Source organism: Siccibacter turicensis LMG 23730, assembly GCF_000463155.2.
GTDB classification, from domain to species: domain Bacteria; phylum Pseudomonadota; class Gammaproteobacteria; order Enterobacterales; family Enterobacteriaceae; genus Siccibacter; species Siccibacter turicensis.
This window is the reverse complement of record NZ_AWFZ01000042.1, coordinates 132,308-245,335: the sequence shown is the minus strand read 5'-3', so window position 1 is coordinate 245,335 and position 113,028 is coordinate 132,308. Positions and strand designations below refer to the sequence as shown.

114 protein-coding genes and 1 riboswitch (2 of these 115 only partly in view) are annotated in these 113,028 nt (G+C 58.6%); of the genes, 40 read left to right on the top strand and 74 right to left on the bottom strand.

The window, feature by feature from the left end:
• Positions 1-59, bottom strand: partial view of a protein YoaL gene (locus DW58_RS21590; RefSeq protein WP_409371874.1) — the beginning only. It extends 100 nt beyond the left edge of the window; 59 of the gene's 159 nt are visible here — the first part of the coding sequence; its start codon is at positions 57-59; its stop codon lies beyond the left edge, outside the window.
• A 319-nt stretch (positions 60-378) separates the two neighbouring features.
• Here DW58_RS21590 and manX point away from each other — a divergent pair, with 319 nt between their 5' ends.
• The 5 genes from manX (at position 379) to mntP (ending at position 4,526) form a co-directional block, all read left to right on the top strand.
• Positions 379-1,356, top strand: a complete 978-nt coding sequence (manX, locus tag DW58_RS13180; protein ID WP_024550194.1) for a PTS mannose transporter subunit IIAB — start codon at positions 379-381, stop codon at positions 1,354-1,356.
• A 51-nt stretch (positions 1,357-1,407) separates the two neighbouring features.
• Positions 1,408-2,205 (top strand): PTS mannose/fructose/sorbose transporter subunit IIC, encoded by a 798-nt coding sequence (locus tag DW58_RS13175; protein ID WP_024550193.1) that lies wholly within the window; start codon positions 1,408-1,410, stop codon positions 2,203-2,205.
• A gap of 12 nt (positions 2,206-2,217) precedes the next feature.
• Positions 2,218-3,069, top strand: coding sequence for a PTS mannose transporter subunit IID (locus DW58_RS13170; protein WP_024550192.1), 852 nt, complete (start codon positions 2,218-2,220; stop codon positions 3,067-3,069).
• A 54-nt stretch (positions 3,070-3,123) separates the two neighbouring features.
• A complete protein-coding gene (locus DW58_RS13165; protein ID WP_024550191.1) occupies positions 3,124-3,582 on the top strand; it encodes a DUF986 family protein in 459 nt (152 codons plus the stop codon).
• Between the two features lie 196 nt (positions 3,583-3,778).
• Positions 3,779-3,880, top strand: a riboswitch (yybP-ykoY riboswitch).
• An 82-nt stretch (positions 3,881-3,962) separates the two neighbouring features.
• Complete coding sequence (mntP, locus tag DW58_RS13160) at positions 3,963-4,526, top strand: manganese efflux pump MntP (RefSeq protein WP_024550190.1); 564 nt, start codon at positions 3,963-3,965, stop codon at positions 4,524-4,526.
• Here the strand turns inward: mntP and rlmA are convergent.
• The 6 genes from rlmA to mgrB all read right to left on the bottom strand — a co-directional run bounded on the left by rlmA (position 4,496) and on the right by mgrB (position 7,886).
• On the bottom strand, positions 4,496-5,335 hold the full coding sequence (gene rlmA / locus DW58_RS13155) for a 23S rRNA (guanine(745)-N(1))-methyltransferase (protein WP_024550189.1): 840 nt from the start codon (positions 5,333-5,335) through the stop codon (positions 4,496-4,498). The two genes, mntP and rlmA, sit on opposite strands and share 31 nt — an antisense overlap.
• A 153-nt stretch (positions 5,336-5,488) precedes the next feature.
• On the bottom strand, positions 5,489-5,698 hold the full coding sequence (cspE, locus tag DW58_RS13150) for a transcription antiterminator/RNA stability regulator CspE (RefSeq protein ID WP_001062678.1): 210 nt from the start codon (positions 5,696-5,698) through the stop codon (positions 5,489-5,491).
• 12 nt (positions 5,699-5,710) lie between these two features.
• Positions 5,711-5,851, bottom strand: a complete 141-nt coding sequence (locus tag DW58_RS20235; protein ID WP_071789293.1) for a DUF2627 domain-containing protein — start codon at positions 5,849-5,851, stop codon at positions 5,711-5,713.
• Positions 5,852-6,392: 541 nt separating this feature from the next.
• On the bottom strand, positions 6,393-7,379 hold the full coding sequence (locus DW58_RS13145) for an MBL fold metallo-hydrolase (protein WP_024550188.1): 987 nt from the start codon (positions 7,377-7,379) through the stop codon (positions 6,393-6,395).
• A 21-nt stretch (positions 7,380-7,400) separates the two neighbouring features.
• A complete protein-coding gene (locus tag DW58_RS13140) occupies positions 7,401-7,682 on the bottom strand; it encodes a YebO family protein (protein WP_024550187.1) in 282 nt (93 codons plus the stop codon).
• A 60-nt stretch (positions 7,683-7,742) separates the two neighbouring features.
• Complete coding sequence (gene mgrB / locus DW58_RS13135) at positions 7,743-7,886, bottom strand: PhoP/PhoQ regulatory lipoprotein MgrB (RefSeq protein WP_024550186.1); 144 nt, start codon at positions 7,884-7,886, stop codon at positions 7,743-7,745.
• Between the two features lie 156 nt (positions 7,887-8,042).
• Between mgrB and DW58_RS13130 the strand changes: the two genes are divergently transcribed.
• Positions 8,043-8,282: a YobH family protein gene (locus tag DW58_RS13130; protein WP_024550185.1), complete on the top strand. Its 240-nt coding sequence runs from the start codon at positions 8,043-8,045 to the stop codon at positions 8,280-8,282.
• 32 nt (positions 8,283-8,314) lie between these two features.
• Here DW58_RS13130 and kdgR read toward each other — a convergent pair whose 3' ends face one another.
• Entirely contained in the window at positions 8,315-9,106 is a 792-nt protein-coding gene (gene kdgR / locus DW58_RS13125) for a DNA-binding transcriptional regulator KdgR (protein ID WP_024550184.1), read from the bottom strand.
• Between the two features lie 172 nt (positions 9,107-9,278).
• On the opposite strand from kdgR, the gene DW58_RS13120 reads away from it, so the two are divergent.
• Positions 9,279-10,658, top strand: coding sequence for an MFS transporter (locus DW58_RS13120; RefSeq protein ID WP_029593012.1), 1,380 nt, complete (start codon positions 9,279-9,281; stop codon positions 10,656-10,658).
• A 43-nt stretch (positions 10,659-10,701) separates the two neighbouring features.
• On the opposite strand, the gene htpX is transcribed toward DW58_RS13120, so the two are convergent.
• The 4 genes from htpX to DW58_RS13100 all read right to left on the bottom strand — a co-directional run bounded on the left by htpX (position 10,702) and on the right by DW58_RS13100 (position 15,130).
• The gene (gene htpX / locus DW58_RS13115; protein WP_024550752.1) at positions 10,702-11,583 is read right to left on the bottom strand and encodes a protease HtpX; all 882 of its coding nucleotides are present in this window, start codon (positions 11,581-11,583) and stop codon (positions 10,702-10,704) included.
• Positions 11,584-11,771: 188 nt separating this feature from the next.
• The gene (gene prc / locus DW58_RS13110) at positions 11,772-13,817 is read right to left on the bottom strand and encodes a carboxy terminal-processing peptidase (protein ID WP_024550753.1); all 2,046 of its coding nucleotides are present in this window, start codon (positions 13,815-13,817) and stop codon (positions 11,772-11,774) included.
• 19 nt (positions 13,818-13,836) lie between these two features.
• Entirely contained in the window at positions 13,837-14,535 is a 699-nt protein-coding gene (proQ, locus tag DW58_RS13105; RefSeq protein WP_024550754.1) for an RNA chaperone ProQ, read from the bottom strand.
• A 100-nt stretch (positions 14,536-14,635) separates the two neighbouring features.
• On the bottom strand, positions 14,636-15,130 hold the full coding sequence (locus DW58_RS13100) for a GAF domain-containing protein (RefSeq protein ID WP_024550755.1): 495 nt from the start codon (positions 15,128-15,130) through the stop codon (positions 14,636-14,638).
• A gap of 129 nt (positions 15,131-15,259) precedes the next feature.
• Here DW58_RS13100 and yebS point away from each other — a divergent pair, with 129 nt between their 5' ends.
• From yebS to DW58_RS13075, 5 genes are all read left to right on the top strand, one after another.
• Positions 15,260-16,543, top strand: a complete 1,284-nt coding sequence (gene yebS / locus DW58_RS13095; RefSeq protein WP_024550756.1) for a membrane integrity lipid transport subunit YebS — start codon at positions 15,260-15,262, stop codon at positions 16,541-16,543.
• A complete protein-coding gene (locus tag DW58_RS13090) occupies positions 16,512-19,145 on the top strand; it encodes a PqiB family protein (RefSeq protein WP_024562572.1) in 2,634 nt (877 codons plus the stop codon). The genes yebS and DW58_RS13090 overlap by 32 nt, the downstream gene beginning before the upstream one ends.
• Before the next feature lie 117 nt (positions 19,146-19,262).
• Positions 19,263-20,705 carry a 16S rRNA (cytosine(1407)-C(5))-methyltransferase RsmF gene (gene rsmF, locus DW58_RS13085; protein ID WP_024547416.1) on the top strand — a complete coding sequence of 481 codons (1,443 nt, stop codon included), beginning with the start codon at positions 19,263-19,265 and terminating at the stop codon, positions 20,703-20,705.
• Positions 20,706-20,812: 107 nt separating this feature from the next.
• A complete protein-coding gene (locus DW58_RS13080) occupies positions 20,813-21,052 on the top strand; it encodes a YebV family protein (RefSeq protein WP_024547417.1) in 240 nt (79 codons plus the stop codon).
• A gap of 106 nt (positions 21,053-21,158) precedes the next feature.
• Entirely contained in the window at positions 21,159-21,350 is a 192-nt protein-coding gene (locus tag DW58_RS13075; protein ID WP_024547418.1) for a YdfD/YebW family protein, read from the top strand.
• Positions 21,351-21,404: 54 nt separating this feature from the next.
• Here the strand turns inward: DW58_RS13075 and DW58_RS13070 are convergent, their stop codons facing one another.
• The 7 genes from DW58_RS13070 to DW58_RS13040 all read right to left on the bottom strand — a co-directional run bounded on the left by DW58_RS13070 (position 21,405) and on the right by DW58_RS13040 (position 28,103).
• Positions 21,405-21,842 (bottom strand): fimbrial protein, encoded by a 438-nt coding sequence (locus DW58_RS13070; RefSeq protein ID WP_235047735.1) that lies wholly within the window; start codon positions 21,840-21,842, stop codon positions 21,405-21,407.
• A gap of 104 nt (positions 21,843-21,946) precedes the next feature.
• On the bottom strand, positions 21,947-22,483 hold the full coding sequence (locus DW58_RS13065; RefSeq protein WP_024547420.1) for a fimbrial protein: 537 nt from the start codon (positions 22,481-22,483) through the stop codon (positions 21,947-21,949).
• 84 nt (positions 22,484-22,567) lie between these two features.
• Positions 22,568-23,089 carry a fimbrial protein gene (locus tag DW58_RS13060; RefSeq protein WP_024547421.1) on the bottom strand — a complete coding sequence of 174 codons (522 nt, stop codon included), beginning with the start codon at positions 23,087-23,089 and terminating at the stop codon, positions 22,568-22,570.
• A gap of 28 nt (positions 23,090-23,117) precedes the next feature.
• Complete coding sequence (locus DW58_RS20230; RefSeq protein ID WP_029696633.1) at positions 23,118-24,107, bottom strand: fimbrial protein; 990 nt, start codon at positions 24,105-24,107, stop codon at positions 23,118-23,120.
• Positions 24,108-24,239: 132 nt separating this feature from the next.
• Positions 24,240-26,774 (bottom strand): fimbria/pilus outer membrane usher protein, encoded by a 2,535-nt coding sequence (locus tag DW58_RS13050; RefSeq protein ID WP_024547423.1) that lies wholly within the window; start codon positions 26,772-26,774, stop codon positions 24,240-24,242.
• Between the two features lie 55 nt (positions 26,775-26,829).
• Positions 26,830-27,513, bottom strand: coding sequence for a fimbrial biogenesis chaperone (locus tag DW58_RS13045; protein ID WP_024547424.1), 684 nt, complete (start codon positions 27,511-27,513; stop codon positions 26,830-26,832).
• A gap of 59 nt (positions 27,514-27,572) precedes the next feature.
• Positions 27,573-28,103, bottom strand: a complete 531-nt coding sequence (locus DW58_RS13040; protein ID WP_024547425.1) for a fimbrial protein — start codon at positions 28,101-28,103, stop codon at positions 27,573-27,575.
• Positions 28,104-28,469: 366 nt separating this feature from the next.
• Here DW58_RS13040 and DW58_RS13035 point away from each other — a divergent pair, with 366 nt between their 5' ends.
• Both DW58_RS13035 and DW58_RS13030 read left to right on the top strand, forming a co-directional pair.
• Complete coding sequence (locus DW58_RS13035; RefSeq protein WP_024547426.1) at positions 28,470-29,129, top strand: helix-turn-helix domain-containing protein; 660 nt, start codon at positions 28,470-28,472, stop codon at positions 29,127-29,129.
• A gap of 102 nt (positions 29,130-29,231) precedes the next feature.
• Positions 29,232-29,879 carry a helix-turn-helix domain-containing protein gene (locus DW58_RS13030; RefSeq protein ID WP_081706688.1) on the top strand — a complete coding sequence of 216 codons (648 nt, stop codon included), beginning with the start codon at positions 29,232-29,234 and terminating at the stop codon, positions 29,877-29,879.
• Between the two features lie 136 nt (positions 29,880-30,015).
• Here the strand turns inward: DW58_RS13030 and DW58_RS20985 are convergent, their stop codons facing one another.
• Positions 30,016-30,198 carry a hypothetical protein gene (locus DW58_RS20985; RefSeq protein ID WP_035885552.1) on the bottom strand — a complete coding sequence of 61 codons (183 nt, stop codon included), beginning with the start codon at positions 30,196-30,198 and terminating at the stop codon, positions 30,016-30,018.
• A 387-nt stretch (positions 30,199-30,585) separates the two neighbouring features.
• Here DW58_RS20985 and yedE point away from each other — a divergent pair, with 387 nt between their 5' ends.
• The 4 genes from yedE to DW58_RS13010 all read left to right on the top strand — a co-directional run bounded on the left by yedE (position 30,586) and on the right by DW58_RS13010 (position 33,801).
• Complete coding sequence (gene yedE / locus DW58_RS13025; RefSeq protein WP_024547428.1) at positions 30,586-31,794, top strand: selenium metabolism membrane protein YedE/FdhT; 1,209 nt, start codon at positions 30,586-30,588, stop codon at positions 31,792-31,794.
• Positions 31,791-32,024, top strand: coding sequence for a sulfurtransferase-like selenium metabolism protein YedF (gene yedF / locus DW58_RS13020; RefSeq protein ID WP_024547429.1), 234 nt, complete (start codon positions 31,791-31,793; stop codon positions 32,022-32,024). Before yedE ends, yedF begins: the two co-directional genes overlap by 4 nt.
• 104 nt (positions 32,025-32,128) lie before the next feature.
• Positions 32,129-32,671: a TetR/AcrR family transcriptional regulator gene (locus DW58_RS13015; protein WP_024547430.1), complete on the top strand. Its 543-nt coding sequence runs from the start codon at positions 32,129-32,131 to the stop codon at positions 32,669-32,671.
• The gene (locus DW58_RS13010) at positions 32,668-33,801 is read left to right on the top strand and encodes an MFS transporter (protein ID WP_024547431.1); all 1,134 of its coding nucleotides are present in this window, start codon (positions 32,668-32,670) and stop codon (positions 33,799-33,801) included. The genes DW58_RS13015 and DW58_RS13010 overlap by 4 nt, the downstream gene beginning before the upstream one ends.
• A gap of 368 nt (positions 33,802-34,169) precedes the next feature.
• Here the strand turns inward: DW58_RS13010 and DW58_RS13005 are convergent, their stop codons facing one another.
• Genes DW58_RS13005 through yobA form a run of 3 tightly spaced genes read right to left on the bottom strand, consistent with a single transcriptional unit; the run spans position 34,170 to position 35,777 of the window.
• A complete protein-coding gene (locus tag DW58_RS13005; RefSeq protein WP_024547432.1) occupies positions 34,170-34,514 on the bottom strand; it encodes a YebY family protein in 345 nt (114 codons plus the stop codon).
• 25 nt (positions 34,515-34,539) lie between these two features.
• Positions 34,540-35,400, bottom strand: coding sequence for a copper homeostasis membrane protein CopD (gene copD, locus DW58_RS13000; protein WP_051195579.1), 861 nt, complete (start codon positions 35,398-35,400; stop codon positions 34,540-34,542).
• Positions 35,401-35,402: 2 nt separating this feature from the next.
• Entirely contained in the window at positions 35,403-35,777 is a 375-nt protein-coding gene (gene yobA, locus DW58_RS12995; RefSeq protein ID WP_024549291.1) for a CopC domain-containing protein YobA, read from the bottom strand.
• Positions 35,778-35,902: 125 nt separating this feature from the next.
• Between yobA and DW58_RS12990 the strand changes: the two genes are divergently transcribed.
• Together DW58_RS12990 and exoX are read left to right on the top strand one after the other, a co-directional pair.
• Positions 35,903-36,133 carry a DNA polymerase III subunit theta gene (locus tag DW58_RS12990; RefSeq protein ID WP_024549292.1) on the top strand — a complete coding sequence of 77 codons (231 nt, stop codon included), beginning with the start codon at positions 35,903-35,905 and terminating at the stop codon, positions 36,131-36,133.
• A 65-nt stretch (positions 36,134-36,198) separates the two neighbouring features.
• Complete coding sequence (gene exoX, locus DW58_RS12985) at positions 36,199-36,861, top strand: exodeoxyribonuclease X (protein ID WP_024549293.1); 663 nt, start codon at positions 36,199-36,201, stop codon at positions 36,859-36,861.
• Here exoX and ptrB read toward each other — a convergent pair whose 3' ends face one another.
• From ptrB to DW58_RS12965, 4 genes are all read right to left on the bottom strand, one after another.
• The gene (ptrB, locus tag DW58_RS12980; protein WP_024549294.1) at positions 36,862-38,922 is read right to left on the bottom strand and encodes an oligopeptidase B; all 2,061 of its coding nucleotides are present in this window, start codon (positions 38,920-38,922) and stop codon (positions 36,862-36,864) included. It lies immediately after the preceding gene.
• 84 nt (positions 38,923-39,006) lie between these two features.
• On the bottom strand, positions 39,007-39,672 hold the full coding sequence (locus DW58_RS12975; RefSeq protein ID WP_024549295.1) for a tellurite resistance TerB family protein: 666 nt from the start codon (positions 39,670-39,672) through the stop codon (positions 39,007-39,009).
• Positions 39,673-40,087: 415 nt separating this feature from the next.
• Positions 40,088-40,432: a protein YebF gene (gene yebF, locus DW58_RS12970; RefSeq protein ID WP_024549296.1), complete on the bottom strand. Its 345-nt coding sequence runs from the start codon at positions 40,430-40,432 to the stop codon at positions 40,088-40,090.
• Between the two features lie 73 nt (positions 40,433-40,505).
• Positions 40,506-40,832, bottom strand: coding sequence for a YebG family protein (locus DW58_RS12965; protein WP_024549297.1), 327 nt, complete (start codon positions 40,830-40,832; stop codon positions 40,506-40,508).
• 136 nt (positions 40,833-40,968) lie between these two features.
• Between DW58_RS12965 and purT the strand changes: the two genes are divergently transcribed.
• Positions 40,969-42,147, top strand: coding sequence for a formate-dependent phosphoribosylglycinamide formyltransferase (purT, locus tag DW58_RS12960; protein WP_024549298.1), 1,179 nt, complete (start codon positions 40,969-40,971; stop codon positions 42,145-42,147).
• A gap of 69 nt (positions 42,148-42,216) precedes the next feature.
• On the opposite strand, the gene DW58_RS12955 is transcribed toward purT, so the two are convergent.
• The 3 genes from DW58_RS12955 to zwf form a co-directional block, all read right to left on the bottom strand.
• Positions 42,217-42,858: a bifunctional 4-hydroxy-2-oxoglutarate aldolase/2-dehydro-3-deoxy-phosphogluconate aldolase gene (locus tag DW58_RS12955; protein ID WP_024549299.1), complete on the bottom strand. Its 642-nt coding sequence runs from the start codon at positions 42,856-42,858 to the stop codon at positions 42,217-42,219.
• A gap of 64 nt (positions 42,859-42,922) precedes the next feature.
• Positions 42,923-44,737, bottom strand: coding sequence for a phosphogluconate dehydratase (gene edd, locus DW58_RS12950; protein ID WP_024549300.1), 1,815 nt, complete (start codon positions 44,735-44,737; stop codon positions 42,923-42,925).
• 231 nt (positions 44,738-44,968) lie between these two features.
• Positions 44,969-46,444 carry a glucose-6-phosphate dehydrogenase gene (zwf, locus tag DW58_RS12945; protein ID WP_024549301.1) on the bottom strand — a complete coding sequence of 492 codons (1,476 nt, stop codon included), beginning with the start codon at positions 46,442-46,444 and terminating at the stop codon, positions 44,969-44,971.
• Between the two features lie 352 nt (positions 46,445-46,796).
• Between zwf and DW58_RS12940 the strand changes: the two genes are divergently transcribed.
• Together DW58_RS12940 and pyk are read left to right on the top strand one after the other, a co-directional pair.
• Complete coding sequence (locus DW58_RS12940; protein WP_024549302.1) at positions 46,797-47,666, top strand: MurR/RpiR family transcriptional regulator; 870 nt, start codon at positions 46,797-46,799, stop codon at positions 47,664-47,666.
• 130 nt (positions 47,667-47,796) lie between these two features.
• Entirely contained in the window at positions 47,797-49,239 is a 1,443-nt protein-coding gene (gene pyk, locus DW58_RS12935; protein WP_024549303.1) for a pyruvate kinase, read from the top strand.
• 43 nt (positions 49,240-49,282) lie between these two features.
• Here the strand turns inward: pyk and lpxM are convergent, their stop codons facing one another.
• From lpxM to znuA, 3 genes are all read right to left on the bottom strand, one after another.
• Positions 49,283-50,260, bottom strand: coding sequence for a lauroyl-Kdo(2)-lipid IV(A) myristoyltransferase (gene lpxM, locus DW58_RS12930; RefSeq protein WP_024549304.1), 978 nt, complete (start codon positions 50,258-50,260; stop codon positions 49,283-49,285).
• Positions 50,261-50,388: 128 nt separating this feature from the next.
• Positions 50,389-51,708 carry a murein DD-endopeptidase MepM gene (gene mepM / locus DW58_RS12925; RefSeq protein ID WP_024549305.1) on the bottom strand — a complete coding sequence of 440 codons (1,320 nt, stop codon included), beginning with the start codon at positions 51,706-51,708 and terminating at the stop codon, positions 50,389-50,391.
• A gap of 15 nt (positions 51,709-51,723) precedes the next feature.
• The gene (gene znuA / locus DW58_RS12920; protein ID WP_024549306.1) at positions 51,724-52,656 is read right to left on the bottom strand and encodes a zinc ABC transporter substrate-binding protein ZnuA; all 933 of its coding nucleotides are present in this window, start codon (positions 52,654-52,656) and stop codon (positions 51,724-51,726) included.
• Between the two features lie 78 nt (positions 52,657-52,734).
• On the opposite strand from znuA, the gene znuC reads away from it, so the two are divergent.
• Both znuC and znuB read left to right on the top strand, forming a co-directional pair.
• Positions 52,735-53,490, top strand: coding sequence for a zinc ABC transporter ATP-binding protein ZnuC (znuC, locus tag DW58_RS12915; protein ID WP_024549307.1), 756 nt, complete (start codon positions 52,735-52,737; stop codon positions 53,488-53,490).
• Positions 53,487-54,272 (top strand): zinc ABC transporter permease subunit ZnuB, encoded by a 786-nt coding sequence (znuB, locus tag DW58_RS12910; RefSeq protein ID WP_024549308.1) that lies wholly within the window; start codon positions 53,487-53,489, stop codon positions 54,270-54,272. Before znuC ends, znuB begins: the two co-directional genes overlap by 4 nt.
• A 53-nt stretch (positions 54,273-54,325) precedes the next feature.
• Here znuB and ruvB read toward each other — a convergent pair whose 3' ends face one another.
• The 6 genes from ruvB to aspS all read right to left on the bottom strand — a co-directional run bounded on the left by ruvB (position 54,326) and on the right by aspS (position 59,591).
• Positions 54,326-55,336, bottom strand: coding sequence for a Holliday junction branch migration DNA helicase RuvB (gene ruvB, locus DW58_RS12905; RefSeq protein WP_024549309.1), 1,011 nt, complete (start codon positions 55,334-55,336; stop codon positions 54,326-54,328).
• A 12-nt stretch (positions 55,337-55,348) separates the two neighbouring features.
• The gene (gene ruvA / locus DW58_RS12900; RefSeq protein WP_024549310.1) at positions 55,349-55,960 is read right to left on the bottom strand and encodes a Holliday junction branch migration protein RuvA; all 612 of its coding nucleotides are present in this window, start codon (positions 55,958-55,960) and stop codon (positions 55,349-55,351) included.
• Positions 55,961-56,040: 80 nt separating this feature from the next.
• On the bottom strand, positions 56,041-56,562 hold the full coding sequence (gene ruvC, locus DW58_RS12895) for a crossover junction endodeoxyribonuclease RuvC (RefSeq protein WP_024549311.1): 522 nt from the start codon (positions 56,560-56,562) through the stop codon (positions 56,041-56,043).
• Positions 56,563-56,599: 37 nt separating this feature from the next.
• The gene (locus DW58_RS12890; RefSeq protein ID WP_024549312.1) at positions 56,600-57,340 is read right to left on the bottom strand and encodes a YebC/PmpR family DNA-binding transcriptional regulator; all 741 of its coding nucleotides are present in this window, start codon (positions 57,338-57,340) and stop codon (positions 56,600-56,602) included.
• A 27-nt stretch (positions 57,341-57,367) separates the two neighbouring features.
• A complete protein-coding gene (gene nudB / locus DW58_RS12885; protein WP_024549313.1) occupies positions 57,368-57,811 on the bottom strand; it encodes a dihydroneopterin triphosphate diphosphatase in 444 nt (147 codons plus the stop codon).
• 1 nt (position 57,812) lies between these two features.
• A complete protein-coding gene (gene aspS, locus DW58_RS12880) occupies positions 57,813-59,591 on the bottom strand; it encodes an aspartate--tRNA ligase (RefSeq protein WP_024549314.1) in 1,779 nt (592 codons plus the stop codon).
• Between the two features lie 265 nt (positions 59,592-59,856).
• Between aspS and DW58_RS12875 the strand changes: the two genes are divergently transcribed.
• From DW58_RS12875 to cmoB, 5 genes are all read left to right on the top strand, one after another.
• Positions 59,857-60,423 carry a hydrolase gene (locus DW58_RS12875; protein ID WP_024549315.1) on the top strand — a complete coding sequence of 189 codons (567 nt, stop codon included), beginning with the start codon at positions 59,857-59,859 and terminating at the stop codon, positions 60,421-60,423.
• Positions 60,420-61,256: a DUF72 domain-containing protein gene (locus DW58_RS12870; protein ID WP_024549316.1), complete on the top strand. Its 837-nt coding sequence runs from the start codon at positions 60,420-60,422 to the stop codon at positions 61,254-61,256. Before DW58_RS12875 ends, DW58_RS12870 begins: the two co-directional genes overlap by 4 nt.
• 74 nt (positions 61,257-61,330) lie before the next feature.
• Positions 61,331-61,726 (top strand): MAPEG family protein, encoded by a 396-nt coding sequence (locus DW58_RS12865; protein WP_024549317.1) that lies wholly within the window; start codon positions 61,331-61,333, stop codon positions 61,724-61,726.
• 39 nt (positions 61,727-61,765) lie between these two features.
• On the top strand, positions 61,766-62,509 hold the full coding sequence (gene cmoA / locus DW58_RS12860; RefSeq protein ID WP_024549318.1) for a carboxy-S-adenosyl-L-methionine synthase CmoA: 744 nt from the start codon (positions 61,766-61,768) through the stop codon (positions 62,507-62,509).
• Entirely contained in the window at positions 62,506-63,477 is a 972-nt protein-coding gene (gene cmoB, locus DW58_RS12855) for a tRNA 5-methoxyuridine(34)/uridine 5-oxyacetic acid(34) synthase CmoB (protein ID WP_024549319.1), read from the top strand. The genes cmoA and cmoB overlap by 4 nt, the downstream gene beginning before the upstream one ends.
• Positions 63,478-63,571: 94 nt before the next feature.
• Here cmoB and cutC read toward each other — a convergent pair whose 3' ends face one another.
• Positions 63,572-64,315, bottom strand: coding sequence for a copper homeostasis protein CutC (gene cutC, locus DW58_RS12850; RefSeq protein WP_024549320.1), 744 nt, complete (start codon positions 64,313-64,315; stop codon positions 63,572-63,574).
• A gap of 84 nt (positions 64,316-64,399) precedes the next feature.
• On the opposite strand from cutC, the gene DW58_RS12845 reads away from it, so the two are divergent.
• Positions 64,400-65,536 carry a MalY/PatB family protein gene (locus tag DW58_RS12845; protein WP_024549321.1) on the top strand — a complete coding sequence of 379 codons (1,137 nt, stop codon included), beginning with the start codon at positions 64,400-64,402 and terminating at the stop codon, positions 65,534-65,536.
• On the opposite strand, the gene DW58_RS12840 is transcribed toward DW58_RS12845, so the two are convergent.
• From DW58_RS12840 to DW58_RS12830, 3 genes are all read right to left on the bottom strand, one after another.
• Positions 65,533-66,699 (bottom strand): zinc-dependent alcohol dehydrogenase, encoded by a 1,167-nt coding sequence (locus tag DW58_RS12840; RefSeq protein WP_024549322.1) that lies wholly within the window; start codon positions 66,697-66,699, stop codon positions 65,533-65,535. The two genes, DW58_RS12845 and DW58_RS12840, sit on opposite strands and share 4 nt — an antisense overlap.
• Before the next feature lie 3 nt (positions 66,700-66,702).
• A complete protein-coding gene (locus DW58_RS12835) occupies positions 66,703-67,245 on the bottom strand; it encodes an SRPBCC family protein (protein WP_024549323.1) in 543 nt (180 codons plus the stop codon).
• 133 nt (positions 67,246-67,378) lie between these two features.
• Positions 67,379-67,942, bottom strand: coding sequence for a VOC family protein (locus tag DW58_RS12830; RefSeq protein ID WP_024562658.1), 564 nt, complete (start codon positions 67,940-67,942; stop codon positions 67,379-67,381).
• 194 nt (positions 67,943-68,136) lie between these two features.
• Between DW58_RS12830 and argS the strand changes: the two genes are divergently transcribed.
• Entirely contained in the window at positions 68,137-69,873 is a 1,737-nt protein-coding gene (argS, locus tag DW58_RS12825; RefSeq protein WP_029593003.1) for an arginine--tRNA ligase, read from the top strand.
• 69 nt (positions 69,874-69,942) lie between these two features.
• Here the strand turns inward: argS and bglB are convergent, their stop codons facing one another.
• The 5 genes from bglB to flhB form a co-directional block, all read right to left on the bottom strand.
• Positions 69,943-71,082: a beta-galactosidase BglB gene (gene bglB, locus DW58_RS12820; RefSeq protein ID WP_024549576.1), complete on the bottom strand. Its 1,140-nt coding sequence runs from the start codon at positions 71,080-71,082 to the stop codon at positions 69,943-69,945.
• Positions 71,082-72,668, bottom strand: coding sequence for an MFS transporter (locus DW58_RS12815; RefSeq protein ID WP_024549577.1), 1,587 nt, complete (start codon positions 72,666-72,668; stop codon positions 71,082-71,084). The genes bglB and DW58_RS12815 overlap by 1 nt, the downstream gene beginning before the upstream one ends.
• A gap of 289 nt (positions 72,669-72,957) precedes the next feature.
• On the bottom strand, positions 72,958-73,350 hold the full coding sequence (flhE, locus tag DW58_RS12810; RefSeq protein ID WP_024549578.1) for a flagellar protein FlhE: 393 nt from the start codon (positions 73,348-73,350) through the stop codon (positions 72,958-72,960).
• Positions 73,350-75,431, bottom strand: coding sequence for a flagellar biosynthesis protein FlhA (gene flhA / locus DW58_RS12805; protein ID WP_024549579.1), 2,082 nt, complete (start codon positions 75,429-75,431; stop codon positions 73,350-73,352). The genes flhE and flhA overlap by 1 nt, the downstream gene beginning before the upstream one ends.
• On the bottom strand, positions 75,424-76,575 hold the full coding sequence (gene flhB / locus DW58_RS12800; RefSeq protein ID WP_024549580.1) for a flagellar biosynthesis protein FlhB: 1,152 nt from the start codon (positions 76,573-76,575) through the stop codon (positions 75,424-75,426). The genes flhA and flhB overlap by 8 nt, the downstream gene beginning before the upstream one ends.
• Before the next feature lie 430 nt (positions 76,576-77,005).
• Between flhB and DW58_RS12795 the strand changes: the two genes are divergently transcribed.
• The 4 genes from DW58_RS12795 (at position 77,006) to DW58_RS12780 (ending at position 82,066) form a co-directional block, all read left to right on the top strand.
• Entirely contained in the window at positions 77,006-77,581 is a 576-nt protein-coding gene (locus DW58_RS12795) for a fimbrial protein (RefSeq protein WP_024549581.1), read from the top strand.
• Positions 77,582-77,692: 111 nt separating this feature from the next.
• A complete protein-coding gene (locus DW58_RS12790) occupies positions 77,693-78,385 on the top strand; it encodes a fimbrial biogenesis chaperone (protein ID WP_024549582.1) in 693 nt (230 codons plus the stop codon).
• Between the two features lie 26 nt (positions 78,386-78,411).
• Complete coding sequence (locus DW58_RS12785) at positions 78,412-80,928, top strand: fimbria/pilus outer membrane usher protein (protein WP_029593001.1); 2,517 nt, start codon at positions 78,412-78,414, stop codon at positions 80,926-80,928.
• Positions 80,918-82,066 (top strand): fimbrial protein, encoded by a 1,149-nt coding sequence (locus DW58_RS12780; protein WP_235047733.1) that lies wholly within the window; start codon positions 80,918-80,920, stop codon positions 82,064-82,066. Before DW58_RS12785 ends, DW58_RS12780 begins: the two co-directional genes overlap by 11 nt.
• A gap of 50 nt (positions 82,067-82,116) precedes the next feature.
• Here the strand turns inward: DW58_RS12780 and cheZ are convergent, their stop codons facing one another.
• From cheZ to flhD, 17 genes are all read right to left on the bottom strand, one after another.
• On the bottom strand, positions 82,117-82,761 hold the full coding sequence (gene cheZ, locus DW58_RS12775; RefSeq protein ID WP_024550943.1) for a protein phosphatase CheZ: 645 nt from the start codon (positions 82,759-82,761) through the stop codon (positions 82,117-82,119).
• A 10-nt stretch (positions 82,762-82,771) separates the two neighbouring features.
• Positions 82,772-83,161, bottom strand: coding sequence for a chemotaxis response regulator CheY (gene cheY, locus DW58_RS12770; RefSeq protein WP_024550942.1), 390 nt, complete (start codon positions 83,159-83,161; stop codon positions 82,772-82,774).
• A 16-nt stretch (positions 83,162-83,177) separates the two neighbouring features.
• Entirely contained in the window at positions 83,178-84,227 is a 1,050-nt protein-coding gene (locus DW58_RS12765; RefSeq protein WP_029592999.1) for a protein-glutamate methylesterase/protein-glutamine glutaminase, read from the bottom strand.
• Positions 84,224-85,090, bottom strand: a complete 867-nt coding sequence (cheR, locus tag DW58_RS12760; RefSeq protein ID WP_024562547.1) for a protein-glutamate O-methyltransferase CheR — start codon at positions 85,088-85,090, stop codon at positions 84,224-84,226. The genes DW58_RS12765 and cheR overlap by 4 nt, the downstream gene beginning before the upstream one ends.
• Before the next feature lie 19 nt (positions 85,091-85,109).
• Complete coding sequence (gene tap, locus DW58_RS12755) at positions 85,110-86,711, bottom strand: methyl-accepting chemotaxis protein IV (RefSeq protein WP_024549663.1); 1,602 nt, start codon at positions 86,709-86,711, stop codon at positions 85,110-85,112.
• A 39-nt stretch (positions 86,712-86,750) separates the two neighbouring features.
• Entirely contained in the window at positions 86,751-88,424 is a 1,674-nt protein-coding gene (gene tar / locus DW58_RS12750) for a methyl-accepting chemotaxis protein II (protein WP_024549662.1), read from the bottom strand.
• A 107-nt stretch (positions 88,425-88,531) separates the two neighbouring features.
• On the bottom strand, positions 88,532-89,497 hold the full coding sequence (locus DW58_RS12745; RefSeq protein ID WP_024549661.1) for a Csu type fimbrial protein: 966 nt from the start codon (positions 89,495-89,497) through the stop codon (positions 88,532-88,534).
• The gene (locus DW58_RS12740) at positions 89,497-91,890 is read right to left on the bottom strand and encodes a fimbria/pilus outer membrane usher protein (protein WP_024549660.1); all 2,394 of its coding nucleotides are present in this window, start codon (positions 91,888-91,890) and stop codon (positions 89,497-89,499) included. Before DW58_RS12740 ends, DW58_RS12745 begins: the two co-directional genes overlap by 1 nt.
• Positions 91,866-92,618: a fimbrial biogenesis chaperone gene (locus DW58_RS12735; protein WP_024549659.1), complete on the bottom strand. Its 753-nt coding sequence runs from the start codon at positions 92,616-92,618 to the stop codon at positions 91,866-91,868. The genes DW58_RS12740 and DW58_RS12735 overlap by 25 nt, the downstream gene beginning before the upstream one ends.
• A gap of 15 nt (positions 92,619-92,633) precedes the next feature.
• Complete coding sequence (locus DW58_RS12730; RefSeq protein ID WP_024549658.1) at positions 92,634-93,122, bottom strand: Csu type fimbrial protein; 489 nt, start codon at positions 93,120-93,122, stop codon at positions 92,634-92,636.
• Between the two features lie 89 nt (positions 93,123-93,211).
• A complete protein-coding gene (locus DW58_RS12725; protein WP_024549657.1) occupies positions 93,212-93,778 on the bottom strand; it encodes a spore coat protein U domain-containing protein in 567 nt (188 codons plus the stop codon).
• A 349-nt stretch (positions 93,779-94,127) separates the two neighbouring features.
• A complete protein-coding gene (gene cheW / locus DW58_RS12720; protein WP_024549656.1) occupies positions 94,128-94,631 on the bottom strand; it encodes a chemotaxis protein CheW in 504 nt (167 codons plus the stop codon).
• Positions 94,632-94,654: 23 nt separating this feature from the next.
• Positions 94,655-96,640, bottom strand: coding sequence for a chemotaxis protein CheA (cheA, locus tag DW58_RS12715; RefSeq protein ID WP_024549655.1), 1,986 nt, complete (start codon positions 96,638-96,640; stop codon positions 94,655-94,657).
• Between the two features lie 10 nt (positions 96,641-96,650).
• Positions 96,651-97,580 (bottom strand): flagellar motor protein MotB, encoded by a 930-nt coding sequence (motB, locus tag DW58_RS12710; protein ID WP_029592995.1) that lies wholly within the window; start codon positions 97,578-97,580, stop codon positions 96,651-96,653.
• Positions 97,577-98,464: a flagellar motor stator protein MotA gene (motA, locus tag DW58_RS12705; RefSeq protein WP_024549653.1), complete on the bottom strand. Its 888-nt coding sequence runs from the start codon at positions 98,462-98,464 to the stop codon at positions 97,577-97,579. Before motA ends, motB begins: the two co-directional genes overlap by 4 nt.
• 128 nt (positions 98,465-98,592) lie before the next feature.
• Positions 98,593-99,171: a flagellar transcriptional regulator FlhC gene (gene flhC, locus DW58_RS12700; protein WP_024549652.1), complete on the bottom strand. Its 579-nt coding sequence runs from the start codon at positions 99,169-99,171 to the stop codon at positions 98,593-98,595.
• A gap of 2 nt (positions 99,172-99,173) precedes the next feature.
• Complete coding sequence (gene flhD, locus DW58_RS12695) at positions 99,174-99,524, bottom strand: flagellar transcriptional regulator FlhD (protein ID WP_024549651.1); 351 nt, start codon at positions 99,522-99,524, stop codon at positions 99,174-99,176.
• A gap of 817 nt (positions 99,525-100,341) precedes the next feature.
• Here flhD and uspC point away from each other — a divergent pair.
• Positions 100,342-100,761, top strand: a complete 420-nt coding sequence (uspC, locus tag DW58_RS12690) for a universal stress protein UspC (RefSeq protein WP_024562546.1) — start codon at positions 100,342-100,344, stop codon at positions 100,759-100,761.
• Between the two features lie 47 nt (positions 100,762-100,808).
• On the opposite strand, the gene otsA is transcribed toward uspC, so the two are convergent.
• The 6 genes from otsA to DW58_RS12660 all read right to left on the bottom strand — a co-directional run bounded on the left by otsA (position 100,809) and on the right by DW58_RS12660 (position 107,637).
• Positions 100,809-102,233, bottom strand: coding sequence for an alpha,alpha-trehalose-phosphate synthase (gene otsA, locus DW58_RS12685; protein ID WP_024550528.1), 1,425 nt, complete (start codon positions 102,231-102,233; stop codon positions 100,809-100,811).
• Complete coding sequence (gene otsB / locus DW58_RS12680) at positions 102,208-103,014, bottom strand: trehalose-phosphatase (protein WP_024550527.1); 807 nt, start codon at positions 103,012-103,014, stop codon at positions 102,208-102,210. The genes otsA and otsB overlap by 26 nt, the downstream gene beginning before the upstream one ends.
• 217 nt (positions 103,015-103,231) lie before the next feature.
• Entirely contained in the window at positions 103,232-104,218 is a 987-nt protein-coding gene (araH, locus tag DW58_RS12675; RefSeq protein ID WP_024562545.1) for an L-arabinose ABC transporter permease AraH, read from the bottom strand.
• Positions 104,219-104,230: 12 nt separating this feature from the next.
• Positions 104,231-105,745 (bottom strand): L-arabinose ABC transporter ATP-binding protein AraG, encoded by a 1,515-nt coding sequence (gene araG, locus DW58_RS12670; protein WP_024549068.1) that lies wholly within the window; start codon positions 105,743-105,745, stop codon positions 104,231-104,233.
• A gap of 108 nt (positions 105,746-105,853) precedes the next feature.
• Positions 105,854-106,843: an arabinose ABC transporter substrate-binding protein AraF gene (gene araF, locus DW58_RS12665; RefSeq protein WP_024549069.1), complete on the bottom strand. Its 990-nt coding sequence runs from the start codon at positions 106,841-106,843 to the stop codon at positions 105,854-105,856.
• Positions 106,844-107,109: 266 nt separating this feature from the next.
• The gene (locus DW58_RS12660) at positions 107,110-107,637 is read right to left on the bottom strand and encodes a cupin domain-containing protein (RefSeq protein WP_024549070.1); all 528 of its coding nucleotides are present in this window, start codon (positions 107,635-107,637) and stop codon (positions 107,110-107,112) included.
• A gap of 477 nt (positions 107,638-108,114) precedes the next feature.
• Between DW58_RS12660 and DW58_RS12655 the strand changes: the two genes are divergently transcribed.
• Positions 108,115-108,618 carry a non-heme ferritin-like protein gene (locus DW58_RS12655; RefSeq protein WP_024549071.1) on the top strand — a complete coding sequence of 168 codons (504 nt, stop codon included), beginning with the start codon at positions 108,115-108,117 and terminating at the stop codon, positions 108,616-108,618.
• Here DW58_RS12655 and DW58_RS12650 read toward each other — a convergent pair.
• Positions 108,615-109,769, bottom strand: a complete 1,155-nt coding sequence (locus DW58_RS12650; protein WP_235810699.1) for an alginate lyase family protein — start codon at positions 109,767-109,769, stop codon at positions 108,615-108,617. The two genes, DW58_RS12655 and DW58_RS12650, sit on opposite strands and share 4 nt — an antisense overlap.
• Before the next feature lie 306 nt (positions 109,770-110,075).
• On the opposite strand from DW58_RS12650, the gene DW58_RS12645 reads away from it, so the two are divergent.
• Positions 110,076-111,419 carry an anaerobic C4-dicarboxylate transporter gene (locus DW58_RS12645; RefSeq protein WP_024549073.1) on the top strand — a complete coding sequence of 448 codons (1,344 nt, stop codon included), beginning with the start codon at positions 110,076-110,078 and terminating at the stop codon, positions 111,417-111,419.
• A 62-nt stretch (positions 111,420-111,481) separates the two neighbouring features.
• On the opposite strand, the gene DW58_RS12640 is transcribed toward DW58_RS12645, so the two are convergent.
• Together DW58_RS12640 and azuC are read right to left on the bottom strand one after the other, a co-directional pair.
• Positions 111,482-111,730 (bottom strand): DUF2766 family protein, encoded by a 249-nt coding sequence (locus DW58_RS12640; protein ID WP_024549074.1) that lies wholly within the window; start codon positions 111,728-111,730, stop codon positions 111,482-111,484.
• A gap of 95 nt (positions 111,731-111,825) precedes the next feature.
• The gene (azuC, locus tag DW58_RS20975; protein WP_106876801.1) at positions 111,826-111,909 is read right to left on the bottom strand and encodes a stress response protein AzuC; all 84 of its coding nucleotides are present in this window, start codon (positions 111,907-111,909) and stop codon (positions 111,826-111,828) included.
• Positions 111,910-112,108: 199 nt separating this feature from the next.
• Between azuC and DW58_RS12635 the strand changes: the two genes are divergently transcribed.
• Positions 112,109-113,028: the 5' portion of an MFS transporter gene (locus tag DW58_RS12635; RefSeq protein WP_024549075.1), read on the top strand. Its footprint extends 505 nt past the window's final position; only the first 920 of its 1,425 coding nucleotides appear in the window; its start codon is at positions 112,109-112,111; the stop codon falls past the right edge of the window.

The window sequence follows — 113,028 nt, the reverse complement described above, 5'->3', positions numbered from 1 at the left end:
ACGCCGCTTACGCTGGCCGGGAATGGCCTGAAAGTGAAAAGACGTCGGTGACGGTCCATACGGTGGGCTGCTGCCCGCTACTCCTGTTAATTAATCAGGCGGATACCTTAGCAAAGGGACTTATCCTTTTGCAAAGATTTACCAGACTTTGCAATTTTTATGCAACGGTCAGAGGGTAGCGTAACGGGGTTATTTTTCGACGCGAATCTATCGCTAAATAGCGGATGTCCATCACATAAATTATTTTTTCACTCTCTAAAATTAATCGCGGTAGAGGTTCTTATACATACTCAACGTTATCTGAATCGATTCGCGCTGCGTAAAGATTCACAGTTCGCGTCATCTGACGCGTACTCACGATAAGAAAGGAGGTAGCAAGTGACCATTGCTATTGTGATAGGCACACATGGCTGGGCGGCTGAGCAGTTGCTTAAGACCGCTGAGATGTTGTTAGGCGAACAGGAAAACGTAGGCTGGATCGATTTCGTACCAGGCGAAAACGCCGAGACGCTGATCGAAAAATATACTGCACAGCTGGAGAAACTTGATACCCAACAGGGCGTGCTGTTTCTCGTCGATACCTGGGGCGGCAGCCCGTTCAACGCTGCCAGCCGCATTGTCGTCGACAAAGAGCACTATGAAGTTATCGCTGGGGTGAATATACCGATGCTGGTAGAAACCCTGATGGCCCGTGATGACAACCCCCAGTTCGATGAGCTGGTGGCACTGGCGTTAGAAACCGGACGCGAAGGCGTGAAAGCGCTGAAGGCGAAACCGGTGGAAAAAGCTGCCGCCGCAGCCCCTGCCCCCACCGCCGCCGCACCAAAAGCAGCCGCACCCGCGAAACCGATGGGGCCAGACGACTATATGGTTATCGGCCTGGCGCGCATCGATGACCGTCTGATCCACGGTCAGGTGGCGACCCGCTGGACCAAGGAAACCAACGTGACGCGCATTATCGTGGTCAGCGACGAGGTGGCTGCCGATACCGTGCGTAAAACGCTGCTCACTCAGGTGGCTCCGCCGGGCGTGACCGCGCACGTAGTGGACGTGGCGAAAATGATCCGCGTGTACAACAACCCGAAATATGCCCGCGAGCGCGTAATGCTGCTGTTCACCAACCCGACCGACGTCGAACGCGTGGTGGAAGGCGGTGTGAAGATCACCTCGGTCAATATTGGCGGTATGGCGTTCCGTCAGGGGAAAACTCAGGTCAACAATGCGATCTCCGTCGACAGCACGGATATCGAGGCCTTCCGCAAACTCAACGCACGCGGCATCGAACTGGAAGCACGCAAGGTGTCCAGCGATCCAAAACTGAAAATGATGGATTTGATCGCCAAAGTGGCGCCGTAAACGCGCCGCTACGATCTTCACTTACATCTGTTTTGCTATAGGAGAAGTACAATGGAGATAACCACTCTTCAGATTGTGCTGGTGTTTATCGTGGCCTGTATTGCCGGTATGGAGTCGGTGCTCGATGAATTCCAGTTCCACCGCCCGTTGGTGGCCTGTACGCTGGTCGGTGCAGTGCTCGGGGATATGAAAACCGGCATTATCATCGGCGGTACCCTGGAGATGATCGCCCTGGGATGGATGAACATTGGCGCAGCCGTGGCCCCTGATGCCGCGCTGGCGTCCATTATCTCAACCATTCTGGTTATTGCCGGGCACCAGGGCATCGGTGCCGGTATCGCGCTGGCGATCCCGCTGGCGGCGGCCGGTCAGGTGTTAACTATCATCGTTCGTACCATCACCGTGGGCTTCCAGCACGCAGCGGATAAAGCCGCCGAGAATGGAAACCTGACGGCGCTATCCTGGATACACGTCTCATCGCTGTTCCTGCAGGCCATGCGTATCGCCATTCCGGCGGTTATCGTGGCAATTTCTGTCGGCACCAGCGAAGTACAGAACATGCTGAACGCCATCCCTGAAGTCGTGACCAGCGGTCTGAACATCGCCGGCGGCATGATCGTGGTGGTCGGTTACGCGATGGTCATCAACATGATGCGTGCCGGTTACCTGATGCCGTTCTTCTATCTTGGCTTCGTTACCGCCGCCTTCACCGACTTTAACCTGGTGGCGCTGGGCGTAATCGGTGCTGTGATGGCAGTTCTCTACATCCAGCTGAGTCCGAAATATAACCGGGTTGCCGGCACGGCGCCGGTTGCGGGTTCAAACGATCTTGATAACGAACTGGATTAACAGGTGAGCGACATGGTTGATATCACAAAAACTACCACTGAGAAAAAACTCACACAGGGCGATATTCGCGGCGTGTTCCTGCGCTCTAACCTGTTTCAGGGTTCATGGAACTTCGAACGCATGCAGGCGCTGGGCTTCTGCTTCTCGATGGTGCCGGCGATAAAACGCCTCTACCCGGAGAACAACGAAGCGCGCCGTCAGGCTATCAAACGCCACCTCGAGTTCTTCAACACGCATCCCTACGTGGCCGCGCCGGTTCTGGGCGTTACCCTGGCGATGGAAGAGCAGCGCGCTAACGGTGCTGAAATCGACGATGGTGCCATCAACGGTATCAAAGTGGGCCTGATGGGGCCGCTGGCGGGCGTAGGCGACCCAATTTTCTGGGGTACTGTCCGTCCGGTCTTCGCCGCGCTGGGTGCCGGTATTGCGATGAGCGGCAGCCTGCTTGGCCCGCTGCTGTTCTTCATCCTGTTCAACGCGGTGCGACTGGCAACCCGCTATTACGGCGTGGCGTATGGCTACCGTAAGGGCGTGGATATCGTGAAGGACATGGGCGGCGGCTTCCTGCAGAAACTGACCGAGGGGGCGTCAATTCTCGGCCTGTTTGTCATGGGGGCGTTAGTTAACAAATGGACGCACGTTAACATCCCGCTGGTGGTGTCACGCATCACCGACCAGACCGGGGCGGAAAAAGTGACCACCGTCCAGACCATCCTTGACCAGCTGATGCCGGGCCTGGTTCCTCTGCTGCTGACCTTCGCCTGTATGTGGCTGCTGCGCCGCAAGGTAAACCCGCTGTGGATTATCGTTGGCTTCTTTGTTATTGGTATTGCCGGTTACGCGGTCGGCCTGCTCGGCCTGTAATCGTCCGAACGACAACCGGGGGCCTGCCCCCGGTTTTTTTTATCTGGAGAAATGATGACGCTGACGGATACGGTACTGGTTCTGTGTATTGTGGCACTGCTTGGTTGGGCAATTTACGATGAAGTCATCCTTGACCGCCTCAAGGGCAAGACGCAGCTGGCGGTTCCCCTGTTGCGCCGCGGGCGCGCTGACAGCCTGATTTTTGTCGGCCTGCTCGCCATCCTTATCTACAACAACATCACCGCCCAGGGCGCGATGCTGACCACCTGGCTGCTTGGCGGTCTGGCGCTGGTGGCCATTTATCTGTTCTGGTTTCGTATTCCTGTCGTCCGCTTCAAAGCCACTGGTTTGTATTTCGCCGGAAGCTGGACAGAATATAACCAAATTAAGGCTATGAATTTATCAGAAGACGGTGTGCTGGTGATGGAATTAGCACAGCGCAGGCTCCTGATTCGAGTCAAAAATATTGACGACCTGGAGAGGATTTATAAATTTATGGTTAATAATCAATAGTTTATAAATATAGCACTATCTATATTTCATTGATTTTGCGCAGGGTAAAGTTATAGCGTTGGCTATATTAGCAAAGTAATGCCGGGATATTCTGGCCGTGGATAAAACCCTGCGCTTATAAATGAAAAGCATTCCCATGCCAGCAAAAATAATACCTTCAGAAGGTTGTTAAGCGTTTCTGAAATATGGTACTGTTCCGCCCGTCGTTGGGGAGTAGCCGATCTCCTGTCCAGGAGATGTACGTGTCAACATACTCGTTGCAAAACGTGGCGCGTACGGACTGAATACCCGTTCAGTCAGGCGAGACCATAGGCACAACTACTGCTTTTTACTGGGGGCAGTGGCTGTGTATATGGAAATTCCCCGGTCAGGACGCTTCAATGAACTTATCCGCTACGTTACTGCTCGCCTTTGGCATGTCGATGGACGCGTTTGCCGCCTCGATTGGCAAAGGTGCGACGCAACGTCAGCCCCGCTTTTCCGACGCCCTGCGTACCGGCCTGATTTTCGGCACTATCGAAGCGCTCACCCCGCTGGTGGGATGGGGACTCGGAACCTTAGCCAATCAAGTCGTGCTCGACTGGAACCACTGGATCGCCTTTGTGCTGCTGGTTTTCCTCGGCGCCCGTATGATAATGGAAGGCGTGCGCGGCGGCGCTGACGATGAAGAGCCCTGCCGTCGTCACAGCTTCTGGCTGTTGGTCACCACCGCGTTTGCCACCAGCCTGGATGCCATGGCAGTGGGCGTCGGACTGGCGTTCCTGCAGGTCAATATCCTCTGGACCGCGCTGGCTATCGGCTGCGCCACCCTGATTATGTCGACGTTGGGCATTATGGTCGGGCGCTTTATTGGCCCGCTGCTCGGCAAACGCGCCGAGATCCTCGGCGGCGTGGTGCTGATCGGAATTGGCTGTCAGATACTCTGGAGCGCACTCGGCGCCTGATCCCGTTGCCAGATGCTGATGTAGAAATCGGTTTCGCAGGCAAAGTTTGCCCTGGCGGCCAGCACCTCGCGGACTTCCGGGCGAGCACGCCAGGCAAACGGCGTCATCTGTAGCAGGGCAACCGCCTCCTCTCCCGTCAGCGTCATCTCATAGGCCAGCGGGATCGTCTCGCGTAAAGTGAACCCCTCAAGCTGCTCGTGGCCTGTCTCATGCAGCTTCACGCTGTCGTAAATCATCTCTTTCAGCTGCACCAGATGCCGTGGTCCCGGTGCGGCGGTTACCACCCAGCCGCCAGGCTTCACAACCCGCGCCAGCTCCTGCGGGTTGCAGGGAGCATAAATACGCACCACCGCATCAAACATTGCATCAGCAAACGGCAAACGCTGGCTCGATGCCACGCAGAACATCGCTTCAGGGTAGCGCTTCGCCGCGGATCGCACCGCGACTTTTGAGACGTCAAGCCCAAACGTTTCGCCGCCACGCTGTGCAACCGGTACCGCAAACGCAGCGGTGTAGTACCCTTCCCCACAGCCAATATCCAGCAGCGCGGTGACCGCGTCTGGCAGTTTCGCCTCCAGCAGCCCGACCAGACGATCGCGCAGCGGCTGATAGTGCCCGGCATCGAGAAACGCGCGGCGGGCCTGCATCATTTCGCTACTGTCACCCGGATCGCGCGAGCGCTTGTGCTGCACCGGCAGCAGGTTCACGTAGCCCTCTTTCGCCCGATCGAACTGATGCCCGTTGGCGCAGCGGTAGCTTTTATCCTGCGTCAGTAACGGGGTGTGGCATAGTGGGCAGATGAACGACATGGGGAACTCCGGGGGATGCAAAAGGCAGAAGTGTACCGTTAATCACCGCGGCAGGGAAAGCCTGTTGCAGGACAGACAATAAAAAGCCCCGCACGGTGGCGGGGCTTGACTTACACAGGCTACGCGCCGAAGCGCCAGTCTGCGTTAGTGAAATCAGATAGCGGTAACGTTAACTGCCGCAGGGCCTTTCTGGCCGTCCTGAATTTCGAACTCAACGTTCTGGCCTTCAGCCAGGGTTTTGAAGCCGTTACCCTGGATTGCAGAGAAGTGTACGAATACATCTTTGCTGCCGTCAGCCGGAGTGATGAAGCCAAAACCTTTAGATTCGTTGAACCACTTAACTTGACCTTTAATCTTTGCCATTTTGCAATTTCCTTAGAGTGTTTTCTTTGCCCGCGGGCATAACTGAGATAAAACAGAGACATTACTGCTTGAGGCACTAATATAAGGTTCGGCAGAGAAGCGGTATTCAACGACGTGTTTACTCAGGACTTCTTTACTGAAAATGCCACACATAAACAGAACTGTACCTCGTTTGACCCAAAAAATGTTATCACATACATCGTAAATAATGGCAAGCCATTTTTAAACGTGTCACGATCTGCCGCACAGATCCCTAAGCTTTAGATAATAGCATGAACATTTATGCGATTAATCCTAAGCACAAGAGCCACAAAACCGGCTAGCCAGTTTGCAGTCTGTGTCGCATTTTCAGGCGCTTTTTTAAGATAGCTCAAACACTTTGCTTCGTCCAGGCACCCGTGCAAAATGTTAGATGGATTACTTATATGCTTAGCACAGGAGACGAATAGTTATGCGCAGCGCACGCGGGCAGCGCTATGCATTACGTTAACCTTTAACCAGAAACCGGCAAGATTTGTACAAATGAATAAAGTCTGTACAAATTAAAGCGACGCTGCACCAAAATAATGACGTCCGAATGACATTGCATCAAAAAGAGGCAATTATTTTGTTTCAGGCAAAGCAAAAGGCGTAATAAATAATAATGCCGTTATTTTTATCTTCAAATGAAACCGTCATAATTAAAAACGATTAATTAAAAGGGTAAAAATTCGCCAATCCGGCGCGGAATAAAGGTATCAGCCTGTTCACCCTGGGCGCTAAGCGCCTCCGCCAGCTCTTGCGGCGGCATATCCAGTGATTCATCCGCCAGTTCAAACACGCCCCAGTGGATGGGAATGGCTCTCGGCCGGCCAAGCTGTTGCCACAGGAAGACGGCATGCTGCGGGTCCATATGGTGCGTGCCCATAAACCAGCGCGGCGCATAGGCACCTACCGGCAGCGCGGCCACGTCAACAGGGCCCAGACGGCGGGGAATATCAAGAAGATCGAGCGTAAAGCCGCTGTCGCCGCTAAACCAGAAACGGGTGCCCGGCTGTTCGAGAACCCAGCCGCACCACAGCGAGCGGTTGCGGTCCCAGGGGGTGCGCATGCTCCAGTGCTGGGCTGGCACGCAGTGCAGTGCAATACCCGGCAGCCCAGCCTGCTGCCACCAGTCCAGCTCGGTCACTTCGCGAAAACCGCGGCGCGTGAACCAGCTTTTCAGCCCGAGCGGCACAAACACCTTGACGTCAGGAAACCGGCGCCGCAGCCGACGCAGGGTCTGGCTGTCGAGGTGGTCGTAATGATTATGGGAGATAAGGATGGCATCAAGCTGCGGCAGCGCGGCAAGGTCAAGCGCCACCGGGGTTTTGCGCTTTGGCCCGGCAAAGGGAACCGGGGAGGCGCGGGACGAGAGAACCGGGTCGATCAGCAGATACTGGCCCGACATCCGCAGCAGCATTGAGGCATGCCCCAGCCACCAGACGCCGTCCCCGGTCTTTTCCAGATCCACCGCCTGCCACCACTGCTGTATAAAAGCCGGGTAACCGGCTTGAGGCGCATGAGGATAGCCCTGGGCTTTGCGCTCTTCGCGCCAGCGTTTGAGATCGCCCGGCTTATGCGCCGCGCCGCCTGGATTACGGAATCCCTCAGGATGGTGATGAGAAAGCGCAGCGTCGTACCAGGGATTCTTCCAGGCCATTATTGAGCTCGTGACGAGAGATTAACGTTCGGCGACCAGACGGACAAAATCGTCGTCGTCCTGCACCACGGTCGGTGCGGCGGGTTTTTCCACTTCCGGCTCATTGGCCTCGCACAGGCGCCGAAGCAGCGCATTTTGCCGCTTCTGCTGTTCGAGCAGCGCTTCGAGCAGTTCAATCTGCTCGCTGGTGCGCGAGCTGGCGCGGTTAACGAAGAACCACAGCACCAGGCCAACCAGCAGGACCACCAGAGAAACGAGAAGTGAGGATACGCTCAACATCCCGGCATTTATCATGTCATTCATATTACCACCTCACTAAAGCGCGCTATCTTACCACCTGCGGCCGGCAAGGGGAGCAACTTGTTACCAGGGAATGAATTTATTGATTGCACAAATACCGGTGAAAAATTGCACATCCTGATCGCAGATTACGTTCAGCATTTGCGTCCACAGCAACAGCGCGACCGCGATAATCACCGGGAGAATGATCCATCTGATCTTCTTCACTACTTACTCCGTACGTAAACCTTTTTGTGCATCCTGGCATACTAACCTTAAACCGCAGGTCACTATAAGGGCATGTCGCCCTTTAAGACAAATCACGTGGCGCACATACCCGGGTGATGAGTATAAATGCCGAAAATGATTTTAAAAGAGGCAGATATGAAAGTGATGATACGCGGTGCCATCGTGCTGGGTTTGGTGTGGCTGGCGATGCTGTTCAGCGGCTATGGCGTGCTGGTTGGCAGCAGTGAAAACGTGGCGGGGCTGGGCTTGCAGTGTAAATATCTCACCGCGCGTCAGGTGGTGACCGCGCAGTATATCCACAGCGACAGTGGCGTGATTGGCATCAGCGACTGCCCGATACTGCGCCAGAGCGAAAAGGTCATTGACCACGGGTAAAAAAAACCGCAGCTGAGGCTGCGGTTTTCTTATCAGAACGGGTAGGCGTTGTAGCCCATCTGCTCGGAGATTTTGCGTGCCGCCTGGTGCAGCATCTCCACGTACTCGTGCAGACGCTCCTCGGAGAAACGCAGCGTCGGGAAGGATATGCTCAGCCCGGCGATCACCACGCCGAAACGGTCAAACACCGGTACGCCGATGCAGCGCAGCCCTTCTTCCTGCTCTTCGTTATCTTCCCCGTAGCCCTGCTGACGGACCTGATCCAGCACCGGCAGCAGCTCTTCCATGCTAGCCAGCGTGCGCGGTGTGCTGCGCTTGTATTCGATGCTGGAGAGGATCTCTTTGACCTCTTCCGGGTCGCGCCAGGCCAGCAGCACTTTACCAATTGCGGTGCTGTAGAGCGGGTTGCGACGACCAATGCGCGAATACATGCGCAGGTTGTACATCGAATCAATTTTGTGGATGTAGACAATGCTGTCTTCATCCAGCGCACCCAGATGGATAGTCTCTTTCGTTAAACGAGAAAGCTCACGCATCTGGATGTCTGCGCTACGAATCAGGTCGACGTTTTGCAGGGCACGCGCGCCCAGCTCAAACAGTTTGAGCGTCAGCGAATACTTCTCTGATTCCCCTTCCTGAGCAACATAGCCCAGAGACTTCATGGTCTGCAAAAAACGGTAGACCGTGCTTTTTGACATCATGACACGCTGTGACAGCTCGGTGATGCCAATTTCGCGCTCTTCCCCGAGCGCCTGCAAAATGCCGAAAACTTTCAGCACCGAAGAGACAGAATCAGGCTGTTTATCCAGATCCGCGATTGCCATTGATCACCTCGATCGCATTTGTTTTATAAAAATCAGAACTGTTTTTTATTATAAATTCCTCGCCCCGTCGCCGCAATGACTCTCTCCTTAATCGTTACAAATCTGCGACATATCCCTGAATTATTAGTGCTAATATAGTTTCCTGCTGAATTCATAGCCCGGAATCCCCTTTGTGAAAGACACCACACCCGCAGACGGTCTCCCCCTTCCGCAGCGTTACGGGGCTATCGCGACCCTTATTCTGGGCCTGATGATGGCGGTAATCGATGGCACCATTGCCAATGTGGCGCTGCCCACCATTGCCAGCGACCTCAATGCCACCGCGGCCCGCTCAATCTGGATTGTTAACGCCTATCAGATTGCAATCGTCATCTCCCTGCTCCCGCTCTCGTTTTTGGGCGAGATGGTCGGCTACCGACGCATTTATAAATGGGGCCTTGGCCTCTTCACCTGCACCTCGCTGCTGTGTGCCCTCTCCCCGAGTCTGGAACTGCTAACCCTCGCGCGGGTAGTGCAGGGCTTTGGTGGCGCAGCGCTGATGAGCGTTAACGTTGCACTGATCCGGCTGATCTACCCCCAGCGCCAGCTCGGACGCGGGATGGCGCTCAATGCCTTTATTGTCGCCGTCTCGTCCGCCGCCGGGCCGACCATCGCCGCCGGTATTCTGGCGGTGGCATCCTGGCAGTGGCTGTTCCTGATCAACATGCCGCTCGGTATTGTCGCCCTGCTGCTGGCCCTGCGCTTTCTGCCGGGTAATCAGTATGCGTCCAACGCCAGGCGCTTCGACGTGCGCAGCGCGGTGATGAATGCCCTCACCTTCGGGCTGTTGATCACCGCGCTGAGCGGGTTCGCCCAGGGGGACTCGTGGGAACTGGTCGCCGCGGAGTTTGTCGCTTTTCTGGTGGTGGGGTTCTTTTTCGTGCGTCGTCAGCTGCAGCTTGCGGTGCCGATGCTGCCGCTCGATCTGCTGCGCATTCCGATCTTTTCCCTGTCGGTTGCGACCTCCGTCTGCTCATTCTGCGCCCAGATGCTGGCCCTGGTGTCGCTCCCCTTCTTTCTGCAAGGCGTGCTGGGTCGTAGCGAAGTGGAAACCGGGCTGCTGCTGACGCCCTGGCCGGTGGCAACCATGCTCCTGTCACCGCTGGCCGGGGTGCTGATTGGCCGGGTCCATGCCGGGCTGCTGGGGTCGCTCGGGATGGTGATGATGGCGGCCGGCCTGCTGACACTCGCCATGCTGCCAGCGATGCCGGGGGATATGGATATCGTCTGGCGCATGGCGCTGTGCGGCGCCGGTTTCGGTCTGTTCCAGTCGCCAAATAACCACACCATGATTTCGGCGGCTCCGCCCCAGCGCAGCGGCGGGGCCAGCGGCATGCTGGGCACCGCGCGCCTGCTGGGTCAGAGCAGCGGCGCGGCGCTGGTGGCGCTGATGTTCACCCGCTTCGGCGATGGCGGCACCCACGCCTCGCTGCTGCTCGCCGCCGCGCTGGCTATCGTTGCTGCGGTGGTGAGCGGCCTGCGCGTGCAGCGCCGACCCGTTTCGCAGCCATAAAAAAAGCGTGCCGCTGGCACGCTTTTTCGTTTCTGACTACGGGTTACTTCAGGTATTCCCCGCTGCGCAGCGCTTCAATACGCTTATCCAGCGGCGGGTGCGTCATGAACATTTCGCTCAACGATTTAGACTTACCGTTGATGCAGAACGCCATCATGCTGCTGGCTTCCTGCGGCTCGTAGCTGGTTTTGAGACGCTGCAACGCGGCAATCATCTTCTCACGACCGACCAGCTTCGCCGACCCGGCGTCAGCGTGGAACTCGCGGTGACGGGAGAACCACATGGTGATGATGCTGGCGAGAATACCAAACACCAGTTCCAGCACGGTAGCCACGGCGAAGTAGATCAGCGGGTTGCCGTTGCTGCCTTCACCTTCGTCGCGGTTGCCGCCGAGGAAGCCGGCCGCCACCTGGGCGATGATGCGCGAGATGAAGATAACAAAGGTGTTCACCACGCCCTGAATCAGGGTCATGGTCACCATATCGCCGTTGGCAATGTGACTGATCTCGTGGGCGATAACCGCTTCGGCTTCGTCACGGCTCATGTTTTGCAGCAGACCGGTACTTACCGCCACCAGCGACGCGTCGCGACGCGCCCCGGTCGCGAAGGCGTTAATGTCCGGCGCGTGATAGATAGCCACCTGCGGCATGGCGATCCCGGCCTGGCGCGACTGCTGCGCCACGGTATCCATCAGCCAGCGTTCCGTTTCGTTGCGCGGCTGCTCGATCACTTCCCCACCTACCGAGCGCAGCGCCATCCATTTTGACATCAGAAGTGATACAAAGGAGCCGCCAAAGCCAAACAGCAACGCCATAATCAACAGGCCCTGGACACTGCTCCCCTGAATCCCCGTCAGGCTGAGTACCAGCCCGAAAACGACCATCACCGCAATGTTGGTCAGCAGGAAAAGCCCGATTCGCATCATAATATTTTTTTACCTCGGTTTAACAAACGCATGTCGCGATACCCACATCGTATGGGCCTGGCGGCTATTTTCAAGTACCAGACTACGCTAAGTCACCAGAAAGACAGAACTTTACACTTTGACGCACTTCGCTGACGCGGTGCAGGCGGGATAAAAAAACAGGCACAATTCCTTGTGCCTGTCGGGGGTTACTTCGCAGCGGGTTGCGCGGCGGACTGGGACTTGTCGAGGTGCGCCAGGTCGAGTGCGATATGCACCGTCTCATCCAGATACGGATCCGGCTCCTGATAGTCCTTCGGCAGATCGTCGAGTTTCTTCAGCGGCGGCTTCCCTTCGCGTTTGAAGCGGTCGTTAATCCGCGCCAGGCGAATCGCGTCATCTTCGTTATTCTCTTTCTCGCGCTGGGCAAGGTTGAGGGAGATGATGTTGCGCTTCTCTTTCATGGCATTAAAGCGCGCGATGTCCTTGATGATGTACTGGAACTCGGCGTCTTTGGCGATGCGATCCTCATGCTGTTTGAGCAGCTGCGGACCAACGGGTTTCAGATCCCCTGCCTTGACGAAGGTCGCGGCGTTGATGCTGTCCCACGGCAGCGCGTTGTCTTCAAACTTCTCGCCGGTTTCCGTCTCTTCGCTGCCGGTCGGCATCAGCACGTCAGGCGTGACGCCTTTACGCTGGGTACTGCCACCGTTCACACGATAGAACTTCTGAATGGTGTACTGTACCGAACCGAGGGCCGGCCACTCAGGACGCAGCATCTGATCGTAGATGCGGTTGAGCGAGCGGTACTGCTGCACGGTGCCTTTCCCGAAGGTCGGCTCACCAACAATCAGCGCGCGACCGTAATCCTGCATCGCCGCGGCGAAAATTTCCGACGCCGAGGCGCTGAAGCGGTCAACCAGCACCACCAGCGGGCCTTTATAATAGACAATGCCGTCGTTATCGCTGTCTTCGCGCACTTTGCCATTGTTATCACGCACCTGCACGATCGGGCCGCCCGGAATAAACAGACCGGAGAGCGAGACCGCTTCGGTCAGCGCACCGCCGCCGTTTGAGCGCAGATCGATGATCACGCTGCTGACGTTCTGCTTCTCAAGCTTCTGGAGCTGCACTTTGACATCGTCGGTCAGACCCACATAGAAGCCCGGAATGTCCAGCACCCCAACCTTCTCTTTGCCGACGTTTTTCACCGTCATCTTCACGGCGCGGTCTTCAAGACGGATGCGCTCGCGGGTCAGCGTGACCACGCGGGTTTTGGTTCCCTTACCGGCCGGTAAGATCTCCAGACGCACCTTGCTGCCTTTCGGGCCTTTAATCAGCGCGACCACGTCATCCAGACGCCAGCCGATAACATCGACGGTCGGTTGGCCGGTCTGGCCAACGCCGACGATGCGATCGCCCACCGCAATCGCTTTACTCTTGGCGGCCGGGCCACCGGCGACCATGGAGTTGATGACGGTGTAGTCGTCGTCCATCTGCAGCACCGCACCGATACCTTCCAGGGAGAGGCTCATTTCGGTGTTGAACTGCTCGGTGTTGCGCGGCGAGAGGTAGTTAGTGTGCGGATCGATTTCGTGCGCAAACGCGGTCATCGCCAGCGAGAATACGTCTTCGCTGTTGCTCTGGGCCAGACGGCGAATGGCAAATTTGTAGCGACGGGTCAGGGTGTCACGAATTTCCTGATCCGTTTTACCGGTCAGCTTCAGGCTCAGCTGATCGAACTTCACCTTTTCGTCCCACAGCTTATTCAGCTCGGCTTCATCTTTCGGCCACGGCGCTTTGCTGCGGTCGGCGTTGAAGGTGTCGTTACCGGTGAAATCCATCGGTCGCGCCAGCACGTTTAACGCGTACTGAAAACGCTCGAAGCGGCGCTGCTGCGCCAGGTTATACAGATCGTAAAAAACGGTGAGCTTGCCGGTGCGCAGTTCGTCGCCCAGCTCGTTTTTCTTGCTGGCGAACTTCTGCACGTCGCTGGCCAGCAGCACGTTATGACTGTAATCCAGCAGGTTCAGGTAGCGGTCGAAGATCTTCGCAGAAAACGACGCGTCCAGATCGAACTGGCGATAGTGTGAACGGGTAAAGCGCGAGGTCACTCGCTCACTGACTGTCGCATGCTGGGGCTCTTCACTCAGCACCGGGATTTGCGATGCCTTGGTGATCTCGTCCTTTGCAAGCGCATGGCCTGCAAGTGCAAGCAGGCCAGCGACAGCGGTGAGCTTAAAAAAGGTGTTCATGCCCAGGTTGACCTCCGTTTCAGAACAACAGGTGTTCTGCTCGTACAATCATCGACATACCAGAAGTCAGCTGTACCCGGACGCCATCTTTGGTGATTTCCAGCACAGTGGCATCCATCGCATTATTACCTGCTTTCACCTTGATGGGCTGGCCCACGTTGAGTGCGGTAATGTCGGAAACGGGCGTATGACGCTCTTCACGTGCCGGGCGGGCTGCTTTCGCGGCTGGCTTGTCGCTGCGTGCCGGACGCTCTGCGCCCTCTTTACGACGCGGGGCGGCAGCCGGACGCGGTTTGCGTTCGCGGCGCGGCGCATTTTCAGCGCTGCCTTCACCCGCGGCAGCGGCGGCTTCACGTTTTTTCGCCTGCTGCTGCGCACGCTGTGCAGAGACGCGGGCTTTTGCTTCCTCAAGCTGCTGACGGGCATGCTCTACGTGCTGCTCTTCCAGCTCACCGCACGGGTTGCCGTCAAGATCGACACGGGTCGCACCGGCTTTGATACCGTAAAGGTAGCGCCAGCTTGAAGTATAAAGACGAAGTGCGGAGCGAAGCTGAGTTTTGCTGAGATTCAATTCTCCCTCAACACGCGTCACTAAGTCCTGAAAGATTCCAATTTTCAGCGGGCGTGCTTCGCCTTCAGCGCTAAAACAGCGTGGAAAACGCTCGGCCAGAAAGGCGATAACTTCTTTACTGCTATTCAACTTAGGTTGATTTTCCATGAAATTTCCTGATTACAACGGATATAGCCAACAAGCCGCAGGCATGAACAGGCGTCATTATAATGACGCTACCGGTAAATGCCACGTTATCCGTTGCTTATCATGCGCTATGCGCAAAGAATTTTTTGTAATCGGTGGCGCTCAGGAGCGTTTCCAGATGCCCGACCAGTTCACGTAAGCCCTGCTCGTCCGCCTCATCGAAGCGGCCAAACACGGTGCTGTCGATATCCAGTACGCCAATAATCTGATTATTGACGCGCAGCGGCAGCACGATTTCTGCATTGCTGGCGGCGTCGCAGGCGATGTGGCCGTCAAAGGCGTGCACATCTTCCACGCGCTGCACCTCGCCGGACGCAACGGCGGTGCCGCACACACCCTTGCCCACCGGAATGCGCACGCAGGCGATACGACCCTGGAACGGGCCCAGCACCAGCGTGTCGTTTTCCAGCAGATAGAAGCCCGCCCAGTTGACCCCATCCAGACGCTCAAACAGCAGCGCGCTGGTGTTGGCAAGCGTGGCGAGGCAGCTGGTCTCACCCGCCATCAGTGCCTGAAAGTCGCGGTTAAGGTCCCTGTAGAATTCTGTTTTGTTCATTTTCTAATCGCTTTGTTGTCTTACTCAAAAATCGTCAGCCGTTAAAATAAGCATTAAATGCGTTTATCCTCAAGGCGAATCATTTCATGAGTTAATATACTTTTATTCGATAATTAATTTTTAACATCTATGGCACTGAAATCGCGAACCTTAAAACTCGATAAAAAACTCACCGTTCGCGCTATCGGTGACGCCCTGCCGGGGGCACATTATCAGCGTTGCCCGCAATGCGATATGCTTTTTACGCTGCCGGTCCTCAAACCCCATCAGAACGCCTGGTGTCCGCGCTGCGACGCCAAAATTCGCGACGGCCGCGACTGGTCGTTAACGCGGCTGGCGGCGATGGCGTTTGCCATGCTGCTGCTGATGCCGTTCGCCTACAGCGAACCGCTGCTGCGCCTCTACCTGCTCGGCACGCGTATCGACGCCAACGTGCTGCAGGGTATCTGGCAGATGACGCGCCAGGGCGACACGCTGACCGCGGCCATGGTGCTGTTCTGCGCCGTCGGCGCGCCGGTAACGCTGGTGGGCTCCATCGCTTATCTTTGGTTCGGGAATATTCTCGGCATGAACCTGCGTCCGGTGCTGCTGATGCTTGAGCGCCTGCGCGAGTGGGTGATGCTGGATATCTATCTGGTGGGCATCGGCGTTGCCTCCATCAAGGTGAAAGAGTACGCCTTTATGCAGCCCGGCCCCGGACTGTTCGCCTTTGTGATTCTGGTGATCCTGAGCGTGCTGACCCTGATTCACCTGAACGTGGAGCAGCTCTGGGAGCGCTACTACCCGCAGCGGCCGGCGCGGCGCGCGCAGGAGGGGCTGGAGGTGTGCCTCGGCTGCCACTATACCGGCCTGCCGGACGTGCGCGGGCGCTGTCGCCGCTGCCATATTCCGCTGCGCCACCGGCGTCGTCACAGCCTGCAAAAGAGCTGGGCGGCACTTATCGCCTCGCTGATCTTCCTCATTCCCGCCAACCTGCTGCCGATTTCAGTTATCTACATCAACGGCGCGCGGCAGGAGGACACGATTATGTCAGGCATCATCTCGCTGGCCGGGAGCAACATCGCGGTGGCGGCGGTGGTGTTTATCGCCAGTATCCTGGTGCCGTTCACCAAGGTGCTGGTGCTGCTGACGCTGCTCATCAGCATCCATTTCAAATGTCAGCAGGGGCTGCGTACCCGCATCCTGCTGCTGCGTTTTGTCACCTGGATCGGCCGCTGGTCGATGCTGGACTTGTTTGTCATTGCGCTTACCATGTCGCTGGTCAATCGTGACCAGCTTCTGGCTTTTACCATGGGTCCCGCTGCGTTTTATTTCGGCGCAGCGGTAATATTGACTATTCTTGCAGTGGAATGGCTGGACAGCCGCTTACTTTGGGACGCACATGAGTCAGGAAACGCCCGCTTCGACGACTGAAGCGAAAATAAAAACAAAACGCCGTATCTCCCCGTTCTGGCTGCTGCCGGTCATCGCCCTGCTTATCGCCGGGTGGTTAATCTGGTCGAGCTATGAGGATCGCGGGGCCACCATCACCATCGACTTCGTCAGCGCTGACGGCATCGTCGCTGGCCGCACCCCGGTTCGCTATCAGGGTGTGGAGGTTGGCATGGTGCAGGACATCAGCCTGAGCGACGATCTGGGCAAAATCGCCGTGACCGCCAGCATCAAGTCGGACATGAAAGAGGCGCTGCGCAGCGAAACCCAGTTCTGGCTGGTGACGCCGAAAGCCTCGCTGGCAGGCGTGTCAGGCCTCGACGCGCTGGTCGGCGGGAACTACATCGGCATGATGCCCGGCAAAGGTGAACCCAAAGATCGCTTTACCGCTCTCGATACCCAGCCGAAGTACCGCCTGAACAACGGCGACCTGATGATCCACCTGCACGCGAAGGATCTCGGTTCGCTCAACAGCGGTTCGCTGGTCTATTTCCGTAAAATTCCGGTGGGCCGCGTCTACGACTACGCAATCAACAAAGACAAAGAGGGCGTCACCATCGATGTCCTGATCGAGCGCCGCTTTACCAACCTGGTGAAAAAAGGCAGCCGCTTCTGGAACGTGTCGGGGGTGAAAGCCAACGTCGGGCTGAGCGGCGCCCAGGTCGAGCTGGAGAGCCTGGCCGCGCTGGTTAACGGCGCTATCGCGTTTGACTCACCGGACGCCTCCGAGCAGGCCCAGGCCGAAGACGAGTTCGGTTTGTATGAGGACCTGGCCCATAGCCAGCGCGGGGTGATCGTGAAGCTCGATCTGCCCGGCGGTGACGGCCTGAAAGAGGGGTCTACGGCACTGATGTACCAGGGGCTGGAAGTGGGTCAGCTGACCAAACTGACGCTCAACCCCGGCGGCGCGGTGACCGGCGAAATGACCGTCGATCCCGGCGTGGTCAATCTGCTGCGCGACAAAACCCGCATCGAGATGCGCAGCCCGAAACTGTCGCTCAACAACCCTAACGTCAGCTCCCTGCTCACCGGCAGCACCTTTGAGCTGGTGCCGGGCGAAGGCGAACCGCGTAACCACTTTGTGGTGCTGCCGGCCGATAAAACCCCGCTTCAGCAGCCGGGCGTGCTTACCGTGACGCTCACTGCCCCGGAGAGCTACGGGATCGACACCGGGCAGCCGGTCATCCTGCACGGCATCCAGATTGGTCAGGTGCTGGAGCGTAATCTCTCCGCCAAAGGCGTCAGCTTCTCGGTCGCCATCGACCCGCAGTATCGGGATTTGGTGACCGGGGACAGTAAATTCGTGGTCAACAGCCGCATCGACGTCAAAGTCGGGATGGACGGCGTTGAGTTCCTTGGCGCCAGCGCCAGCGAGTGGGTGAGCGGCGGAATACGCGTGCTGCCGGGCAGCAAAGGCCAGCTGAAAGCCAGCTATCCGCTGTTCGCCAATATGGAAAAAGCGATTGAGAACAGCCTCGGCGATCTGCCGACCACCACCCTGACCCTGACCGCGGACAGCCTGCCTGACGTACAGGCCGGATCGGTGGTGCTATACCGTAAGTTTCAGGTGGGTGAGATCATCACGGTGCGCCCGCGGGCCAACGCCTTTGATATCGAAGTCCATATCAAGCCCGAGTACCGCAACCTGCTCACCCCAGGCAGCGTGTTCTGGGCCGAGGGCGGCGCGAAGGTGCAGCTTAACGGCGCTGGCCTGACGGTGCAGGCTTCGCCGCTCTCCCGCGCCCTGCGCGGCGCGATAAGCTTCGATAACCTCTCCGGTGCCGGAGCGAACCAGACGAAGAACGGCAAGCGCATTCTCTACGCCTCGGAAACCGCGGCCCGGGCGGTGGGGAGCCACATCACCCTGCGCTCGTTCGATGGCGGCAAGCTCGCGGCAGGCATGCCGATCCGCTATCTGGGGATCGATATCGGCCAGGTGGACGATCTGAAACTGATCACCGAGCGTAACGAAGTGCAGGCCACTGCGGTGCTCTATCCGGAGTACGTGAAAACCTTCGCCCGCGCCGGGACGCGTTTCTCGGTGGTGACGCCGAAAATCTCCGCGGCGGGTGTCGATCACCTCGACACCATCCTGCAGCCCTACATTAACGTGGAGCCGGGACGTGGCGAGGCGCGCCGCAGCTTTGAGCTGCAGGAAGCCACCATCACCGACTCGCGCTATCTCGACGGTCTGAGCCTGATTGTGGAAGTCCCGGAAGCAGGCTCCCTTGCCATCGGCACGCCGGTGCTGTTCCGCGGGATGGAAGTAGGCACCGTGACCGGCATGACCCTCGGCAACCTGTCAGACCGGGTGATGGTGGCGCTGCGCATCAGCAAGCGCTATCAGCATCTGGTGCGCAACAACTCGGTGTTCTGGCTGGCATCCGGCTACAGCCTCGACTTCGGACTGACCGGCGGCGTGGTGAAAACCGGCACCTTCAACCAGTTCATCCGCGGCGGCATTGCGTTTGCAACGCCCCCCAGCACGCCGCTTGCGCCGAAAGCGCAGGAAGGAAAACACTTCCTGCTCCAGGAGAGCGAGCCGAAAGAGTGGCGTGAATGGGGCACCGCCCTGCCGCGCTAAGCCTCTGCGGCTAAGGGCGTACCTCCGGGTGCGCCCTTTTTTTATCCGCCGCGGGCGGGCGGGCCACGCAAGCTGTGGTACACTGCGCGCCCTTTTTTATCGTTGCCGGGGCCAGCCGTGGAATCTTCCCGTACCGCTTATCTTCCAGACACCTTTCTCTCAATGATGCGCGACATCATGCCGCCTGCGCTGTCGATGGAGGCGTTTATCGCCGCCTGCCAGCGCCCGTTGCGCCGCAGCCTGCGCGTCAACACGCTTAAAATTTCCGTCGCGGATTTTCTGACGCTGGTCGCGCCGTACGGCTGGCAGCTGACGCCGGTGCCCTGGTGCCCGGAGGGGTTCTGGATCGAGCGTGACGACGAGCTGCTTCCACTGGGCAGCACCGCCGAGCACCTCAGCGGCCTGTTTTATATTCAGGAAGCCAGCTCGATGCTGCCGGTGGCCGCGCTGTTTGACGGCTGCCCGACCCCGGAGCGGGTGATGGACGTGGCGGCGGCACCGGGGTCAAAGACCACCCAGATGGCGGCGAGAATGCACAACCGCGGCGCGATCCTCGCCAACGAGTACTCCGCCAGCCGGGTGAAGGTGCTGCACGCCAACATCAGCCGCTGCGGCATCAGCAACGTGGCGCTGACCCACTTTGACGGACGAGTGTTCGGCACCGCCCTGCCGGAGACCTTCGACGCCATTCTGCTGGATGCGCCCTGCTCCGGCGAAGGGGTGGTGCGTAAAGATCCCGACGCGCTGCGTAACTGGTCCCCGGAAAGCAACCAGGAGATAGCCGCCACTCAGCGCGATCTAATTGAGAGCGCCTTCCACGCCCTGAAACCGGGCGGAACGCTGGTCTACTCCACTTGCACCCTTAACCGCGAAGAGAACGAAGCCGTCTGCCACTGGCTGCTGGCCCGCTTCCCCGGTGCGGTAGAGATTGCGTCCCTGGCCGGACTGTTCCCCGGTGCGGACGGCGCGCTGACCGAGGAGGGTTTTCTGCACGTCTTCCCGCAGATTTACGATTGTGAAGGGTTCTTTGTGGCGCGGCTGCGCAAGACCGATGCGGTCGCCCCGCCGGCACCACCGCATTGGAAGGTGGGGAATTTTCCCTTCAAGCCCTTGCACGGGCGCGCCGCGGATGACGTGATGCGTGCCGCCGCGGCGGTAGGCCTGACGTGGGACGCCTCGCTGACGCTCTGGCAGCGCGACAAAGAGATCTGGCTGTTCCCGGCGGCGATTGTGCCGCTCATCGGGAAGGTGCGCTTCTCGCGCCTCGGGATGCGGCTGGCGCAGGCGCACAACAAGGGGTATCGCATGGAGCACGAAGCGGTGATTGCCCTGGCGGGGCACGACAATCCGCTGGCGTTCCCGTTGACGCAGCAGGAGGCCGAAGAGTGGTATCGCGGCCGGGATATCTATCCCGAGGCAACGCCGGCGCACGATGACGTCATCGTCACCTTCCAGGGGCAGCCGCTGGGGCTGGCGCGCAAGATCGGCTCCCGGCTGAAAAACAGCTATCCGCGCGAGCTGGTGCGCGACGGCAAGCTGTTCGCCAGCGGCGCGGGCTGACAATTAATTACCGCTCTCCATTTGACACATTCGCCAGCCTTTACCAGGCTAAAAGATGGGCGGCCTCACTGGTCATACCACGAGCGAACCGACAAATGGAGAGCGTTATGACGAAAACCAGCGTAAAAATTGGCACCTTCGAGATCGACGATGCTGAATTACAGGGCACTGACCCTGGCGAACGAACGTTAATTATTCCCTGCAAGTCCGATCCGGATCTCTGCATGCAGCTTGATGCCTGGGACGCCGACACCAGCATACCCGCCGTGCTAAATGGAGAACACTCGGTCCTCTACCGCAAACACTACGATAACGATGCCGATGCCTGGGTCATGCGTCTTGCCTGATCCCGAAAACCCGTCGCCTGAGACGGGTTATTTATTCTGAACTTTCCCCCATCCCGCTTCCCTTCCCCTACACTTACCCTCAAGGCGCGTAAATGTTGAGGATAGGATGTTCGCACTGGTTCTGTTTGTTTGTTATCTGGATGGCGGGTGTGATGACATCGTGGTCGATGTTTTCAATACCGAGCAGCAGTGCGTGAAAGCGATGGACGTCCAGCGTATGCGCCACGGTGGCTGTTACCCGGTTGAGGATTTTATTGATGGCTTCTGGCGTCCGGCGCAGGAGTACAGCGATTTCTGATGGTGGTTTGCCACTCTCCCGTCACTCCACTTCTGTGCCGCACGTCATACTGAACTACTGATAGGTAAAACTCACGTTAACCGCCGCGGCAAACTTGCCGGCCCCCGGCTGTCCTTTCGGCGTGAACATGCGCGCCGAGAGGGGAAACGTCGCGGTATGGGTGCTGGTGTCTATGGTCTGCATCAGCGTGCTGTTGTTCTGATAGGTCGTGGCATGGTCACGACTGGCAAGACGCAGCGCGATGCCTTTCGCATCGGCGGTATTTTTAAACGCGCTGGCGTCGTCGTCATCTGCGGTGCCGCTGAAAGTTGCCGTCGCACTGATCGTCGCAGCCGGGCAGGTAGTCAACCGCAGATCAAAATCCACCCACTCGGTACCTGCCCCTGCCGCCTGCATCTCGCTGGCTCTGCCCTGCCCCAGCAGCACCGTTCTGTTAACGGTGTTGGTATCGACGGTGCAGGGGCTTGCCACTACGGTAGCATTGAAATTCATGGTGATATCTGCAGCTTTGATCAGGCTTGCGTAAAAAGCACAACCCATTAACAATATGCTGGCATAATATTTTGCGTTATTCATCTCTTAATACTCGCGTACCATTACTGGTAGGTCATATTTGCGGTAACCACCGCGCTAATTGTGCCCGGCGTTACGCCGCCATTTTGCGTATAAACGCGGGACTGCAAATGAAACGAAACGGCATTATTATCTATAGGCGAATACGTGAATGATTTTCCATTCCCAAATTTATGCCCGCCCGTTCCCTGTAACTCAACGGCGGCATTTTTTGCAGTGCCCGCGTTAGCGTACATATCCTCGGGGTTATTTTCATCCGGCGTACCGGTAAACGAAATGGTGGCGCCTGTGGTGCCCGCAGGACAATTTTTCAGGTTGATATCGAATTTTACCCATTCGGTTGTTGACCCGGCTGCCGCCAGGTCTGTCACCTGAATACCTTTTCCGCCATCCAGCGCAATAGCTTTGGTTACGCTATCGCTTGATACTTCACAAGGTGAGGCAATTATATTTCCCGCAATATTAATTGCAGTAGACTCAGCCATAGCCGGAAGCGGTAGTGCGGTGGCATTAAAAGTTAAGCACAGTATAAATACTGGAGCGTTTGTTTTTTTAAACAATATTCAACCCTCCTGAGGCCAAATTTTCATTACTCCTGACACAGCACATACTTCTGATAGTTTCAGGGGTTTTTCTGGACCACGTTATTTATAGGTTACTTCGGCAGTGATAGCTGCTTGCACGGTGCCAGGCATTGTTCCCCCATTGACAGAATAAGCCTGCGCCTGTAACTCAAATGTCACCGTTTTGTCCGCTGCGACATTACGCGTCATATTTTCTCCGTTGCCCTTAAAGTAACCGGTGCTTTTTTCAATCAGAGCAACGGCAACATTTTTTGCCGTACCATTGTTTTGATAATAATTTTTCCCGGCATCAGGGTCCTGGCTGCCGTTAAACACGATTCCGATGCTGGTGGTGCCCGCCGGGCAGTCATTAAAACTAAGAATAAAATCTTTTTTTGGTGAGGCCGCACCTGCTGTTTGCAAGGTCGATGCCTGAATATCTCCAAGCGACACGGTGAGAGAATTGCTTCCACCGCTCACAGTGCAGGGTGATGCGACAATATTTCCGGTAACATTGATAGTAACAGGATCGGCATATGCTATCGCAGATGACAGCATTAAGAAAACAGTACCAATAGTTACACAGTATTTTTTTATAAACATAAAACTGATCCTTTTTGCTTTATATAATTTATTGATAAGTCAAATTTAAAGTCGCGCTTGTATTTGCTGTGCCAGGCATAACGGTAGTTTTAGTCTGGTAGTAGCGCGCCACGATCGGGAAAGTTTCCTGCCCACCGGTCGATTTCTTTAATACGATATTTTTATTCAGCTCAAGCGGTGTACCGTTATAGAGCAGCTGAACGCCGACGCCCTGCGCCACCCCGGCGTCGCCCTGGCCGGTGAGTCCCAGCACGCTGGCATCAGTAATATCCGGATTCTGTATGCCGTTAAGTGACACGTTTATATTGGCATCTGCATCACAATTGAGTCCAAGGTTTTGCGTATTCTCAGCAAGGTCTGGAACCGGGCCAATATTTGCGGCGAAATTACTGGCAGGCACATTCCCTAATGCAAAATTCAGTGTAGGTGTAGTAATGTTGCATGCCAGAGCTGTCACACTGAATGGTGACGCAACTGCATTAAGATTCCCACCCGGGTCATCGCCTGTAGTCATAGCAGGATAAAATGTCCCATAAAGGGATGTGGTAACCTCACCTGAAGAAACAGGCCCAATCTTATAGAAAATCACAGTTACACTGGTTATTACTGTGCCTCCATTCAATAACCCAGGTGTATAAAATCCATAAACACGATCACCCCCATTCATTGCATATGAAAAGGACAGGCTGTCTAATTTCCCTCCAAGTGCATAACCAATTCCATTGAGATTAGTTGCAAAAATTGTTTTCCCATCAATAACCGTTGGACGCGCGTTAGCACCGTAAAAATTGACTGAATGGTAAGTTGTTTCCCCTGTACATAACCACATTGTTTTTTCACTGCCTTCTATACGTGATAGCTCTGTTCCTACAGGCACATCGCGCTGAATAATGATATTTTGCGGGGTGAGACTATAATCACCCTGAGGCACACATGTTGCTGTTGAAAATCCTGGTACAGAATATAAACAGGATAAAACCAACGTTATGTAATAGAAAAAATCAATTCTTTTTTTCATCTTAACATCCTGGATTAAAGGATAATATTAATAACGAAACCATAACGATCTCATTATAATTAAAAAATGCACCGTGAGTTCTACAGTCAGTAATCATGAAATTACTCAGGAAATATTTCCTGAACGATGTCTTTAGCGACATACGGCATTAGCTATCTCCATACCTGGAACTTCGCCTTGCTTCGATAATTCATAATCGGAAACGCATTTCTGACTGTTGCTCTCTCCCCAGGCTACGTTGATTTTTCCTGAAGCATCCATACCCGTTAAATACACCTGCCCCACATCGCCAACAATAAACCCCTGGCCGGTCTGGCCCTCTACGTTCACCACTGCACCAAAGGGTACGGGTTTGCCGTTTGCCTGGGTCAGGGTCATAAGGATCCGCATCCCGACGTTGGCGTTATATTCCGCCCGTACCACCGCCCCACGGGTCGGCACTACGGTGCGGGAGGTTAACTCCAGCTCTACGTCATCCGGCAGCGTCGCTGGATCGAGCGTGACATCATTGTTGCGATACGGGGAAACGTTGCTCACCACCGTGTATCCGCGGAAATCGGTTTTCGCACCCTGCTGATTCTGAATGCTGACGCCTTTCGCGCCCGGCGCTTTGATCAGTACGTTGGTTTCCGACAGCGGCTGGGAGAGCGTAATGCCATCCGCGTGCGCCAGAATGCCACCCTGCACGCCGTAGTTCATGCGCTCGCTCGACTTGTCGTAGCTGTAGCCCGCAGTCAGTTCGCCATAGGTGCCTTTATAGTCGCCATTGAGGCTGCCGGTGTTGCCCACGCCGTCGCTGCCGTAGCCTTCCTGCAGGTTCCAGCTCAGGGCATTGTTTTCCAGTGCTGTCCCGCTCAGCCCGACCGAGTGGGTAGTGCCATTGTTTTTACTGCTGTTGACACTGTAGTTGGCATAGGTGCTCGGCAGGAATTTATCCAGCGGAACACTGACGTTGAATGCCAGGATCTGGTCTTTATCATAGGCAACGCTATTCCCGTAGTTGCCCGCACTGCCGTTTTTACTCAGGGTATAGGTCAGGCCATAGCTGAAGCCGTTCCACGAGTTGTTATACCCCGCAGAATACGACTCCATACTGCGCGGCGAATTCCAGTAGTCCTCCCGGACTGCACTCAGCGAGAGCGCCCCGAAGCTGCTACCCAGCGACTGGCTCACCGTCAGCTCTGCGCGGTTACGGCGGCGGTTGTCGAGGCTACTGCTGCTCCCCCAGGAGTCGAGCACTTCCTGCAGGCTGTAGTATCCATTGGTTGAATAGCGATAGCCGGCAATGGCGAAGTTGGTCCCGGTATCGGCAAAGTTTTTGCTATAACGCATCCGCCAGGATTGGCCTGTGCTGTGCGTGTCGTTACCCAGGGAGGAGTCTGCCTGGGTGACGTCAACCGAGAACGCCCCGATGGCCCCCATGTTTTTGCCCACGCCCGCCGCGTAGGAGTGATAGACACTGGCATTCTGGAGACCGCCGTAGAGCGTGAAGCCGTGGGAGAGACCATAGATGGCCGTGGCCTGCCCGAACGGGGTGTCGTCTACGCTGCTGTCGTAAGAGCGGTATCTTCCACCCGTTATCGAAAACTTCAGGTGGCCTTCGCGCTGCAATACCGGGAGCGAGGCAAAGGGAACGGTAAAGTTCTGCTCGCTGCCGTCCGCTTCTTTGATGGTCACATTGAGATCGCCTGCCCCTCCGGTCGGGTACATATCGGTTATCTCGAACGCACCTGGCGCCACGTAGCTTTCATAGATGATGTAGCCATTCTGACGCACCACCACCTGGGCGTTGGTGCGGGCGATACCACGCACCACCGGGGCATAGCCCTTGAGCGAATCTGGCAGCATATCGTCATCCGAGGCGAGCTGTGCCCCGCGATACGGCACACTGTCAAACACGTCCGACGGCGACGAGCTATCACCGACCGTAAGCTGTGCTTTCAGCGGGACGATATTACGCTGGGCATAGGTGTAAACCGTGTCCCACTTCTCCACCCCCTCGCTATCCCGGTTCCAGGTGGTGTAGTTCCGCACCCGCCACGGACCAATGTTGATCCCCGGACGCAGGTTGGCGTACTGGCTGTTTGAATTACGCCCACCGTTGTTCCCGCGTGGCGTGTTATTTGACCCGCTCAGGCTGTAGTTGAGCATCAGCGCATTAATGCCGTTATCCCACAGCGCAGGATCCACATAGCCGCGCGCCTTCGGGGACATTGCGGCCTGGGGAATGCTGATAAGAAGCTTCAGCGAGTTAAAGCGGAAGTCATAGCTTGCTTTTGGGATAGCGCTCAGGTTAGCGCACTGCTCCGCTGCGCCAAGCTTCGGGAACAGATCGGTTTTTACCCCATAGCTCTGCAGCAGGGCCACCGTCAGGCAGGGCGTCAGTACGCTCTCCCCGGCGGCATTTTTTTCACTTTTAAAATCGACGTTGCGGCTGTCTACCAGCTGGTCATTAATAACGATATCGACCTGATAGGTTCCCGGCGCCTGCGATCCGTCCTCAAAGGTGGAGAGATCGATATTGCCCGCTTGTTGTGCTCCCGCTTCCAGTAAACCGGGGTTAAAGTAGTCGCGCGCGAAGGCAGCGTGGCTCCCGGATAAAGCCAGTGCAACAAACAAGGCGATGCGTGATGGCTTACCCGTAAATTGCGTTATTGTTTTTTTCATGCTGGAAACACTCCCGAATCATAAAGCACGCTCATTCCTTGAGCAGAAGTTGTGATTAAATCGCAGTTTTGTGTTCGGCACCTGGCGCACCGTAATCGTTGATAATTTTGAAAGTGAGGTTACCGCCGCTGACGCCTGCCGGCAGTGCAAAGCTGGCGCTGGCACCGGGTGCCACATAGGTCACGTCGTCCAGCGCTTTGCCGTTGACGCTGATACTGTTGAAATTCATGTAAAATGCGGTGGGGTTGGTGACGCGTACGCTGTTGCCGCTGCGGCTCCAGGCCAGACGCTGCGCCTGATCCTCAGGATTGCCGCCTTTAAGGGAAGCCGGGCGATAAATAAGCTTAATGCGCGTTTTAACAGCCACCTGAAGCGTATTGGCGTTTTCGTTATGCGGCGCGGAAGGGATGGCTTTAATATTTAGCCAGTACATGGATTCTTTGTCGTCGGCAAGATTACCGGCGCGGACAATACGCATCACGTTCTGCTGATGATTATCCAGACGATACAGTGGGGGCGTAATAATAAAAGGAGCTTTCTCAGCACCACCGTCTGGCGTCTCTACCCACGACTGGATCAGATAAGGGACAGAGTCCGGATTATTGACGCTCAGAGAAGCTTCTTTCTTATTACCATCATAAATCACGCGCGTGCCGCCAATAACTACACCTGCGTTAGCGGCGGATATACCAGAGGCCAGTATTACACCTGCAATGATTGAGTGAGTGAGCAATTTCATATTATACCTCGTTTAAAAAAGGGGCCGTATAACGACCCCGGTGATTTCAGGATCGGAAATCAGTTGTAGTTAATTGAGAATGTCGCGGTTGAATTCGCTTTCCCGGCTACCACAGTGGCTGCGGTTGAACGGTACGCGGCGTAAAAATCAAGCGTATTTTCTTCTGTCGCCTTCAGCGCATAGCTGTAATCGCTGACGCTGTTCAGACCGAGGTCGGTTTTATCCGCGGTCATCAGGGCAATAGCCACACCTTTCGCTACGCCCGTCTCAGAGGTCAGGGCCAGCAGGGAAGAGTCAGTGGCGTCATTCGGGCCATCGAATTTCACTTTCGCTGAGGTAATGCTTTCCGGACAGGCTTTCAGTTTCATGCTGAATTTCGTGATCGACGCATCGTCGCCTACTGCCGCGAAAGAGGACTTCGCTACTTTACCCAGGTCAACAGTCAGGGTGTTGCTGGTGCCGATTTCGACCGTACAGGCCTGATCGATAATTTCGCCTGTGAAGTTAACAGTACCGTCGGCAGCAAATACGGAAGAGGCAGACAGCACGGCTACGGTTGCGAAAGCAACGGCAAATACATTTTTTTTCATTACGTTTTCCTTGAGCAAGAGATGCCCTGGCCTGCCCAAATTAGTGGGTAACTGCCAGAGAGTTTCATATTCCTTTTTGGGTACACCGCTCCACTTAATAACCCGGGCATTGGCTCCGTGTTTAATTAGTGACTGTGGATTAAGGATAATCACATTGCTAAATTAAACACGAAGGGCAATTAACCGCTAAGATATTCAATGGCGACGTTGTGGGACACATTTTGATATAAACTGCGCGCCACCGACAACTGGTTTTTAGTCCACAAATAGACCAATAGATACTTTATTGACGTGAATCCTGACATCATAATTCTGCCAATTATTCACCACGGTAATAGCAAGCTATTTTATGGAGTCACTTCGATAATGAGTGAGTTAAAAACCTCGCGCCCCACCTCCGATTTTTTTCATGATCCAAATAAACCGCTTTCAGATATACATTTGCTTATTCAGCACCTTTCGCTTGAAAGCAATAAAGTATTAACACAAAAGAGAAAGTCTTTTAACTTTATGAAAGGGCATGAAAATCAATGCTTTCTACTCATGAAGGGCAGCATTTCGCTTTACCGCATCAGCGATGGGATAATCCTTAACTCAGAGCGCGCGCCATTTATCTTCGGGTTAAGCAGCCATACGACAGTGTCGAAACATCTGTATCTACGCACCGAAGAGGACTCTCTGATCGGCACGCTGCCTTTCACCAGTGCAAAACGCATTATTAAAGCGAATAGTTTATGGGAGAGTTATGCAAACCTGCTGCTTTACAACACCAGCCGCATCTACTGCCATTGCGTCTCTATCTCGCAACTTTCTTCTTACGAGATAATCAAAAACCAACTCCTGCAGTTGAATAACGAACCGGTGGGTATCAGACAAAACATCACCGCGGCGAATTATATACTTGCACGCACCTTTCTTTCGCGTAGCGGAGTAATGCGTATTCTCTCGCGTCTGAAAGCGGATGGCTACATCACTGCAGAGCGTGGGATTTTACTAAGTATAAATAATTTACCTGATAGTTATTAATAAGTTATGTAAAAAAAACCTTACCAGCAGTATCGCAGGTAAGCAATGTTGCCGCAATACGATATAGTGATTTCACAATAACTCTGTTTTGAAGCTGAAGATATGAGTACGCAAATCCCAACGTTAATGGCGATCAAGAAAGCGCAAAACATTCACGCCAGTGAACTTATTGGAAGGCTGGATGAATTTCTCACGTTTAAGCGCTTCCCGGCGCGCAGCAGATTTACCTTTTCAGGGCGTAATAAAGGGCGCTGCTACCTGTTCCGTAGCGGGCAAATCTCCGGGTACTACAAAGAAAGTCGTACCCAGCTCGATCGCATTAACACGCCGTGGATTGCCGGTATCGCGTTTCCCGATCAGGAGCTGCTGGAGCTGATCTTTGTTGCGGAAACCGAATGTGAAGTTGCGACGCTGACGCAGGACGAGGTGATGGCACTCATCCAGCAGACTGACAGCTGGCAGCTATACGCCAATTTTCTGCAGGTGCTCTCTGCTAAGCTACTGATTCATATGAGCCAGCTGACGACGCCGAGTACCTGGACGATGGTGTGTAATCAGTTAAGGGAGTTGATTAACGAACCGGAAGAGATACGTACCACGGTAAAGGTAGAGGAGTACATCCGTAACCGCACCCAGCTTTCACGCAGCGGCGTGTTTAAGGTGCTGTCGCAGCTTAAGCAAATGAACGCCATTACTATCAGCAAAGGCATTTTGATGGCGGTACATGCGCTACCGGAAAAGCAGCCGTAGCGGAAAAGAGACCATTACCGTTAAGTTGATTCTTAACGGCAAGGCGATAAATACGGTTTTATACCCGACGGAACAGGCGGGCTGACACAGGTCGGGTTTCAGCACGTGCGGCAAAAGGTGCGTGCGCAACGGACGATTAATTAATTAATATCGTCCTGGACAGCGTACCGTTGAGGTTTTTACGCAGCTCGGCGTTTTCCTCCAGCAAATATTCAATGCTTTTGGTCATCGCTTCGATAAGCTCCTGGGCGACTTTACTTTCAAACTTCGCCACCGCTGGGGCCGCATTAATCAGTTGGCCGATCGTCAATTGGTTCATGTGCAACCTCCCTATCTGCTTATTGGGTTAACTGCTGTTGATAAACAGAGTAGCGTTAATCGCACACAGTTTATCCGCACAGAAACCGCCATAAATGGCCGTTATTCAAATCCGACCTTTAAGACGATTCCCGATTGCGTCAGGCCAGCTACTATTTCCCGCATTCGGGTGATAATATTTTACACATTAAAATCAATGGCATAGATCCATCACCTTTCCTGCCGCCACGTATTCACGATTAAGGACGTTGGCCCCGTTATGTCCCAGCGCTTTTATCGCTGCATAAAACGCACCACTACCAGAATAATCTTAAGTACGGTTATTATAGGCGCCTTCTGCGCCGACTCGCGGCGCGTGTAGATCCTTCTGAGTTCAGAGGCTAACAGCATGTCCTGGCATTATTTCAAACAAACCTACCTCGTTAAATTTTGGGCACCTATGCCGGCGGTGATCGCGGCCGGCGTGCTCTCGACCTACTATTTCGGGCTGACCGGCACCTTCTGGGCCGTCACCGGCGAGTTCACCCGCTGGGGCGGTCAGTTGCTCCAGCTTCTGGGGGTACACACCGAGGAGTGGGGCTATTTCAAACTGATTCATCTGGAAGGCACCCCGCTTACCCGCATCGACGGCATGATGATTATCGGCATGTTCGGCGGCTGTTTCGCCGCCGCGCTGTGGGCCAATAACGTGAAGCTGCGTATGCCGCGCAGCCGCGTGCGCATCCTGCAGGCGGTGGCGGGCGGTATCATCGCCGGTTTCGGCGCACGTCTGGCGATGGGCTGCAACCTGGCCGCGTTCTTCACCGGTATTCCGCAGTTCTCCTTGCACGCCTGGTTCTTTGCGGTCGCCACCGCTATCGGCACCTGGTTTGGCGCGCGCTTTACGCTGCTGCCGATATTCCGCCTGCCGGTGAAGCTGGAGAAAGTCTCGGCGGCCTCCTCCGCAACCCAGGATGCCGACCGCGCCCGTCGCCGTTTCCGGCTCGGCATCGCGGTATTCGTGGCCATTATTGGCTGGGCGCTGCTCACCGCGCTGAAACAGCCGAAGCTGGGGCTGGCGATGCTGTGCGGCGTCGGTTTCGGGCTGCTGATTGAGCGCGCCCAGATCTGCTTCACCTCCGCGTTCCGCGATATGTGGATCACCGGCCGTACCCACATGGCGAAAGCCATCGTGTTTGGTATGGCGGTGAGCGCCATCGGCATTTACAGCTATGTGCAGCTCGGGGTGGACGCCAAAATTATGTGGGCCGGTCCAAACGCCGTTATCGGCGGCCTGCTGTTCGGGTTTGGCATTGTGCTGGCCGGCGGGTGTGAAACCGGCTGGATGTACCGTGCGGTCGAGGGGCAGGTCCACTTCTGGTGGGTGGGGCTTGGCAACGTGATTGGCTCGACCCTGCTTGCCTGGTACTGGGATGATCTTGCACCGGCGCTGGCCACCAACTGGGACAAGGTCAACCTGCTGGAGAGCTTTGGTCCGCTCGGCGGGCTGCTGGTGACCTACCTCCTGCTGTTCGCCGCACTGATGATGATTATTGGCTGGGAGAAATACTTTTTCCTCCACCGTTCTACCGTTCAGGTTATTAAGGAGACCGCATGACAACGCACGTACCTGACTACCGTCTGGATATGCAGGGTGAGTCCTGCCCTTACCCCGCTGTAGCTATGCTGGAGCAGATGCCTCAGCTGGCGCGCGGGGAGATCCTCGAAGTGATTAGCGACTGCGCGCAGTCGATCAACAACATCCCGCAGGATGCCCGCAACCACGGCTACACCGTGCTGGAGATCCAGCAGGATGGCCCGATTCTGCGCTTTTTGATTCAGAAGTAGCGCTCCGCTCCTCCCGCCGCGCCGGGAGGAGATGTCCCCTCCTCGCTCTCGCTTTTCTGCGCCGTTTTTTTGCAAAAGTAAAACGATCGGTTTACTTTTAAGGTATGAGAAAACGCGAAGACATTATCGACGCCGCCGAGCGGCTGTTCTATTCCAACGGCTTTCACGCCACCAGCACCGACCGCATCTGCAGCGAGGCTGGCGTATCCACGCGCACCTTCTATCGCTATTTCCCCTCCCGGGAAGCGCTGACCGAAGCGGTGATGGACGCGCGCAAACGCCGTTTCTTTGCGGCGCTCTACCCTGCCGCACAGCCCGACGCCATTCAACAGCTGTTCGCGGCGCTGGCGTCCTGGATGCAGGACTACGGCACCGGCGGCTGCTTTTTCCTCAAGGTGTGGGGAGAGTATGCCGAGCAGGATCCGCGCCTCTGCGCGCTGGCGCTGGACTTCCGCTATCAGCTGCGGGAGTACATTACCGTTGCCACCGCCCAGGCCTGTCCGCAGGATGACGGCGCAACGGCAGACGCGGTGTGGATGCTGTTCGAGGGGGCCATCACCTCGGCGCTGATCGTCGGCCCGGTCGCGGCGCGTCAGGCTGCTGCCGCCGCCGCCGTGCTGATGTCAGCATCGCAGGCCCGCCCATGAAGCCCACCGTGGCGCTCGCCATCAGCGGATTCGCGCTTATCGCGGTCACCTACGGCCTGGCGCGATTCGCCTGGGGGCTGATGCTGCCGGATATCACCCGCGACATCCCCTTTACGCCGCGCGTGGCGGGCATCATCGCCGCCTGCAGCTTCGTGGCTTACTGCCTCGCGTCGCTGGGCGCGGCGCCGCTGACCCAGCGTATCGGCCCGCGCTATACCGCATGCGTTGCCTCGCTCTGCGCCACCCTGGGGCTGGTGCTGCTCGCCCTCGCCACCGCGCCCTGGCTGCTGGCTGCCGGGCTGTTTATCGCCGGACTCAGCGCGGGCCTGGCCTCCCCGGCGCTCGCCGCCGCGGTGAGTCGGGTGATCAGCCCGGGTAAGCAGCCACAGATCAACACCATCATCAACGCCGGTACCGGCGCAGGCATTATTCTGTCGGTGCCGATCCTGATGCTGCTTCCCGGCGGATGGCGCGCGGCCTGCGTAGCCTTTGCCGTCTGTGCGCTGGCATGCCTCTACCCCGCCCTGCGCTATCTGCCGGGCCGCGGCGAGCATGACAGTCGCGCCCCCGCGCCGGGGGGCGTGCAGCTGCGGAAGATGGGGCGCCTGCTGACGGTGGCGTTTATCAGCGGCGTGGCCAGCGCGGCGTGGTGGAGCTTTGGCCCGGACGTGCTGCGCCAGCACGTGAGGGTGGACGCCCAGGCCGCCAGCATGCTGTGGCTGGTCAGCGGCGGAGCGGGCATTGTTGGGGCATTCACCGGTCCGCTGGCCAATCGCATCGGCCTGAACCGGGTGTATCGCATCTCGCAGCTGTGCATGGGGGTGCCGCTGCTGGCGCTGGCCTTCGGGGAGGGCTTCAGCCCGTGGCTGATCCCGGCGGTCGCGCTGTGCGGTGCGGGTTACATTACGCTCTCCGGCGTGCTGCTGGTGTACGGCGCCGCCGCCTCGGAGGTGCCGGCCGCCGGAGTCGCCGCGGTGTTTTTACTGCTTGCCGCGGGCCAGGTCGCCGGCGCGATGCTGTTCGGCGCGGCCTACGCTGGTCTGGGTGCGACCACCGGCCTGACGCTGTTCTGCGCCCTGTCGCTGCTGATGGCGCTGTTGGTGCCGGGCAGAATGACGACAAAAAGTTAGCCGCGCGGCGAAAAACCCCTGGACGCGGGCCGTGCGGTGTATGGTATGGTTTATCGCAGCCGGTTACCGCTCGCGAATGACGATGGATAGCGCGCTCGCCGGGTTGGTTGCCACGCTCTGGATAAAAAAAGACCGAAAACGATTCCTGTTTTCGGTCCAGGGAAATGGCTCCTGGGATGGAGCCGTGCGCTAAAAGTTGGCATTAATGCAGGCTTAGTCGCCTTGCACTATAAGAATAGATGACGACGTCAGGTTTGCCAGTCCGTGACTATTGCAATGCTAAAAAATCCGCTGGCCGGGTCGTCAACATAAAAAAAACCGCACTGCGTTGTTATTCAGCAGCGCGGTTTTTTTATGCCTGAAGGCCGTCAGGATTTGCACAGGGCCTGGGCACGCTCGATAAACGGCTCCAGGCTCATCTTGTGCCCCGGGCGCGCCGGGTCGTCCACCACAATGACCGATACCGGCTGGCCGGTGGTCTTGCCGCTTGCCACCTGCTGCTGCGCTTTTTCATTGAGCGGATACTGCATCAGGGTTGACGGGTTAATCACAAACAGCGCGCCGTCAGGGCGGCACGACAGCATCACCTCTTCCCGATTAAACGCCCACTTATCCTTACCCACCTCGAAGCGGCTCACGGTAGCAATCTGCGGCGCGGCCAGTGCCATACCGGAGAGGGAGGTTAACAGCAGTGCCAGTAAAGTCTTTTTCATAGCCTTCTCTTGTCATACACATCAATCAGAATGGTGCCCAGGTCGCCAACAGCGTGACCGTCGCAATCACCAGCACACCGAGCAACATTTCAGCCTGGGTCAGGCGGATAAAGCGCGCTATCGCGTCAGGACCGGCATGAAATCGCGGCACCAGAACATAGCGATTATACAGGGCGATCGCCACCATGCCTGCCACCAGCCCAACTTTTACCATCAACAGTTGCAGCCACGGCGTAAACCCGTGCCAGCGAAACCCGGTGATGATCAGCCCGTTAAGCACCCCGGTCAGCACGACGCCGGCGACCGCGATGTGGCCGCTGAGGGAAAAACGCCGCATCGCGCGAATGGCATCCTCGCGCAGCGCCGGCTCACCCCCGAGCCGCATGCAGATAAGCAGCGGTAGCAGACCGCCGATCCACCATGCCGCGCTGAGCAGATGCAGGCTGTGGTTCAGACGCTGTAGCGCACCGAGGGGGCCGTCGTTCATCGCCGCGTGGCCGGTCCAGGCGAGCAGCGCCAGCTGAGCACCGGCCAGAATGAGCAGCAGCACGCGGCCTGAGACACACAGCGCCGCCAGGGTTGCCGCGGCAAAACCGCCCTGCACCAGCCAGACGTTACCAAAGCGCGTCCCGGCCACAGCCCGCAGCACTTCCGGGTTCAGCATATCCGCCGGACCGTCGCCCATCAGCCCCGCCTGGGTAAGATAGAGGCTTACGGTAGTCACCATCAGCAGCAAGGCGCAGGCCACCAGACCGCGTCTCAGGCGATGGGCCATCGCCGCGCGCAGCGCACCCCGGGTAAAGCAAGTCAGGCTTACCGCACCGCCAGACAGCGTGCACAGCGCCAGGATATGCAGCCCGCGCAGCGCAGGATAAAGCAGCTCCATGATTATTTCACGCTAAAGGCCCATGACCCTTTGGTTTTATGGCCGTCCACGGAAACCACCTGCCACTGCACCTGATAGTGACCGGCTTTGAGGGGTGCCTCGATCGGCACCTCCAGCTGCTTGTCGTCGCTGCCGCTGCGGGTCGGTTTACCGGTAGCGACCAGCTGGTTATTCGGCCCGGTGAGCATCACCTTACTGAAGTTCTGCTCCACTCCTTCCGAGAAGCTGAGCGTCAGCGCCTTCGGCGATTCGCTCACGGCGGCATCGGCGGCCGGAAACTGGTGTTTGAGATGCGCATGGGCCAGCGCCGCAGAAGAAAATGCCAGCGTGGTGGTCAGGGCTAACAGGGTGGGGAGTACCCGGCGGGAAATCAGCATATTTCCATTCCTTTTCAATCAGTCTCGCGAAAGAATATCAGCTTTGGGTATGAAGTCGAGGCGATAAAGGCTTGTCATCTGCCGTGCTGCACAGTACCTTTGCCACCAGCCAGAAGGAGAACCCTATGCAACGCAATCTCGCAAAACTTCCCCAGGATGAGATGGACAAAATCAACGTCGATCTGGCCGCGGCGGGGGTGGCGTTTAAAGAGCGCTACAATATGCCGGTGGTCGCTGAAATGGTCGAGCGCGAACAGCCGGATGCGCTGCGCAGCTACTTCCGCGAGCGCCTGATCGCCCATCGTCTGGCCTCGGTGAACCTCTCCCGTCTGCCTTACGAACCAAAATCCAAATAGCCTTAACCGTCGACGCCGTCTGCGCGTCGGCGCCCTTTCCTTTTTTTTGATCCCGGGAGCACAGCATGCTACGCGTCATCGATACTGAAACCTGCGGCTTACAGGGCGGCGTGGTCGAAGTGGCATCGGTAGATATCATTGACGGACAGATCGTCAACCCGATGAGCGATCTGGTGCGTCCCGATCGCCCGATTGGCGCCCAGGCCATGGCGATACATAGGATCACCGAAGCGATGGTGGCGGATAAACCCTGGATTGAAGACGTCATTCCACGCTATCACGGCAGCCGCTACTACGTGGCGCACAACGCCAGCTTTGACCAGCGGATGCTGCCGCCCATGAGCGGGGAGTGGATCTGTACCGTCAAGCTGGCGCGTCGCCTGTGGCCCGGCATCAAGTACAGCAACATGGCGCTGTACAAATCCCGCAAGCTGCACGTCGAGACGCCGCCAGGCCTGCACCAGCACCGGGCGCTGTTCGACTGCTATATCACCGCGGCGCTGCTTATCGATATCATGAATACGTCAGGCTGGACGCCGGAGGAGATGGTAGAAGTGACGGGCCGACCGGGGCTTATCCAGACCTTTCAGTTCGGGAAGTACCGCGGCCGACCGGTGGCCGAAATCGCCGACCGCGATCCCGGCTACCTGCGCTGGATGATGAACAACTTCAAAGCCATGACGCCCGAGTGGCGGCTCACGCTGCGCCACTACCTGGGCGACGAGTAGCTAGCGCGGCGCCTGACCCGGCAGCGTGCCCTGGGCCAGCGCGATCAGGAAAGCGTACTCCATCGCCACCCCTTCATAGGATTTAAAGCGCCCGGACTTACCGCCGTGCCCCGAATCCATATCGGTACAGAGCAGCAGCAGGTTATCGTCGGTTTTGTACTCCCGCAGCTTCGCGACCCATTTTGCCGGCTCCCAGTACTGCACCTGGGAATCGTGCAGGCCGGTGGTGACCAGCAAGTGCGGATACTCCTGGGCCTGCACCTGGTCGTAGGGGCTGTAGTCCTTCATATAGCGATAGTACGCTTCGTCTTTGGGATTGCCCCACTCCTCAAACTCCCCGGTGGTCAGGGGGATGGATTCATCGAGCATCGTCGTCACCACGTCAACGAACGGCACCTGGGCCACTACGCCATGAAACAGCTCCGGACGCTGGTTAATGACGGTGCCCATCAGCATGCCGCCCGCGCTCCCCCCCATACCGTACAGGTAGTGCGGATCGCCGTAGCCCTCTTTCAGAAGGGCGTCGCACACGTCGATATAGTCGTTAAAGGTGTTTTTCTTCTTCAGGAACTTACCGTCTTCATACCACCCCTGCCCCAGCTCACCGCCGCCGCGGATATGGGCGATGGCGTAGACAAATCCCCGGTCGAGCAGGCTCAGCCGGCTGGTACTGAAGTCCGCATCCATACAGGTGCCGTACGAGCCGTAACCGTACACCAGCAGCGGATTTTTGCCGCGTCGGAAGCAGGAGGTGCGATAAACCAGTGACACCGGGACCTCCACGCCGTCCCGCGCCTTCACCCACAGGTGTTCGCTGCGGTAGTTCGCCGCGTCAAACCCGGCGACCTCGGTCTGCTTCAGCACGCGCCGCTCGCCGGTGTCCATATCCAGCTCGAACAGGGTATCCGGCGTGGTCATCGAAGAGTAACCGTAGCGCAGGCGCGACGTCTCCGGCTCGGGGTTATAGGCAAGCCAGGTGACATAGGCCGGATCGTCAAAGGCGATGCCGGTTACCTCCCGGGTTTTGCGGTTGATTTGCCGCAGGCTGGTCAGGCCGCGCTGACGCTCCTCCACCACCAGCCAGTCGGTAAACAGCGTAAAGCCTTCCAGCATGATGTTATCCCGCGCCGGGATCAGCACTTCCCAGCGAGATTCATCCCGCACTTTGGTGCGGTACAGCCCGAAGTTTTTTCCGTCGCGGTTGGAGCGCAGGTAAAAGGTGTGCTGATAGTGGTCGAGGCTGTATTCGTGATCCTTGCGCCGCGCCAGAAACTGCTGAGGCAGCGCATCGGGCAGTTCTGCGTCAAGCAGCAGCACTTCACTGGTGGTGGCGCTGTTGAGATAGATCAGGACAAAGTGCTGGGAGGTGGTTTTATGCAGGCTGACGTAGAAGGTCTCGTCTGTCTCTTCATACACCAGCTCATCACGGCTGGAGGGCGTCCCCACGGTATGGCGCCACACCTGATACGGCAACAGCGTGGTGGCGTGCTTGCGCACGTAGTAGAGCGTCGAGGAGTCGTTCGCCCAGACAAAGCTCGGCGAGACGTTCTCCAGCGTCTCAGGGTACCAGTTGCCGGTCTCCAGATTGCGAAAGCGCAGCCCGTACTGCCGCCGGGAGAGAAAATCCTCCGCCAGCGCCATGATGCTGTTGTCCGGGGCAACCGACAGCCCGCCCAGGGTGTAAAACTCGCTGTGGGCGGCGCGCTTGTTGGAGTCGAGCAGCAGCTCCCAGTCATCCCATTCCGAGCTCATCACCGACTGGCGCTGATAGATAGCGTACTCGCAGCCGGTTTCATAGACGTGACGATAGCGATAGCCGTTTTTTACATAGGGCGCAGAGACGTCGCGCTGCGGGATACGATCTACCATCTCTTTTAAGAGACGGTCCTGCAACGCCTGCTGCGTGGCCATGATGGCGCGCCCGTAGTCGTTCTCCTGGTGCAGATAGTCCAGCACCTCCGGTTGAGAACGGGAGTCGTCGCGCAACCAGTAATAGTTGTCGATTCGGGTATCGCCATGCTCGGTCAGAGGATGGGGAATTTTTCTCGCTTTAGGTGGCATGTCATTGTTCTTTTGCATTCAACACTCTGTAAGGGTGGCAAAACCCACGCGCGTTGCAAGCGAAACATGACATTTATCCTGCGCTTATTCCCCTGGCAGGGCCTGTTTTTGCTGCTTCAGATCCTGCTCGATGCTGCTGCGCACGTCCTGCGGGATCTTCAGTTCGTCGCCCAGCGCGTTCAGATAGCTGCGCTCCATAAAGTGATCGATGTCGATGGCCGCGCAGCTCAGGAAGTAGACTTCCAGCGCCTCTTCCTCGTTCTGAATGCCCTGGGCAATGCGTTTGGGATCGAGCGGCTGCTCGATAGCCTGCTGGATCAGCGCCCTTCCCTGCTGCTCAACGCCCGCTTCACGCAGCTGCTGTTCAATGGCCTGACGCTCGCGGTCGTCGATATGCCCGTCGCTCTTGGCGGCAAACACCAGCGCCAGAATCAGACGTTCGGTACGCACGTCCAGCGGCGAGTGCTGCTGACCGTAGTTCGGTTCATCCTGATGCGCCGCGCGCACTTTATCTTTGTATTTGTTCCACAGCACGGTACCGGCCACCGCGCCACCGCCCATCAGCAGCGCGCTGCCTGCATATTTGGTCAGCAGTTTGCGCGATGAGGAGCTGGCGACCAGCAAGCCGGCCAGACCACCCAGCGCGCCGGGCATGTATTTGCTGTAACCCTGCTCTTTATCCCCACCCTGCTGGGTGGCGGATTTCGCCTGCCCCAGAACGGACTGAAGCTGTTTTAACCACTGAGACATAATCTTTCTCCGGTAATGTCAGATGTTTACTGAGGGTAAGCGAGTCAGCGTCAAGATATGTCGGGTTTGAGCAAGGAAGGGAAAATTATCGCTGCCGGCCCGTACGGTATGGCTAGCCGAGAACGGCGCAGCCGAGCAGACGCGAAATGGAGGCAGTAAATCAGGAACAGGCGTAGACGGGGTGGCCGGGCAGCACATCAGCAATGCGCGCTAACGTGAGCAGCACATCAGCAATGCGAGCCAACGCGCTAACGGGAACAGCACATCAGCAACATGAGCAAACGCGGTGACGGGAGCAGCACATCAGTAGCATGAGCAGCAACGGGAACGCGGAGAGAAACAGAAACAGGCGGGACAAACATCAGCGCGGTCAACGCAGTCAGACAGGGGCAGCACAGGGCTGCCCGCGGACGCCTCAGTGCTTATAGCTGGCGGTGCCCTTTTTACAGTCGATGGTCACCTGGTAGTGAATATCGGTATTCTTGCCGCGCACCATGAGCGGCACCTGCCAGTTGTCCCCTTCACCGTGCACCGCTTTCGGGTCCGTCCAGGCTACCGGGTCGGCCATGCCGAGGGTTTCCTGATCGTCTGCCCAGCGTGGGATACGATTTTGCAGATAGTCGCGTTTCACGCTGGAGGCGATGGTTTCCGCGTTGGTGCCTTCGCAACGCGGGAAGCTCACATCATGGGCGTCAGCCGCCAGAGCCGGGGCGCTGCCAAGCGCAAGCAGGCTCGCAATAAGCATTCCGGATTTGTACATGTTGTTCTCCTGTCGGTATGTTCAGGAAAAGCATGGTTCAAAACCCTGGTAACGCCAATGTCTTTGCGTCTGATTATGCCGCTTTGATGGGCTTAACCTCGGCGGTCTCTTCATCCGCAGCAGCCTTCTTACGCGCCGCCGGGACTTTTTCTGCCGGTGCGCTTTCCGGCAGCTTGCCGGTTTTGATGATGGTGCTCAGGGCATCACGCTGTTCGGCCAGCCACATCGCCAGCGCGTCGTTCTGTTCGTCTTCCAGCTTCAGCGGGCTCTCCTGCAACCAGTCGCCAAGCACTTCAGCCAGATCGAGCATTTTATCGTAAGCGTCAGCATCCTTTTTATTGGCAAAAGACATCTTTTCCTCACCTTCGCGGACAACCACGTATTTAATTTCAACGGTCATTTTGCAGCCTCGCATCACTGTATTTATATACAGTATAAACCCAGTATCACCTTGCGTGCAACTGCAAAATCACTGTGGCACGCAAACGTTTTCGTTTATACTGCGCCGGTCCATTTTTTCAATCAGGTACAGGGTTATGGCTATGTTGGGTACGGCGCTGCGCCCCGCAGCAACGCGGGTAATGCTTTTGGGTTCGGGTGAATTGGGTAAGGAAGTGGCCATTGAGTGCCAGCGTCTGGGCATCGAAGTGATTGCCGTAGACCGCTATCCGGACGCCCCCGCTATGCACGTCGCCCACCGCAGCCACGTGATCAACATGCTCGACGCTGCCGCCCTGAAAACGCTGGTGGAGCAGGAAAAGCCGCACTACATCGTGCCGGAAATCGAAGCCATCGCCACCGATATGCTGGTTGAGCTGGAGCAGGCCGGGCAGCACGTGGTGCCGACCGCGCGGGCGACAAAACTTACCATGAATCGGGAGGGCATCCGCCGTCTCGCCGCCGAGGAGCTGGCGATCCCGACCTCCCGCTATCGGTTTGCCGACAGCGAAGCGGCGTTCCGTGCAGCTGTCGACACCATCGGCCTGCCCTGCATTGTCAAGCCGGTGATGAGCTCCTCCGGCAAGGGGCAAAGCTTTATCCGTGACGAAGCACAGCTCACCCAGGCGTGGGAATATGCCCAACAGGGCGGCCGCGCCGGGGCCGGGCGCGTGATTGTCGAAGGCGTGGTGGATTTTGATTTCGAAATCACCCTGCTGACCGTCAGCGCGGTCGACGGGGTTCACTTTTGCGCCCCCGTCGGTCACCGTCAGGAGGATGGCGACTACCGCGAGTCCTGGCAGCCGCAGCAGATGAGCGACCTGGCCCTGAGCCGCGCCCAGGAGATGGCGCGCAAGGTGGTGCTGGCGCTGGGCGGCTATGGCCTGTTTGGCGTCGAGCTGTTTATCTGCGGGGACGAGGTGATCTTCAGCGAAGTCTCGCCCCGCCCACATGATACCGGGATGGTGACGCTGATTTCACAGGATCTCTCTGAGTTCGCCCTGCACGTGCGGGCGTTTACCGGCCTGCCCATCGGCGGCATCCGCCAGTATGGCCCGTGCGCCTCGGCGGTGATCCTGCCTGATCTGGTGAGCGACAACCTGAGCTACGGCAATCTGGAGAACGCGCTGGGCGCCGGTCTTCAGCTGCGCCTGTTCGGCAAGCCGGACATCCAGGGAACGCGTCGACTTGGGGTGGCGCTGAGCATGGCAGAGAGCGTCGAGCAGGCGGTTGAACGCGCAAAAGCAGCCGCCGCCGCGGTGGTGGTGAAGGGATAAAAAAAGCCCGGCGTGCTGGCCGGGCGTCGTCATTATGCAGGCGAGCGCGTGATGCCCTCGCCTTTTTTATTACTGCTGCGCGCCAGCCACCGCTTCACGTGCCAGGGTGGTGATGCGATCGTAGTCGCCGCTCTCCAGCGCGTCGGCCGGAACCAGCCAGGAGCCGCCGATGCACAGCACGCTTTTCAGCGCCAGGTAGTCGCGGTAGTTGGCCGGGGAGATGCCGCCGGTCGGGCAGAAACGAACCTGCGAGAACGGGCCTGCGATCGCCTGCAGCGCTTTGGTGCCGCCGTTGGCTTCTGCCGGGAAGAACTTAAACTCTTTCAGGCCGTAGTCCATGCCCAGCATCAGTTCAGAGACGGTGCTGATGCCCGGAATCAACGGAATGGTGCCTTCGGTCGCGGCTTTCAGCAGCGGCTCGGTCAGGCCTGGGCTAATTGCGAACTGCGCGCCAGCCTCGGTCACCTCTGCCAGCTGTCTGGCATTCAGTACGGTACCCGCACCGACGATCGCGTCCGGTACTTCTTTCGCAATCAGGCGAATCGCTTCCAGCGCGCATGGGGTACGCAGGGTCACTTCCAGCACGCGCACGCCGCCTGCCACCAGAGCTTTCGCCATCGGCACCGCGTGTTCGAGCTTATTAATGACGATTACAGGGACAACCGGGCCTGAGGTCAGAATCGCTTCGGCACTTGTTTTCCAGTTTTTCATTCAGATTTACTCCCGCCAACTTTAATTAATTCATCTGTTTTCAGCGCACCGGGTGCGCCGGGAATCATTCAAAAGTAATACAGGTTGCGCCCTGCTCCGCGCCGGACAGTTTCTCGCGCAGCGCGCCAAACAGCTCGCGTCCGGTGCCTACGCGCAGGGCGCTCAGGTCCGGGACAAAGGCGTCACGTGCCGCCAGTTCGGCGTCGTCCACCAGCAGGGTCAGTTCGCCGGTCTGGCCGTTAACACGGATAAGGTCCCCTTCACGCACCTTCGCCAGCATCCCGCCATCGTAGGCTTCCGGGGTGACGTGGATAGCAGAAGGCACCTTACCGGACGCGCCAGAGAGTCGTCCATCGGTAACTAACGCAATTTTGAAACGGCGGTCCAATAATACACCAAGTGGCGGCATGAGTTTATGTAATTCTGGCATCCCGTTCGCTTTTGGTCCCTGATGGCGCACCACCACCACGCAGTCGCGGTCCAGCAGGCCCGCTTCAAACGCCGGCAATACGTCGTGCTGGCTCTCAAAAATTACCGCCGGAGCTTCGATAACCTGGTTCTCAACGGGCACCGCCGAGGTTTTCATCACCGCGCGTCCCAGATTGCCGCTCAGCACCTTGGTGCCGCCGTGGCGGGAGAAGGGGTTGTCGATGGTGGCGATGATGTCGGTGTCCAGCGAGGCCGCTGCCCCTTCACGCCAGTCGAGCTGACCGTTATTGAGCCACGGCTCAAGGGTGTAGCGGCTCAGGCCGAAACCGGCCACGGTATTGACGTCCTCGTGCAGCAGGCCGCCCTTCAGCAGCTCGCGGATCAGCACCGGCACGCCGCCCGCAGCCTGGAAGTGGTTGATGTCCGCCGGGCCGTTCGGGTAGAGGCGCGCCATCAGCGGCACCACATCCGACAGCTCGGAGAAGTCGTCCCAGTTAATGATGATGCCTGCCGCGCGGGCCATCGCCACCAGGTGCATGGTGTGGTTGGTGGAGCCGCCGGTCGCCAGCAGCGCCACGATGCCGTTAACCACCACCTTTTCGTCGATCATCTTACCGATCGGCATCCACGCGTTGCCGTTGCCGGTCAGGCGCGTCACCTGGCGGGCGGCGGCGGCGGTGAGTTCGGTGCGCAGTTCGGCGTCCGGGTGAACAAAGGAGGAGCCGGGCAGCTGCATGCCCATAAACTCAATCACCATCTGGTTGGTGTTGGCGGTGCCGTAGAAGGTGCAGGTGCCCGGCGCATGGTAGGAGGCCGCTTCGGACTCCAGCAGCGCCATGCGATCCACCTTCCCTTCCGCATAGAGCTGGCGAATGCGCACCTTCTCTTTGTTCGGCAAGCCGCTGGCCATCGGCCCGGAGGGGATAAACACCGAGGGCAGGTGCCCGAAGGAGAGCGCCGCCATCGCCAGGCCCGGCACGATTTTGTCGCACACGCCGAGGTAGAGCGCGCCGTCGAACATGTTATGCGACAGCCCCACCGCGGCCGACATGGCGATCACTTCCCGGCTGAGCAGCGACAGCTCCATGCCGTCCTGCCCCTGGGTCACTCCGTCGCACATGGCCGGGACGCCGCCTGCCACCTGGGCGACGGCGCCGATCTCATGCAGCGCGCGGCGAATGATATCGGGATAGCGCTCGTAGGGCTGGTGGGCCGAGAGCATATCGTTATAGGAGGTAATGATGCCAATGTTATGGCGCAGCATGCTTTTCAGGGAGGCTTTATCGTCCGGCTGGCAGGCGGCGAAACCGTGCGCCAGATTGCCGCAGGCTAGCGAGGCGCGGTGTACCGTCTCGCTTTTCGCTTTTTCAATGCGGGCCAGATACGCGCTGCGGGTCTTTTGCGAGCGCTCAATGATTCGATTTGTTACGCGTAACATTACTGGGTTCATAAAAGCTCCTGATAAAAGTGCTGCCACAGGACGCAGAACGGAGGGCGTAACGAAGGGAGTCATTACACTGAAGCACCGCACTCGCGCCTGACAAGGGCAAAATCGCTTCAGCCAGTGTAATGAAAAAAGCCCTGCTGGTGAATCCAGTCAGGGCCTTAAATTTGTAAATCGGAAAGCAACCTGCGTCAGATCATGTTACCGGTAAAATAACATCCCTGACGCAGCTGGCGATCACTCGAACTCGTTCCAGGAACGACCGTCGCGGGTAATCATCGCCACAGAGGCCACAGGCCCCCAGGTGCCGGCCTGATACGGCTTCGGCGCATCGTTATCCGCCGCCCAGGCCTCGGTGATGGAGTCCACCCACGTCCAGGCCTCTTCCACTTCGTCGCGACGCACAAACAGGGCCTGAATACCGCGCATGGTTTCCAGCAGCAGGCGCTCATAGGCGTCGGCAAGGTGCGTTTCGTTGAAGGTTTCGGAGTAGCTCAGGTCGAGCTTGGTGATCTGCAGGTTGTGCTTGTGATCGAGTCCGGGCACTTTATTCAGCACCTGGATGTCCACCCCTTCGTCCGGCTGCAGGCGAATGGTCAGCTTGTTCTGCGGCAGGTCCTGCCAGGACTCTTTGAACAGGTTCAGCTCAGGCGTTTTGAAATAGACCACCACTTCCGAGCATTTGGTCGGCAAACGCTTGCCGGTGCGCAGGTAGAACGGCACGCCCGCCCAGCGCCAGTTATCGATATCCACGCGGATAGCCACGAAGGTTTCGGTGCTGCTGCTCTTATTCGCGCCCTCTTCTTCCAGGTAGCCCGGCACTTTTTTGCCCTGAGCGAAGCCGGCGGTGTACTGGCCGCGCACGGTTTTCTCACGCACGTTGGTGCGATCGATGCGGCGCAGGGATTTCAGGACTTTCACCTTCTCATCGCGAATGCTGTCGGCGGTCAAATCTGACGGCGGCGACATGGCGATCATGCAGAGGATTTGCAGCAGGTGGTTCTGGATCATGTCGCGCATCTGGCCGGCCTGGTCGAAGTAACCCCAGCGACCCTCAATGCCTACCTCTTCGGCCACGGTAATTTCAACGTGGTCGATGGTGCGGTTATCCCAGTTGTTGACAAACAGCGCGTTCGCAAAGCGCAGCGCCAGCAGGTTGAGCACCGTCTCTTTGCCGAGATAGTGGTCGATACGGTAGACCTGGCACTCTTCAAAGAACTCGCCCACCTGATCGTTAATCTCACGCGAGGTATCCAGCGAGGTGCCGAGCGGTTTTTCCATTACCACGCGCGCCGGTTTGGCGTTGAGCTTCGCTTCGCCAAGCCCCTTGCAGATGGCGCCAAAGGTGCTTGGCGGCATGGCGAAATAGTTAATGGTGACGCGATTTTTCTGATCGAGCATTTTCCCGAGGCGGGTAAACGCGGCGACGTCGTTAACGTCGAGATTGCAGAAGTCGAGACGGCCGCTCAGGGTGTCCCACAGCGCTTCGTCGATCTTCTCTTTCATGAAGGTTTCGAGCGCTTCACGCACCACTTTGGTATAGGCTTCTTTATCCCAGTCCGCGCGGCCTACGCCCAGAATGCGGGTGTCGGGGTGGATCTGACCGGCTTTCTCAAGCTGATACAGGGATGGCAACAGTTTCCGGCGCGCCAGGTCGCCTTTCGCCCCGAAAATGACCAGGTCACATGCCTGGGCTGTCTGCGTTACCGCCATGTCATTCTCCTCGTTTCGGATGTCCTGGTCTTTCGCCAGGCCTTACTTGTAATTTTATTACGCTGCACTCTACTGGTTTTACCGTCGCCACGAAACCTTTAGCGTTTCGCCGAAGATGCCTTATTTGCCGGGCCGCTCAGAAAACGGCCTGCCGCGCCGGGCGGCGCATCACCGTCGCCACGTTGCGCCCGGCAGAGGCGAAAAGTCGACGCCGATCATGTAATGAAAAAAAACAACAACATTTATGTGGCTCACTTTCCCCGGCGTCAGCGTAGCGCGGTATATTCTCGCTCAACCGATCGCGTTTCACGTCGCTGTGAAAACGTTTACCTCGCTGAGCTATACTCACACTATGAATATGCTGGAAAAGATCCAGATCCATCTGGAATACCTTAGCAAATCAGAACGCAAAGTCGCAGAAGCCATCCTGGCTTCGCCGTCCAACGCCATCCACTCCAGTATCGCCACGCTTGCCAGTGAAGCTGGCGTCAGCGAACCGACGGTGAACCGCTTCTGTCGCAGCCTCGAAACCCGCGGCTTTCCCGATTTTAAACTACATCTGGCGCAAAGTCTGGCAAACGGTACGCCCTATGTGAATCGCAACGTCGACCAGGACGACAGCGTTGAGGCCTACACCGGCAAAATTTTTGAATCGGCGATGGCTACCCTCGACCAGGTGCGCCACGCGCTGGATATGTCGGCGGTCAACCGCGCCGTGGATATGCTGACCCAGGCCAAGAAGATCGCCTTTTTCGGTCTCGGCTCGTCGGCGGCGGTAGCCCACGATGCGATGAATAAATTTTTTCGCTTCAACGTGCCGGTTATCTATTCCGACGACATCGTGGTGCAGCGCATGAGCTGCATGAACTGTAGCGATGATGACGTGGTGGTGCTGATTTCCCACACCGGCCGTACCAAAAGCTTGGTGGAACTGGCGCGGCTGGCGCGTGAAAGCGATGCCATGGTGCTGGCAATCACCAGCGAAGGCTCGCCGCTGGCGCGCGAGGCGACGCTGGCCCTGCTGCTGGATGTGCCCGAGGACACCGATATCTATATGCCGATGGTGTCGCGCCTGGCGCAGCTGACGCTGATTGACGTGCTGGCAACCGGATTTACCCTGCGTCGCGGGGCGAAATTCAGGGATAACTTGAAGCGAGTCAAGGAAGCCCTTAAGGAATCGCGCTTTGATAAGGCGCTGCATCTCCCCGGTGAACGGGACTAAATTTTTTATAACAAAGTTGTAACTTATCCACGCATTCGGTTATGGTCATTTGCTTTGCCCTGAAGGGCAGTTGGAATTACCGAATTTATATTCACGCAACACCTAAGTGTTTCAGTCAACGGAGTAATACATGTCCAGACGGCTTCGCAGAACCAAAATCGTCACCACATTAGGCCCGGCCACTGACCGCGATAACAACCTCGAAAAAATCATCGCTGCGGGTGCTAACGTTGTACGTATGAACTTCTCCCACGGCAGCCCGGAAGATCACCAGCTTCGCGCCGATAAAGTGCGTGAGATCGCGGCGAAGCTTGGCCGCCACGTGGCTATCCTCGGCGACCTTCAGGGTCCAAAAATTCGCGTATCGACCTTTAAAGAAGGCAAAGTCTTCCTCAATATCGGCGACAAATTCCTGCTCGACGCCAACCTCGGTAAAGGCGAAGGCGACAAAGAAAAGGTCGGCATCGACTATAAAGGCCTGCCGGCTGACGTCGTACCGGGCGATATCCTGCTGCTGGACGACGGCCGCGTGCAGTTGAAAGTGCTGGAAGTCAGCGGCATGCGCGTCTACACCGAAGTGACCGTTGGCGGCCCGCTGTCGAACAACAAAGGGATCAACAAACTGGGTGGCGGTCTCTCTGCCGAAGCCCTGACCGAGAAAGACAAAGCTGACATCATCACCGCCGCGAAAATCGGCGTGGATTATCTGGCGGTCTCCTTCCCGCGCTGCGGCGAAGATCTTAACTACGCCCGCCGTCTGGCGCGCGACGCCGGCTGCGATGCCAAAATCTGCGCAAAAGTCGAACGCGCCGAAGCGGTATGCAGCGACGAAGCGATGGATGACATCATCCTGGCGTCGGACGTGGTGATGGTGGCGCGCGGCGATCTCGGTGTGGAGATTGGCGACCCGGAACTGGTCGGTATCCAGAAAACCCTGATTCGTCGTGCCCGCAAGCTCAACCGTGCGGTGATCACCGCGACCCAGATGATGGAGTCGATGATCACCAACCCGATGCCGACCCGCGCCGAAGTCATGGACGTAGCGAACGCCGTGCTGGACGGTACCGATGCGGTGATGCTCTCCGCGGAAACCGCAGCCGGTCAGTATCCGGCAGAGACCGTGGCGGCGATGGCGCGCGTCTGCCTCGGGGCGGAAAAAATCCCGAGCATCAACGTCTCGAAGCACCGTCTCGACGTGCAGTTCGACAACGTGGAAGAAGCCATTGCCATGTCGGCCATGTATGCTGCCAACCACCTGAAAGGCGTCAGCGCGATCATCACCATGACGGAATCGGGCCGTACCGCGCTGATGACCTCACGTATCAGCTCGGGTCTGCCGATCTTCGCGATGTCCCGCCATGAGCGCACCCTGAGCCTCACGGCGCTCTACCGCGGCGTTACCCCGGTCTACTTCGATAACGCCAACGATGGCGTGGTTGCCGCGCAGGATGCGGTAAACCTGCTGCGTGATAAAGGCTATCTGGTTTCCGGCGATCTGGTTATCGTTACCCAGGGCGACGTGATGGGCACCATCGGCACCACCAACACGACCCGCATTCTCACCGTCGAATAAGCCGACCGCGAGACACAAAAAAGCCCTCATTCGAGGGCTTTTTTTATTTGGCGCTTTTGCCCCACAGGTCTTTTCGCTTATAGGGCTGGATCTCGCCGTCGCGACGGGTTTTCAGCAGCTTCAGGATCCAGGTGTACTGCTCCGGGTTCGGACGCACGAAGATCTCCACTTCCTCATTCATACGACGCGCAATGGTGCGGTCATCGGCATCCGCCAGATCGTCCATCGGCGGGCGCACGTAGATTTCCAGGCAGTGGGTGCGGCTGTTATACACCGGGAACAGCGGCAGCACTCTGGCGCGGCACACTTTCATCAGGCGGCCAATCGCCGGCAGCGTGGCTTTATAGGTGCCGAAAAACTCAACGAACTCGCTCTGCTCCGGGCCGTGATCCTGGTCCGGGAGGTAGTAGCCCCAGTAGCCGGCGCGCACCGAGCTGATAAACGGCTTAATGCCGTCGTTGCGGGCATGGAGCCTGCCGCCGAAGCGCAGGCGTACCTTGTTCCACACGTAGTCCAGAGCCTGGTTGCCCTGGTTGTGAAACATTCCGGCAACCGGATAGCCGCTGGCGGCCATCAGCATGGCGGGCATGTCGATGCCCCAGGCGTGCGGCACAAGGAAAATCACCCGCTCGTTATTGCGCTGCATCTCATCGATGTATTCCCGGCCATGCCACTGAATGCGCGGCAGCACTTTTTCCGTTCCGCGGATAGCCAGTTCGGCGGTTAACGCCATCGCCTGCGGGGCGGTGGCAAACATCTCGTCGATGATGGCTTCTCGCTCGCTTTCCGGCATCTCCGGGAAACAGTACAGCAGGTTAATCTGCGCGCGGCGGCGCGCGCTTTTACCAAGCCGGCCTCCCAGCCGCCCTAACTTCGCCAGCAGCGGATCGCGCACCGACGGCGGCACCATTGCGATCGCGGAAAACGCCGCAACGCCGAGCCAGGTTCCCCAGAAGCGAGGATGGAGGAATGAACGTTCAAAGGTGGGAATAAATTCGTTAGTGCTTTTTTTTGTTTCCATACGCCTTCTCGGGCCAGAGTCAAACCATTAATACCGCCAATAAATTACACACATTGTAGCGGCGCAGGGCGGGTCAGACAAAAAGAAAAGCCGGCATCACAGGATACCGGCTTTTGTTTGCGCGTATGTTAGTCAAATCGCAGCTGCGGGGTGACTTCTCTGATTTTAGCCAGATATTCGCGACGATCGGCGCCCACCAGCCCTTCGGTACGCGGCAGCTTCGCCGTGAGGGGGTTAACTGCCTGCTGGTTGATCCAGATTTCATAGTGCAGGTGCGGGCCGGTCGAGCGGCCGGTGTTCCCGGAGAGCGCAATGCGATCGCCGCGCTTCACTTTCTGACCCGGTTTCACCAGCAGCTTTCTCAGGTGCATATAGCGCGTGGTGTAGGTGCGACCGTGACGCACTGCGACGTAGTAACCCGCCGCACCGCTGCGTTTTGCCACCAGCACTTCGCCATCACCCACCGCCAGTACCGGGGTACCCTGCGGCATGGCAAAGTCGACGCCTTTATGCGGCGCGACGCGACCGGTCACCGGGTTGACGCGGCGCGGGTTGAAGTTGGAGGAGACGCGGAACTGTTTTGAAGTCGGGAAACGCAGGAAGCCTTTTGCCAGCCCTGAACCGTTACGGTCGTAGAACTTGCCGTCTTCGGCGCGTACCGCATAGTAGTCTTTGCCATCGGAGCGCAGGCGCACGCCCACCAGCTGGCTCTGCTCGCGCTTGCCGTCGAACATCTCGCGCGACATCAGTACCGCGAACTGATCGCCTTTCTTCAGCTTGCGGAAGTCCATCTGCCACTGCATGGATTTGATCACGGCGCTGATTTCGGTGCTGGTCAGGCCGGCATCCCGGGCGCTGCTGACGAAGCTTGAGCCAACGGTGCCTTTGAACACGGTGTTAACCCAGTCGCCCTGCTGCATCTCGCTGCTCATTTTAAAGCCGGTTGCGGTGCGGTCGTAGGTGCGGGTTTCGCGGCGGGAAAGCTCCCAGGTGAGGCGCTGCAGTTCGCCGCTGTCGGTCAGCGTCCAGGAGAGCTGCTGGCCGATTTTCAGGTTACGCAGGTCTTTATCGACGCTGGCGAGCTGGCTGATGTCGCCCATGTCGATACCGTACTGGTTGAGCACGCTGCTCAGGGTATCGCCGGTGGAGACCACATACTCATGGACTCCTGCTTCGCCTGCGGTTTTATCGTCCAGCTCATCCTGCGGGATCGCGTCGTCTTCTGGCGGCGCCTGGTCGATAGGTTCACTGGCTTCGGGAAGCAGAGAGCGAATGTCGTTTTGCTCAAGCTCGATGGCTTTCACAATCGGTGCAGATTCGGGGTGGTAAACATAGGGTCGCCATACGGCGACCGCGAGTGTAAGAACAGTCAGTGACCCCAGCATGACGCGGTGGGGTCGAGGCAGATTGTTAAATGCCAGGGCGACAGAGCGGGCTATCTGTTGCACGTATTCACTTCCTCGTTAATCTCCTTTCAGGCAGCTCGCATACTGGTTCGATAACTGAGTCAAAAACTGCGCGTAGCTGGTTTTGCTCACACCGATGGCAGTACCCAGCGGATCCAGCGTACCCATTCGTACCTGCGTTCCACGGGCAACAGCTTCAACGACCGCTGGCCTGAATTGCGGTTCAGCAAAAACGCATTCGGCTTTGTGCTGAACCAGCTGTGTTCGGATTTCATGTAAACGCTGCGCACCAGGTTGGATTTCGGGATTTACGGTGAAATGCCCGAGGGAAGACAGCCCAAAATGTTTTTCGTAATAGCCGTAGGCGTCATGAAAAACGAAGTACCCTTTCCCTTTCAACGGTGCCAGCACGCTACCAACCTGCTTATCGGTTTGGGCCAGTTGTGCCTCGAAATCTTTCAGGTTGGCGTCCAGTTTGGCTCGACGTTGCGGCATAAGTTCCACTAATTTATCGTGGATTGCAACCGCCGAGGCTTTCGCGATTTCAGGCGAAAGCCAGATATGCATGTTATATTCACCATGATGATGATGCTCTTCTTCAGCTTCACCGTCGTGATGGTCGTGCTCATCTTCATGCGCACCTTTCATGAGTAGCGGTTTGACACTGGAGAGTTCCGCCAGCGCCACCTGTTTTTGCTGCGGTACGTTGGTCAGCGCCTTTTCCATGAACGCTTCCATCTCCGGGCCAATCCAGACAACTAAGTCCGCGCCCTGCAAGCGTTTTACATCTGACGGCCGAAGCGCATAATCATGCTCTGAGGCACCGTCCGGAAGCAGCACTTCGGTGTCCGTGACACCGTCTGCAATCGCCGCGGCGATAAAGCCTACGGGCTTAAGCGAGGCGACGACCGCCGCGCTTGCACTGAGGGAAAAACCACCGGTAAACGCCACGCTGAGCGCAGCGCAAAGAAGCGTATTTTTATGTAACATAATGCGTCTTTTCTTCATCATCATTGCGGGAAGTGTGATATTATAACATCCGCTAACTTGTGCAACGTTTAAATTCTCATGACAAAATTGATTGAACTGGAAAAGGTCTCGGTCGTCTTCGGTCAACGCCGCGTCCTGTCTGACGTGTCGCTCAGCCTGACACCGGGAAAAATTTTGACCTTGCTGGGGCCAAACGGCGCCGGCAAGTCAACGCTGGTGCGGGTGGTACTGGGCCTGGTAGCACCCCACTCCGGGGTTATCAAGCGCGACCGGGATCTGCACATCGGCTACGTCCCGCAAAAGCTCCACCTTGATGCCACCCTCCCGCTGACCGTCAGCCGCTTTATGCGCCTGCGTCCGCATACCCGCAAAGCCGATATTCTGCCGGCGCTGACCCGCGTTCAGGCAGGACACCTGATCGATGCCCCGATGCAAAAGCTCTCCGGCGGTGAAACCCAGCGCGTGCTGCTGGCGCGTGCGCTTCTCAATAAGCCGCAGCTGCTGGTGCTCGATGAACCGACCCAGGGCGTGGACGTTAACGGCCAGGTGGCGCTGTACGATCTTATCGATAAGCTGCGTAAAGAGCTTAACTGTGCGGTGCTGATGGTCTCTCACGACTTGCACCTGGTGATGGCCAAAACCGATGAAGTGCTGTGCCTGAATCAGCATATCTGCTGCTCCGGCACGCCGGAAGTGGTCTCGATGCATCCGGAGTTCATCTCCATGTTCGGCCCACGCGGCGCGGAACAGCTCGGCATCTACCGCCACCACCACAATCACCGCCACGACCTGGAAGGTCGGATTATTTTGCGCAGAGGAAATGGCCATTCATGATTGAACTTCTTTTACCCGGCTGGCTGGCTGGGATGTTGCTTGCCTGCGCCGCCGGGCCGCTTGGCTCGTTTGTCGTCTGGCGTCGCATGTCCTACTTTGGCGATACCCTTGCCCATGCCTCGCTGCTGGGCGTGGCGTTCGGCCTGCTGCTCAATGTTAATCCGTTCTACGCGGTGATTGCCGTTACGCTGATGCTGGCGGGCGGGCTGGTGTGGCTTGAAAAGCGCCCGCATCTGGCGATTGATACCCTGCTCGGCATTATGGCGCACAGCGCGCTGTCGCTCGGTCTGGTGGTGGTGAGTCTGATGTCGAACATCCGTGTCGATCTGATGGCCTACCTGTTCGGGGATCTGCTGTCGGTGACGCCGGACGATCTGCTGGCGATTGGCTGCGGCGTGGTGGTGGTGCTGGGCGTGCTGTTCTGGCAGTGGCGCAACCTGCTGGCGATGACCATCAGCCCCGATCTGGCGTTTGTTGACGGCGTGAAGCTCCAGCGCGTGAAGCTGCTGCTGATGCTGGTGACTGCCCTGACGATCGGGGTGGCGATGAAGTTTGTCGGGGCGCTGATCATCACCTCACTGCTGATCATCCCTGCCGCCACGGCGCGTCGCTTTGCCCGTACCCCGGAGCAGATGGCGGGCATTGCGGTGGGCATCGGTATGGTGGCGGTCACCGGTGGGCTGACCTTCTCGGCGTTCTACGACACGCCAGCCGGGCCGTCGGTGGTGCTGTGCGCCGCGCTGCTGTTTATTTTCAGCATGATGAAAAAAAGCCCGGTGTAATCTCTGCGCCCTAAAAAAAAGCCCCGGTTAACGGGGCTTTTTTGTGGGCGCTATTATGGCAGCGCCGGGGGGGTAATCCCGAAGTGATTCCAGGCCCGCACCGTCGCCATACGCCCGCGGGGCGTGCGCTGCAGGAAGCCCTGCTGAATCAGATACGGCTCCAGCACGTCCTCGATGGTTTCCCGCTCTTCCCCGATGGCAGCGGCCAGGTTATCCAACCCGACCGGCCCGCCGAAGAACTTGTCGATGACCGCCAGCAGCAGCTTGCGGTCCATATAATCAAAGCCTTCCGCGTCGACGTTGAGCATGTCGAGCGCCGCAGCGGCCACCGAATGCGAGATGTCGCCGTTGTGGCGCACTTCGGCAAAGTCACGTACCCGGCGCAGCAGGCGGTTGGCGATACGCGGCGTACCGCGCGCGCGACGTGCCACTTCCAGCGCCCCCTCCTCGCTCAGCTCCAGCCCCAGATAACGGGCGCTGCGGCTGACGATGTGGCGCAGGTCGTCGACCTGATAAAACTCCAGCCGTTGCACGATGCCAAAACGGTCGCGCAGCGGCGAGGTCAGTGACCCGGCGCGGGTGGTGGCGCCAATCAGGGTAAACGGCGGCAGGTCGATTTTGATCGAGCGCGCCGCCGGGCCTTCGCCAATCATAATGTCGAGCTGATAATCCTCCATCGCCGGGTAGAGCACTTCCTCTACCACCGGCGACAGACGGTGAATTTCATCGATGAACAGCACGTCGTGCGGCTCAAGGTTGGTGAGCATCGCCGCCAGATCGCCGGCTTTCTCCAGCACCGGGCCGGAGGTGGTGCGCAGGTTCACGCCCATCTCATTGGCGACAATGTTCGCCAGCGTGGTTTTACCCAGCCCCGGCGGACCAAAAATCAGCAGGTGATCCAGCGCGTCGCCGCGCAGCTTTGCCGCCTGGATGAAGATTTCCATCTGCGAGCGCACCTGCGGCTGCCCGATATACTCATCCAGCAGCTTAGGGCGGATCGCCCGGTCTGCGACCTCTTCGGCGGTGACGCTGCCCGGGGCGACCAGGCGGTCTGCTTCAATCATCCTTCATCTACCTCACAACGCAGCGCGCAGCGCTTCGCGAATCAGTGTCTCGCTGTCCGCATCTGGGCGGGCAAGTTTGCTCACCATACGGCTGGCTTCCTGAGGTTTATAACCCAGCGACACCAGCGCAGCAACCGCTTCCGCCTCGGCATCATCCACCGCCGGGCTGGCTGGTGAAGTGAGCACCAGATCCGCGGCCGGGGTGAAGAGATCGCCGTGCAGACCCTTGAAGCGATCTTTCATTTCGACCACCAGACGTTCGGCGGTTTTCTTGCCGATACCGGGCAGCTTCACCAGTGCGGCAGGTTCTTCACGCTCAACGGCGTTAACAAACTGCTGGGCTGACATGCCGGAAAGGATCGCCAGCGCCAGCTTCGGGCCGACGCCGTTGACTTTGATAAGCTCGCGAAACAGCGTGCGCTCCTGCTTGTTGTTGAAACCGAACAGCAGCTGCGCGTCTTCCCGCACCACGAAATGGGTAAAGATGATCGCTTCCTGGCCCAGCTCCGGCAGCTCATAGAAGCAGGTCATCGGCATATGTACTTCATACCCTACCCCGGACGCTTCCAGCAGCACCAGCGGCGGCTGCTTCTCAATAATAATGCCTCGTAGTCTGCCTATCACAATGCGCTCCTGCGTTTCGCGGCAAAAATTGTGCTCGTATCATATAAAAAAGGCTGGATAAACATCCAGCCTTAATTTAGTTATCTCAGTCGGCCCCGCGCCAGCGTCAGCCGCGACTCGCTCATTTGCATGGCGTTCTGACTGACGTGACAGTGGGTAATGGCGATGGCCAGCGCATCCGCGGCATCCGCCTGCGGGTTGGCAGGCAGCTTAAGCAGCGTGCGCACCATGTGCTGAACCTGCGCCTTATCGGCACCGCCGGTGCCCACCACCGTCTGCTTCACCTGTCGGGCGGCATACTCAAACACCGGCAGATCCTGGTTTACCGCGGCCACGATAGCCACGCCGCGCGCCTGGCCCAGCTTTAGCGCTGAGTCGGCGTTTTTCGCCATAAAGACCTGCTCGATGGCGAAAAAGTCCGGCTGGAACTGGGTGATGATCTCCGTCACACCCGCGTAGATAAGCTTCAGACGGGACGGCAGATCGTCCACTTTGGTGCGTATACAGCCGCTGCCGAGGTAGCTCAGCTGCCTGCCGACCTGCCGGATAACGCCATAACCGGTGATGCGTGAACCGGGGTCAATCCCCAGAATAATGGCCATCACGCCTCACCCGTTACGTTAATGGTTAACGTCACCATTACAGGGTTGCTGCGACCTCGTCAGAGATCTCACCGTTGTGGTATACCTCCTGCACGTCATCGCAGTCTTCCAGCATATCGATGAGGCGCAGCAGTTTCGGTGCGGTTTCCGCATCCATGTCCGCTTTGGTGGACGGGATCATGGAGACTTCCGCGTTGTCCGCTTTCAGACCGGCCGCTTCCAGCGCATCGCGCACGGCGCCCATCTCTTCCCACGCGGTGTAGACGTCAATGGCGCCGTCGTCGTAGGTCACCACATCTTCTGCGCCCGCTTCCAGCGCCGCTTCCATGATGACGTCTTCATCGCCCGCTTCGAAGGAGATCACGCCCTTCTTGCTGAACAGGTAGGCCACGGAACCGTCGGTACCCAGGTTGCCACCACATTTGGTGAAAGCGTGACGCACTTCCGCTACGGTACGGTTGCGGTTGTCGCTCAGGCACTCGACCATCACGGCGGTGCCGCCCGGGCCGTAACCTTCATAAATGATGGTTTCCATGTTCGCGTCTTCATCACCGCCCACGCCGCGCGCGATAGCACGGTTGAGGGTGTCACGCGTCATGTTGTTGGACAGCGCTTTGTCGATAGCCGCACGCAGACGCGGGTTGGAGCCGGCATCGCCGCCGCCCAGACGCGCCGCGGTCACCAGCTCGCGGATAATCTTGGTAAAGATTTTACCGCGTTTGGCATCCTGTGCCGCTTTGCGGTGCTTGGTGTTGGCCCATTTACTATGACCTGCCATAAAAAATATCTCCGAAAATCTCGCCGTTCAGGCGTCGTTAATCACAAATTCTTCTATCGCCTGCCGGTTGCTCCACGACTTGGTGAGCGCGGCCGCGTCCGCGGCATCCACCCAGCGGTAGGTCAGATGCTCGGTAAAGACGATCTGCCGTTCGTGGGGGAGCGCAAGACGGAACCAGTACTCCGTGTTGCGCGTAATGCCCGGCGCGTAGCGATGACGCAAATGAGTAAAAATTTCAAACTCCACCGTGCGCTGGCAGTCGACTAATCGCAGTTGCTCATCGGCAACGTCAATGGCGACCTCTTCCTTTACTTCACGCGCGGCGGCCTGCGTCGCGGTTTCACCTGCTTCCAGGCTGCCGGTAACCGACTGCCAGAACGCGGGATCGTCGCGACGCTGTAACATCAGCACCCGTTTCGTGTCCTCGGCGTAGATAACCACCAGCACCGAAACGGGTTGCTTATACTGCATATTACTTATTCTCCAGCGGCTCTTTTTTGAGCACCTGAATGCCCAGCTCGGTCAGCGATGCCGGGTTGGCGAAGCTTGGCGCTTCGGTCATCAGGCAGGCTGCCGCGGTGGTTTTCGGGAACGCGATAACGTCACGGATGTTGTCGGTGCCGGTCAGCAGCATGGTCAGGCGATCCAGACCAAACGCCAGGCCCGCGTGCGGCGGCGTGCCGAACTTCAGGGCGTCTAACAGGAAGCCGAACTTCTCGCGCTGCTCCTGTTCATTGATGCCGAGGATGCCGAACACCGTCTGCTGCATGTCGCTGCGGTGAATACGCACCGAACCGCCACCCACTTCATAGCCGTTGATGACCATGTCGTACGCGTTAGCCACAGCCTCTTCCGGCGCGGCTTTCAGCTCGTCAGCGCTCATGTCTTTCGGTGCGGTGAACGGATGGTGCATCGCGCTCAGGCCGCCTTCGCCGTCCTCTTCGAACATCGGGAAGTCGACCACCCACAGCGGCGCCCACTTGGTTTCGTCGGTGAGGCTGAGGTCTTTGCCCAGCTTCAGGCGCAGCGCGCCCAGCGCGTCGGCCACGACTTTCTTGCTGTCGGCACCGAAGAAGATCATGTCGCCGTCCTGGGCGCCGGTGCGCTCAAGGATGGCGTTAACGATGTCGGCGTTAAGGAATTTGGCTACCGGGCTGGTAATGCCTTCCAGACCCGCGGCGCGCTCGTTCACTTTGATGTAGGCCAGCCCTTTCGCGCCGTAGATCTCAATGAACTTGCCGTAGTCGTCAATCTGCTTACGGCTGAGGGTGGCCCCACCCGGCACGCGCAGTGCGGCAACACGGCCTTTGGCATCGTTTGCCGGGCCGGAGAACACCTTGAACTCAACGTCTTTAAGCAGGTCAGCCACGTCCACCAGCTCCAGCGGGTTACGCAGGTCCGGCTTATCGGAGCCGTAACGGCGCTCGGCTTCGGCAAAGGTCATGATCGGGAACTGGCCCAGGTCCACGCCTTTGATCTCCAGCCACAGCTTGCGGATCAGATCTTCCATCACTTCACGCACCTGCGGTGCGGTCATGAAGGAGGTTTCCACGTCGATCTGGGTGAATTCCGGCTGGCGGTCGGCACGCAGGTCTTCGTCACGGAAGCATTTCACGATCTGGTAGTAGCGATCGAAGCCGGACATCATCAGCAGCTGTTTGAACAGCTGCGGGGACTGCGGCAGCGCGTAGAATTTGCCTTTATGAACGCGGGACGGCACCAGGTAGTCGCGCGCGCCTTCCGGCGTCGCCTTGGTCAGCATCGGGGTTTCGATGTCGAGGAAGCCGTGGTCGTCCATAAAGCGGCGGACAAAGCTGGTGATTTTCGCGCGGGCTTTCAGGCGCTGCGCCATCTCAGGGCGACGCAGATCCAGGTAGCGGTACTTGAGACGCGCTTCTTCAGAGTTAACCTGGTTAGAGTCCAGCGGCAGCGGCTCGGCGCGGTTGATGATGGTCAGGTCGGTGGCGAACACTTCCACTTCGCCGGTCGCCATCTCGCGGTTGGCATTTTTTTCATCTCGCGCACGCACGGTGCCGGTGACCTGAATGCAAAACTCATTGCGCAGCTCAGAGGCCAGTTTGAACGCTTCCGCACGATCCGGATCGAAAAATACCTGCACGATGCCTTCGCGGTCGCGCATGTCGATAAAAATAAGGCTACCGAGATCGCGACGACGGTTGACCCAACCAGACAGAGTCACCTGCTGCCCCACGTGGGACAGTCGTAGCTGCCCGCAATATTCTGTACGCATGAGATATCCCTTAACTTAGCCACAGGCCGTTTGCCGCCTGGCTTACAGGCGTTACTGTCGCAGCTTTAGCTGAATGTCACTACTGATGAAAAAAGGCGGCTATTATACTGGAAATTCCAGTCGGCGATAAGCCCGCAGCCATACGGTAGCGCGTTTGCTGCGCGTCTTATTGCGCATTCTCACAAAAATTAACAAATTTAGTAAACAGCAATAGCACATTAAACGCGTAAGGTACTCTGCCTTCAACAAAAAGACGGGAGTTACAATGTCAGATTTCAATCCTTCCACCAGCGCGCTGGTGGTTATCGATCTTCAGGAAGGCATTTTGCCTTTCGCCGGCGGGCCTTACAGCGCCGGGGATGTGGTATCCCGTGCCGCCGCGCTGGCTGAACATTTTCGCGCCCACGCGGCACCGGTAGTACTGGTGCGCGTCGGCTGGTCGGCGGATTTTGGCGATGCGCTACGCCAGCCGGTAGATGCCCCGATGGGCGCCCATACCCTGCCGGAAAACTGGTGGACCTGGCCGGCGGCGCTGGGCAAACGCGACACCGATATTGAGATCACCAAACGCCAGTGGGGCGCGTTCTACGGCACCGACCTTGAGCTGCAGCTGCGCCGCCGCGGCGTCGACACCATCGTCCTGTGCGGTATCTCCACCAATATCGGGGTTGAGTCCACCGCGCGTAACGCGTGGGAGCTGGGCTTCAATCTGATTGTGGTCGAAGATGCCTGCAGCGCGGCAGATGCCGAGCAGCACCAGGGCAGCATGACCCACATCTTCCCGCGTATCGGCAAAGTGCGCTCCACCCAGGACGTGCTGTCAGGGCTATGAGTCGCGCGCCGTCCGGGGTCTACATCGGTCTGCCGCAGTGGTCGCACCCGAAATGGGTGCGGCTCGGCATCACCGGGCTTGAAGAGTATGCCCGCCACTTCAACTGCGTGGAGGGCAATACCACCCTGTATGCCCTGCCGAAGGCGGAGATCGTGGCGCGCTGGCACGCCCAGACCCATGACCATTTCCGCTTCTGCTTTAAGTTTCCTGCCACCATCTCCCACCAGGCGGCGCTGCGTCACTGCGAGGCGCTGACCGCCGAGTTCTTCGACCGGCTGGAGCCGCTCGCCGGACGCATTGGCCAGTACTGGCTTCAACTGCCCGCCACTTTTGGCCCCCGGGATCTGCCCGCCCTGTGGGCGTTTCTCGATGCGCTCCCGGCGGACTTCACCTACGGCGTGGAGGTGCGGCACCCTACCTTCTTTGCTAAAGGCGAAGAGGAGCAGGCGCTCAACCGCGGGCTGCACCAGCGCGGCGTCAACCGGGTGATCCTCGACAGCCGACCGGTGCATGCGGCAACGCCACACAGCGAAGCCATCCGCGAGGCGCAGCGTAAAAAACCGGTGCTGCCGGTGCATGCCCTGGTCACCGCGCAGCATCCGATGGTGCGGTTTATCGGCAGCGACAACATGGCGCAGAACACCGATCTCTTTACCGTCTGGCTGCCGAAGCTCGCCCAGTGGTCGCAGACCTCCACCCCGTATCTGTTCTTACATACCCCGGATATCGCCCAGGCACCGGAGCTGGTACATACCCTGTGGCCCGCGCTGCGCCAGCATCTGCCCACGCTTGGCCCCGAACCCGCCATTCCGGCGCAGGACTCTCTTTTCTGACGACTAGCGACAGGGCGTAATACGCACGCTATCATAGTCCCCGCATCCCACCCTGGCGGTTAAACGGAGTTTCTATGGTAAGCGCGCTGTATGCCGTGCTTGGCGCTCTGCTGTTAGTGAAGTTTTCTATTGATGTTCTGCGTCTGCGCAGCCAGTACCGCGTCAGCTACGGCGACGGCGGGTTCAGCGAGCTGCAAAGCGCGCTGCGTATTCAGAGCAATGCGATGGAGTTTCTCCCGCTGGCTCTGGTGCTGCTGCTGTTTATGGAGATGAACGGGGCGCTCACCTGGATGGTGCACGTCTGCGGGCTGCTGCTGATCGCCGGTCGGGTGATGCAGTACTACGGCTATCAGCATCACCTTATCGGCTGGCGCCGGTCGGGTTTCAGCGCCACCCTGTGCGCGCTGTTGCTGATGGTGCTGACTAACCTGTGGTATATGCCGTGGGAGTTGGTTTTCTCCGTACGTTAGCGCACAATACGCCCCTTTTGAATTTCGCAGGATTACGCTATGTCCAATCGCGACACGCTATTTTCCGCGCCCATCGCCCGACTTGGCGACTGGACCTTTGATGAACGGGTAGCGGAAGTCTTCCCCGATATGATTCAGCGCTCGGTGCCGGGCTACTCCAATATCATTTCGATGATTGGAATGCTGGCCGAGCGCTTTGTGACGCCCGCAAGCCAGGTGTACGACCTCGGCTGTTCGCTGGGCGCGGCGACGCTGTCGATCAGGCGCAACATCCACCATGACGACTGCAAGATTATTGCGGTGGATAACTCGCCGGCGATGGTGGAGCGCTGTCGCCGTCATCTGGACGCGTTCAAGGCCCAGACCCCGGTTGAGGTGATCGAAGCGGACATCCGCGATGTGCCCATCGAAAACGCCTCGCTGGTGGTGCTCAACTTTACGCTGCAGTTCCTGGCCCCGGACGACCGTCTGACGCTGCTGACCCGCATCTGTGAAGGGCTGAAGCCGGGCGGCGCGCTGGTGCTGTCGGAGAAGTTCAGCTTTGAAGACGCCACCGTGGGCGAGCTGCTGTTCGATATGCATCACGACTTCAAACGCGCCAACGGCTACAGCGAGCTTGAGATCAGCCAGAAGCGCAGCATGCTGGAAAACGTGATGCTGACCGACTCGGTGGAAGCGCACAAAGCGCGGCTGCATCAGGCCGGTTTCGCCCACAGCGAGCTGTGGTTCCAGTGCTTTAACTTCGGCTCGCTGGTGGCGCTGAAAGACGGAGCGCGCGCATGATCGACTTCGGTAAGTTTTATCAGCAGATCGCCGTCGGCCCGCTGGCAGGCTGGCTGGAAACCCTGCCCGCCCAGCTTGGCGAGTGGCAGCGCGAGGCGCTGCACGGCCAGTTTCGCCTGTGGATGAAGTCGGTAGAGCATCTGCCAGCGCTGACGCCCCACCATCTCGATCTGCTTCACAGCGTCACCGCCGAGGCGGCGCAGCCGTTGAGCGACGGCCAGGTGCAGCGCATCGACACCCTGCTGCGCAACCTGATGCCGTGGCGCAAAGGCCCCTATTCCCTCTACGGCGTGAATATCGACACCGAATGGCGCTCAGACCTGAAGTGGGACCGCGTTCTGCCGCACATTGAACCGCTGGCGGGCCGGACAATCCTCGACGTCGGCTGCGGGAGTGGCTATCACCTGTGGCGGATGATCGGCGCAGGCGCGAAACTGGCGGTGGGTATCGACCCGATGCAGCTGTTCCTGTGCCAGTTCGAAGCGGTGCGGAAACTGCTCGGCGACGACCAGCGTGCGCACATGCTGCCGCTGGGCATCGAACAGCTGCCGGCCCTGGCCGCGTTCGATACCGTCTTTTCGATGGGGGTGCTCTATCATCGCCGCTCGCCGCTCGACCATCTCTGGCAGCTGAAAAATCAGCTGGTGAGCGAAGGGGAACTGGTGCTGGAAACGCTGGTGGTGGAAGGTGACGAGCACACCGTTCTGGTGCCGGGTGACCGCTACGCCCAGATGCGCAACGTCTATTTTATTCCGTCAGCGGCCGCGCTGAAGAACTGGCTGGAGAAGTGCGGGTTTGTCGATGTGAAAATCGCCGACCATAACTACACCACCAGCGAAGAGCAGCGTCGCACCGGCTGGATGAAGACCGAATCGCTGGCCGACTTCCTCGACCCGCAAGATGCCAGCAAAACCCTTGAAGGCTACCCTGCCCCGCTGCGCGCAGTGCTTACCGCCCGCAAACCCTGATCGGCCCATAAAAAAAGCCCCGGCAAAAGACCGGGGCCTGGTACGAGCAAGCATCACATGGGCGACATGATGCGCGGTCAAAATCGTCTGGCGTTCAGGAAACGGCCCGTGTCAGGGCGGCTTTCATCGCGGTAACGGCCTGCGGGTCAACCTCATAGCGGGAATACTCATCCGCATCGGTATCGGCTGACATGGACACTCCGGCGTGGCGATAGCGCATCGGCGAGGGAGTGTACCGTCCTGCGGAGCTGTGAAGCTCATCTACCCCCGCAGCGATAAAGGTTTCCATATTGTTCAGCCGGACGCCAGCACCGGCCATAATGATTGGAGCACGGGATCGCTGTTTTAGTTCCGTAATTAATGAAATACCTTTCTCGGCGCTGGCCTGCTGGCCCGAGGTGAGAATGCGCGCTACGCCCAAATCCGTGAGTTCTTCCAGCGCAATCAGCGGGTTAGCGCACATATCGAAGGCGCGATGAAAGGTGATCGCCATACCCGGCGCCGCACGCATCACCTGCTGCATTTTGTCGCGATCCACGCCACCCTCCTCATTCAGCATGCCGATCACCAGGCCGGGAAAGCCGAGGTCGCGCAAAAATGCGATGTCGTCGAGCATGGTGCTGAACTCCGCCTGGCTGTAACAGAAGTCGCCGCCGCGTGGACGCACGATGGGGTGCACCGGCAGAGTGACCTCTTTTCTGACGGCTTTCAGCACACCCGCCGACGGAGTCAACCCGCCCTCTTTTGGCGCGCTGCACAGTTCAATACGATCCGCACCTGCCTGCTGCGCCGCCTTCGCGCACGTCAGGCCGTAACAGCAAATTTCGAGCAAAGCCATTGTTTTCTCCTGCAAAAGCTTTTCGGTTGTCGCCCTCATCAGTCGTGCTAGTCTGAGTTATCGCAACGAAAAGGACAACGCATCATGGCATTCAACTTCGATGAAGATATCAATCGCCGTCACAGCGACAGTTCAAAATGGAATAAATTTGACCCGCAGGTGCTGCCGATGTGGGTGGCGGACACCGATTTTCGCTCCCCGCCCTGCGTGACCGAGGCGCTGAGCCAGCGTATCGCCCACGGCGTGTTTGGCTATGGCCGCGCCCCGGATGAGCTGGCCCACGCGTTTATTGCCTGGTGCGAGCGCCACTACGGCTGGCAGGTGAAGGCCGAGTGGCTGGTGTTTTTGCCGGGTATTGTGTCGGCGCTGAATCTCAGCGTGCGCGCCTTCTGCGATGCGCAACAGGGCACCCTGGCCCCGACGCCAATCTATCCGCCGTTTCGTAAAGCGGCGAAGCTCGCCGGGCGCAGTCAGATTAGCGTCCCGCTGCGCCCGCAGGCGGGTCGCGACGTGCTTGACCTCAACGCGGTTGAGGCCCAGATGACCGGACGCGAACGTCTGCTGATGCTCTGTAACCCGCACAACCCCGGCGGGACCGTCTATCGCCGCGAGGAACTTGAGGCCCAGCTGGCCTTTGCGCGCCGTCACGACCTGATTGTCTGCTCGGACGAGATTCACTGCGATCTGGTGCTGGAGCCGGGCTGCCAGCACATTCCGTTTGCCACCCTGAGCGAGGACGCCGCCCAGCGCTCGATTACCCTGATGTCGCCATCCAAGACCTTCAATATCGCCGGGCTGGGCGCCTCAGTGGCGGTGATCCCCAACCCCGAGCTGCGCCAGCGCTTTATGGCGGCGCGGGAGGGCATCGTGCCTTCGGCGGACGTGCTGGCCATCGTGGCCGCGGAAGCCGCCTGGCGGGATGGGGATGCGTGGCTGCAGGCACAGCTGGCCTATCTGCGCACCAACCGCGACCGTCTGGTCGAGGCGGTTAACGCCCTGCCGGGCCTGCATATGAACAGCCCCGAGGCGACCTACCTTGCATGGGTAGACGCCTCGGGGCTGGAGGTGGAGAATCCGACCACCTTCTTCCGTCGCGCCGGGCTGGGATTCTCTCCCGGCGAGGACTTCGGCGATGCGCAGTACGTGCGCATCAACTTTGGCTGCACCGCCGCCACGCTGGAGGAGGCCATCGGCCGGCTGGCGCGGGCGGTCAGACGCTAAGGCCTGAACACCGCGCGCACGCAGCCGTCCTCCTTGCGTTTGAACATCTCATAGCCGCGCGGTGCCTCCTCCAGCGAGAAGTGATGCGTCGCCAGAAAATCGGTGCGCAGCTCGCCGTGGGAGGCATGATGCAGCAACCGCTCCATGTAGAACTGGCCGTGCTGCTGGGCGGTGCGTATGGTCAGACCCTTGTTCATCGCCACGCCGAGCGGGAATTTATCCATCATCCCGTAAACGCCGAGGATCGCCAGCGTGCCGCCCTTGCGGCAGGCATGGATCGCCTGACGCAGCGCGGTGCCGATGTCGGTGTGCATCTTCAGCGCCTGTTTGGTGCGGTCATAGGCATACTCGATTCCCTCGCCGTGCGCCTCCATCCCTACCGCGTCGATGCAGCTGTCCGGCCCGCGCCCGCTGGTGAGGTGCAGCAGCGCTTCATAGACATCCACCTCGGTGTAATCCAGCGTGATGGCCCCGATTTTCTCCCGCGCCATCGCCAGCCGCTCCGGGAAACGGTCGATAACAATTACCCGCTCGGCCCCCATCAGATACGCGCTCTGCGCCGCCATCAGCCCGACGCCGCCTGCCCCCCACACCGCAACCGTGTCGCCAGGGTGAATGTTGCAGAAGTCGGCCCCCATATAGCCGGTGGGCGCGGCGTCAGAGAGAAACAGCGCCTGTTCATCTGAGACCGATTCCGGGACCACGAAGCAGTCGGTATCGGCAAACGGCACCCGCACATACTCGGCGTGCGACCCGGCGTAACCGCCGAACGCGTGGCTGTAGGCATAGATGCCCGCGGTGGGATAACCGAGCACCGGCTCCTGAAGATGGGCGTTGGGGTTGGTGTTATCGCAGCAGGAGTAGAGGCCGTGGTTACAGTACCAGCACGATCCGCAGGCGATGAACGAGGGAACGACTACCCGGTCGCCGCGTTTGATGTGCCGCACCTCAGGCCCGACGTCCACCACCTCCCCCATAAACTCATGGCCGAGGATATCGCCCTCCTGCATGCTTGGGATCAGGCCATCAATCACGTGCAGGTCGGAGCCGCAGGTGGTGGTCAGGCCCACTTTAATGATGGCGTCGTGAGGGTTTACAAGGGACGGATCGCTTACGGTTTCAACGCGCAGATCGTTCACGCCATTCCAGCAAAGTGCTCGCATAGTTTACTCCTCCGCCTGATCCATGCCGCCGTGCCGTCCGGCAGGCTGGGGTTTATTGGTGGCAAACTCCCCGGTTTCCGCCATGCTCTTGAAGCGCCGCAGCGCCTGGCTGAGCATTGCCTCCGGTACCAGATCGATTTTTTTGGTCAGCCATTCACCGAAGATGCCGCCCGGCGGCGAGAAGTGCAGCGTCATGGTCACCTCGGTGCCCCGCTCTTCGGAGACCGGGCGGAACGCCAGCCGACCGGCGTTGGGCACGGTGGCTTTTTTCGACGAGGCCCAGGCGATGTATTCGCCCCGGGATTCATCGACGATCCAGGCGTCCCACGCCACGTTTTTACCAAGCGGCATCGGCACTTCCCAGTGGGAAGCGGTGTTGCTCAGCACGGTAATGCGCGCGAAGTGGGCCATCAGGCGGGGAAAAATGGCGGGATCACGCCAGAGATCGAACAGCTCCTCGGGGGAGCGGTGAATGAGAATGGAGCGACGTAGTCCAGGCTCATCGGGGTGTATCCAGAGATCTTCTCGCTTTTCAGTGATGTGCATTGGTCTCTCCCATCGGGTCGAAAGCAGGCTTAACTCGACTTACTGTGCGCGAACGAACGGTATTCCCCTATGACTATAGACAATAAAAAGGGCCGACCGGCTAACCGGACGGCCCGCGATGCGACCTGCGCAGCTACGCCTGCTCGCTTGCCACGATGGCTTCTATCGACCAGGGGTGGAATTTGATCGTCACCACACCATCGGAGACCGCCAGCGTCGGGTTAGGCAGCCGCTCTTTTTCGCCGCGCGGCGAGCTGGTTTTCACTGAAATACCCGGCTGGCTGAGACCCTCATCGGAGAGCAGCGCCACGGCGCGGGCGTTGAGGGTGTCAGGCTCGCCCGGCAGCACGATTTCGATATGCTCCCAGCCTTCGTGCGGATAGCGCTTCTCGCCGGGCCACGGCAGCTCAACCACATTGAAGCGCCAGTGGGCCACGGCGACAGGCTCGCGCAGGCGAAACAGGCAGATGGGACGCCCGTTGATGATATTTTCCGACAGCAGCTCCCCGCACTGCTCAAGCCCCCGGCGCCAGCGCTCGGCGGTGGTGTTCTGATGGCAGCGCAGCGAGATGTGGTCCGCGTCCAGCGGCGCGATGTCGAGCCCCAGTCGCGCGGCGAGTCCGGTCAGGGCGTGCTCAAAGCGTGGGAGATCGGCGTGGAGGTCGTGCAGGTCGTCAACGGTGTGCCAGTGGGTCATGGCGTTCCTCGGCAAGTTCGCAAAACCGCTACTCTACCCTGTTGCGGCAGGGTTAAAAACCCCAAAACGGGCCGGCAGCTTGCGCTGCGCAATGCTGACGCCACTCATCAAATGCAGTATAATCCCGCCCCTGGTTTTTCAAATGCATCATGCGGCACCCCTGTTGTGCTGCCTTTTTACGGTAAGGTATCCCGGTGAATATTCAGGCACTTCTCTCAGATAAAGTCAGTCAGGCACTGATTGCCGCAGGCGCGCCTGCGGATTGCGAGCCGCAGGTTCGTCAGTCAGCAAAAGCGCAGTTTGGTGACTACCAGGCCAATGGTGTAATGGCGGTGGCGAAAAAACTGGGCATGCCGCCGCGACAGTTAGCTGAGCAGGTCATTGCCAGCCTCGATCTCACCGGCATCGCCGCAAAAGTGGAAATCGCCGGTCCGGGCTTCATCAACATCTTCCTCGATCCGGTGTTCCTCGCCCAGCGCGTGGATGAAGCGGCTGCCTCCGAGCGCGCTGGCGTGGCGAAAGTCGCGCAGCCGCAGACCGTGGTAGTGGACTACTCGGCGCCAAACGTGGCGAAAGAGATGCACGTTGGCCACGTGCGCTCCACCATTATCGGCGACGCCGCGGTGCGTACCCTGGAGTTCCTGGGGCATAACGTGATCCGCGCGAACCACGTTGGCGACTGGGGCACCCAGTTCGGGATGCTGATCGCGTTCCTTGAGAAGCAGCAGAACGAAAACGCCGGCGACATGGCGCTGGCCGACCTCGAAAACTTCTATCGTGAAGCCAAGAAGCACTACGACGAAGACGCAGCGTTCGCCGAGCGCGCCCGCGCCTACGTGGTGAAACTGCAGGGCGGCGATGAGTACTGCCGTCAGATGTGGCGCAAGCTGGTCGATATCACCATGACCCAGAACCAGCTTACCTACGAGCGCATGAACGTCACCCTGACCCGCGACGACGTGATGGGCGAGAGCCTCTATAACCCGATGCTGCCGGGCATCGTGGCCGATCTCAAAGCCAAAGGGCTGGCGACCGAGAGCGAAGGCGCCACCGTGGTGTTCCTCGACGAGTACAAAAATAAAGAAGGTGAGCCGATGGGCGTCATCATCCAGAAGAAGGATGGCGGCTACCTCTACACCACCACCGATATCGCCTGTGCGAAATATCGTTACGAAACCCTGCATGCCGACCGCGTGATCTACTACATCGACTCCCGTCAGCATCAGCACCTGATGCAGGCCTGGACCATCGTGCGTAAAGCAGGCTACGTGCCGGAATCCGTGCCGCTGGAGCACCACATGTTCGGCATGATGCTGGGCAAAGACGGCAAGCCGTTCAAAACCCGCGCGGGCGGCACCATCAAGCTGACCGAACTGCTGGACGAGGCGATGGAACGCGCGCGTCGTCTGGTGGGCGAGAAGAACCCGGACATGCCGGCGGACGAGCTGGAGAAGCTGGCCGACGCGGTGGGCATTGGCGCGGTGAAATATGCCGACCTGTCGAAGAGCCGTACCACCGATTACGTGTTTGACTGGGACAACATGCTGGCGTTCGAGGGTAACACCGCGCCGTACATGCAGTATGCGTACACCCGCGTGCTCTCCGTGTTCCGCAAAGCCGGTATCGACGAAAACAGCGCCCTCACCGCGCCGGTGACCATCACCGACGATCGTGAAGCCGCGCTGGCTGCGCGCCTGCTGCAGTTCGAAGAGACGCTGACCACGGTAGCGCGCGAAGGTACACCGCACGTGATGTGTGCCTACCTCTACGACGTGGCAGGCCTGTTCTCCGGCTTCTACGAGCACTGCCCTATCCTCTCCGCGGAGAGCGATGCGGTACGTCAGAGCCGCCTGAAGCTGGCCCAACTGACCGCCAAAACCCTGAAGCTGGGTCTGGATACCCTGGGGATCAAAACCGTCGAGCGCATGTAATTCGCGCGCCTGCGGCACAAAAAAGCCTGAACATACCGTTCAGGCTTTTTTTATGGCCGCGCGCCGGGGTCAGAGATAGGTGCGCAGATACTCCGCCAGACACAGGATAGCCATCGCCTGACCGTACGGCATCGAGGTGAGCGGTATCTGGCGGTAGAACGCCAGATCGTGGCCCATGCCAGTGCCGAAGGAGGTCTGCAGCAGTTCGCCGTCATCAGAGATGTTGGCGACAATGCCCCGCACCGCCTTTTCCGCTACCGCGGCATAGCGCTTATCGATATAGCGCTTGCGCACCGCTTTCAGGATGCCGGTGGCAAACCCGGCGGTGGCCGATGCTTCAAGGTAGGAGGTGGGGTCGTCGAGCAGCGTGTGCCACAGCCCGCTCTCATCCTGACATTTCTCCAGCGCGGCCACCTGATTTTCGAGCACCTGAATCAGGTAGCGCCGCACCGGATCGCGCTCCGGCAGGTCCACCACCTCCAGGAAGTCAGGAATTACAATGGTCAGCCAGCTGTTGCCCCGCGCCCAGCGGGCGTTGGCGAAATTGTGGTTGCCCTCGTAGCTCCAGCCGTGGAACCACAGCCCGGTTTGCCGATCCATCAGGTTCTGGACGTGCAGCAGGAACTGGTACACCGCTTCATCGACGTACTCCTGCCGCCCCAGAAGCCTGCCGATTTTCGCCAGCGGCAGCACCGTCATCATCAGCGTGTCGTCCCACATCTGTTGATGGTTCTCTTCCGCCAGGGTGATGTGCTGCATGCCGCCCCACTCGGTGCGCGGCATCTCATACATCGCCCACTCTGCCCAGCTCTCCAGCCACGGCAGCCAGGCGGGGTTGCGGGTCTCTTCGTAGCGCCAGGCCAGGGTCAGGAACGGCGCCATGGTATTGACGTTTTTGGTGGTGGCCCCCTCGGCAAAGCGATCGGCAAACCAGCCGTCGATGATGTCACGCATCTGGGTGTCGCCGGTCTGCCGCCAGTACTGGTACATGCCGTACAGGCCCACGCCGTGGGTCCACTCCCAGCCCGCCCAGCCTTTGGTATCAATCACCCGGCCATCGTCCAGGCGCAGCAGGAAGGCGCCGGTTTCATCCTTAATGTTGACCAGATTGTCGGTGAGCTTGTGGATCAGGTTCTTCAGCTCATCGCGGGCGATAAAACGCTCAGGCTGGCGCAGTAACGGGCTGTGTTTGACAGGGTAAACAATCATTAACTTAACCTCTGTGTCGTGTCGAATTCGGGTGTCGTCCCTTTCAGGGCGGGCGCGGCCGGTTTGTTGCGGTTCAGATAGCCGATGTTGTTGTTGCCCCACAGGTTCTCGAACGGGATCCCGGCCAGCATCTCAACCGTGGCGCGGTTTTCCGCACTCGCCGACTCCGGTACCACCCGGTCGGTGGCGCGCATTTTCAGCGTCTCTTCGCGCAGCACGCTGTGGGTTTTCAGGTTGAGCTTAAAGCGCAGCGAGACCAGGAAGCCGCAGGCCAGCACAATCAGGGTGCCCACGCTCAGGATCATCAGAATGGTGTGGCTGACCGCCGGCGGCTGGGTAGCCTGCCCGGAGACAAAGCCGGACATCTGCATCACGATGCCAACCAGCATCACCGCCCCGGCCTGGGAGGCTTTGCGGGTCAGGGTCATGATGCCGGCGAAAATGCCTTCCCGGCGCTGCCCGGTGATCACTTCATCCACATCGGCGATGTAGGTGTAGGTATTCCACGGCACGTAGTTGATGCCGCCGCGACCCAGACCGGCGATGGCGGATACCAGCAACAGCAGAGAGTAAACGTCGCTCAGCCCGGCGTAATAGAGCATGGCGTAGGAGAGCGAGCTGAGGCCGAACAGCACCACCACCATGCGGTAGGAGGGCGCAGGCCCAAAGCGGATGCACAGCGGGATCATGGCGATAACGGCGATAAACTGGAAAATCGCCATGGTGCCCAGCAGGTTGGAGGCCATCGCCGCTTCCTGCATCAGCACAAACACCACGTAGTAGGTGAACACCGCGTTAAACACGTCCTGGGCGATATAGCCCCCGAGGTACATGCCGAGATGCTGACGGAAAATTTTAATCCGCAGCGTCGAGCTCAGCTCTATGAACAGCCGGTTCATGCTCTGGCCGAACGTCAGGCTCTTTTTCTCCTCTTCCGCGCGCAGGGCCGCTTCCGACCACTCGGCACGCGGGCGCTCCCAGGTAAAGAACCAGACGAAGGTCAGCATCAGGGCGCACAGCACCGAGAAGACCAGGCTTGCATAGAAGAAGGAGACGGCGTTGTCCTTCCCGAAGTGGGTGAGCAGCACGCCTGGCAGGAACGAGGCGAGGATGGCTGACATCTGCGCCATGGAAATGCGCGCGCCCGAGAACTTGGTTTTCTGCTTGAAGTCATCGGTCATTTCCGGGACCAGCGTTTCGTAAGGCACCAGAATCATGGTGTAGACGATATCGAACAGCAGATAGGTCAGCAGGTAGTACCAGAAGCCCATGTCCCCGACCCACATCAGCGAGTAGCTGAAGACGCAGGGAATGCCGAGCAGGATAAAGAATTTACGCCGCCCGAAACGACGGCCAAACCAGGTTGTGCCGAAGTTGTCGGTCAGAAAGCCCATCAGCGGGCTGACCACGGCATCCAGCACGCGCGCGGCGGCAAAGATGAAGGTCGCCTGAATGGGCGAGAGTCCGCAGAAGGTCGTATAAAAATAGAGCAGCCAGGCCGCGGTCAGGGCGGTAGTCCCTGCCCCGAGAAAATCCCCGGAGCCGTAGGCGAGGTAGTTCGCAAGTCCAATTTTACGTGTTTTCATTGCCGTTAACCCTGTTTGTTCTTATGGGAGATCCCCGGCAAGGCCGCCCGGTGGGCGTCAGGGAACCTGTTACGGCTAAAGTAAAAGCATGGGGGTTGGGAAACCTTTCTGTTTTTGCCACCCTACAGACGAAGCTGGCAAAAATGCAAAGAGCGTCGCCATCCGTGTCACCGATTTATAAAACAGTGTTTCGGGATGTTCAAAAGAACGTATTGTTTTTGCGAAGCGGCGCGTAAAGCGGAGTGAAAATCGAGGCAAAAAAAGGGGCTGCGCGTGGCAGCCCTCGGGGTTACTTGTAGTTCACAATCACCTGGCTGGACTGGACCCGCATCATCGGGAACAGCTTACCGCCGCCGGGCACTTCCCAGACGAAGCGCAGCGGCTCGTTGGCCGGAACGCCGGTCAGCCCGCGCGTGGTGCCCTGCCCGCCCTCGATGGGTACGCAGCGGCTCAGGGAGCAGAGCCGCACCAGCAGCCCGGCGGGCGTCGGGCCGTTCAGCTCATAGCGCCACACCACCAGGTTTATCACTCCCACCGGATTGTCGGTGGGCGCCAGCGGCGAGGAAGACGCTACCACGCCGCGCCAGGTCAGGGTGGTGCCGCCAGTGCTGGCTTCCCATGCCCCTTCGCCAGCGGCGAGCGCGGCAAACGGCAGCCAGAGCAGCATCAGCCAGGCGCGCATCACTGACCTCCGATGGTCGCAGTCATGCGGATGCTGCGGTTGTCGGACAGCTCCAGATTGGAGAGCACCACCAGCTGCGGCAGGCTGCGGCGCAGGAAGCGGGCCAGCAGCGGACGCAGCGCGTGGTTGACCAGCAGCACCGGCGGCGCGCCCAGCATCTCCTGACGGCTCAGCGCCTGCTGGGCCTGCTCAAGCAGGCGATCCGCAAGGCCCGGCTCCAGACCACCACCGCCCTGCAGGGCCTGCAGCAGCAGACGTTCCAGCGCGGTATCGAGACCGATCACCTGCACTTCGCCATTGCCCGGGAACCACTGCTGGGTGATGGCGCGGCCCAGCGCCACGCGCACCACGGTGGTCAGCTCGTACGGGTCGCTCTGCAGCGGAGCGTGCTCGGCCAGGGTTTCCAGAATGGTACGCATGTCGCGGATTGGCACTTTCTCCGACAGCAGGTTTTGCAGCACCTTGTGCAGCGTGGTGAGGGTCAGCACGCCCGGCACCAGATCTTCGGTCAGCTTCGGCATCTCCTGGGTGACGCGGTCCAGCAGCTGCTGGGCCTCCTGACGGCCAAACAGCTCCGGCGCAAACTGGCCAATGAGGTGGTTCAGGTGGGTTGCCACCACGGTGCTGGCTTCCACCACGGTAAAGCCCTGGATCTGCGCCTGCTCTTTGAGCGCGCTCTCAATCCATACCGCCGCCAGCCCAAAGGCCGGATCGACCGTTGCTTCGCCCGGCAGCGTACCCGCCGCGGTGCCAGGGTTTATCGCCAGCCAGCGGCCCGGATAGGCCTCTCCGCTGCCGATCTCCACCCCTTTCATCAGAATACGGTAGCGCGCAGGCGGCAGATCCATGTTGTCACGGATGTGCACCACCGGCGGCAGGAACCCCATCTCCTGAGCAAATTTCTTACGGATACTGCGGATACGGCCCAGCAGCTCGCCGTCCTGCTGGTTATCTACCATCGGGATCAGGCGATAGCCCACTTCCATACCCAGCGAATCTTCAAGCTGGACATCGTTCCAGGTGGCTTCCACCGCCTGGCTGGTTTCCGGGGCTTTGTTGATCTGCGCCACCGGCTCCGGGGCTTTCATTTCGCGGCCGCGCATCCACCAGGCAAGGCCCAGCAGCGCACCGGTAAATAGCAGGAACACAAAGTTAGGCATACCGGGGACCAGGCCCAGCAGGCCCAGTACCGCCGCCGCGAGCAGCATTACGCGCGGGTTGCTGAACAGCTGGGTTACCATCTGCTCGCCCACGTCCTGATCGGTAGCAACACGGGTCACGATCACGCCCGCCGCGGTGGAGATCACCAGCGCCGGGATCTGGGCAACCAGGCCGTCACCGATTGTCAGCAGCGTATAGCTTTCCGCCGCGTTGCCCACGGCCATGTCGTGTTGCAGTACGCCAACCAGCAGGCCGCCGATGACGTTGATCACCATAATCAGGATACCGGCGACGGCGTCTCCGCGAACGAACTTACTCGCACCGTCCATCGAGCCGTAGAAGTCCGCTTCCTGGGTCACTTCGGAACGGCGCTTTTTGGCCTCCTCTTCGCCGATAAGCCCGGCGTTAAGGTCGGCATCGATCGCCATCTGTTTGCCTGGCATCCCGTCGAGCACGAAGCGCGCGCCCACTTCCGCGATACGCCCGGCACCCTTGGTGATAACCATGAAGTTGATGATAACGAGGATGACGAACACCACGATACCGATGGCGAAATTGCCGCCGACCAGGAAGTGGCCGAAGGCTTCCACCACTTTCCCCGCCGCCGCGCCGCCGGTATGCCCTTCCATCAGGATGATACGGGTCGAGGCGACGTTCAGCGCCAGGCGCAACAGCGTGGTGAACAGCAGAATGGTCGGGAAGGCGGCGAACTCCAGCGTACGCTGGGTAAACATCGCCACCAGCAGAACCATGATGGAGAGCGCAATGTTGAAGGTGAAGAGCAGATCGAGGATGAACGCCGGCAGCGGCAGTACCATCATCGACAGAATCAACAGGATGAGGATCGGCCCGGCAAGGATCTGCCATTGGGTCGATTTCATGTTGCCAGGCAAGCGCAGCATTGCAGCCAGATTAGCCATCAGTGTCCTTCTCGTTCATAAAGTCCAGTGCCGGCGGCACAGGAAGATTTGCAGGTTTTTTCGGTTGCGTTCCACCGGCGACGCGCCAGCGCTTAAGCTGCCAGACCCAGGCCAGCACTTCGGCTACCGCGGAGTACAGCGTGCCCGGAATCTGCTGGCCGATCTCGGCGTGGCGATAGAGCGCACGGGCCAGCGGTGGCGCCTCAAGCATCGGAATGCGGTGCTCGGTGCCGATTTCGCGAATGCGCAGGGCCACCAGCCCCGCCCCTTTCGCCACCACTTTCGGGGCGCTCATTTTGTTCTCTTCGTAACGCAGGGCGACGGCGTAGTGCGTCGGGTTAGTTACGATAACGTCGGCTTTGGGCACATCGGCCATCATGCGGCGACGCGCGGCGGCGCGCTGCTGCTGGCGAATGCGGCCTTTAACGTGCGGGTCGCCTTCGTTCTGTTTGTGCTCGTCGCGGATATCCTGCCGCGTCATGCGTAATTTTTTGATATGGCTGAAAATCTGGAAGAAGACGTCGAAGCCTACCATCGGGATCAGGCCGAGCACGATCAATACCCCGCACAGCGCCACGATATTCAGGGCGTTACGCAGGGCGGCGACCGGGGATTCACTCACCAGGCGCAGCATGTCGGGCCAGTTGTGCAGGATGTAGAATCCGGTCACCGACCCGACCAGCACCGATTTCAGTATCGCTTTCAACAGTTCGGCCCCGGTCTGGGCCGAGAACATGCGCGCGATACCGGGCAGCGGGTTGAGCTTGCTGAACTTGAACGCCACCGCTTTGCCGCTGAACAACAGGCCGCCCAGCAGCATCGGGGCGGCAAGCGCCATCAGCACCAGCCCGCCGATAAGCGGCAGCAGCGCTATCAGCGACTGCTTAAGCAGCGCACCAATCTGGCCGACAATCAGGCTTGGGTCATTGATGATGCTGTGATCAAAGTGCAACCCGGCGGCCAGCATCGCGGCCAGCTTGCGGCCCAGCGGCTCACCGCCCATCCAGAGAATCGACACGCCCACCAGCAGCATCAGCAGCGAGGTCAATTCGCGGGATCGGGGGATCTGCCCATCCTCACGCGCTTTGTCTAGTCGGTGGGGTGTGGGGGCCTCTGTCTTTTCCTGGTCGCTATCTTCAGCCACTGCGTAATGTCCGACACGTTTTTCCGGCAGTTATCATGCCAGACCCCTGCCCTGTCAATGCCGGGAATAGCCTCCCTAAACGGGGCTTTTTACCTCGTTTAACCGGGGCTGACAGCGTGCCTCTGGTCTCATTCCGAAGCCGATTTTCCAGAAAAGCGACGCAGAATATCGTCGCTATTAACAGAAAATAACGCCTCAATATTGATCAGATATAATGATGATTTCTTTTACATTATTCTCCACACCAATACTAAACACCTCAAATTAATACACAGTTACAAATCAGACATTGATATTTGAGAATCTAAAAAACTATTTCCTTTTTTATCCTTGCGCGAAGCATATAATGCAGAAAAAATAACAGTGGCGTTTGTAACACCATCGCAATGCTTTATTTTGCACCAGGGATTACTGATAAGGAGATATTACCGTGCATTTCAATAAAAAAAGGGTGTTTGCGCTGTTACTGGCGCTCAGTTCAACCCCGACGCTGGCCGCGGAAATGAATGCGGGCGTGGTGCATTTCACCGGGGAAATTATTGAGCCAAGCTGTGAAATTAAAGGCGATGACGGGCACGACAGCACCGTTCCGCTCGGCACCTACCCCACCTCACTATTTAAAAAAACCGGCGATGAGTCCACGCTGGTGCCGTTCGCCATCGCGCTGGAAAATTGCCCGGTAACCAGTGAGGGTCTGGCCGCGGTACAGCTGACTTTTAATGCGCCGACGGTGCTGACTAACTCGGTGACGCTGATGGACGTGAGCAAAATCACTACCGCCGGCGAAACCGCCGCCACCGGCGTGGGGATTGCCATTAGCCAGGATGGTAAAGACACCACACTGCTCAAGCTCGACGGCAGTGAAGGGCAGGTCTACGTGCCGCTATCAAGTATGGCAGATGATATTCTGACCACCAATTTTAACGCCCGCTACAAATCGTTTGCCGATACAGTGACCGCCGGTCCTGCTGATGGCGATTTAACGGTAAACATTCTCTATCGCTGATTATTTTCCTGTATCGCAGGCGATACGCCAAAAATAAACCACATATAACCCGGTGAAAGCTGGGTTATATGCATTCACCCGCAGTCATAATTATAATTACGGGTTCCACTTATGCGACTGACACTATTTTTGATTTTCTGCCTTTGTGGCACCATTATTACACCGGTCTGGGCCGGGGGCGTACAAATTGGACGTACCCGCATTATTTATCCAGGTGATAAAAAAGAAGTTGAGCTGGCGTTGATTAACCGGGATAACGATCTGCCGTGGCTGGTGCAGTCCTGGGTGGACACCGGCGACGGAAAAACCCGCGGGCCGTTTATTATTACCCCCCCGCTGTTTCGTCTCGATGCGCAAAAGGAACAGGGCCTGCGCATCGCCTGGACCGGCGCCCCGCTGGCAACCGATCGCGAATCGCTGCTGTTTTTAAACGTGCGCACTATCCCTGCCTCTGAGAAAGGCAGCGAAGACAAAAACGTGCTGCGCCTGATCTTTAAAACCCGGCTCAAGCTCTTCTTTCGCCCGGCGGGCCTGGACGGTACCCCCGCACAAAGCTGCGCCGGCCTGACGTTCCGCCGCACCGGAGATAGGCTCACCGTGACCAACGCCGGGGCGTTTTATAGCGTATTTGACTCGCTGCAACTGGGCGGGCATCGGCTCGATAGCCTTGAACTTGTCGCCCCCAAAAGCGCGTCGCAGGTGGTGCTCCCTGCAGGCGTGGTGGGACAGAACATAAGCTGGCGCTGCATTACCGACTACGGTAATGCCTCCGCATCCCACAGCGCTACGTTGCAACCGGGCTGAGGGTCACAATGCGTGGAAAATCAGCTATGCCTGACTGGACGCTCAATGCCCTGCTGCGCTGTCTGAGCGGCGTCCTGCTGCTGCCGGCCTGGGATGCCGCAGCACGGGAGTTCTACTTTTCACCCTCTTCGCTGGAAGGCGACACGCTGACGCAGCAGGATGTCGATCTGTCGCTGTTTTCTCGCGATAACGCCCAGCTTCCTGGTACCTATCCCTCGCGGGTGATGGTCAACACGCGTGCGCAGCCGGAAGAGAACATTCGCTACCTCAGCGGGCCTGACGGGGTCTTGCAGCCTCAGCTTACGCCGGCCATGCTGCGCAGGTGGGGCGTGCAGGTGGATAACTATCCTGTGTTTTCCGGGCTGGCGGATCAGGATCCGCTGCCTGAGCCGCTCGGGCATTATCTCCCCTTCGCCAGCGCCACCTTCGATTTCGCCAGCACCACGCTGCGCCTGAGCATACCCCAGGCCGCGCTGAGCCAGGCCCGCGCTGGCGACATTGACCCCGCCAGCTGGCAGGACGGTGTGCCGGTGCTGTTCGCCGACTATGCCCTGTCCGGCTCGCAAAATGAGGACAGCGACCATCGCCACGACAGCAGCCAATACCTTAACCTGCGCAGCGGACTGAATCTTGGCGGCTGGCGGGTACGCAACTATTCGACCTGGAGCCGAACCGACGACAGTCACGCCTGGGACGATGTCGGATCGTGGATCCAGCACGATGTCGATGCCCTGCGCGCCCAGTTTACCGCCGGGGACAACAGCACCCGCGGCGACGTGTTCGACAGCGTCCAGTACCGTGGGGTCAACCTCGCCTCCGACGATGAGATGCTGCCCTACAGCCAGCGCGGCTACGCCCCGGTGATACAGGGGGTGGCCAGCTCCAACGCCGAAGTGTCGGTGCGCCAGAACGGCTACCTGATCTATCAGCAGAACGTCGCGCCGGGGGCATTCGAGATACGTGACCTCAACTCCACCACCAACAGCGGCGATCTCGAGGTCTCGGTCAAAGAGGCCGACGGTACGGTACACAGCTGGACTCAGCCCTACTCCAGCGTCGCGGTGATGCAGCGTCCGGGGCAGATCAAATATGAACTCACCGCGGCGCGCTGCCGCGCGGATAACGACAGCCATCAAAACGAGCCGCTGTTTGCCCAGGGCAGCGCCATCTCTGGGCTGAACAACGCCCTGACGCTGTTCGGCGGCGTTACCGCCTCGCAGGATTACCAGGCCGTCGACGCCGGGATCGGCATGGTGCCGGGTGAACTCGGATCGATCTCCTTTGACGTCACCTGGGCGGGAACCACGCTGGATAATGACGAACACCGCACCGGACAATCCTATCGCGTGCTCTATTCCGGGAAAATCGACGCCACCGACACCAACTTCACTCTGGCCAGCTACCGCTACTCCACTGCGGGCTACTACAGCTTCGCGGACGCTAACCAGAAATATGATGAAGACGACTGGACGCAGCGCTACAACAAACGCAGCCGCATTCAGGCGAGCATCAGCCAGACGCTGTTCGCCAGCAGCCTGTACCTTAACGGCTATCAGCAGGATTACTGGGGCACCTCTCAGCGCGAGCGCAGCGTCACCGCGGGCCTCAACCATGTGTTCGGCTCGGTCAGCGCCCATCTGGCCTGCACCTACAGCCAGGCCGGGGATGAGCCGAGTGACCGGATGGTCAGCCTGGGGTTCAGCGTGCCGCTCAGCGCCTGGCTGCCGGGAAGCTGGGCCAGCTACAGCCTGAATAACAGCCGCCACGGCGATACCAGCCAGAGCGTCGGGATTAACGGTACGCTGCTTGACGATCAGCGCCTGAGCTACTCCTTTCAGCAGAGCCACACCAACCACGATGGCACCGACAACAGCAGCGTCTACTCCAGCTACCGCTCGCAGTATGCCAACGTCAACGCCGGATACTACGCCGCCTCGGACGACACCCGCCGGTTTAACTACGGCGCCAGCGGGGCCATCGTGGCGCATCCTCACGGGGTGACGCTCGCCCAGCCGCTCGGCGAGCAGTTCGCCATCGTCAGCACCAACGGCGCCTCCGGGGTGCGGTTCAGAAACCAGCGCGGGGTGCAGACCGACGCGTTCGGCAACGCGGTTATCCCGTCGCTGACCCCGTATCAGCAGAACACCCTGCGCGTGGATACCACCACCCTGCCGGAGGACGTGGACACCGACGCCACCGCGCTGACGCTGATCCCCAGCCGACGCGCGGCGGTGGCCGCCCGCTTCGAGGCGCGCATCGGTTACCGGGTACTGGTCACCCTGACCCAGGAGAACGGCCATCCGGTGCCGTTCGGCGCGCTCGCCAGCGTCACCGGAGCGGTACAAAGCGGCATTGTCGATGAGGGCGGCGTGCTTTACCTCGCCGGTATTGCCGATCGCACCGACCTCAGCGTTCAGTGGGGTGCGGCGCAGGCGCAGCGCTGTCGCGCGCAGCTCATCATTCCGGCCGGGGCGAGCGCTAGTCCGGCGGGGATCCGCACCGCCCGCGCTATTTGTTATCAGGAGACCCATCGTGCACCCTAATTGGATAGCGGGCGTGCTGCCCGCCCTCGCCCTGCTTACCGGCCTTGCCAGCGCAACGTCCTGCGCGGCCACCGTGTTACTCGACTGCTTTACCGGGCCGAGCACCTACAACGGAAGCTATACCCGCGAGCTCAGTACCGATGAGAACGCAGCCGGCCACCCGATCCCCATGTCACACTATCTGGTGACCAGTGGCCTGGAGATGGAAGCCAACTGTAGCTGTCCGGGCAATCTGTTTTCGAACACCACGATCAACACCACCAACTACGCCGGCAGCCCTTTGCCGCCGGGCGTGGCGGGCTACGGCTATCTGACCGAACGGGTCGATGTGGATATTCAGGCGTACAGCAACGCCATCAACTCCCCGGACGGCACTGGCCTGACGCCGATGCCGATCAACAGCTATCCCACGCCGGTCGGCAGCATGAACAAAGCGCTGGACCCCCTCAAATTTACCGAGCAGACCGGCAGCGTATGCAGCGACGCGACGCGCCCGTCCGGGGCAAGCAGCACCAAACGCCCGTTTAAGTGGAACGTTATCGCCGTCTCGCTGTATATCAAAAAGCCGATCCTCGGCGAGGAGCAGATCCCGCCCACGCTGGTGGCGCAGAACTACGCCTGCCTGTCATTTGGGTCCGGCTCCTGTGCGGTAACGGACGCGCAGCAGGTTTCCAATATCTGGCTGAGCGGTACGCTTACCGCGCCACTCAGCTGCATTATCAACGCCGGCAGCACCATTGAGGTGGATCTCGGCCAGACCATGACCAGCCAGTACGTCGCCGCCGGTCAGCCGCCGCAGGGCTATACGCTCAAAGAGGTGAACATCGCGTACCGCTGTGACAATCCGGCGGTGAGCAATCAGCAAAAAATCAAGCTGACCCTGACGGCGGACGGCGGCGTGATGGATAGCGGCAAGCTGATTGCGAAGATGATCAATCGCGATGATATGGGGGTCAGAATGTATGACAGTCAGAATGCGCCGGTGGCGCTCGACGGCACGGTGGAGTTTCCGGTGGTGCTGGATGAACAGGGCAACGGGGCTATCGTGATGAAAGCGACGCCGGTCAGCACGACGGACAAACGGCCCGCGGCCGGGAAATACGAAGGGAACGTGACGGTTAAGCTGGATCTGCGCTAGGCAGCGGGCAGGCTCCCGGACGGCACAGGCTGTCCGGGAGCACCACGCGCTTAGAAGCCGAGGCTGTCGAGCAGATCGTCAACCTGGTCCTGGCTTGCCACCACGCCTGCGGCGGTAGCATCAAGCTGCGGCCCGTTGAGCAGGCTGTCATTCGGACGCTTCGCACGGCTGGGCTGATCCGGGATATTTTCCAGCAGCACCATCAGCAGCTGACGTTCAATCTCCTGCACCACGTCCATCATGCGCTTGATAACCTGACCGGTCAGGTCCTGGAAATCCTGCGCCATCATGATCTCCAGCAGCTGGGCGTTGGTTGCACCGGTGTGACCCGGCACTTCCGCCAGATACTTACGGGTATCGGTCACCAGCTCGCGCGCATCGCTCAGCTCAATCGGATTTTCAAACCACTCGTCCCAGCGGCCGCTCAGCGCTTTCGCACCGGATTCCATCTGGTTCTGGTGCGGCTGTGACGCCTCGACGCAGTTAAGCGCACGTTCCGCAGCCTGAGCGGTCATCTGCACCACGTAATCCAGACGGTCACGGGCGTCAGGAATGGCTTCTGCGGCTTCGGCAATTGCCTGATCGAGACCCAACTCCTTCATGGTGTCGCGCAGCATACGCGTCAGACTACCAATTCGGGCGATAATATCGCCCGGGGTATGCTCGTCAGTCGGCTTGATTATTGGTTGCATCATCGTCCTGTCCTCACATGCCGAGTTTTTCGAAGATTTTGCCCATCTTTTCTTCCAGGGTCGCGGCGGTGAACGGTTTAACGACGTAACCGCTGGCACCGGCCTGCGCGGCGGCGATGATGTTCTCTTTCTTCGCTTCCGCGGTCACCATCAGCACCGGCAAACTGGCCATGTTGCTGTCGGCGCGGATGGTTTTGAGCAGCTCAAGGCCGTCCATGTTCGGCATGTTCCAGTCGGAGATAACAAAGCCGAAACCACCCGTCTGGAGCTTAGCCAGCGCGTCCACGCCGTCTTCCGCTTCTTCTACGTTATTGAAACCCAGCTCTTTGAGCAGGTTACGTACGATGCGACGCATGGTGGAGAAGTCATCCACTACCAGGAATTTAAGTTCTTTATCTGCCATAACCACTACTCTCCTCTTAAATACGTATTGCCTGTCCGGCACTGATTTTCGCCAGCATCTGCTGGCTGACCTGGCTTAGATCGACCACTTCGCTGACGCCACCAGAATTGATGGCCTCTCGCGGCATGCCGAACACCACACAACTTGCTTCGTTTTGCGCGATGGTCCAGGCGCCAGCCTGGTGCATCGCTAACATCCCGGCCGCGCCGTCGTTGCCCATCCCGGTAAGGATGACCCCTACCGCGTTGCGCCCCGCGAACTTCGCGACCGAATGGAACAGTACATCGACGGCCGGGCGGTGGCGGTTTACCGGCGGGCCGTCATGCAATTTGATTTGATAGTTTGCGCCGCTGCGCGACAGCTCCATGTGCCGATCACCGGGCGCAATATAGGCGTGTCCTGGCAATACGCGCTCGCCGTCTTCTGCTTCCTTCACGCTAATCTGGCACAGTTTGTTCAGACGTTCGGCGAAAGAGCGGGTGAAGCCCGGCGGCATGTGCTGGGTAATCAGCACCGCCGGGCTTGAGAGCGGCAGCGGCTGCAGCACGTGACGGATAGCTTCGGTTCCGCCGGTGGAGGCGCCGATGGCAATCAGTTTTTCCGAGCTGAGCAGCGGGCCGGCTTTCAGGGTCGCCGGGGCCGCCTCCGGCGCGCGCGCCGAAAGTTTGGCGCGGGACGCGGTGCGCACTTTGTCGGCGATCATCTCGCTGTAGGCCAGCATCCCTTCGCGGATGCCGAGCTGCGGTTTGGTGACGAAATCAATCGCCCCCAGCTCCAGCGCCCGCAGGGTGATCTCCGAGCCTTTACCGGTCAGGGATGAAACCATCACCACCGGCATAGGACGCAGGCGCATCAGTTTTTCCAGAAAATCCAGCCCGTCCATGCGCGGCATTTCCACGTCGAGCGTGAGCACGTCCGGGTTAAATTTTTTAATCAGGTCGCGGGCGACCAGCGGGTCCGGTGCGGTAGCAACCATCTCCATATCGCTGTGGCTGTTGATGATCTCCGTCATTATCTGGCGCATCAACGCGGAGTCATCCACTGACAACACTCTGATTTTACTCATGCTCTTTCCTTACTCAGCGAGTAGACGGTCTGGCCACGTAACCAGAAGTCGCGACTGAGGTTGCTAAAGTTCTCTGAATGCCCGGCAAACAGCAGTCCGTCGGGTTTAAGCAGCGGAACAAAGCGCCGCAGGATCTCTTGCTGCGTGTCTTTATCGAAATAAATCATCACGTTACGGCAAAAAATCGCGTCAAACGGACCGCCAATGTCATACTGCTTTTGCAGCAGGTTAAGGGTGGCGAACTCAACCTGGTTCGCCAGCTCCTGCCGCACGCGCACCAGGCCGTCATGCGGGCCGGTGCCGCGCATGAAATAGCGCTGAAGCTGCTGCGGTGACAGGGTTTTCAGCTCCTCAAGCCGGTAAATCCCGCTACGCGCCTTCTCCAGCACTTCGGTATCGATATCGCTGGCAAACACCTTCCAGCGTCCCGGCGCGGTGCCGAGGGTATCCGCCAGCGTGATGGCCAGTGAATACGGCTCCTCGCCGGTCGATGCCGCCGCGCTCCAGACGCGATACTCGCCGCTGTGCTTGCGGGCGTGCTCCGCCAGCACCGGGAAGTGGTGCGCCTCGCGGAAGAAGGCCGTCAGGTTAGTGGTCAGGGAGTTGATAAACGCCTGCCACTCTGCGCTATTCGGGTTTGCTTCCAGCATGCCGAGATAGCGCCCAAAATCATCCAGACCGAGGGTACGTAGCCGACGAACCAGGCGGTTGTAAACCATGTCCCGCTTATGGTCGGCCAGCACGATGCCCGCGCGCTGGTAGATTAATTGACATATCCGACGGAAATGAGCGTCGGACAGCGCAAGGCGCTGTGTCATCTGCAACAATAATGACGATTGCCCGTTAGGCAGTGGTGATGTCATAGCGCCTTCTTAATTACCGTCAGGGTGTAACCGGCACCGCATCTAGCGGTACCTGCCTGTCCTCGCGCACCTGCGCAAGGTCAAGCTGAAATGCTGCCACCAGCGTAGTAAGGTGGTCAGCCTGATTTGCCAGCGCATCCGTTGCCGTCGCCGCCTCTTCCACCAGTGCGGCGTTTTGCTGCGTAACCTGATCCATCTGGCTCACCGCCTGAGCAACCTGCTCAATACCGCGGCGTTGTTCATCCGACGCGGAGGCAATCTCCCCCATAATGTCGTTGACCTGGGTCACCGAGCGGACAATGTCCGCCATTGTGGTCGACGCGGTGTCCACCAGCACACTGCCCTGCTGGACGCGCGCCACCGATTCATCGATCAGCACTTTGATCTCTTTGGCCGCATCGGCGCTGCGGCTGGCAAGGTTACGCACCTCACCCGCCACCACCGCGAAGCCGCGGCCCTGTTCACCGGCGCGGGCGGCTTCTACCGCGGCGTTCAGCGCCAGGATATTGGTCTGAAACGCGATACCGTCGATCACGCTGGTGATGTCGCCAATCTTCTGCGAGCTGGCTTCAATATCGTGCATGGTGCGCGCCATGCGCGTAGTCTGCTCGCCGCCCTGCTGGGCCGTCTGCGCCGCATTCTTCGAGAGCTGCGCCGCCTGACGGGCGTTATCGGCGTTCTGGCCGACGGTGGCAGTCAGCTGCTCCATGCTGGCCGCGGTCTGCGCCAGCGAGGCCGCCTGCTGCTCGGTACGCGACGACAGATCGTTGTTACCGGCGGCGATCTCTCCAATGCCGGTGTGCATCGCGTGGCTGCCGTTGCGCACCTGCGTCACGGTGTCGCGCAGCGAGGCCTGCATATGCTTCAGCCCTTCAAAAATCCCGGAGATCTCGTTGCGCCCATAGACCTCAATCGGTCGCGCCAGGTTGCCCGCCGCGATGCTGTCAAAATGGCTGCGAATAATCGCCAGCGGCTGAACCAGCATGATCTTCGACCAGTAGAGCGCCCCGGCCATCAGCAGCAGCGCGATGACGGTCACGGCGCCAAAAATCACCGCCGAGATGTGGTAATTCTTTTTGCTGTCTTCCCCGGCGTTCACCACAAACTGGTTGATGTACTGCTGCCAGGCGTTAAAGCTCGCCTCAAAGGCGTCCTGGGACTGCTGCACCGGCGCGGTCAGAAAATCCGACAGCTGGTTGCTCTCAAGCCAGGTGGCCTGATGCTCCAGGTCATCGCGCCAGGCGGTATAGCTCTTTTTCGTCGCCTCGGTCAGCTTCGCCGCGGTGTCCGATGCCGGCTCGCTGGCGACAAACTGTTTAAACACACCGTCGGCCTGGGTCATGCTGGCGCGCGCGGTGCTCATCAGCGCCTTAATATCATCCGGCGGATAGCTCAGGGCGGTGAGCGTACCGGCCCGGCTCAGGGCGGTACTCGCCTGCAGCAGCGCCGCACGGCTTTGCGCCAGGGTATCGCGTTGAAGGTTGCTCGTCTCGACCGTTTTCAGGTTCTGAAAGTCGTCACGAAAAGCCCAGAAGGACAAACCATTACTGCCAATTTGTAAAACGCCACACACAATCAGAATCAAAAAAAGACTGGTCGAGATACGAATACGGTTCAACATCAACGTTCCCTTAAGCGGCATCGCGCCGGCGTGTCGTGATCAGAAGGTTTCCCAGTTATCGTCCTGCCCGGCCCCTGCCGGTTTTCGTGGTGTGAGTGCCGGTGCGGACGCTGGCTCGTAGTCAGCACTGCTGCGTGTCGCCCGATCCCTGGCGTGACCCTGCGCATTCAGACGGAACGCTGCCACGGCCTGGCTCAGGCGGCTGGCCTGATCTTCCAGGGCGGCGGCGGCGGTGGCGGACTCCTCCACCAGCGAGGCGTTCTGCTGTGTTACGCGATCCATTTCCGTTACCGCCAGCGCGACCTGGTCTATGCCACGACTTTGCTCATCCGACGCCGAGGCGATCTCGCCCATGATGTCGGTGACGCGCGTGACGGCGCTGACGATATCGTCCATTGTCTCTCCGGCCGTTTCGACCAGCACTGAACCGGTATCGACCCGGGAGACAGAATCTTCAATCAAAGCTTTAATCTCTTTTGCCGCGTTGGCGCTGCGGCTCGCCAGATTACGTACCTCCCCCGCAACCACCGCGAAGCCGCGGCCCTGCTCGCCGGCACGCGCGGCTTCCACCGCGGCGTTGAGCGCCAGAATGTTGGTCTGGAAGGCAATGCCGTCGATAACACCGGTAATGTCGGCAATCTTTTTAGAACTGGCGGCGATCTCGTGCATGGTCTTGACGACGCCATCCACCACTTTGCCGCCGCGCGCCGCGGTTTCCGAGGCGCTGCTTGCCAGCTGCGACGCCTGGCGGGCGTTATCGGCGTTCTGTTTCACGGTGGCGGTCAGCTGCTCCATGCTGGCAGCGGTCTGCTCAAGCGACGCGGCCTGCTGCTCGGTGCGCGAGGAGAGATCGTTATTCCCTGCGGCAATTTCGCTGGTGCCGCTGTAAATGGCATCGGTGCCCTGACGCACGCTGGTGACGGTGGTGATGAGCTCCTGCTGCATGTGCTGGACGCTCACCGCCAGTTCAGTGATTTCGTTGCGGCCGCTGGCGTGCAGCGTGCCGGTCAGATTGCCGTTAGCGATCTCACGAATGTGGGCGATGACGCCCGCCAGTGGGTTAAGCAGGATATGACGAATGCCGTACCACACCAGGGCGAGCACCAGCACCAGCGCGATGACCAGTACGCCGGTCTGCCATTTGGCGAAGCGATAGTCGGCCTGGCTGTCACTGAAGGCGGTCTGGTAAATCGCGTCGCCCTGCTGGCTGTAGGCGGTGATGGCTTTACCCAGCGCGTTCTGCATGCCCTGGGTCGGCTGGGCGAAAAACGCGTCCATGTTGCCGGTTTCCAGGTACTGCACCAGTTCGCCCAGGGCGCGGGCATAGTTCTGGTAGTCGCTGTCCACGGCGGCGCTCACCGCTTCCATGCCGGCGATGGGGGTGACGTTACGAAACGCGGTGTAGTGCTGCTGCGCCTCGGCAAGGGTGGCTTTGGCATTGTTCAGCAGATCGGTTTTGGCGCTGCTCTGCTGGTTGTTCGGATCCATCATCATGCGCGCCGAGGAGCGGCTGAGGTTGATGCGCGTCTGCAGCATCAGTTCCCAGGTCTGCGTCAGCTCGGCCTGCTGCATTCTCAGGCTGTTCGAGGCGGCAAAACTGTCCTGGTTTCCCTTGAGGGACGAGAAGAAAAGCCCGCCGGAGAGGAGCTGTAGTAAGGCGAACACTACCAGCACCAACATCAGCAGCGTGACAACGCGGATACGATTCAACATACAACACCTTTCGAATAAGTTCGTATCGGTGTTATCGGCATGTGGGTGGGGAACTTTACCTCAAACTCTGGGGAATTTGGCGCCCTGCGGGCGCCGGATAACGCGCGTTAAAAGGCCACGTCCACCACCAGAGTATCGCTGTAGGACCCCCCCGGCGGAGTGGTTTGTGTGGTTAACACCCGGGCGGTGTAGCTGTAGGTGCGGCTGAGTTGATCGGTGCTGATGGAAGAAGAGGCGCTGCTGGCCCAGCGTTCGCTGCCGCTGATGCCCCAGCGGCTGGTGGTGCTGCCCTTATAAATCTCGTAGCTCAACAGGTTGGCCGGCGTGGTGGAGGAGATCATATTGCGCACGCTGCCGCTGGCGTTAAGCCCGTTGTTCAGCCCCACCGTATAGGCGCTGCCTTTGGTGCAGGTGATGACGATATTTTGGGTGACCGGGTTGAAGTTTTGCACCAGCGGCGCGCTGCCGAAGTTGACCGCCGGGGCGTTAATGGTCGAACAGTCGTTGGTGACGATCGCGGTCAGCGTCATGGAAAAGGTTGGGCTGCCGGTCTGAGCGGATAAGCAGGCCGCTATCCCGGTTTCGCAGATGCTGTAGTCGAGGCGGAAGTTGAGCGTCGCCTGGTAGGTGCCGGCGCTGACGTTCTGCCCGGCCACGGTGCGGAAGTAGAACGGCAGCGCGTAACGCTTGCCGGACAGCAGCCCGAGCAGCTGGTTCCCGCTCCAGGTGTAGCTGGCCGCGGTGGCAATCTCCCCGGGCGCGGCGCAGTTTGCCTGGCTGCAGACGATAAACGGAATGCTGTCGGTGTTGGCGGTATTGCGCAGCGTGCCGCGGGTGCCCACCGGGTTGGTGGAACTGACGTAGGTGAGGCGGATAAAGTCGTTGGTAAGCAGCGTCAGCACCGCGGTGCAGTCCAGCGCAAAGGTGGCGCTGGTGTCCAGCACGGTGCTGTTGATGACAAACGAGGTGCGGGTGCCGAACGAGGCGCTGGCGGGCGGCGTAAGCGTGCACACCGCCTGCGCCGTCTGGCACAGCCCCACCAACAGCAGTACGGCCCAAAGTAAACGGCGCATTAGCGTGACTCCTTCTTACAGATAACCGGCCCGTAGGTTTTCAGCATATGGCTGGTATCGCTGATGGCATTAAAGGTAACGGCGCAGCGTTCACCGTCGGGGGTCGTTACCTGCAGATGGTTGACGTCGCTGATGTTCTCCAGCCAGGCGATACCCTCGTAGCCGACAATGGCTGACGGCAGCATCGGGCGGGAGACCTGGCTTGATACCGGCAGCGGCTCGCCGTGCTCATCATGCAGAATGACGCTGGCGACACGCTCGCGATCCATCGGGAAGGCAATCACGTAACCGCTGCCGCGCTTGATGGCGATCCGCCGCTCGGTGTCCTTGATGCGGGTATCCGCCGGCAGGTCGAGGGTGTTGATGCTGTAGGTCGCCGGGTAATAGGCGGTCACCCCGCTGACCAGCAAATAGCCGTCGTCATCGGTTTGCCCGGCGGGCTGGTTTTCGAAGTTAACCGTGACGTTCGGCTGGCCGTTGGTGCTGATCACCGCAAAGGCGTCGTTGATCTGGTTGGCGGCGAATACGGCGTTGTCCATCACCACCAGCGAGCCGCTGGCCTGACCCCAGCGGGTGTAGCCCCCGCTTTCGCCGTAGATACCGCCCCGCAGCTCCACCGCGTTGTTGCGCCAGCCCAGCGAGGCCTGCTGGTAGTCGTCGTCGCGGCTGCGGTTAGCGTAGGCCATATCCCAGTTGAAGCCGCCGTCGCTCGGCATGGCGTGGTTGTAGGTTACCCGGGTGCTGGTACCGGTATCGCGTGCGTTGTCCACGCTCAGGGCGACGCTGTCCAGCGTGCCAAACGGGATCTGCAATGACATCGCCACCGTCCAGCCCTCTTTATCCGGGTCGTGGCTGGCGGCAACGTAGAAGCTGCTGTCCCAGAAATTTTTGCTCCAGGAGAGGTTAAGCAGGCGCGTTTTCTCATCGTCAAAGCTGCGCACGTCGATATAGGCCGCGCCGAGGTTGCCGTAGCGACCCAGGTTGAGGCTGAAGGTGTACTGATCCGAGGTACGGCTCAGAGTGGACGTGGGTTGACGATTGATGTCGTAGACCGGCTGCAGATCGTAGAGCGCCAGATTGCCAAAGGTGCGATCGCGCTCGGTATGCTGGGTGCCGATGTTGAACCAGGCGCCGTTGTACTGGTAACCCCAGTTAATCTGCTGGCCCCGATCGCCGCGCATCCGGCTCTGGGTGAACGCACCGTTGATGACCCCAAACTGGCCGATGCGGAACATCGACCCTACGCCGCCAAGCGCCAGCGACTCGGCCCCTTCGGTATGGGCTTCGGCGGTCCACCAGTCGGTCACGCCGTAGCGCAACGAGCCGCTGCCCGCCGCCGGGCCGTAGTCAAAATCCTTCAGTCCGTAGTTGCGACGCAGCGCGCCGAGGGTGAATGCCCCGTCAGACAACCCCTGCTTGAGCAGATCGCTGGCGACGTAGAACGGCAACGTGGTGGAGACCTGGCGCCCCTGGGCGTCGGTGGTGACCAGCACCGCGTCCCCCGACCCGTTCACATAAGGCAGGTTGGTCAGGGTAAACGGACCGGGCTGTAGCGTGGTGGAGCCGGAACGGTAGCCGTTGATGAACACGTCCACTGTGCTCGGTACCGCGGCCTCGCCGGAAAAGGCCGGCAGCGGGTACGTGATCAGATCCGGGCGCAGGGAAAAGTCGCGCCCCCAGGAGATGCCCCCCATGCGCACGCTGCTGCTCCAGGTCAGGGAGTCGCTGATGACATCCCCTACCGACCAGCTGACGGTGTCTTTCTCGTCATTGCCGGTGAAGGTGGTGTCGTAGCGGCGGTAGCCGTTGTGCTGGCTGGTGTAGCCCTGAAAAGTCTGTCGGGCGATGCCGGTGCTGGAGAGCGTGCCGATATCGCTAAAAAAGCGCAGCTCGTGCCACAGCGACGCCTGGCTGCCGCTTTTCTGGGTGTCGTTGGTATAAAAGTCGTAGTTGAGCAGCGCCCCGGTACTGTTGCGCGGCGCCACCGCATCGGGATCCTGGCCAAGGGTAATATCTCTGCCCGGCAGCCAGTGGTTCGGCACCGTGAGCAGCAGGCGCTGGCGCGTACTGTCGTAGTCGGTCTGCACTTCCGGCAGGCGCGTGACGTTAACCTCCGCGCCAGCCGGAAGATGGTCAGCCGGGATCCCCGCCTGCTTAAGGTCATCGGCCTTGACGTAAAAATCCCCCTCGCGCCGGGTCGCCTGAACCAGCTGTCCGGTGTCGTAGTGGTTCACCACCAGGCCCAGGTGATAGGTCGCCCGGGCGTTGATGGCGCGCACATCCGGCGGCGGCGGCAGCGCGTCATCCCCGTTTGCTGCGTGAGCGGCAGAGGGCGTGGTGGCGATAAACGTCGCAACCGACAGCGTGGTTAAGGCGCTGGCGCGGTTTGCCATTGTGCATTACGCGCATTGATAGAGGCCGTGAGCTGGTTTGGACTCGGCGTGCCGGCCGGCAGTGGAAACGCGCGCGTGCTGTGGGGCAGCACATACCCCAGCAGCCCCTGCGCCATCTCGCGACGCTGACCGCCCTGCGTGACGCTGACGTTGCTCAGCCGGACGTGAATATCCCCCCGGTTGGTGACCTGCACAGCACGCTGGCCGCCCTCGTTAACCACGCGCCAGCTGAGATCGGCGGGGTTAACAAACGCGTGGTGCGTCCCGCTACGCTGAGTAGCGATCCCCTGGCCGTAGACAAACAGGGGAATGGAGTAGCGCATCTGGAGCTTGAGACCAATCTGCGGGTTGTTGCTGCCGTCCGGCTGGGGAATTTCATCGACCACAATCCGGTAGGCCTGTTCGATGCCCGCCGGGACAGTGGTTTGCTTGATTAAACGGATAAGCTGCTTGGTGCCCCCTTCCACCCGCACGATCGGCGGGCTGGCCACCACCTCCTGCTGCTGCTCGTAGCGCTCGTTGCCGTTCTCCTGGCGCCAGCGCACGATGCGTACCTGCATGGTGGTGGCCTGATCGCCCTGGTTCTGTAGCCAGAGTTCGGCGGCGTTATCTTCGGGGGCGAAAAAAGGGTCGATGGGCCAGATAAGCAGATTGCTGGCGGCGGCGGCCTGCCCGGCACTGAGTAAGCCGCTCAGTAGGACGCATGCGGTTAACCCACGTGGTGTCATGTCACTTCTCCCTGATTACCATGTCAACGTCACGGTAAGTTGATCGGTATAATTGCCGGCCGGGCTAAACCCGGTAAGCTGCGCTGCGCCAAAGATGGGCAGCGTAATGTTATTGCTGTTGGTGTAACTCAGTGAGACCGCCTGATTGACGCCGATCTCGGTATTGGCGGCCAGCGTGCCGCTGGTATAGAGGCGATACGGGACGGCATCCGCCCCCCCGCTGCGCACCATCCGCCTGACGGTGGTGTAGTTCTGTCCGCCGTTGATGCTCATCGTCACACTGACCCCCGGCGTGCAGGCCAGCGACAGCGAGGTGTTCGGCACGAAGCTGGTCGACACGCGGCTGCCATCCACGCCGCTGCGCGTACCAAAATTCAGCGCGCCGTACACCCCGCCGCTGCCGCTGGTCACCGAGCAGCCGGGCGTGATGGTGGCACTCACCTGAAAGTTCTGGGTGGTGACGCCGAACGCGGCTGCGCTGCACAGCAGCAGCGTTCCGGACATCGCGTAGCGGCAGATTCCGGGCAAAACGATCCCCTCGACAGCCCCGAAGGGCTGCCTGTCGATTAACTAGCGCATCAGTGTTTTAACGTTTAATAGATCACGCTTACGTTGATGGTGTCGTTATAGACGCCCGGTACCACGGTCACACTGTTACCGCCGCCGGTGATACGTCCATAGATGGTGTAACTGTCGACGCCCGCAGCAGTCGATGCCACTGGAATCGGCGTATTGTTGGCAATCACATTGTTGAAGGCGCTGTCGCTGAACAGGCTGTACGCTACACCCTGAGCAGCATTGGTGCTGTTAACCATATAACGGGCGGGGGTGCCAGGACTGCCGACAACGGTGCCAGGCGCGGTGTTCGTACTGCCAGTGAGCTGCACGGTGTAATCGGCCGTCGTACACTGGATGGTAAAGCTGTTGCCGCCGTTAGCGCCCGCGAGCTGGGTGGTCAGGGTGCTGAAGGTCGCCGCCTGGGTACCGAAGTTCAGTGAACCGAAGTTGATGCCGTTCTGGCTGGGGGAGCCGTTAATCAGGCAGCCGTTGGTTAACGTCAGCGTCGCCGTAATGGTGCCGCTACTGGTCACCGCATTACCCGCCGAGGTGACGAGCAGCAGACTGCTGGCGCTGAGCGCAAGTAAAAGGCGTTTGTTCATGATGCTTACCTCGTGTGGACGATGCCGCCGGCATCCCTGTTTTTAAAAACCATCAATGTGTAACTGGATATGCCAGATATGTAAGGTTGTTAAAAATTTAGTGTAGGCGCAGGGAAATGACCATCCTGATGAGGGGGTAATGATGTGTGGTGATAACCACTAAAAAATTATAAATATCAACGAATTAGATAAGTTTTTGGACGTGCGCGGGGCAATAAAGCGAAGATATATCCTTTATTCCGTGACGAACATCACAAATTAACAAAGAGGTTGCTGCAACGAAACGCGTGGAGAGTTTAGCGGGGGTTAAATAGACGGTGCGATACCTTAAATATCGCACCGTTTTTTATCAGGCGACGTGCGCCGCAGCGGTGTCGATCAGGGCCATCTCTTCACTGTTGAGCAGTTTCTCGATGTGCACCAGGATCAGCATACGCTCACCGACCGCACCGAGACCGGTGAGGTATTCGGTGGAGAGGGTCACGGCAAATTCCGGCGCCGGGCGAATTTGATCGGCATTCAGCGACAGCACGTCAGAGACGCCGTCCACCACGATGCCCACGACGCGCTGGCCGAGGTTCAACACGATCACTACGGTGTTGTCGTTATATTCCACGTCCTGCTGGTTAAACTTCACGCGCAGGTCGACGATAGGCACGATTACGCCGCGCAGGTTGGTCACCCCTTTAATGAACTCCGGGGTGTTAGCGATACGGGTTACCTGATCGTAACCGCGGATCTCCTGCACTTTTAAAATATCGATACCGTACTCTTCATCACCCAGGGTGAAGACCAGGAATTCCTGACCTGACGGCTCGCCGGCCAGTTTTGTCACGTTGCTCATACCGGTCATTTTTTACCTTCTTAATCTCAAAATCAGGCGGCAGCGCCCGCCACACGTTGTTCACGGTTTAAACCCTGCAGGGCAGAAATATCCACGATCAGTGCCACGCTGCCATCACCAAGAATGGTGGCGGCGGAGATGCCCGGCACTTTGCGATAGTTGCTTTCAAGGTTTTTCACCACCACCTGGTGCTGACCAATCAGCTGGTCCACCAGCAGCGCGTAACGACGTCCCGCGCTCTGCAGAATCACCACAATGCCCTGAGTCGCTTCGGTTTTCGCGCCCTGAACATTAAATACTTTCCACAGCTCAACCAGCGGCAGGTATTCGCCGCGCACTTCCAGTACGCGCTCGCCACCGGCCAGCGGATGCAGATCGTCTTCCAGCGGCTGGAGCGATTCCATCACCGCGTTGAGCGGCAGAATGAAGACTTCGTTGTTCACCTTCACCGACATGCCGTCGAGGATGGCAAGGGTCAGCGGCAGGAGGATACGGATCGTGGTGCCCGCGCCCTGCTTCGACTGGATCTCAACGTGGCCGCCCATCTCCTGGATGTTACGTTTTACCACGTCCATGCCCACGCCGCGGCCGGACACATCCGTGACCTGCTCGGCGGTGGAGAAGCCCGGGGCGAAGATCAGCATCCCGACCTCTTCATCGGTCATGCTCTCGCTGACCGCCATCCCCTGCGACATGGCTTTCGCCAGAATACGCTCGCGGTTAAGGCCCGCACCGTCGTCGGTCACTTCGATGCAGATGTTGCCGCCCTGGTGTTCCGCGGCGAGGATAAGGTTACCCACCGGCGATTTACCGGCTGCTTCGCGTTTTTCCGGCGACTCAATACCGTGGTCGAGACTGTTACGCACCAGGTGCGTTAACGGGTCGATAATGCGTTCGATCAGGCTCTTGTCCAGTTCGGTAGAGCTGCCCTGCAGGGTGAGTTCCACCTGCTTGCCGAGTTTGCCGGCCAGGTCGCGTACCAGACGCGGGAAGCGGCTGAACACGTACTCCATCGGCATCATACGGATGGACATCACTGATTCCTGCAGATCGCGGGCGTTACGTTGTAACTGACCCATGCTGGTGATCAGGTCGCCGTGGGTGACCGGATCCAGTTCGTTGGAGCGCTGGGCCAGCATTGACTGGGTAATCACCAGCTCGCCCACCAGGTTAATCAGCTGATCCACTTTCTCAACCGCAACGCGGATGCTGGTGGATTCGCTGGCACGGGCGGCCGGCTTGTTTTCACGCTCGGCGCGCGGCGCGGCGGTCTCGTTAGGCACGGCCTTGAGGGCCGGTGCAGCGGCTGGCGCCTGTACTGGTGCTGGCGCAGGTGCCGGAGCGGCCTCCTGGGCTGCCGAGAACGCAATCTGGTCTGGCTCAATCACGAAGCACAGCACGGCGGTAATATCATCTTCGCTGATGCCGCCGATGGTGGCGCTCAGGGTATCGCTGCCCTTCTCTACCTGAGACAGCGTGCCGAGATTGCCCAGCTCTTCAAGCAGGACATCCACTTCACCCGCCTTCAGCTTGCTCAGAGTCACGCGCAGCGCGCCGTCGCTGCCTGCCGGGGCCGCGTCGTCGACCACCGTAAGCTGTGCCGCGTTGGCCGCCGCAGCGGGTGCTTCACCTTTCGCTTCCAGCGCAAGTTGACGCAGCGCCTGGCAGATATACTCGAAGCTGGCCTGATCCGGCTGCTCTGAGCTTTTATAGGCGTCGAGCTGTTCTTGCATAATATCTTTGGTTTCCAAAAACAGGTTGATAATGTCGGTGTTCAGCTGCATTTCGCCGCGGCGCGCTTCATCGAGCAGGTTCTCCATCAGGTGCGTGGTTTCCTGCAACACGGTGAACCCGAAGGTACCGGCACCGCCTTTTATAGAGTGCGCGGCGCGAAAAATTGCGTTGAGCTGTTCGGAATCGGGTGCTTCGGGCACAAGATCCAGCAGGTGCTGCTCCATATCCGCCAACAGTTCGTCAGCTTCGTCAAAAAATGTCTGATAAAAATCGCTGATATCCATGCTCACGGTATCACCTCGTACCTGGTTGTTGCTGTGTTGAATCTGTAGCCGGGGGCACAGCACCCGGTTGTGCAATGGCGCTCAGTGACTGGTTTTCGCTTTCCGCGTTCTCGTGCACGATTGCCTCTTCCGATCGTTTGTTCAGCACCAGCAAACTGATGCGGCGGTTCAGCGCCGCATCTGCACCCTGGTCCGCCAGACGCATGGTTGCCGCCATCCCGACGACGCGCAGTACTTTGCCGTCGTCAAGGCCGCCGGCGACCAGCTCGCGACGCGAGGCGTTGGCGCGGTCTGCTGAAAGTTCCCAGCTGCTGTAGCCGCGCTCACCGCCTGCGTAAGGCAGGTCATCGGTGTGCCCGGACAGGCTGACTTTGTTCTGAATCCCGTTCAATACCGGCGCAATGGCGCGCAGGATGTCGCGCATATACGGCTCCACCTCGGCGCTACCGGTCTTGAACATCGGGCGATTCTGGCTATCGATAATCTGAATACGCAGCCCCTCCTGCACCAGGTCAATCTTCAGGTGCGGACGCAGCGCGCGCAGTTTCGGATCGGCCTCAATCAGCTGATCCAGATCGCCGCGCAGCTTACGCAGACGGGTGTCATCCATGCGCTTTTTCAGTTCGTCGATGCTCGGTTCTTTCTTCACTTCACCCTGCTGCTGCGTCACATCGTCACCGCCGCCGGGAATCGGACTTTCACTGTCGGCAATGCGCTGGCCGCCGGTGATAGCCTGAGCAAGCGGGGTACGGAAGTAGTCCGCAATCTGCGTCAGCTCTTTGGGGCTGGCGATGGAGATAAGCCACATCACCAGGAAGAACGCCATCATGGCGGTCATAAAGTCCGCGTACGCAATCTTCCACGAACCATGTCCCCCGCCGCCGTGCCCCTTATGTTTGCGCCGTTTTACGACGACAATGGGTCTGCTTTGATGCTTCATGCGTCCTCTGGCACCTGTTGTTGGTTAGGCGATTTCACTGCACGAACGTGCTCTTCCAGTTCAATGAAGGAAGGACGCTCACTGGAGTAGAGGGTTTTACGACCAAACTCCACCGCGATCGGCGGGGCGTAGCCGTTAAGGCTTGAAAGCAGCGTGATTTTCACGCACTGCATCATTTTGGTGGTTTCGGCGCTCTTCAGGCGCAGCACGCTGGCCAGCGGAGAGATAAACCCGTATGCCAGCAGAATACCGAGGAAGGTTCCCACCATGGCGTGCGCGATAAGCGCGCCCAGCTCCGCCGCCGGACGGTCCGCAGACGCGAGGGCGTGTACTACCCCCATCACCGCCGCCACGATACCGAACGCGGGCAGGGAGTCGCCCACCATCGCCAGGCTGTTGGCTGGCACTTCGCATTCGCTTTCGTGGGTTTCAATCTCTTCGTCCATTAATGCTTCAATTTCAAAGGTATTCATATTTCCGCTAATAATCAGGCGGAGATAATCAACAATAAATTCAAGCATTACGGTATCAGCGAGAATGCGCGGATAGCTGGCGAATATTTCACTTTCTTTTGGATTTTCGATATCACGCTCAAGGGAAAACATCCCCTGCTGACGTGATTTCGCCATCAGGCGATAAAGCAGCGCCATCAGATCCATATACATGCTTTTGGTATACTTTGAACGACGAAATAACAGCGGCAGCGCTTTAAGCGTGGCTTTAATAGCCTTACCATTGTTACCCACAATAAAAGCACCAATACCCGCACCGCCGATAATGATCAGTTCAGCAGGTTGATAAAGTGCCCCAAGGTGGCCGCCGGTCATCATATAACCGCCGAAAACTGTCCCGATAACGACCAGATAACCTATTAAAATCAGCACGACATCATCCTTACGCTGTTGAATACGTTGAGGACTCGCAGGTGACACCCGTAAAAAGGGTTCGTGAGGGTAAAAAAAAGCAGCGGTAATTGCTTACCGCTGCTGGAGTGTTTACCACACCGAACCGGTTAAACGGCCTGTACGACCTGTTCATCCAGCAGTTGTGGATTAATATCGGCACCTTCCCGGGAAAGTTTACGTCTTTTTACCGCGCGGGAAGGAGGCTGGCACAAACTGCAGGCAAAGCTGCCGGCAGGCTGATGGGCATGGGTAATGAAATTACCGTTGCAGCTGTTGCAGCGCGACAGTTCAAGCATGCCGCTCTCAACAAACCGGACCAGCGTCCAGGCGCGAGTCAGCGCCAGCAACGGGCCGTTGTCCTGCTCAGGACACTGCTCAAGGTACAAACGATAGGCTTTGATAACGGCGTCAACGCCGGTGCACAACCCGGTACGCAGCAGATACTGCCAGGCGTTGCAGAACATGGAGGCGTGGATGTTTTGCTCCCATGTCATAAACCAGTCCGTGGAAAACGGAAGCATCCCTTTCGGGGGCGGACTGCCGCGCAGTTCTTTGTAAAGCTTAATTAAGCGGCCACGGCTCAATTGCGTTTCACTTTCGAGCATTTGTAAACGCGCACCCAGGGTGATTAATTCCATCGCCAACTGAATGTCGCGGGCTTCCTGAACAATACTCTTCTCGCCCATACTTAAGCCCTTTTCTTCCGGGCCACATCTTCTGTGGGGGCCGACTCGTTAAGCAAACGCGTAGATAATAAAATCCCGGTGTGAATCTGCTGTAAATCGTCCACACGTGATTCTTGCGTTAAGCGTGTGATCGTCTTGTTATCGTTAAAACGAAACTGGCAAATAAGCTGATTGGTTTCCGCCAATTTAACCATCTGAGGTAACGTTAATTCACCGAGCGTGGCTGCCATATCGTCGGTAATACCTAAACGAAACATGGCTGACGCTTTGTCCTGACTGATCAGACGCTGAGCGAGTAATAAATATGACAGGTTGATATCATAAATATGCTTCAGCAACTCGGAGGTGTGCATTTTTCCCATCCCGAATACCAACTATTATTTAATGCGGCGTCAACCGCACCCCGTGATGTCGCCGGGCAATACCCGGTAAAAAAGAAAAAACAATCAATAAGGCCAAATGCATCGGTGAACTTTGCGCCGTATACGAGAAACTCCCTTGCAAAGCGATGTCCATTCCCTGTCACTCTGTTCACTCGTCGTTCATCATTTTCTTACAAAAAACTAAGACTTTTCCTAATTCGAGCAAACTGTACTCGTCAGCCCTGGCACATACAACGTGATTATGAATGAATTTTAGAAATTATGTGATCTATATCACACTTTTTCACCAAATAAGGCAAGCAAACCATCAGCAAGACTGTTCAATTGCTCATTTATTGTACAAAACAGCCACCTGGGTATTCCAGTTTGACGAATAGCGATTCAGTGAAACACTTTTTAACCAGTTGCCCGACAGCGGATCGGGCTGCAACCCGCGCCAGCACTGGGTTTGTTACAAATGCATGATATTTTCATTACGTTAAAACTACTAAAATCAGTAGGTTAACTTACACCCGTCGGCTAGCAATCACGGACCGTTATCATGATCAGGATGGTAATTCATTATCTGAAGTAGTTAACATTTTCGCGCAAAGTTGTGTAAATCGACGTGAATAAATTTGCGCCTCGTTTGTTAACCGCTGATGGACTATTTCTTTCCATAAGAATAATTAATGATTATTTATGAAATGACTCACACTTTCGTCGTAGCGCCCTCTTGCACTGGTCCGATTTCAGGTGTATGACCACTCTGTTGCCCTGATCCACGGAGGGTTTATAAGGAGGTAATATGAGCTATCGCCATGTGCTCGTCGCCGTTGCCGTAACCCCGGAAAGCCACCGCCTGATTGAGAAAGCCGTCTCCATCGCCAGACCCACCGGCGGGCGTATCACGCTGCTGACGCTGGCCGCCGACCCGGAGCTCTATAACCAGCTGGCGGCCCCGATGCTGGAGAACCTGCGCGATCTGATGCGCGAAGAGACGCAGCTGTTCCTCGACGAGCTGGCGGCCCGGGCGGGCTATCCGATTGAGCGCACGCTCATCGCCAGCGGCGAGGTCAGTGAACATATTCTGGCGGCGTGTGAGGAGTACGGCGTGGATCTGGTCATCTGTGGGAATCATAACCACACGTTATTGAGCAAGGTGACTTGCTCGGCGCGGCGGGTAGTGGCGTCCAGCCGGGTGGATGTCCTGCTGGTGCCCCTCTGAACACAAAACAGGCTCACCGAGGTGAGCCTGTTTTTTTTCGCCTGCTATCAGGCTAGTTTCGGGAAGGTCGCCACCGTCCGCTGGAGATGGCTCTCCGCGCTACGGGGCGTTACCCCCTTTAAATCGTGAATGAACGTCCTCTGCCAGTGGTCGATGTCGTTGGTACGCACGATCTCCAGCATCTCGCTGTGACGGGCAATACGCTCGGCCAGCGGCATCGTCAGCGCGCGGTGCAGCGCGTTGGCGACGTCGTCACGGTCGTACGGGTTCACCAGCAGCGCGGCGGTGAGTTCGTTCGCGGCACCCGCAAACTGCGACAGCACCAGCACCCCCGGGTTCGTCGGGTCCTGTGCCGCAACATACTCTTTCGCCACCAGGTTCATCCCGTCGCGCAGCGGCGTTACCAGTCCGACGTCCGAGTGACGGAACACTTTCATCAGCAGCTTACGGTCGAAGTGCTGGTTTAAGTAGTAGAGCGGCGTCCAGCCCAGCTGACCATATTTCCCGTTGATGCGCCCCGCTTCCGTCTCCAGCTGGTGACGAATGTCCTGATAGGCCTGCACGTCGCCGCGCGAGGTCGGTGCGATCTGGGTATAGCGGATGCTGCCATGGTGCTCAGGATAGTTCTCCAGCAGCGCTTCAAACGCCAGGAATCGCTCCGGCAGCCCTTTGGAGTAATCCAGGCGCTCCACCGAGAAGATGTTTTTCACGCTGCCCAGCTCGTTTTTCAGCTGTGCCAGCTTGGGCGGCAGCGGGCCAGCGGCCTGCTCGGCGATCTCGTTCGGCTCAATCCCGATAGGATAGACTTCGGTCTGGAAATCTTTGCCCCACGCGGTGTGGTTTTTGCTGCCGCGGGTGAAGACGCGCGTCTGCATGGCAAGGCTTTCGAGGAACGCCACGCGGTCGTTTTCCGTCTGGAAGCCCAGCAGGTCGTAGTCGCACAGGGCTTCGAGCAGCTCGCTGTGCGGCGGCAACGCATTAAAGATTTCCGGGGTCGGGAACGGGATGTGCAGGAAGAAGCCGATGCGGTTGTTGATACCGCGTTTGCGCAGCTCGCTGGCAAACGGCAGCAGATGGTAGTCGTGGATCCACAGCACGTCGTCATCTTCAATCAGCGGCTGCAGCTTGTCGGCCAACAGGGCGTTAACCCGCTGGTACCCATCCCATGCGTCACGCTGGTAGTTCACCAGGTCGAGGCGATAGTGGAATGCCGGCCACAGTACCGCGTTGGAGAACTGGTTGTAATACTGTTCGTGGTTCTCTTCGCTGAGGTTAAACGAGGCCCAGGTGATGTTGTCTTTGGTGACCTTTTTTAGCGGGGCGTCCTCATTGCCAATCTCTCCGCTCCAGCCAAACCAGAGCCCGCCTGCGGCTTTCAGCGCCCCCAGTATTCCGACCGCCAGCCCACCGGCGCTGCTTTTCTTATCGTCTGGTGGGGCGATACGATTAGATACTACGACTAAGCGACTCATAGCCTTCTCTCCTTTCGGTGATGTGCTTTTTTTCTTGTAATTGATGCGATGTAAGTTCTTCCAGCCAGAGATGGACATCCCTGACGGTATCAAGACGCCACTGCGCAAGGGTCTCCCCTTTACCGACTTTGATCGTGGTCCCGCCCATGCGGTTAACCCGTTCAAAGCCAGCTTCATCGGTCAAATCATCGCCGATAAACACAGGCTGACGTCCGGCAAAGGGAGCTTCATCCATAAACGCCGCAATGGCTGCCCCTTTGCTGATATCTTTGGGTTTAATTTCCACCACGCATTTACCCGGCTGAAGGCCGAGAAGCGGATGGTGACGCACGTAGGTGCGTGCCAGCTCCAGGATCCGGGTTTCGAATTCCGGTGCCTGACGGTAGTGCAGCGCAAAGGCCATGCCTTTGGCTTCCAGTTCGGTGCCCGGCATCAGGGCCATTTCCCGGGTCAAATCGCTGCGCAGGGTCTCTACCAGCTCAGGGGGAAGGGTCACAAGATGCACGTTTTCACTGCTATCGCGGCGCTCCGCACCATGTACCCCGGCGAGCGGGAAGCGGCACGGCGCAGATAAGCTATCCAGTTCGGTCATGGAACGCCCTGATACCAGCGCCAGCGCACCGTCGTTCAGATCGGCAAGCTGCTGGAGTCGGGAAAGCACCTCAGGTGGAATAGCGACTTGATCGGGATGCGGTTTGATTTCTGCCAGGGTGCCATCGAGATCAAAAAAGAAGGCGAGATTGCCGTTTAGCAGGGGCGGTACAGGTAGATCATCAGCCACCAGGGTCTCCTCCTTTCAGGTTTCTGGGTTAACCAGGCGGTTAACTCTGTTTATCATTAGCCATGTAAGTATAGACAGTGTCCGGCAGTTCGCCACGGGAATGCCTCTCACTCAACGCTGCTACCGTACCGATATTGATATAAAAAAGGCATAAAAAAAGGGCCAGACCCGACGGTCCAGCCCCTGACAAACGTGAGGTAAAAAACGTCCCTGAAAATCAGACGGTACGGCGGGATTTCTGCTTGTAGCGGTCGAAAATCACGGCCGCAAGCAGGATCATGCCGCGCACCACATACTGGGAAAATGGCGAAATATTCAACAGGTTCATGGCGTTCTCAACGGTACCCAGAATCAGTATCCCGGCCACCACATACGAGATTTTTCCTATGCCGCCTTTCAGAGAAACCCCACCCAGCACACAGGCGGAAATGACAATCAGCTCATAACCGATGGAGGTCATCGGCTGGCCGCTGGTCATGCGCGATGCCAGAATAATCCCCGCCGCCGCCGACACCAGACCAGAGAGCACGAAGATGATGATTTTGGTGCGCACCACCGGCACACCCGCCAGTCGCGCCGCCTCTTCATTCCCGCCAATCGCCAGGGTATTGCGTCCGAAGGTGGTTTTATTGAGCAGGAAGCCAAAGATGATAAGGCAGCCCACGGTCAGCCAGATGGGTGCCGGCAGTCCGAGCCAGTTGGCATAGCCGAGGGTGAAGAAGCGCTCATCCTCAATGCCTACCGCTTTGCCGTCGGAGATGATGTAGGCCAGACCGCGCACGATCTGCATGGTGGCGAGCGTGGTGATCAGGGCGTTGATCTTAAGCCTGGCGATCACAAAGCCGTTCACCAGGCCGCTCAACACCCCCAGCATCAGCCCGGCGAATACGCCAAGCCACAGGCTTTCGGTCAGGTTGATGGCGACCGCCGCGGTCACCCCGGCGCAGGCGATGACCGATGCCACCGACAGGTCGAAGTCGCCGGAGGCGAGGCAGAACAGCATCCCACAGGCCACCATCCCGGACATCGAGATGGCAAGCCCCAGGCCTTTCATATTGACGAAGGTGGCGAAGTTCGGCACGAAAATCGCGCAGGCGAGAAACAGCACCGCGAACACCACCAGCATGCCGTACTGATCCCAGATACGGCCAAAGGTAAACGGCGACGATGATTTCGGTGCGCCGGATGTAGTGAGTGAAGACATAACCTCTCCTGATTAAGCGACAGCCTGGCTGACTTTGGGCATGGCAAGAGCAAGCGCCTGCTGTTCGCTGGCCTGCTCGTGCAGTAACTCTCCGGCGATCTCCCCTTCCCGCATCACCACAATGCGGTCCGCGACGCCGAGCACCTCCGGCAGATCGCTTGAAGCGAATAAGACCGCCACCCCCTGCGCCGCCAGCGCATAGATAACGTTGTAGATTTCATGCTTAGCGCCCACGTCAATGCCGCGGGTTGGCTCATCGAGCAGGATCACGTTCATCTCCTCGGACAACCAGCGACCGAGAATGGCCTTCTGCTGGTTACCGCCCGAGAGATTCATGATCAGCTGCTCGGCGCCGGGGGTTTTGATGTTCAGCGAACGTATATGGTGATCCGCGTTCATCGCCTCCCAGGCGCGGTTAATCAGGCAGCCGAGGCTGATGTGCTTCCGCCGGGCGCTGATGTTGATGTTGTCTCTGACCGAGTGAACCGGAATGATGCCGTCTGCTTTGCGATCTTCCGGGCAGAGCATCATCCCGGCGCGAATGGCGTCCGCTGGCTCACGGATGGTGACCGCTTCGCCGTCGATAAACACCTGCCCGCCGGTGATGCGCGTCCCGCCAAACAGCCCTTTCATCAGTTCACTGCGCCCGGCGCCCACCAGCCCGAACAGGCCGACAATCTCGCCGCGTCGCACCGACAGGGAGACCGGACAGCGCACCCCTTTGGCTTTAACCTCCTCCAGCCTTAAGCGCTCCGGGCCATACTCCCGGGGCTGCCAGCCGTAGACGTCCCCGAGCTCGCGCCCGACCATGGCCTGCACCAGCGCATCGTGGTTCACCTCGGCCATATCGGTAAAGGTGCGCACGTAGCGCCCATCCTTGAACACGGTGATGGCATCGCTCAGGGCAAAAATCTCCTCCATGCGGTGGGAAACATAGAGAATGACGCGCCCCTCTTTACGCAGTTCGCGGATAACGCGGAACAGGTTCTCGATCTCGCGCGCCGACAGGGAGCTGGTTGGTTCATCGAAGGCGATTACCCGCGCGTTGCGCGCCAGCGCCTTAGCAATCTCCACCATCTGCCACTGGCCAATGGAGAGATACTTGAGCGGGGTTTGCGGATCGATATCCAGCCCGAGGTGCTGAAGCTGCAGACCGGCTTCGTAGTTGAGCAGCGAACGGTTAACCAGCCCGCCCTTGTGCGGCAGCTGGCCGAGATAGATGTTCTCGGCGACGCTCATCTCCGGCACCAGGTGCAGCTCCTGATAGATGATGGCAACCCCGGCATCCAGCGCCGCGGTAGTATCTTTGAAACGTCTCTCCTGCCCCTGAATCGCAATAGTGCCCGCGCTGGGTGCGTAGTTGCCGCTGAGGATTTTCAGCAGCGTCGACTTACCGGCGCCGTTTTCGCCCATCAGCGCATGCACCTGGCCTGCGTAACAGTCAAAGCTGATATCTGACAGCGCTTTAACGCCCGGAAAGGTTTTTCCGATGCCACGAAAGGAGAGATACGGTGTGGGTTGTTGCATGTTGGCTCCCGCATCCAGTAATGGAATGGTGTTGACTGAACTTCGCCACGGCGCAAGCGGCGCCGCGATAAGCCCCTCCGCAGAGGGGCCGGTTACCACGGGTGGGGATTACTTACCGCCCAGCCCTTTTTTCGCCAGTTCCTCTTTGAAGTTGTCGCGGGTAATCAGTACCACATCGGTCACTTCGGTGAATTTCGGAGGCTCAACGCCTTTGGTCACCCAGTTGAACAGCATCTCGCTGGACTTGTAGCCGTGGACGTCCGGGCTTGGGAGCAGAGAGCCGTAGAAGCCGGTCGCCTGGCCTTTAGAGAGTTCGCTGACCGCATCGACACCGTTAATACCGATACCAATCACGTCGGCGGCCTTGAAGCCCTGCCCTTCGGTGGCGCGCACGCCGCCCAGCACGGTGTTGTCGTTCATGCCGACCACCAGCCAGTGTTTCACTTCCGGATGCTGAACCAGCATTGAGTTCGCGGCGTCAAAGGCGCCGGGGATGTCGTTAGATTTGGTGGGTACTTTATAGATCTGCTTTTCCGGGAAGCCGGCCGCTTTCAGGGCGTCCATTGAGCCACCGGTACGGCGACGGGCGGTGTCCAGTTCGTCGGCGGTAATCGCCATTACCGCGGTCTCTTTTACATCCCAGCCGCGTTTCTGCATCTCTTTATACAGCTCCTGGCCCTGACGCTCGCCAATTTTGGTGGCGGCCATCATCACCAGTGGTACGGTCTCCATCGGTTTGCCTTTCGCCGTGACAAACTGGTCATCCACGGCAATCACTTTCATATCGTAGCCGCGCGCTTTGGCCACGATGGCCGAACCCAGTTTGGGATCGGGGGTACAGATGACAAAGCCCTTCACGCCGCTGGCGGCGAGGCTGTCGATGGCATTCAGGGTTTTCTCGCCGTCCGGAACGGCAATTTTCACTACCTCAAAGCCCAGGTCCTTACCGGCTTTATCGGCGAATTTCCATTCAGTCTGGAACCAGGGCTCTTCCGGCTGCTTAACCAGAAACCCGAGTTTCATCGTCTCCGCGATAGCGGATTGTGACATAACCGCAGCCAGACCAATGGCTGCCAGCGCTTTAGTGAATTTGTGCATGGTATGCTCCAGCTTGTGCTTGCTTTTGTGCAGGGTAAAAACGCACTGCGAATATTTAATCGGACGGAAAACAAGGCATTAGCGCCGCACGGTGATTCGGCGCCGCTGCTGGAGATAGTTGTAGCGGGAAATTAATAATCCATAGGAGAGCAACATCACATCGCAGAATTACAGTGATTGCGTACATAAATTCAGCGGATTAAGGCATAAATTCGACCCAATATGTATGATGATTCAAAAAGAACTTAGCAGAAAGCTCCATATTATCAGTCACCGCGTCCCTGATGCCGCCAGTGGGTATTTATGCCGTCGCGTTCACCGAGTAGCGGATCGCTGTCGGGCAACGGAACGCGCTCCACATTACGCTGCATGGCGTCGCGCTGTTCGGGCTTATCCAGACACTTATCGGGCGAGAACCCGCGGGGATAGGCGCCTACCGCCATAAAGTCCTGACTGGCGGCAATTTGCTTATGCCCTACCCCCGCGGGGATAAGCACGGCATCGCCCTGCTTCAGGGTCAGCACCGGCCCCGCTTCACCGCCAAACTGCACCTGCGCCGACCCCTGATAGACACCCAGCACCTCATGGGTGTTGGAGTGAAAATGGGTGTAGGTAAATATCGGATAGCGCCAGCGCGGCGGCCAGTCGTTACGCTCGAAGCACTGCTCGAACCAGTCCGCGAGATCGCCCGTGGCCTGCGCGGCCGCGCCCGAATAGATCAGCAGCGGCAGCGAATTGTTAGGTATGCCGCCGCAGGGCTGCTTGATAGCATAGATTTCGACGGAATCTTTCACGCTGCCTCCTGTTAAAAAAAGTAAGTATAGTCACTTAAGCGATACGGATATATTTTGGCAGCCGGCAGAACCCTAAGCGAAGCGGCATAAGAATAAGGTTTCTAATTATTAAGTCACGCAACGGAGAATATATTATCTTTACCAGCAGAGAATTTTGTATAACAAAATAAATTGTCAAAAAACCTTATTTAACAAACAGATAAATTGATAATAATTGAAAAATCCTTACATTTCCGCGCACATGGCAGGCAAAACAGGCTACCATTAGGACTATTCTTAAGGTAAATTTACCAACATGTGATTAATTGTGGATGCGGAAAATATTTCGTGCATCATCTGCGAGTTTTCACGGAATGAATCTACACTGAATATTACCGAATCCTTTTTGGCGCGTTTTCTGCATTTAGCCGTTTACTGGCAAATGCAGCCCACTGACGTGTCGCACTTCTGGCAAATTAACTAAATAAGGAAATTATGATGAGAGTCGCTGGTGTAGCACATAAGCTTAACGCTCAAATTAGTCGTGAATTTTATTCTTCCAATCTCTACCTCCAGCTTAGCGACTGGTGCGCTGCACACCGCCTGAACGGCAGCGCGCTGTTCCTTCGCCACCAGGCCCAGGAAAACGTGACGCAAATGATGCGGGTGTTTGACTTTATGAAGCACGCGGGCGCAATGCCAGTGGTGCGCATGGGTGAAACGCCAAGCAGCAAGTGCTCTTCGCTGGAAGAGATCTACGTGCAGATGCTGGAAGACTGCCAGCTGCGCCTGAAAACGCTGGCGCGTCTGGCGAACGACGCAGAAGGCGCAGATGACCAGGAGACGCTGACCTTCCTGCGCGAACTTGTAGAGATGCAGCAGGAAGAAGGACTGCTGGTGCATACCCTGCTTGAAGAGGTGCGTCGCGCCAACAAAGCGGGCCTCGGCATGGAACAGACCGATAAGTCGTTGATGACCCTCTTCTCACCTGAACTGCATTAATTTTCACGCTCGTCGGGATACCAGAGTAACCACTCCCGACGAGCCTGCATCTCCTCCGGCATCCCCAGTAACGCTTCGCGCAGCACCGCCCCCGACGTGGCATATCCTCGCAACGCCTGAAACAGCACCCGCTGCACCCGCGTCTGTTCGTCGCTGACCCTGTCCCGCCAGGGCCACAGATCCGGTTCGCACATAAACGGCAGCAGATACTCCAGCCCGGCTCGCACGCGCCGTCCGCAGCAGACCCTGTTCCAGCGATCGATATCCACCTGTTCCGCATAGCGATTAAGCAGCAGATGCGCTTCCAGGTTGCGCAGGGAGGCACTGAAGGGGCGATCGCTGTCCAGCGCGGCGGCCTGCCTGCCTTCGCGATCGAACTGCGCCGCCAGGCGGAGCGTCAGGCCGTGGCGAATAACGTTCGCCGCCCCCGCGCTGTCGCCGCAGAACAGCCGGTACAGGGTGCGCTGCGCATCGTGTGAGGTGCCGCGCCAGTCGTGCCAGACATACCCCTCAAACCCCGACGGGCTGTTAAACATCCAGTCGCTGAATGTCCCGAACCACAGGCGCAGCGCCGCCAGGTCTTCCGCATCCATCATGCCCGAGGTGGAGATCAATCCCAGGCTGTCGATCACCTTCCACAGCGAGGCGGTCTCATACAGCCCGCTCCCCTGCCCTGCCAGGTCGCCCGGTACGCTGTGGGCATAGTTGAGGTGCGGCCGCATACGGGTTTCGGGGTCGATAAACCAGCAGCGGATCTGCTCCGCCGCGGCCTGGGCATAGACCCGCTGCCCGGTAAAGTACCAGGCGGCGCCCAGCGTCAGGCAGCGGTCGGTCATGCGGGCAAGGCGCGCGGCGTCGTAATCGTCACGCTGTGCGGCGGGATTGAGATTGCCGTCGCGCTGCTGCCACCCGCTGCCACCGGTGCGGCGCAGGGTCGGCCAGGCGTCCGGGGCGAGGCTCAGGTAGTCATGCGCATCGCCGCCCGGCGCGGGCGTAGGTTTGCTCACTACGCTTTCCGGCGGGGTGCGGCAGAGCCTGTCCGCTTCGCTCAGCAGCAGCTCACGGGCGCTCCCCAGCCGGTATCCGGGACGGGCCAGCGCCCGGCGCGCGCGTTCCAGACAGGCGATATCCAGCGTATACAACTTCATCATGTCGCCTCCCGGCATCGCATCATTCACGCGGTCAATGATAAGAAGCGCTTATTGTTACCAGATGTAACCGCAGGGGAAAGGAAGCGGGGTCAAAAACCGGGAGGCGGTCACGGAAATGCGCAGCGGGATCGCGCTTCCGCGCGGGCGCGAGGGTGGAGTCCGGCAGCGCGGGTAATAGCAATGTTAATAATACGTTACTAACTCATTGCTTTTAAACGCGTTTGTAAATCGGATCCCGCTCGCAATGCGCAGCGCCTGATTTTGTCATCATGACCGGAATAACCATTACCTTGATAAGGACTTGTCATGATAGCCATTGAGTTTGTCGTTATTATCCTCTGCCTGCTGGTTGGCACCCGCTATGGAGGAATGGGGCTGGGGTTAATCAGCGGCATCGGGCTGTTTATTCTCGCCTTCGTCTTCGGGCTGGCACCGGGGAAACCGCCGGTTGACGTGATGCTCACCATTCTGGCCGTCATAGGCTGCGCCGCCACGCTGCAGAGCGCCGGCGGGCTGAACGTGATGATGCAGTTTGCCGAACGCCTGCTGCGCAAGCATCCCCAGCACATCACGCTGCTCGCTCCCTTCACCACCTGGATGCTCACGTTCCTGTGCGGTACCGGGCATGTGGTGTACACCATGTTTCCCATCATCGCCGACATTGCCCTGAAAAAAGGCATTCGCCCGGAGCGGCCCATGGCGGTGGCCTCGGTGGCGTCGCAGATGGCGATAACCGCCTCACCGGTTTCGGTCGCGGTGGTGTCGCTGGTGTCAATTCTCGCCGCCGGGCACGGTGTGGGTCAGGCATGGGGCATTTTGCAGATCCTCGCGGTGTCGGTGCCGGCATCGCTGGCTGGCGTTCTGATTGCCGCGCTCTGGAGCCTGCGACGCGGGAAAGATCTGGCGGACGACGCGGCGTTTCAGGCGAAAATCGCCGATCCCAAACAGCGGGAATACATTTACGGCGGTACGGAAACCCTGCTGAGCCAGCGCTTTCCGCCCCAGGCCTGGTGGTCAACCTGGATCTTCTTCGCCGCACTTCTGGTGGTGGTGGTGCTGGGGTCGATTCCGGTGCTGCGCCCGGCCTTTGAGGTGAAGGGTACGCTGCAGCCGCTGTCGATGAACCTGGTGATTCAGATGCTGATGCTGATTGCCGGGGCGGTGATCCTCATTACCTGCAAGGTGAATCCCGCGGCGATCTCCAGCAGCGCGGTATTTAAAGCCGGCATGGTGGCGATATTTTCGGTGTTTGGCGTCGCCTGGATGAGCGACACCTTTTTTCAGGCGCATCTTGCCGAGCTGAAAATGGCGCTGGAAGGCGTGGTGAAAACGCACCCATGGACCTATGCCCTGGTGCTTTTTTTAGTGTCCAAGCTGGTGAACAGCCAGGCGGCCGCGTTGACCGCCGTGGCGCCGATGGGCCTGATGCTGGGGGTGGAACCCAAAATGCTGCTGGCGTTTTTTCCCGCCTCGTATGGTTACTTCGTGCTGCCCACCTATCCAAGCGATCTGGCGTGCATCGGCTTTGACCGCTCCGGCACCACCCGCATCGGCCGGTACATCCTCAACCACAGCTTCATTGTGCCCGGGCTTATCGGCGTCAGTTCTGCGTGCGTGGTGAGCTACCTGCTGGTGCAGACCTTCCTGTGAGGCTGCGCTCCCTCGCGCCTGCGGTGGGCGCGAGGGGGCATGCTTACGGCGCGCGGCGGGACTTAGTGCGTTTCGTTCTGCGGGGTAAATTTCAGTTCAATCAGCGCAATGGCTTTCTGAACGGCGCGCACGGTCACCGGGTCGGCTGCCGGGCTGGCAGAAAAATCGATGGTTTTCAGCTGGCTGGCCATTTTCTCGCGCACTTCAACCGGGGCGATTACGTCAATCACATCGAGGATTTGCTTAATGACTAACTGACAGGCAACAACGTCAGAGATAACTTCTTCATCGGCGCTTAACACCTGGGACATGCTGTTCTCCTTTTATAGCGAGCGCCAATAGTACCCGAGGGCGCTGGCGTCACCAAACAGCAGCCATAAAAAAACCTGCCGGAGCAGGTTTTTTATCAGAACATGGCGCCAGGCGGCACGTCTTTGAAGGTGTTGCAGTAGTTTTCAAACATGCTTTTCAGGATTTTGCGCAGTTTCATGATAACTCCAGTGTCAGTGTTCGGTAATGTGTTGCGATGGACATATAATATGACGCCCATCACAAAAATCAACCGTTATGTGATGCGAGTCACATAAATTGGTTAAAAAATAACGGCAATTTGTTAAATAAATGTCTTATTATTCCGTCACTTAGCGCGCTATACTTTTCATAAATATTTTTAAAATGGCGTTTCTTTTATGTCTGAACAGGGTACCGAAACGGCGCGTAGTGGCTTATCTCCTGCCGCACTGCTGGTGGCCGGCGCGTTTTTTATGGAGTTTCTCGACGGGACCGTGATTGCCACCGCCCTGCCGGATATGGCGGCAAGCTTTCAGGTGAACGCCGTCGATCTCAACATCGGCATCAGCGCCTATCTGCTGACCCTTGCCGTGCTCATCCCGGCCAGCGGCTGGATCGCCGATCGGTTCGGCGCCCGGCAGGTGTTTACCCTGGCGCTGGCCATTTTTACCCTCGCCTCGGTGCTGTGCGGCCTGGCACCTAATCTGGAAACCTTTGTTGCGATGCGCGTGCTTCAGGGCGCAGGCGGCGCGCTGATGGTGCCCGTCGGACGCCTGGCGGTGCTGCGTACCACCCCCAAAGAGCATCTCATTACCGCCATCGCGACCCTGACCTGGCCGGCGCTGATTGCCCCGATTATTGGCCCGCCGCTTGGCGGGTTCATCACCAGCTATGCCGACTGGCGCTGGATCTTCTTCATTAACCTGCCGTTCGGGGTCATTGCCATGCTGCTGGCGTGGCGCGTAATCCCCAACGTGCGCGAGGAAACGCGGCGGCCTTTCGATCTGCCGGGCTTTCTCGCCACCGCGCTGGCGATGGTCTGCTTTGTCTATGCCATGGAGATGCCGGGGGCGCCAGGCTTCAGTCTGCCGGTGTTCTGTATCCTGCTGGCGGTCAGCGTGGCGGCCTTCCTGTTTGCGCTGCGCCATTTCCGGCGCGCCGCCGCGCCGATGATACGGCTCGACGCGCTGCGCATCCCGACCTTCGGGGTGACGATGTACGGCGGGTCGCTGTTTCGCTGCTCGATAAGCGCCGTGCCCTTTCTGCTGCCGCTGCTGTTTCAGGTGGGTTTCGGGATGGATGCGTTTCATTCCGGCCT

Coding starts and splice junctions, on each gene's coding strand:
- DW58_RS13175 (WP_024550193.1), top strand. CDS start 1,408: ATGGAGATAACCACTCTTCAGATTGTGCTGGTGTTTATCGTGGCCTGT.
- DW58_RS13170 (WP_024550192.1), top strand. CDS start 2,218: ATGGTTGATATCACAAAAACTACCACTGAGAAAAAACTCACACAGGGC.
- DW58_RS13165 (WP_024550191.1), top strand. CDS start 3,124: ATGACGCTGACGGATACGGTACTGGTTCTGTGTATTGTGGCACTGCTT.
- mntP (WP_024550190.1), top strand. CDS start 3,963: ATGAACTTATCCGCTACGTTACTGCTCGCCTTTGGCATGTCGATGGAC.
- rlmA (WP_024550189.1), bottom strand. CDS start 5,335: ATGTCGTTCATCTGCCCACTATGCCACACCCCGTTACTGACGCAGGAT.
- cspE (WP_001062678.1), bottom strand. CDS start 5,698: ATGGCAAAGATTAAAGGTCAAGTTAAGTGGTTCAACGAATCTAAAGGT.
- DW58_RS20235 (WP_071789293.1), bottom strand. CDS start 5,851: ATGTGTGGCATTTTCAGTAAAGAAGTCCTGAGTAAACACGTCGTTGAA.
- DW58_RS13145 (WP_024550188.1), bottom strand. CDS start 7,379: ATGGCCTGGAAGAATCCCTGGTACGACGCTGCGCTTTCTCATCACCAT.
- DW58_RS13140 (WP_024550187.1), bottom strand. CDS start 7,682: ATGAATGACATGATAAATGCCGGGATGTTGAGCGTATCCTCACTTCTC.
- DW58_RS13130 (WP_024550185.1), top strand. CDS start 8,043: ATGAAAGTGATGATACGCGGTGCCATCGTGCTGGGTTTGGTGTGGCTG.
- kdgR (WP_024550184.1), bottom strand. CDS start 9,106: ATGGCAATCGCGGATCTGGATAAACAGCCTGATTCTGTCTCTTCGGTG.
- htpX (WP_024550752.1), bottom strand. CDS start 11,583: ATGATGCGAATCGGGCTTTTCCTGCTGACCAACATTGCGGTGATGGTC.
- prc (WP_024550753.1), bottom strand. CDS start 13,817: ATGAACACCTTTTTTAAGCTCACCGCTGTCGCTGGCCTGCTTGCACTT.
- proQ (WP_024550754.1), bottom strand. CDS start 14,535: ATGGAAAATCAACCTAAGTTGAATAGCAGTAAAGAAGTTATCGCCTTT.
- DW58_RS13100 (WP_024550755.1), bottom strand. CDS start 15,130: ATGAACAAAACAGAATTCTACAGGGACCTTAACCGCGACTTTCAGGCA.
- yebS (WP_024550756.1), top strand. CDS start 15,260: ATGGCACTGAAATCGCGAACCTTAAAACTCGATAAAAAACTCACCGTT.
- DW58_RS13090 (WP_024562572.1), top strand. CDS start 16,512: ATGAGTCAGGAAACGCCCGCTTCGACGACTGAAGCGAAAATAAAAACA.
- DW58_RS13080 (WP_024547417.1), top strand. CDS start 20,813: ATGACGAAAACCAGCGTAAAAATTGGCACCTTCGAGATCGACGATGCT.
- DW58_RS13075 (WP_024547418.1), top strand. CDS start 21,159: ATGTTCGCACTGGTTCTGTTTGTTTGTTATCTGGATGGCGGGTGTGAT.
- DW58_RS13070 (WP_235047735.1), bottom strand. CDS start 21,842: ATGAATTTCAATGCTACCGTAGTGGCAAGCCCCTGCACCGTCGATACC.
- DW58_RS13060 (WP_024547421.1), bottom strand. CDS start 23,089: ATGTTTATAAAAAAATACTGTGTAACTATTGGTACTGTTTTCTTAATG.
- DW58_RS20230 (WP_029696633.1), bottom strand. CDS start 24,107: ATGAAAAAAAGAATTGATTTTTTCTATTACATAACGTTGGTTTTATCC.
- DW58_RS13050 (WP_024547423.1), bottom strand. CDS start 26,774: ATGAAAAAAACAATAACGCAATTTACGGGTAAGCCATCACGCATCGCC.
- DW58_RS13045 (WP_024547424.1), bottom strand. CDS start 27,513: ATGAAATTGCTCACTCACTCAATCATTGCAGGTGTAATACTGGCCTCT.
- DW58_RS13040 (WP_024547425.1), bottom strand. CDS start 28,103: ATGAAAAAAAATGTATTTGCCGTTGCTTTCGCAACCGTAGCCGTGCTG.
- DW58_RS13035 (WP_024547426.1), top strand. CDS start 28,470: ATGAGTGAGTTAAAAACCTCGCGCCCCACCTCCGATTTTTTTCATGAT.
- DW58_RS13030 (WP_081706688.1), top strand. CDS start 29,232: ATGAGTACGCAAATCCCAACGTTAATGGCGATCAAGAAAGCGCAAAAC.
- DW58_RS20985 (WP_035885552.1), bottom strand. CDS start 30,198: ATGAACCAATTGACGATCGGCCAACTGATTAATGCGGCCCCAGCGGTG.
- yedE (WP_024547428.1), top strand. CDS start 30,586: ATGTCCTGGCATTATTTCAAACAAACCTACCTCGTTAAATTTTGGGCA.
- yedF (WP_024547429.1), top strand. CDS start 31,791: ATGACAACGCACGTACCTGACTACCGTCTGGATATGCAGGGTGAGTCC.
- DW58_RS13015 (WP_024547430.1), top strand. CDS start 32,129: ATGAGAAAACGCGAAGACATTATCGACGCCGCCGAGCGGCTGTTCTAT.
- DW58_RS13010 (WP_024547431.1), top strand. CDS start 32,668: ATGAAGCCCACCGTGGCGCTCGCCATCAGCGGATTCGCGCTTATCGCG.
- DW58_RS13005 (WP_024547432.1), bottom strand. CDS start 34,514: ATGAAAAAGACTTTACTGGCACTGCTGTTAACCTCCCTCTCCGGTATG.
- copD (WP_051195579.1), bottom strand. CDS start 35,400: ATGGAGCTGCTTTATCCTGCGCTGCGCGGGCTGCATATCCTGGCGCTG.
- yobA (WP_024549291.1), bottom strand. CDS start 35,777: ATGCTGATTTCCCGCCGGGTACTCCCCACCCTGTTAGCCCTGACCACC.
- DW58_RS12990 (WP_024549292.1), top strand. CDS start 35,903: ATGCAACGCAATCTCGCAAAACTTCCCCAGGATGAGATGGACAAAATC.
- exoX (WP_024549293.1), top strand. CDS start 36,199: ATGCTACGCGTCATCGATACTGAAACCTGCGGCTTACAGGGCGGCGTG.
- ptrB (WP_024549294.1), bottom strand. CDS start 38,922: ATGCCACCTAAAGCGAGAAAAATTCCCCATCCTCTGACCGAGCATGGC.
- DW58_RS12975 (WP_024549295.1), bottom strand. CDS start 39,672: ATGTCTCAGTGGTTAAAACAGCTTCAGTCCGTTCTGGGGCAGGCGAAA.
- yebF (WP_024549296.1), bottom strand. CDS start 40,432: ATGTACAAATCCGGAATGCTTATTGCGAGCCTGCTTGCGCTTGGCAGC.
- DW58_RS12965 (WP_024549297.1), bottom strand. CDS start 40,832: ATGACCGTTGAAATTAAATACGTGGTTGTCCGCGAAGGTGAGGAAAAG.
- purT (WP_024549298.1), top strand. CDS start 40,969: ATGGCTATGTTGGGTACGGCGCTGCGCCCCGCAGCAACGCGGGTAATG.
- DW58_RS12955 (WP_024549299.1), bottom strand. CDS start 42,858: ATGAAAAACTGGAAAACAAGTGCCGAAGCGATTCTGACCTCAGGCCCG.
- edd (WP_024549300.1), bottom strand. CDS start 44,737: ATGAACCCAGTAATGTTACGCGTAACAAATCGAATCATTGAGCGCTCG.
- zwf (WP_024549301.1), bottom strand. CDS start 46,444: ATGGCGGTAACGCAGACAGCCCAGGCATGTGACCTGGTCATTTTCGGG.
- DW58_RS12940 (WP_024549302.1), top strand. CDS start 46,797: ATGAATATGCTGGAAAAGATCCAGATCCATCTGGAATACCTTAGCAAA.
- pyk (WP_024549303.1), top strand. CDS start 47,797: ATGTCCAGACGGCTTCGCAGAACCAAAATCGTCACCACATTAGGCCCG.
- lpxM (WP_024549304.1), bottom strand. CDS start 50,260: ATGGAAACAAAAAAAAGCACTAACGAATTTATTCCCACCTTTGAACGT.
- znuA (WP_024549306.1), bottom strand. CDS start 52,656: ATGTTACATAAAAATACGCTTCTTTGCGCTGCGCTCAGCGTGGCGTTT.
- znuC (WP_024549307.1), top strand. CDS start 52,735: ATGACAAAATTGATTGAACTGGAAAAGGTCTCGGTCGTCTTCGGTCAA.
- znuB (WP_024549308.1), top strand. CDS start 53,487: ATGATTGAACTTCTTTTACCCGGCTGGCTGGCTGGGATGTTGCTTGCC.
- ruvB (WP_024549309.1), bottom strand. CDS start 55,336: ATGATTGAAGCAGACCGCCTGGTCGCCCCGGGCAGCGTCACCGCCGAA.
- ruvC (WP_024549311.1), bottom strand. CDS start 56,562: ATGGCCATTATTCTGGGGATTGACCCCGGTTCACGCATCACCGGTTAT.
- DW58_RS12890 (WP_024549312.1), bottom strand. CDS start 57,340: ATGGCAGGTCATAGTAAATGGGCCAACACCAAGCACCGCAAAGCGGCA.
- nudB (WP_024549313.1), bottom strand. CDS start 57,811: ATGCAGTATAAGCAACCCGTTTCGGTGCTGGTGGTTATCTACGCCGAG.
- aspS (WP_024549314.1), bottom strand. CDS start 59,591: ATGCGTACAGAATATTGCGGGCAGCTACGACTGTCCCACGTGGGGCAG.
- DW58_RS12875 (WP_024549315.1), top strand. CDS start 59,857: ATGTCAGATTTCAATCCTTCCACCAGCGCGCTGGTGGTTATCGATCTT.
- DW58_RS12870 (WP_024549316.1), top strand. CDS start 60,420: ATGAGTCGCGCGCCGTCCGGGGTCTACATCGGTCTGCCGCAGTGGTCG.
- DW58_RS12865 (WP_024549317.1), top strand. CDS start 61,331: ATGGTAAGCGCGCTGTATGCCGTGCTTGGCGCTCTGCTGTTAGTGAAG.
- cmoA (WP_024549318.1), top strand. CDS start 61,766: ATGTCCAATCGCGACACGCTATTTTCCGCGCCCATCGCCCGACTTGGC.
- cmoB (WP_024549319.1), top strand. CDS start 62,506: ATGATCGACTTCGGTAAGTTTTATCAGCAGATCGCCGTCGGCCCGCTG.
- cutC (WP_024549320.1), bottom strand. CDS start 64,315: ATGGCTTTGCTCGAAATTTGCTGTTACGGCCTGACGTGCGCGAAGGCG.
- DW58_RS12845 (WP_024549321.1), top strand. CDS start 64,400: ATGGCATTCAACTTCGATGAAGATATCAATCGCCGTCACAGCGACAGT.
- DW58_RS12840 (WP_024549322.1), bottom strand. CDS start 66,699: ATGCGAGCACTTTGCTGGAATGGCGTGAACGATCTGCGCGTTGAAACC.
- DW58_RS12835 (WP_024549323.1), bottom strand. CDS start 67,245: ATGCACATCACTGAAAAGCGAGAAGATCTCTGGATACACCCCGATGAG.
- DW58_RS12830 (WP_024562658.1), bottom strand. CDS start 67,942: ATGACCCACTGGCACACCGTTGACGACCTGCACGACCTCCACGCCGAT.
- bglB (WP_024549576.1), bottom strand. CDS start 71,082: ATGATTGTTTACCCTGTCAAACACAGCCCGTTACTGCGCCAGCCTGAG.
- DW58_RS12815 (WP_024549577.1), bottom strand. CDS start 72,668: ATGAAAACACGTAAAATTGGACTTGCGAACTACCTCGCCTACGGCTCC.
- flhE (WP_024549578.1), bottom strand. CDS start 73,350: ATGCGCGCCTGGCTGATGCTGCTCTGGCTGCCGTTTGCCGCGCTCGCC.
- flhA (WP_024549579.1), bottom strand. CDS start 75,431: ATGGCTAATCTGGCTGCAATGCTGCGCTTGCCTGGCAACATGAAATCG.
- DW58_RS12790 (WP_024549582.1), top strand. CDS start 77,693: ATGCGACTGACACTATTTTTGATTTTCTGCCTTTGTGGCACCATTATT.
- DW58_RS12785 (WP_029593001.1), top strand. CDS start 78,412: ATGCCTGACTGGACGCTCAATGCCCTGCTGCGCTGTCTGAGCGGCGTC.
- cheZ (WP_024550943.1), bottom strand. CDS start 82,761: ATGATGCAACCAATAATCAAGCCGACTGACGAGCATACCCCGGGCGAT.
- cheY (WP_024550942.1), bottom strand. CDS start 83,161: ATGGCAGATAAAGAACTTAAATTCCTGGTAGTGGATGACTTCTCCACC.
- DW58_RS12765 (WP_029592999.1), bottom strand. CDS start 84,227: ATGAGTAAAATCAGAGTGTTGTCAGTGGATGACTCCGCGTTGATGCGC.
- cheR (WP_024562547.1), bottom strand. CDS start 85,090: ATGACATCACCACTGCCTAACGGGCAATCGTCATTATTGTTGCAGATG.
- tap (WP_024549663.1), bottom strand. CDS start 86,711: ATGTTGAACCGTATTCGTATCTCGACCAGTCTTTTTTTGATTCTGATT.
- tar (WP_024549662.1), bottom strand. CDS start 88,424: ATGTTGAATCGTATCCGCGTTGTCACGCTGCTGATGTTGGTGCTGGTA.
- DW58_RS12745 (WP_024549661.1), bottom strand. CDS start 89,497: ATGCGCCGTTTACTTTGGGCCGTACTGCTGTTGGTGGGGCTGTGCCAG.
- DW58_RS12740 (WP_024549660.1), bottom strand. CDS start 91,890: ATGGCAAACCGCGCCAGCGCCTTAACCACGCTGTCGGTTGCGACGTTT.
- DW58_RS12735 (WP_024549659.1), bottom strand. CDS start 92,618: ATGACACCACGTGGGTTAACCGCATGCGTCCTACTGAGCGGCTTACTC.
- DW58_RS12730 (WP_024549658.1), bottom strand. CDS start 93,122: ATGTCCGGAACGCTGCTGCTGTGCAGCGCAGCCGCGTTCGGCGTCACC.
- DW58_RS12725 (WP_024549657.1), bottom strand. CDS start 93,778: ATGAACAAACGCCTTTTACTTGCGCTCAGCGCCAGCAGTCTGCTGCTC.
- cheW (WP_024549656.1), bottom strand. CDS start 94,631: ATGACCGGTATGAGCAACGTGACAAAACTGGCCGGCGAGCCGTCAGGT.
- cheA (WP_024549655.1), bottom strand. CDS start 96,640: ATGGATATCAGCGATTTTTATCAGACATTTTTTGACGAAGCTGACGAA.
- motB (WP_029592995.1), bottom strand. CDS start 97,580: ATGAAGCATCAAAGCAGACCCATTGTCGTCGTAAAACGGCGCAAACAT.
- flhC (WP_024549652.1), bottom strand. CDS start 99,171: ATGGGCGAGAAGAGTATTGTTCAGGAAGCCCGCGACATTCAGTTGGCG.
- flhD (WP_024549651.1), bottom strand. CDS start 99,524: ATGCACACCTCCGAGTTGCTGAAGCATATTTATGATATCAACCTGTCA.
- uspC (WP_024562546.1), top strand. CDS start 100,342: ATGAGCTATCGCCATGTGCTCGTCGCCGTTGCCGTAACCCCGGAAAGC.
- otsA (WP_024550528.1), bottom strand. CDS start 102,233: ATGAGTCGCTTAGTCGTAGTATCTAATCGTATCGCCCCACCAGACGAT.
- araH (WP_024562545.1), bottom strand. CDS start 104,218: ATGTCTTCACTCACTACATCCGGCGCACCGAAATCATCGTCGCCGTTT.
- araG (WP_024549068.1), bottom strand. CDS start 105,745: ATGCAACAACCCACACCGTATCTCTCCTTTCGTGGCATCGGAAAAACC.
- araF (WP_024549069.1), bottom strand. CDS start 106,843: ATGCACAAATTCACTAAAGCGCTGGCAGCCATTGGTCTGGCTGCGGTT.
- DW58_RS12655 (WP_024549071.1), top strand. CDS start 108,115: ATGAGAGTCGCTGGTGTAGCACATAAGCTTAACGCTCAAATTAGTCGT.
- DW58_RS12650 (WP_235810699.1), bottom strand. CDS start 109,769: ATGATGAAGTTGTATACGCTGGATATCGCCTGTCTGGAACGCGCGCGC.
- DW58_RS12645 (WP_024549073.1), top strand. CDS start 110,076: ATGATAGCCATTGAGTTTGTCGTTATTATCCTCTGCCTGCTGGTTGGC.
- DW58_RS12640 (WP_024549074.1), bottom strand. CDS start 111,730: ATGTCCCAGGTGTTAAGCGCCGATGAAGAAGTTATCTCTGACGTTGTT.
- azuC (WP_106876801.1), bottom strand. CDS start 111,909: ATGAAACTGCGCAAAATCCTGAAAAGCATGTTTGAAAACTACTGCAAC.